Here is a 115343-nt window from a genome sequence, read left to right as displayed (position 1 = left end):
TATCTCATTGCAGCAAGCACTGTAAAAAGAGGGAACAAAAAAACACTGATATTCATAGTTTTTGTTCTCTCGCTCATTTTTATGAACTTGGTGTTCCTTCCATCAATGATAGGAGGAATGATGGTTCTATTTACTGCATATATGCAGGACTATCCTTACGGAGATATTGTCATTGAACCATCAGGTGACAACACCTACATCAACGATGCTGATAGTGTCCTGCAGAAGGTCCGGGCTGTCGAAGGAGTAAGGGCCGCAACAAAGAGACTGGATGTGGGGGCATCTATTGAGCATAAACAGAATGTCGTGGGTGTAACTTTAACAGGATTGCTTCCGAAAGAAGAGTATGAAATTTCGCGATACCCATACATTATCACTGAAGGGGATTTCTTAGGAGAACTTTCCCGGGATGAGATCATCATTGGTGCTGCAATCGCAGGCACAAGTCCAGTTTTTGGAGAAATATATGATGATCTGGGTGAAGCCAGAGCAGGATCACTTGTTGACGTAACATACAGCAATGGCATAAAAAGGACCTATAAGGTCAAAGGCATCATGGAAGGAACATTTGAACTTGTTGACCTTAATGCCCTGGTTCATTACAAAGAGATCGAAGATGTGTATGGTCTGGAAGGGAGCAAAGCTACCAGTGTGGTTGTAAGGGTTGACAAGCAGGGGACTGAAGAGCAGGTCCAGGATAAGATAAGGGAAGCCGGCGTGAATGAGCAGGTATTCACATGGGCCGATAAGTCAGAGACTCTCATAAAGCAGGCAATGCAAAGCATGGGAGCAATAGATATCATGTCAAAGTTTGTGAGCCTGATCGTGGGTGCAGCATTGATCCTCATCATAATCTATATCAACATACTTAACAGGAAAAAAGAGATCGGAATTTTAAAAGCAGTAGGCATTACCCCAAGATCAATAGTATTGTCTTATGCGTTCCTTAGTATGTTCTATGTTTCTTTAGGAATAATCGCGGGATTGGTCTTATACTTCTCACTTATGCTATACTTCCAGGCGAATCCTGTGATATTCTATGAGACCATGGAAATAAGGCCCGTGATAGATCCTATACTGCTAATCCAGAGCATAGTTACCATGCTTACACTATCAGTGATAGCCGGAACACTTCCTGCCTGGAGTGTATCGAAAGAGAGCATACTCAAAGCCATATGGGGAAGATGATATGATCGTTGTGAAAGACCTGAAAAGATATTATGGGTCAGGGAAAACTGCTGTCAAGGCCCTCAATGGTGTTTCGTTCGAAATAAAGAAGGGGGAGTTCGTAGCCATCATGGGTGCATCCGGAAGTGGCAAGACGACCCTGCTAAGGATACTGGCTTTGTTGGATGATGCGACCGCAGGAGAATACACCATAAGAGGATTAAAGGTTTCCAGCCTGCCTGAAGCCGAAAGAAGCTATTACAGGCTAACGCAGGTAGGTTATGTATTCCAGGACTATGCACTCATTAATGAGATGAGTGCTGCTGAAAATGTTTATGTGCTTTCCATGATGGAAGGAAGATCAAAGAAGGAATCCTATAAGACTGCCCTTGAAGCATTAGAAAAGGTCGGTCTAAAGGGAAAAGAGGACAGGATCCCTGATGAACTGTCTGGCGGAGAAAAGCAAAGAGTGGCGATCGCAAGGGCCATAGCCAAAAAACCTGACATAATGTTTGCCGATGAACCCTGTGCAAACCTGGACACCAACAACTCAAAACAAGTACTGGATGTTTTCAAAGACCTGAATGATAACCATGGCCAGACAATTGTAATGGTAACACATGAACACTGGCATACTGAGTATGTTGACAGAGTGATCACCCTCGAAGATGGTGTTCTGGTTAGCGATAAGATGATGGACGAAAGTGGCTGAAAGGGATGATTTTGATCTGTTGAGGAAAAGGATCATTGACATGCCTTATACCGAATGGATGAAGATGAGTTTCTCTAAAGGGTACTTTGCATTACATTAAGCAGAATTCTAAGAATGATAAACCATTTACTCTCAATGCTCATGTGAGAATGAGGGTAAAGATATGGGGTATTAAGCTGAAAAATTAATAAAATATTGGTTGAGAGATAAACACCCTCAACTAATTCTTAACAATATGGCTCACCTATACGATACATATCTATCAGATCACTGAGTTCTGCGATAGATGTTGACCCCTGTCTACGATAGTCATCGATTGCCGCACTCACATCACCAATATCGATCATATAGTTCTCATTTTCATCGTACGGATTGTACCTTACTACAGGATATCCTGCAGCATTCCAGGAGGTGATACCGCCGTTCATATTATATACTTCAGTATAGCCAGCATCAACTAAGATACCACATGCAGTAGCGCTTCTACCCCCGCTTTTACAATATACAAGTATCTTTTCACCAGATGGAACTTCATTGAGCCTTGAACTCAATTGGCTATAGGGAATCAAAGTCGCACCTTTGATATGCCCCCCGTCAAACTCAGCCTGAGTCCGTGCATCCAAAAGAAAAACTTCTTTGTTATCTACCATCTGTTTTGCGTCAGGGACGGGTACAGTCGTAAAGCTCACCGCTGCCACAGTGTTGACAGCCAGTACCAGAAGAACAAAACATGCTGCAAGACATATTTTATTTATATGTTTTATTTTCAATCCAATCACCACCTATATAACTCCCAGGATAAAAACAATCAGGACTTATGTTATAATTTTAGGTATCATACATTGATAAACTTTTGGAAAGGGACTTATTGAGAGTAAGGACTTTGTGAGGACTGAGAGCTTTTCATTGAGGCTTAAACCTACTGGAGCAAGGAAGGTTACTGCTGAGTTCAATTCGGTGATGAATGGTAAGGTTGAGTACAGGAAGAAGAATAGCTCTTGGGGATCTGTTCTTTTGGTTAAAGCAAGGGAATTAAGCCATCAACTTGTTGGGAAGAGAAAAACGATTGAATTTAGCAAACCTGTTTATGTGGTTGAGAGGGATGATTCAGATCTGCTGAGGAAGAAGATCATTGACATGCCATACACTGAATGGAAGAAGATGGGATTCTCGAAAGGTACTTTGCATTATATGAAGCAGAATGCTAAAGCTGATGAGCCTTTTAGTTTGAATAGTCATGTTAGGGAAAGATTGGAGATGTGGGAAAGTTGTTTACAAACGGAAAAGTTATGATTTCTTATCTTTTTCAATTTCATCCTGGATTTTGAAATATTCTATATTTATTGGTGCGAGCAATGGAAAATTAGGAATGTCATATCCATAATTGTTTTTTCGTAACCAATCAATAACTCGTATAACTACCCCAAGATATATTATGGCTTTATTTCTACCGATTTGAATATTATTATGTAAAATATTGTTTCGTGTATTAATTAAATTACAAAAATCCGAGTATAGTTGCTGATCAGTTTCACTCAAACTTTCCCAACCAGAAATTTTTGTCATTACAGTAACAGAATTTTTTAGAAAACCACTTCTAAAACCTTCAAAAAACTTCTTTTTCTGGCTGCTTGTAATATTCTGGTTATTTAAAATTGTGGTAGTTAATTCACGAATTAAATCTTCAAGCAATGAAAATGCAGATATAAAAGATTCTGTATAGAACCCTAAATTCAACAAATCAAAACTGCTTAGCATTCTTTTAGTAATTGGGTTCACACTATTTAATGTAAAACTATTATTAACAATCATATTTGGAAATAAACTACTCATCATATTTTGAGCAAACTTATTAATTTTAAATATAGGATTAAGCCAAGCAACTTTTTCTTCTCCATTCAAACAAAAAAGAATCATTTTTACATCTACTCGTCCTATCTGTCTATTAAAAGGAGTCGTTTTTTGAGTTAGATCAGATACTTTATAAGTTAAAATATAGTGATTAATGTAACTTAATGTATTATCAAATAATTTCTCCAAGTGATGTGTGTCATCTAAGTGCAAATCTTCTTGTGTTTTTATTTGAATTTCAAAGCAAGTGCATTCAGATGTACTAATCTCAAAAGAGTTCTCTTTTTTTATACATTCTGTGTTGAATGTGCGTAATAAAATTTCATTCGAGTCAATATTAATTGGATGAATTCCCATCATAACCGGATGATGCCCCACAACACCAACAATTACTGTAAATATATCATTTATAGAAGAATCATCATCTAAAGTCATTTATTACTCCTTTTAGTTTTTCAGTATAAATCAAATATTTGTGGACTGAATGCATCGTTACTATATAAATAATTTGAAAACACATTAACAATTAGAATTATAATAGAAAGTTCCGTTTTTTGACGTTACCTATTACCCCCCCTTCTTTTAGTGCGAGGGATAAGATTCGAACTTTAATCAAATCTTCCACCACCCCAAAGTTCTAATATAATAATTCCTTTTGAGAAGGAAAGGAGCACTTCCCAATGTCGATCAAATGCATGAAATGTAACAGGGACGCCATCATATTCCAGAAATACTCCGGGATGCACATATGCAAGAGACACTTTATCGAAGATGTTGAACGCAAGGTGAAGCTCACCATCAGAAAGCAGTATAAGATCGAAAAAGGTGACATCATTGCCGTGGCATTGAGCGGAGGAAAGGATAGCGTTGTTCTGTTATACCTTTTGCACAAGATATTCGGCAAGAGAAGGGATATTGAGATAGTGGCCATTACCATTGATGAGGGGATAGTCGGATACCGTGAGGTGACTCTGGAAAAGGCAAGAAAGCTGACAGCAGAGCTTGGTATCAGACATATTGTCCGCTCTTTTAAAGATGAGTATGATAAGACCCTTGATGAGCTGACAGCACAGGAAAGAAAGCTTGGTGCATGCAGTTATTGTGGTGTCTTAAGAAAATCGCTCCTGAACAAGATCGCAAATGAGATCGGTGCCACTAAACTTGCCACCGGTCATAACCTTGATGATGAAGCCCAGACGATAATGATGAATCACCTCGGAGGAGATGTAGATAGGATGATAAGGCTTGCACCTCCGCGGGCAATTGAGGGGCTTGTACTGCGTGCAAAACCTCTGAGAAAGGTTCCTGAAAAGGAAGTGGCCCTGTATGCTATCGTCAATGACCTGCCCTTCGATATGAGCGAGTGTCCTTATGCCCATGAGGCCCTGAGGGGCGAGGTAAGGGATATGATAAATGAGTTCGAGGTCAGACATCCCGGAACCAAATATTCCATCATGAGAGGTTTCGATAAAACAGTGGGATTGATCGCTAAAGAATACCCTCAGGCCGAGGTCTCAAACTGCCGTGTATGCGGGGAGACCTGCACAGCATCACTATGCCAGGCCTGTAAACTGCTTGGTCGCAGTTGAGTCCAGTGGATCATATCCATTGCCTATTCAACTATCTATTTTTTTAAGCTTGTTCTCAGGGATATTCGAGCAGATCACTTATGTCATAGAGTTCTTTTCCAGTCCTATTCATGTAGAGACGGGTCCACCACACGGTCACCAGAGGCTGTATCACTGCGAAAGACAGGACGAAGCTCAGGAATATCCATGCATTCGCAAGTACTTCCACATAGCTGATGAACTCACCGACCATATTGATCGCTACGGAGATCCCGATCACTACCAGGTACATCAGGAATACGACTAACTTGTTGTCCATGAAGAACCTGTAACCTCTTTCAAGGGCTTCCATGGGGTCGAGGCGGTCCAGGACAAGACCAAATCGTACAACACTGAAGATGATATCGATCACCAGAACGTAAAGACCCCATAGCAGGAATCCGAAGAGCAATAGCACACTTGTAAGAAGAGCGTTTTCGGGATTGTCAATAAATGAATTGAAGTCACCCATTGTGAGCATACCTGGAACAATGAACACAATCCCCGCGATAAAGATCAATGAGATGATGATCCTGGTAAGGAAAAGACTGAACACATTCTCCTTTCCTGCACGGAGCATGTCATCAAAGGTGGTATGCCCTGATGCTGATGCTGACTGTGCCATTCCTATTGCCCCTGCCTCGAAATATGACTGGACGAACGAGATGGCTAAAAATGTGAGCAGACCAAGCACCAGTACTATAACAATATTATCAGAGAACAGTGACATGAGAAGCTCCATGCTCTCTTCTGTTGTAAGGGAAGATGCATCACCGATCTCAGACATTGACGTTGCAGCTACAATGAACGGTATCATGAAAATAGCTATCATTAGAATGAAAAGCGATGCCATCATGTTCAAAAAGAAAGGAACAGCAATTCCATAATTATGTGACCAGGTGCTGAATCCTTTATTCAATATTCTTCCAAGATCTTCATTCATTTTTAGTAGCTCCTTGAGACAGGCTTAAACCGTAACTGGCATTATATAAATATTACATAGATATAATATCTGTGATGATCTAATCACTTTAACATCAGCACAACAATATTTGCCACATCTTTAATACTAACAGAAATTAAATAATAACAAGTGAGGAGGAGTTTTTGGTGGAAGAGAATAAGGGGAAGGAAATACTGGTTATCGGGCACTGTCTTGCAAATGTAAGTTCAAGGCTTAAAGGGATAAAGGCACCTCCATTGGTCGATACAAATGGAAGGAACATTGTACAATTGCCATGTCCGGAACTGATCTACCTCGGTGCGTCCCGAAGGGAAATTACCAGAGACCAGCTTGAAAATCCAAATTACAGGAGATTCTGCCATTCCCTCTTTGAACCCTTCGCAGACATGATCGAACAGTTCTACCAGGATGGTTACTCCATTAAGGTACTGGGAGTTCCCAATAGTCCTTCATGTGGTGCACAGACAACAACGGTTGGCGGTCCTGCAGGACGTGTTGAGGCATTCACACATGACAACGTTGTAGGTACCGGAATATTCTATGAAGAGATAGCTGAAGAGTTGACAAAGCGGGGAGTTCTCTTTGAGATGGTTGATGCTTGAAATTGAAATTAGTCGATCAAAGGACCCCACATTTCTTTTTACTGTAAAGCAGTGATCGACCATCGATACATATTGAATTACTAACAAATTGATGATGGAAATGAGTATTTTCCAAATACACTAACTACCATTACCAACTGTCAGCTATTCCCATTGTTCTGAACGAGTGAATATGAATAGCTTAAGCTCTGGTGTATGGACAATGCAATCAAGATGATGTCATTGAACTGATATCAGGAAAAAAGAAAAGAAATGGACCGGGATATTCCGGCCCGTAATTCGTATTTAAATTGTTCGAATTAGAACAATCCCTTGCCGATGAACAGAGAAGAGAACAGGATAGCGATCATGTTCACTACTTTGATCAGAGCGTTAAGTGCAGGACCGGATGTGTCCTTGAATGGGTCACCGACTGTGTCACCGACAATTGCTGCCTTGTGAGCTTCAGATCCTTTTCCACCATATTCTCCGTCTTCGATGAGCTTCTTTGCGTTATCCCATGCTCCCCCACCATTGTTCATGGTCATAGCGAGGAGAAGACCTGAAACGATGATACCGATAAGCAATCCGCCAAGAGCTACCGGACCAAGCACGACTCCAACTAAAAGTGGAACGAAGATCGCGAGGATACCTGGAATTGCCATTTCACGGATAGCTGCTGCAGTAACGATGTCCACGCACTTGCCATATTCCGGCTTTGCGGTGCCTTCCATGATACCAGGGATCTCCCTGAACTGGCGGCGAACTTCGTTAACAATAGCGAATGCTGCCTTTCCTACTGCTTTCATTGTGACAGCAGTGAACAGGAATGGGAGCAGTGCACCGATAAGAAGACCAACGAGAACAACAGGGTTGTCAAGACTGAGTGAACCTGCTTCGAGGTTTACCTTGTGTCTGTAATCTGCGAAAAGTGCCAGTGCACCCAGTGCTGCAGAAGCTATTGCGTAACCCTTTGTTACAGCCTTTGTTGTGTTTCCGACTGCATCGAGTGCGTCGGTGATCTTGCGTACTTCCGCAGGCATCTTTGCCATTTCAGCGATACCACCAGCATTGTCGGTGATAGGGCCGTATGAGTCAAGAGCTACGATCATACCGGTAGTTGACAACATTGCTGCTGCTGCGATAGCAATACCGTAAATACCCAGAGCAGGATCAGTTGCACCGCCTGATATGAAGTAGGATCCAAGGATACCGGCAACGATTATGATAAGTGGAAGTGCAGTACTTTCGAATCCGATAGCAAGACCGGAGATGACATTTGTACCAGCACCGGTTTCGGATGCCTTGGCAATTGTCTTTACCGGACGGAAGCTTGTGGAAGTGTAGTACTCTGTAAATACTACCATCAATACCATTATGATAATACCCACAATAGATGCGTAGTACAATCTCATGTCACCCATGAGGGAATCGGTCACGAAATAGAATGCGATCAGACTAAGAATTGCTGATACTGCAACACCCTTATAGAGCGCCTTCATGATCTTTCCATCTTTGCCTACTTTCACGAAGAACATAGAGATGATGGATGCGAATATAGCCACTGAACCGAGGATCAATGGGTAAAGGATAGCATTTGGAAATTGTTCAAGGATCAGGGAACCAAGAAGCATTGATGCAAGAACGGTAACTACATATGTCTCGAACAGATCTGCACCCATACCAGCACAGTCACCGACATTGTCACCTACGTTGTCAGCAATGACACCAGCATTCCTTGGATCATCCTCAGGAATACCAGCCTCGATCTTACCTACAAGATCAGCACCGACATCCGCTGCCTTTGTGAAGATACCTCCACCGACCCTTGCGAAAAGGCTGATAAGACTTGCACCGAAACCGAATCCAATTACAAGGTCAACATCACCGAAAATAATATAGAAACCACTGGTACCCAGCAGTGCAAGACCTACTACTGCAAGTCCTGTCACAGCTCCACCGCGGAATGCGACGGACATTGCTTCCTGCAAGCCCTTTGAAGCTGCGTGTGCTGTCCTGACATTAGCCCTGACAGATACGTTCATTCCAACATATCCAGCAAGTGCAGATGCAGCTGCACCAACGAGGAATCCGATTGTGATCTTGCCACTGTCGTCTCCCAGAAGGAAGAACATCAGCGCAGCAAGAACAATTGCTACTACAGCTATGGTCTTATACTGACGGTTCAGATAAGCCATAGCACCCTCCTGGATCGCAAGTGATATATCCTGCATTTCCTTTGTGCCGGTTCCTTCCTTAAGAACACCGGAAGCAAAGAATGCAGCAAATGCCAAGCTTACGATACCTGCCAGAGGGGCAAGGTAAATTAAACTATCCATATTCATACTCCTTTTTGTTTAGATCTAGTAATTATTTGATCAATATGATACATTTTATAAATGTTACTGAATTATCGCTCCATTGAAGGAACGAATAGTTCAACTATATAAGATGCTAAAAGCAGGTTGAAATAGAACACACAAGATATGAATGTATCGTTTGTAAAATGTTAAACTGTTGTATTCTATGTCTAATTCACAGGTGTTAGACATATCCAATGCAAATCATTTCAATTCTTTCAAATTTTGCGTTACTAATATTTACTTGTAATACAATTCAACTCAATATGAGATCATTTTCTTTCATAGTACTACTATTGGTCATATTTTCCACATTCCTGCCAATGTGTGCATACGCTATGCCAGAAAATAATGATATCATCCATCTTGAGAAAGTGGTAATGAGCTTTGACAAGACCGATACTTCTGTAACGGTCACATATAGCCTCAATTTCTTTGCCAGAATGTACATTCTTGCCTTTGGTACAAGACATCTTGAATCGTCATTCATGGACATATTCTCAAAATATGAAGATGTAAAGATAGAGGAAGTCGGATATGACACTGTTAAGATATCGATAAAGAATGTCACAAGGCCCAGTGATGACTACTACCTGCACGACAGCCGCGATCTCGGTACCATAGTACATTCCATAGAAGTCATCTATCCCAACGGACAGACAAAGACATTAAACGATGTCAAAGCAACCCCCAATGTATTCTATCAGCAGATATGAAAAGAATAAATTTCAATACCTGAATAATGTACTTTTTATAATACATAAAATGGGAGAAAAGGAAGAAAACATTCTTTTGAACATAAACAGAATAGATTTCGAGCAGTTCAAGAAGGCAATAATAGTTCTAAAATACCTTCTGCCATGGCTACAAGTCCTATTTGCTGCTCGAAGAAATAATAAATATATAATAGTAACTACTCGACATTGGTAAATGTATTAAATATAAATAAGAAGTCATGAACATTCGTAATTTATTTATAACATTGTTAACAAAAGAATGTATGGCGCAGGTATTTTCTTAGACGTACCACCACACTCCCCATGCCCAAGTTTTTTCTAAAACCTGCGCTTATCATATAAACGGCATATGGCATTTTATCTACTTTTTTCAGAATTCCCTTTCAAGATTTGCAATATTATCGCAGACATTTTCACCAGATTCATATATAGAATATAAGATATTGAAAATTTACTTTAATTCTGCACTCCTTCAGTAACTATCAATATTTGTGCTGAAGCTTGTCATTTCATATTTGACCTGATTCTGATCAAACATCATACATTGAATCAACTTGATCCAATCACAATAATTTATGATATAATTAGAACAAGATCGCTCAAACTTACAAAATGGAATTAATAAAAAATATATTTACCATCCATATGACTGAATTTGTAAATATATAAAATCAAAAGAACACTTATAATTTAATACATATGAGAATGAATTTTTAATAAGGATACAAAATTGAAATATGGGCTGAATTATCAAGAACATTAATTGACCAGTACATATTTACCTGATTAATCGTTAACATTCATGCAGACCATTAAAAAATAGGGACTGGGGACACATGACAGAAACAATAGAATCTTTACTTAAAGAGCAAGATGAATTCCAACCACCAGAAGATTTTGTAAAAAATGCCAATATGAACGACCCTCATATATATGAAAAGGCTGAGGCTGATATCGAAGGGTTCTGGGAGGGACTGGCAGAGAACATCGACTGGTTCAAAAAATGGGACACTGTCCTTGACTGGCAGCCTCCCCATGCAAAATGGTTCAACGGTGGAAAACTGAATGCATCCTACAATTGTCTTGACCGCCATGTCCTGAAACATGGCGATAAGACCGCACTTATATGGGAAGGAGAAATGGAGAACTCCGAAACTTACACCTATAAGGAGCTCAGGGATGCAACTGCTCGTTTTGCTGCAGGTCTGAAAGAGCTCGGAGTGAAGAAAGGAGATGTCGTTACCATCTACCTCCCAATGATACCGGAAGCTGTCATAGCCATGCTTGCATGCTCAAGGATAGGTGCACCCCACAGTGTCGTATTTGCCGGCTTCTCATCAGAAGCACTGGCACAGCGCGTGGAAGATGCACATAGCCGATTTGTCATAACATGTAATGGTTACTTCCACAAAGGAAATCTCATACAGCAAAAGGAAAGAGCTGACAAGGGGCTTGAAAATGCCCCGGCGGTCGAAAAGGTAATTGTTGTTGACCATGCCGCGAACGTAATTCCAATGAAAGAGAAAAGGGACGTGTGGTGGAACGATGTAATTCATAACATGGATTCCGAATGCGAACCTGAACCCATGGATTCAGAAGATATACTTTTCATCATGTACACCAGCGGGACTACCGGCAGACCAAAGGGAGTTGTTCATACGACCGGCGGTTACATGGTCGGGACACACGTGACATCCAACTGGATCTTCGATCTAAAGGACGATGATATTTTCTGGTGTACTGCAGATATCGGATGGATCACAGGACACTCATATCTTGTCTACGGACCCCTCTCCAACGGTGCCACCATTGTAATGCACGAAGGAGCACCTGATTACCCGGACAAGGGTAGATTCTGGGACATTGTTGAAAAATACGGAGTGACGATATTCTACACAGCACCCACCGCAATACGCACTTTCATGAAGTGGGGAGAGGAAATACCCGAAAAGTATGACCTGTCCTCATTGCGACTTTTGGGAAGTGTAGGCGAGCCCATCAACCCGAAAGCATGGCTCTGGTACTATGAGATCATAGGCAAGTCGAAATGTCCTATCGTTGATACATGGTGGCAGACAGAGACCGGAATGATAATGATAAGCCCATTGCCGGGCATCACCACCATGAGACCGGGAACTGCGACACGACCATTCCCGGGAATTAAAGCCAATATCCTTGACGATGAAGGCAATGAAGTGCCAATGGGATCAGGAGGCTACCTTGCCCTTCAGAACCCCTGGCCAAGTATGATACGTACCATAAACGGGAACGAACAGAGGTTCATTGACACATACTGGAGCAAATGGGGAACCGAGACCTACCTTGCCGGTGATGGTGCACGTAAGGATGAGGACGGCAACTTCTGGATACTTGGAAGATTGGACGATGTGATCAAGGTATCAGGTCACAGGCTCGGAACAATGGAGATAGAAAGTGCACTTGTCTCACACCCCTCGGTTGCAGAAGCCGCGGTTGACGGTAAAGTGGACGAGATAAAAGGAGAGGTCATCTATGCCTATGTTATCCTCGAATCATCCTGTGGCGATCAATGTTCAATCCTTGAAGATGAATTGAAGCAGCATGTGGTAGATGAGATCGGACCTATCGCACGCCCAAAGAAGATCATCTTCACCGAGGAGCTGCCAAAGACGAGAAGCGGCAAGATAATGAGGCGTGTACTAAAGGCCATCACGAACGGAACAGAGATAGGGGACATATCCACACTCCAGGACCCGGCAGTTGTTGAAGCTCTGAAAAGAAAGGTTAATGAGATAGGGGAACAATGAACTAAGATAAAACGGACCAGCTATTGTATGTTCGGCTGGTGAGATACCGGACCTTAAAGGAGTTGCACAATGGAAAAAAAGAACCGACTCATCCTTGCTCTGGATGTAACTGACAGGGAGAATGCCCTTCGTATCGCTAATGAAGTTTCCGATTATGTGGATTCCATAAAAGTAGGATATCCACTGGTACTTGGAGAAGGCCTTGGCATAGTCAAGGAACTTGCAAAAATTGCACCTGTTATCGCTGATTTCAAGGTTGCCGACATACCCAATACTGACAGACTCATCTGTGAACACGTATTCAATGCCGGAGCTGCCGGGATCATCACCCACGGATTCACAGGTCGCGACAGCCTTGATTCCTGTGTGAAGGTTGCTGATGATTTCGGTACTGATGTCTATGTGGTCACAGAGATGAGCCACCCAGGCGGTGTGGAGTTCTTCCGCCCGGTTGCAGAGGATATCGCCAGGATGGCAGTGGAAGCAGGAGCATCAGGGGTTGTAGCGCCTGCAACAAGACCTGAAAGAGTAAAAGACATACGTAAGATCATCGGAGAGGAACTGAGCATTATCTCACCAGGTGTGGGAGCTCAGGGAGGCAGTGCTGCCGATGTTATAGGAGCAGGTGCTGACTGGGTGATAGTCGGAAGAAGCATATATAATTCCGATTCTCCGGCAGAAGCTGCAAAGAAGATATGCGATGAAATGAATTGCTGATATTGTATTCGCCTGTGATGATGAACTGGCCTGAATCTGTGATGAGCCCTATGAGTACTGAGGCGATACAATGAGCAATGATATGATGGAAAGAAAGATCCTTTTTGAAACTTCCGGAAAGGAAGTAATCTATCTGCAGGATAGTTCCCTTGTCGTAGAACTGCCAGAGGGAAGGAAAACACTTAGCACTTCCTGGCTTAATGGCGGCTACCACGACAACATCGAAAGCGTCATAAACCACACTATAGCTCACAGAAGCCACGGTGCAGCCGATCTTGAAGGCGGAAGTGTTGAAGAGTATCTGAAAATAATTTCGAAAAGGCTTGGAATTAAGCCTGAGAATTCTACAGGGATGCTTACCACAGCAACCATGGAGAACGCTGTTGTCGTTTCGGATTCCTTCAGAGGTCTTGAGATCACCGTCATTGTTACCGGAGGAGTGGAGATCAACGGCGGACGTGCCGGAGATGAAGCATCCTATTATCAGGAAGATGAGAACTTCGAACCTGTCGGAGGAACGATAAACGCTATTTTACTCATTGGTGCAGACCTTCCGGACTATGCCCTGACAAGAGCCATGATGACCGCTACCGAAGCCAAGACCGCTGCACTGCAACAGCTAATGGCACCCAGCCGCTATTCCAGTGGCCTAGCCACAGGTACTGGAACCGATATGATGATAATTGTGGCAGACAGCACAAGCCCCATCAAACTCACGGATGCAGGCAAGCATTCCAAATTAGGGGAACTTATCGGGAAATGCATGATAGAGGCTGTCATCAAGTCCATAGGGATGCAGTCGGGGATTACGCCCATTACGCAACGGGATATGCTTGTCAGGGTTGAAAGGTTCAACGTGGATGAGGCAATGTACTGGAAAGTGGCATCTACCCTTGAAGGTGAGAACAAGAAGCCAGTATTTATAGAGAAACTCCGCAGAGTTGCAAAGGACCCGACACTGGTAGGCCTGACAGCATCCGTACTTCACATCATGGATGAAGTCTCATGGGGACTAATACCGGAAAATGCAGGCAGGAAAGCAGCTTTTGCCATCATGAGAGAAGTGCCTTCAATTTTCGACATGGATATAGAGTTAACTTTTAACGATATATTGAACGATCATGATACCATTCTTGATAATTGGATACGAGTAACAGCCTGGGCCATAAAGAATAGTTGAGCCTGTTAAACCTTGGAACATACATTTTATTTTTAAGTCCTACATTATTTTTCATCCCCATCATTTCACCCCGCTATTACTGGAATATTCGAAATGTTTAAGTCCAGGATATCAATCCTTATAGACAAGTAAATAAGAAAACGGAGTTATTTTCATGAAAATACGAGAGATCATCATCAAATATTGTGATAATACTGAGAAAAAGGGTAACGGATTATTAATTCACAGCGGCCATCCTTCAGAAGAGATCGAACTACCGGAATTGTTCATGCATATGGAAGACTGGTCCGAAGAGCCTTCAAGAAATGTATGGAGAAGCGATGTTCATCGAATGGTGGTTATTAAAGAGGATGACAAGTTCAGCGTTTATGAACACGCGAGGATAGCAGGTTACCGTGTCCAGTTGCTGCAACTTGATGAAATGTACAGCGAAAAGGAAGAGAAGGACCTTACCGAACTTGGAGAAGTGTTCACTTTTGTGAACCATGCACATCGAATGAAAAAAAGGAAGTCTGGAACACCTTACATCACACATCCTATGGACGTTGCTTCCATACTCATCAAAGAGGCTGCATCTTCTGAACTGATCTTTGCAGGTTTGTTACATGATGTTGTAGAGGATTCTGAGTTCACCCTGGTTGATATTCGAAGAAGATATGGGGCCACAGTAGGCGATTATGTCGATGCGGTAACAGAACCTGCTGAACTAAAACAAGGTGATGATAAAGCGAACTGGAAAGCACGCAAGGAATACATGATAAGGTCCATCACGAGAGCAATGTCAGAAGTGAAACTGCTCTACTGTGCAGATAAACTTGCAAATATAAGAGATCTTATGCAGGATCTCGAAAAAGATGGAGAGAGTGTATGGGACAGGTTCAATGCACCCAAGGACGAGCAGGAATGGTATTATACATCAATGCTAGAAGCATTTGCAGCAGGTCCCCAGAACATTGCAGACACTTTTGTTTTCAAAGAGTTCAAGAAATGTGTTGAACAACTTTTCAGAGCAGACCTTTAAAATATATACTGAAAAAAAGAGTTCAGGAGCTGCCTGGAATATCAGGCAATTCTGGCAACTCTATTCATTGCATCCAGGAATTCGTGCGGCTCATGTGAACCTATCATAAGGTTCTTCCCATTTTTGAACTCGAGCATTATGCCACCATTGCCACTTACATTGTATGCCTTTCCTTTTCTACCATAACGTATTCCCCAGCCACCATAGTCCCTGAGGGCATTATAGGTAACCATACGATAGCTTGCAATATCATCGAAATCAAATCTTTTGAACTTGAGATGGAAGGGGAAGAAGCGTACATAAAGGCCATCGTACCGAACTTCTGTTTTGAGGTTCATTGAAAGGATAAGGGCAGGAAAGAAGAAGCCGAATACCACTGCGAACAGAGCTACCATATTGTCAGAGGCAGGGTTATCTCCGAATGGAATACCAAGAATGAGCTGCTGGTAAGCTCCATAAAAGATGATAGCTGACGGAGTTAGCAATATCATAATGAGCCAATATTGTCTGAATTTTTGTGTTTCACTGAATAGCGTAGTATTTTCGACCATGTTGATGCCCATATTAATTCCATATATCCTAATGTTTGACTAAATGTCGTCAAATGCATAAATAATTAATCATGTTCCCAGATATAAATTAAAAATAAAATAATCATAAAATTAAAAAAAAGTGAAATGTTTATTACAATAAAGATACAATCGAATAAAAAAAATCAGAATGAAGGTTCTAAAAAAAGACAACAATGGAGTTATTCAATAACTACTGAAAGATTAATTAAAATTATTGTGAAAAAGGAACATGGATATTGAGATCTCCATACTGATGCTACTATTGTCCGTACTTGCCGGATATACGCTTGGAATATTCTCAGGACTTGTACCCGGCATACACACGAACAACTTCGCACTTATGCTGGTGGCATTCGCCCCCATCTTCATGGACTGGGGCATCCCTCCAACATACATAGCAGTGGCCATAGTTGCAAATTCCCTGTCCCACACCTTCCACGACATCATCCCGGCAATATATCTTGGCGCCCCCAACGATGACATGGCACTGGCAGTTCTCCCAGGACATCGATTGTTGCTCGATGGATATGGGTCCGAGGCCATCCGCCTGTCCGCACTTGGAAGTGCCGGATCGGTGGTATTTTCACTCTTACTCGCAGTCCCATTGGCATTTGCTTTCAGCATACTCTATCCTGTCCTGCAATCCTACCTTGGCTGGTTGCTCCTGCTTATCTCCATAGCCCTTATAATGACGGAAAAAGGAGAGACTGTGATAAACCAGGGTTCCCTTGTGAAATATAAATACAAGGCATACGCCCTTATCCTCTTCCTTCTCACAGGAATACTGGGAACCTTTGCATTCAGAATGGAAAGTAATATGAGTCCACTGATAGACATCGGCTCTGCGTCAATACTGCTTCCACTACTCAGCGGGCTTTTCGGAGCATCACAGCTTATCATCAGTTTGTTCTCAGGTTCCAGCATCCCCCCACAGAAATATTCGAAAATGGAACTCCCTGCAAAAAGAATAATCAGAGGAGTTATAACCGGAAGTGCAGCTGGTTCCATTGTGGCCTGGCTTCCCGGAATATCCTCATCCATAGCCGCAGTTCTTGCGAGACTTTTCATAAGAAGTGATTTTGAAAAAGGGACAGTAAATGAAAATGATGAATTCGATGAACAGATGGAGGGATCAAAGGAGTTCATAATAGCAGTATCAGGTGTGAACACCGCGAATGCGATCTTCGGATTGTTCGCCCTTGCTGTCATCGGAAAAACACGTAGTGGAGCAATGGTGGCCATCAACGAGATAATAGATGCAGCCAGTTTAGACCAACAGTTCATCCTCCTTTTCCTTATAGTAATATCCCTTACAGCTTTCCTCTCATATTTCTCCACCATTAAGATAGGAAACAACATACACAGGCTACTTGCAAAGCTCGATTACTCGAAGATATGTATCACGGTCCTCGCAGGACTCACACTGATGAGCCTGCTTTTCACCGGATATTTCGGCCTGATGATATTCATGATAGCAATACCACTTGGCATGTCAGCATCCTTTATGAAGATACGAAGGTCACATGCAATGGGAGTGATATTGCTGCCGGTGATATTGTACTTTTTGTGATTACTAAATGAATATTTAGGATCAGTTTCGGATTTTACAATTGGTAGTATGACAGGAAGTAGGTCACAACACTATTCTAATATATGAAAAGTGATTGGACATAATCGTTAAAGAAGCCGTTATTGAAGTTCAATTTGAGCATTTACACAGCTTCTTTCCAGCGTATCCTTCTTCTCCCTCACACAGAACACGAAAATCTTCACAGATATAGAGAGAAGAAACTTCCCACTCCTTTTCGTTCAGGCACGAACCACAGTTCCTGCACATACTAACCATTTTGATTTCTTTATCAGTCATATCAGATCCGCCGTTTTTTACCATAAAACTTGATCCAGAATAAGAATGTGAGATAAACCTATTTAGGTGTTGCCACACTATGTAAAAAGAGAAGGAGTGGTTGAACATGGTAACTAAAGAAGACGTGATGGAAGTCCTTAAGAAATGCTATGACCCCGAAATCCCGATCAATATAGTGGACCTTGGACTGGTTTACGATGTCAATGTTGAAGGCGACCGAGTCCATATCAAGATGACACTGACAACACCTGGCTGCCCCATGTACGCAATGATACTGGACAATGTCAGGCAGAAGGTTGAATCGATCGACGGCATAAAGACGGCAGAAGTCGAATTGGTCTGGGAGCCACCATGGACACCTGATCGGATATCAAAAGGCGAATGAGAATGAAATTATTGCAGGGCTAATACTGATGGGGCTTTTATTTATAGGTTTTTTCGACCTGATGAAATTCAGGACAGCACTTAATTGCTTGAGTGACAAAGCCTTCCTGTTTGAAGATGCTATGGTACTTCTAAATAACTTATCGGTTACGTTTGCGGTCTTCAAAATAGGATAAAAAGGATTGTATAGGCAAGTGCTCTGGATTTAAGTTGCACTTTTTTGGGGAATAGTACCGGTAATTGCATTATGTGGAACTACAATGTGACTCGAGATATTCATATAATATAAAAATAATTGAGTATGTGATTCATATGAGTGGCAGTAGAATTTTGAAAATAAGGGATATCAGAAGCAAGAACATTTCAAATACAATATCTGTCGAAGGCGAAGTTTCAGGCATAAAAGAAATTCATCCTAAATGGAAAACTACTGCTTATATGTGTAATAATTGCGAATTTGTTATGTACTTACCAGTTAAAGGACCTAAAATTGGGAAACCAGTACTTTGTGAAAATGAAAGTTGTGGGAATAAATCGGGCTTTACTCTTTTAAAAAAAAAATCATCACTTACCGATTCTCAACAGATCTGGATTGAAGAATTGACTCCTATTGATCCAATTAATCCAAGATCATTACTTGTTTATTTAGAAGAAGATTTGGTGGATACTGTAAATGTTAAAGATAAGATCATTGTAACTGGAGTACTAAATCCAGAATTCAAATCAACATCTACAACTGGCGATTTTGTTTTAGAAGCTAAATCAATTGAAAAAATTAAAGAGAAGAATGTGGTTGGCGATAATAAAGCAGGAACGGATTTAACAGAAGACAAAAAGGAAATCGTTAAAATAATTGAACAACTTAGCTCATCTTACCCTCATAAAGCTTCACTTGAAGATGTTTATCAGGAGGCTTTTAAGTTACATATTAGGCGCGAACGTGCTGAGAAGTGTATTACAGAACTTAAACGCCGTGGGGATTTAATGGCTCCGGATAGTAAGTATGTCAAGTATATGGGAAACTGAGTTGCAGTCTGATCGGGTTTAGTACCTGATCAACATTTTTTCTTAAATCCAGCTTCACTCAACCCTAAGCGCATCCACAGGACACTTTTGAACGCACTTCATACAACTGATGCAGGCAGCATCCCTGACAACATCCTTCTTTGAAACGTCGATCCACATCGGACACACTCTGTCACACACACCGCATGAACTGCAAAGCGAATCATCACGCTTTATCTTCCTTATCTTGACCAGGTTCGTCAATGAGGCCGCTGCTCCTTCTTTACAGAAATACCTGCATGCAGCCCTGTCCACGAAAAAGGAAATCAGTATGGAAACCACCATGATCAGTAGTAGACCATCTATTACCACGGATCCCATGATGGTATCATCAATGAGCTGGAATTCATACAGCAACAGGGCGGTCAGTAAGAAGAGCAATACTACATAGCGTAAATATAGTAATGGCTTATGGATGCTTTTTGGGATAAGTTTGTTATATCTTTTGCCGAGTACCCTTTTTCCCATTGAACCAATGATGTTCTGGAACATGCCCCTTGGGCACATCCAGCCGCAATAGACAGGACCAAATAGCAGAGCGACAGGAACGGACAGGAGCACGACATAGAATGTTGACTGTGAGCCAAAATATATGAAGATGGCAAGGCCAATAAGCTGGAGGCTCAGCCTGAACCACTCGACCTTTTCTATCTTTTGCGACATTGATCTGATATTCTTTGCTGCTTCCAACAGCATGCCTCCAATGATTGTTAGGGTATTATCGAACAATGTAGATGAAAAACTCCTATTCAATATATAGCTTATTAAAGGTACAGCCAAATGTAGAATGAGGGTAATTGAAATACGTACACTGATGAAGATCGTTACATTAGCCACAATAATACTGATCATAGCAGAAGGATAGCTAATGGGAACATATTCCAGAAAGTAAAGGAAAAGAGAGGTAGAAGAAAGAGAAAGAAGGAGCTTTCATTCCAGAAGTTCAGTATCCTCATGGGAATAGGCAGGGGAGCAGCAACACAATATCTTCAGGGATTCGCCCCCGGTATTTTCGATCTTGTGGGCAACACCTGAATTGATCAGTACGGTGTCACCGACACTCACCTCGAAAACTTCTGAACCGAGGGTCATTAGACCACTACCGGTCGTTATGTGATAGATCTCCCCTGCGACCGTATGTCGATGTGCAAGGGTTGAACTGCCCATTAGAACTATGGCTTCTGCAACGCTCTGCCTCTCACTGCCACCTCCATTGGGGTGCATAAGTTCCCTTATTATAGAATCGTCCTTTGTTATGAACGGCTCGATCTTATCATATTCAGTTCTCATCCTTTGTCCCTTCGTCTTTGAAGCCTTCGATCATCTCAAGCATCCTGTCCTTGATCTCAATGAATGGAGCGATATTCTCAAGTCCCGAATCCAGAGGGGCCTTACCTTCAAAGTCCGCATTCATAAGCTCGGCAGAGAACGGGATCTCCCCAAGTACAGTGATGCCAAGTTCTGCAAGTTTAGGCTTGATATCCGAAGAAGTTCCTTTATTAACAACAGCAGCAAGATGTTCGATGCCAATGCCGGATGCAAGGTCCTTTATCCTGCTTGCAGTTTCTATGGAACGCATCCCGGGTTCCACGACTATTATCATTAGATCGATACCGCGTGTGGTCCCACGGCCCAGATGTTCTATACCTGCCTCCATATCCATGATCAGTGCACTGGAATCCTTCAGGACAACATGCCTTAGCAATGCTCTTAAAAAAGAAGATGCAGGGCACATGCAGCCGCTTCCGCCACGTTCGACCGTGCCCATGACGAGCATTTTCACGCCATCGGGTCCAGTGACACCGTATTTGTCCGTGATATCATCTACCTTTGGATTGTACTTGAACATCCCTCCAGCCTCACCTGCACGTTCATCGATCATTTCCTTATAATTCGTAAGTGGCAATGGCGGTTTATCAATTCCCAATGAAGATGCAAGGTTCATATCCGAATCTGCATCAATAGCAAGCACATCATACCCATCCCTTGCAAGCAATCTTGCGATCGTACCGGACAATGTGGTCTTACCCACGCCCCCTTTACCTGTAACTGCGATCTTTACCATTGGTCAACCCTCTTAAATATTTAAACTATGAAATTTTGTTTTTTTAACAAGCCTTATACACAATATGTACGCGATATAATTATTTAAACCGCTCCGAACCCCCAACATACCTTTATAAGTATCCCAAATATATAATTGCAACATACCATGAATGAACGCTCAACAAAGATCCAGCAGATACTGGCAGTTATACTGGTACTGAATTTACTGGTCGCTTTTGTAAAGATAGTCTATGGTACACTTACAAATACCCTCAGTATGAAGTCAGACGGGTATCACTCCCTCTTTGACGGAATATCCAACATCGTCGGTATTGTCGCTATCTTCGTAGCAGCAAAGCCTCCGGACAAGAGCCACCCTTACGGACATCAGAAGTTCGAGACCCTGGCGTCGATCATCATTGCGATCCTTATCATCTTCGTGGGTTTCGAAATAATTCACAATTCAATTGATAGGTTCACTTCGAACATAAGTCCGAATGTGACGAACCTGAGCTTCCTGGTAATGATAGGGACGATGGCAATCAACGTCATGGTCACCGAATATGAGCGCCGCAAAGGTGAACAGTTAAGCAGCGAGATCCTGCTTGCAGACTCCATACACACCAGAAGCGACATATTCGTTTCACTTTCGGTCCTGGTAGCATTGGTAGCTATAGAAGCAGGCTATCCCATAATCGACCCCCTGATATCACTGATCATAGCAGCGGTCATTGTAAAGGCCGGAGTTAGTATAATCCTTAGCAGCAGCAAGACACTCTGTGATGCAGCCCAGCTTGAAGAGGAAATGATATGTTCACTTGCCTACGAGGTAGAAGGCGTGGAGAACTGCCATAAGATAAGGACCCGAGGGTGCATTGGGGATATCCATATCGACCTTCATATAATGGTAAGACCGGATATGCCGCTCTACGAGGCACATGCAATATCGCATAAAGTGATGGACCACCTTAAGAGCAAAATTAAAGGCGTCTCTGAAGTTATGGTGCATATTGACCCTCTGAAAGAACAATAATAAAATAACATCAAATGGAATAGATAAACATGCCCGGAAATACCTTTGGCCATTCTTTCAGGATAACAACCTGGGGAGAATCACACGGACGTGCATTGGGAGTCGTTATAGACGGCGTACCCGCAGGACTTCCCCTTGACACAGAGATAGTACAGAAAGAGCTTGACAGGCGACGTCCCGGCCAAAGCGCTGTATCCACACCGCGTTCTGAGGCAGACAAGGTGGAGATCCTTTCAGGTATCTTTGAAGGAAAAGCTACAGGCACACCCATTTCCATGATGGTATGGAACAAGGATGCTGATTCGAGTTCTTACGACAATATCAAAGACCTACCCAGACCGGGACATGCAGATTATCCATACATGGAAAAATACGGTATCCGTGACCATCGGGGAGGAGGACGTTCTTCCGCACGTGAGACCATCGGAAGAGTTGCAGCAGGAGCTGTTGCAAAAGAAGTACTTTCAAATTTTGGCATTGATATCATTGCACATGTGACAGAACTTGGCGGCATCCGTGCAAAAGAGATGGCATTTGATACGATCAAGGCAAACCTTGAAAAGACACCTGTAAGGTGTGCCGATCTGGAAGCAGCGCAATCGATGCTCGAAGAGGTTGGCAAATCACGAGAAGAACATGAAAGCATAGGCGGTGTTGTCGAAATAATAGCCATCGGGCTGCCACCGGGGATAGGAGAGCCTGTTTTCGATAAACTTGATGCCGATATAGCAAAAGCGATCATGAGCATCGGTGCCGTCAAAGGTGTTGAGATAGGGATTGGAAGTGAAGCAGCACAGATGAAGGGTAGCCAGATGAACGACCCGTTCGTACTGGAAGACGGGAAGATAATCGCACAGACCAATAATGCCGGCGGTATACTCGGAGGACTTTCCACAGGAATGCCCATAATCTGCCGTGCAAGTGTCAAGCCCACACCATCCATCTCAAAAGTACAGCATACGGTCAATACAAAAGAGATGAAGAATAGCGAAATTGTTATCAAAGGCCGTCATGACCCGACCATCCCACCACGAATGGTTCCCGTTGCAGAAGCCATGATGGCATTGGTGCTGGTCGACCACATGATAAGAAGCGGCCATATTCATCCGAACTCGCTTTTGAAACAATGATATTCCTTCGGCTGAAATAAATATTATTATTTGAAAAATGGTCTTAAAAATAAGAAGAGATCATTTTAAAAAAGAACATGAAGCCACCGAGATGGTGGCATTGTTCTATTATTTATCTGTTGCACATTTATTGTGCGTTGGGGCACGGTCATTGCATGACCTTAGATGGTCAGCTTGTCCATTCTTGCCACAGCTTCTTCGATACGCTCTACAGACTGGGTAAGAGCGAACCTTATGTAGCCTTCTCCGTATTCACCAAAGCCAACACCAGGAGTCGCAACAATACCGGACTCTTCGAGCAAGAGCTTTGAGAATCCCATGGAATCATATCCGTCAGGGGTAGGAACCCACATGTAGAATGTTGCTTTTGGTGCCTTTGCATCAAGACCAATGCCCCTGAGACCTTTAAGAAGTGCATCACGCCTCTTCTGATAGATGCTGTTCATATCAGCAACACACTGCTGTGAGCTTGAGACTGCGGTGATGCCTGCCCTCTGAACTGCATCGAAAGCACCGGAATCGATGTTGGATTTTACCTTTCCAAAGCCTTTTATGAGGTCCTTGTTACCAACAGCGAATGCAAGTCTCCATCCGGTCATGTTGTAGGTCTTGGACATGGAATAAAGTTCCATGCCGACATCCATTGCCCCATCAACACTGAGGAAGCTTGGTGCGGTGTAATCATCATAGACCATTTCTGAATATGCGTTGTCGTGAACAACGATGATGTCGTTGTTCTTTGCGAACTCAACGACCTCTTTGAAGAACTTCACATCAGCAGTAGCGGATGTGGGGTTATTCGGATAGTTCAGGAACATGAGCTTTGCCTTTGCAAGCTTGTCTGCAGGAATTGCGTCAAAGTCAGGAAGGAAGCCATTCTCCTCAACAAGAGGCATGATGTGCGGTTCTCCGCCTGCGAACTGGGTTCCGATCTTGTAAACAGGGTATCCGGGATCAGGGATCAATGCCACGTCACCAGGGTTGACAAAAGCAAGAGGAATGTGTGCGACACCTTCCTTTGAACCTATAAGTGTCAGTGTCTCCGTTGCAGCATCAAGCTCAAGACCTCGTGTGTCCTTGCACCAGTTTGCCACAGCTTCCCTGAACTCGATCATACCGGTGTATGAAGGATATCTGTGGGTTGCAGGGTCTCTGACCGCTTCACACATTGACTCAACGATGTGTTCAGGAGTAGGCATGTCAGGGTCACCGACACCAAGGTCGATCACATCGACGCCTTTTGCCTTTACAGCAGCTTTGGCTTCATCTATAGTTGCGAATAAATAAGGGGGTAGGGCATTGATTCTATCTGCGTACATATATTCACCTTTTTAAATAGGATAATAATCTCCGTTTTTAGCGCATTATTGCTACAAACCTATTTAAGAATCATGGGTGAGATGGAAATTATCAGTGTTTATAGATTGATAGGAGGTCGGCAGATATATCGGCATCTCAGTCATCCTTTTCCACAACGCCCAGTTCTCCCCCTTTGTCCCTTAGAAGATCAGCAGAAAGAAAATCAGCATCATTTGGAAGCATAAGTTCAAAGCCTGATGTGGAGTCTATGCTCACAGTACCATTGATAAGCGTATAATCAAGAACGTGTCCACCTTCGGTACGTTCTGAATCGATAAAATGGAAATGATATCCGGGGACGTTCATGCCCTCTACATAATAAGGAAGCCAGAAGCCTACGATGCTGCCTTCCACATCCTCATGTTCGAACACTGCCTGTTCACTTGCAACCACATCCACAAGTAAAGGATAGGGTTTATCCTGTGCGGGAACACTGCGAACCTTCATCGAACTGAAATTGCCATCTATTCTAATGGCATACATGATATTCTTAGAAGGAAATGCCTGTTCCAGCACAAAAGCGACCTCTGAAGAATTCACCGTATCTTGCATAACAATGACCTCATCGGCTGCAAACCCGGTGACCGCTGCAAAGGGTGTGAGCAGGGTATCATCTGCCATATACGCCAGACCATCGGTCCTTATCTGATAGACCTCACCATCTATCACTATCATCTCACCATCGAGTGTATTAAAGGTCCCAAGGCCGGTATCGCCTTTTTCTTTTAGCTCTTTGATCGTTACCTCACCATCATAAAGACCCTCAAGTAGGGCATCGATGGTAGATACCTGATAGAGCACATCATTTTGCATGCCGGTATGAATGGTATTGAGCTCATTGCCATTCTGTCCCACACATCCGGAGAACAGAAGAGAACATGTCAATAGAATTATAGATAGCATCAATAAGGTCCTTTTAATCATTTGTATATCTCCCGAACAACCATAATAAATACTGAATAAGAATATAAATGATAGTATTAAATATTTCTATTCTTTATTTCCAGATATAAAAGTTGGCATCGAGCAAAATTATTAAATAAAATATATCACCAATTTATGTTAGACCTATTAATTATATAAACGATTTAAAAATAAACATCATTGAAATTCGGACAGAACATTAAATTTGGCATCGTACCAAAAATAGTGTTCCGAAAATATGCTATAAAAATATTCGGATCAAAATATAGCAGGATCTTTTAAAAAGGGTGGCAGAGCACTTATGAGAACGATAAAAATCCTCACACTAATAATGTTGATAGCTACATTATCAGCAGCTGGATGTATAGATAACGGAGAGGGAGCATCAGAGGATGACAGAATTATCGTTGCCGTTAGCATCCTTCCGCAGCAGGAATTTGTAGAGAAGATAGCGGGAGATAATGTTGATACCATACTCATGATACCGCCAGGTGCCAGCCCTGCAACCCATGAGCCAAGCCCGGGGCAGCTAAGAGAACTTACAAAAGCAAGGGCTTATTTCATAGTTGGATCGGAATTGCCTTTCGAACAAGTGTGGCTTGGGAAGATAGAAGGAATTAACGAAGATATGCTTATTGTTGATTGTTCAAAGGGGATCGACATCATTGAAATTGAAACGGAAGAACATGATGAGGAAGAGAACACCCATTTGGAAGATATTGATGAGAACTTCCAGGAAGATGAAGGTCATGCCCATGAAGGATCAGATCCCCACATCTGGACATCCCCCCTCAATGCTAAGATCATGGTAGAGAACACCTATCTTGGTCTGATAGAGATAGACCCTGAGAACAAGGACACCTATCTGAAGAACAAAGAGAACTACCTTACAGAGCTCGATGAAGCTGATGCAATGATAAGGGAGAAACTGATGGAAGGGGAAGAGAGAAGCTTCATGACATACCATCCATCGTGGGGTTATTTTGCAGCAGAATACGGACTCGACATGATAACTATCGAGAACGAGGGAAAGGAACCAAGCCCCCAGGATATGCAAAGGGTCATCGATAAGGCAAAGGAAAAGAACATCAGGACAATCTTTGTACAAGCACAGTTCAGCAAACAGAGTGCCGAGACCATCGCTTCTGCAATAGATGGAAAAGTAGTGGTTGTTGACCCTCTTGCAAAGGACTATGTGGGGAACCTAGAGATAATAACCGAAGCATTTTCAGAAGGTCTGACCATATGATGAGGTGTTCTCATGAGTAAAGTGATCGATGTTAAAGATGTATGGTTAAAATATAAGGACCTTACAGTGCTGGAAGAAGTGAACCTTTCCATCGAAGAGGGGGATTTCCTTGGAATAATAGGACCTAACGGTGGCGGGAAAAGCACACTATTGAAGGTCATTCTGGGATTGATAAAACCACAGAGAGGAACTGTGGAAGTACTCGGCACAACCCCCGAGAAAGCACGCCACCTGATCGGTTATGTACCCCAGTACAACCCTTCGAACCTCGATTTCCCAATAAATGTCAGAGAAGTTGTTCTTATGGGACGAATGGGAAATAAAGGATTGTTCCGAAAATACACAAAAGAAGACCATGCTGCAACCGAGAAGGCCCTTGAGACCGTGGAAATGCTCGAATATGCTGATCGCCAGATAGGAGAACTCTCCGGAGGTCAGAGACAACGGGTCTTCATAGCACGCGCCCTTGTGAGCGAACCAAAAGTGCTTATTCTGGATGAACCGGCCACAGGCATCGATACCATGATGCAAATGGAATTCTATGAACTGCTTAAGAAGCTCAGGTCCAGGGTCACGATCGTAATGGTCTCACATGACATCAGTGCCATTTCCGTACTAGTGAACAAGATAGCATGCCTTAATGGGACACTGCATTATCACGGCTCAAAGGAACTCATCCCTGAAGACATCGAGCAGGCTTACGGCTGTCCTGTGGAATTGATAGCCCATGGCGTACCGCACAGGGTATTGCATAAACACTGATGAGGGATCGAAGTGCTGGAAATATTACAATATGAATTTATGATCAATGCCATCACAGCAGGCATTCTTGCAAGTATCGCATGCGGAATAATCGGAGTATATGTCGTTGTAAAAAGGATAGCACTCATCAGCGGAGGAATTGCACACGCATCTTTTGGCGGAATAGGCATCAGCTATTTTCTCGGGATAAACCCCATAATGGGAGTGTTGCCCTTTAGCCTGCTTTCTGCACTTACAATAGGCACTTTCAGCAAACGTACAGATGTTGCAGAAGATACGATCATAGGAATACTCTGGTCAATGGGTATGGCCATAGGTATTATCTTCATAGGCCTGACCCCGGGATATGCACCTGATCTAATGACATACCTTTTCGGGAATATACTTACAGTACCACAGTCAGACATCACGATGATGCTGGCACTGGATGCCATTATCATTCTGGTGGTATATGTACTGTACAAAGAGTTCATGGCATTGTGCTATGATGAGGACTTTTCCACCGTTGCAGGAATACCTGTTGAAAAGCTATACCTGCTTTTGCTTTGCCTCATTGCACTTACAGTCGTAGTGATGATACGCGTGGTGGGACTTATACTTGTAATTGCTCTTTTGACAATTCCTGCTGCATTGAGCAGGGAATTTACAGATGACATGAGGAAAATGATGGTACTGTCGATCTCATTCGGCACCGCTTTTACTATAATCGGTCTCATGCTGTCCTATTACTTTGACATAGCCTCAGGTGCGACAATTATCCTTGTGATGTCCTCTTTTTACTTGCTCCACATCATTATCAAAAAATGGAGAACTATTTCGGAAAAGCCATTTGATGCATAAAGCTTTCAAGTTAATTGCATCACACATAAATGATGAGTGATCATCATTTGCATTTTTTAACACTAGTTTCATAGAAATATGATAAAAATCGTTATTTTTAGAGCTAATATAATTAAGTGCAATCGATATTAATCTAATTAAATATAACATCTGTTTAGAAACGTTAATATTCGATAACCTGCCATTTAAAGCCGGAGTCACATGAACTGGACGCAGGTATCACTTAGATCAAAACTTGTACTTTCTGCTGTAACAGGGGTGCTTTTAGTAATGATCTTAGCAACTACCATTACTATAACTACCCAAATATCAGTGCAGGAAGAGCTTGCAAACCAGCAATCCATTGAGATCACAAAAGGCTATGCAAACAAGTTCGATGGAGATATGCGCTCCGATATGGCGATTGCACGTGCCATTAGTTCCAGTATGAGCGAATATAATTCATCAGACAGGGACGAAGTGAACCGGATGCTGCACAGGATACTTGAAGACAATCCTCACCTGCTTGGAACTTATGTGGCATATGAACCTAATGCTTTTGATGGCAGGGACAGCGAATTCATCAATACCGAAGGACATGATGCATCTGGACGTTTCATACCATTCTGGAACAAGATCGAAGGGGAAATAGCATTAGAACCGCTTGAGGGCTATCAAACATTGGATTATTATATCAAACCAAAAGTATTCAATGAAAAGTTCATTACTGACCCTTATCACTATGAGGATCTATTCATAGTAAGTTATGTAGCACCCATCATAAAGGATGATGAATTTCTGGGCGTGGCTGGTGTAGATGTCTCACTGAAATATGTCGATGAGGTAGTGAGCCAGATCAAAGCATTCGACACCGGATATGCCATCATGACCGGTAGTTCAGGTGCAATACTTTCACAACCGTATAACAAAGACTGGATCGGGCATAAAACGATCTATGATTATAACAATGAAGAACTTACAAAGGCTGCAGATGATATCAAATATAAAAAAAGCGGCCACATAAATACCATCGACCCGGTGACAGGAAAAGAAGTGGTTGTTTTCTATGAACCTGTAGAATCTAAAAACTACGGATTGTTCCTTGTAGTCCCAAGAGACGAAATGCTGGCCGGAACTTTTGCTTTAAGGGACAAGCTCATAGGAATTGGAATATTATCTGTTTTCTTCATGGGACTGGCAGCATATGTGGCATCACGTTCGGTAACAGCATCAATAGATGATATTGTGAATGATTTCAAGGACATGGCAGATTCTGCTGCAGAAGGAAAACTTAACATCCGTGCAAACACTGATATCGATGAGGACTTCAGGAAAATACCGGAAGGCCTTAACCATATTCTCGATGGAGTAATGGCACCTGTTGAAGAGACTATAAGGGTTACTGAACAGCTCTCCAAAGGGGATCTTAAAACACGTTTTGAAGGGGAATATACAGGAGAATTTAGAAAACTGGCAGATTCCATGAATGTGTTCGCAAAAGTGCTCGACCTTATCATCAACGATTCGAATCAAGTCCTATCCGCAATGAAAGAAAAGGATTTTTCCCGTGATCTGCGTGTACACGGTCATGGTGACCTCAAACTTCTGACAGACGGTATTGAACAAACCCGACATTCTCTCCAGCAAGCAAGCGTTGACCAACAGATAACAGAACAAGAGCTTAAGGAATATACAAAGAAGCTTGAGCATTCCAATGAGCTAAAAGATATGTTCACAGACATTCTGCGACATGACCTGCTTAACCCGGCAGGAGTCGTTAAAGGTTACACAGAATTGCTCTTAATGATAGAGAATGACGAGAAAACGGAACTATACCTCAATAAGATCTGGAAGAGCAATTACCAACTTATCGAAATGATCCAATCGGCTTCGCAATTTGCAAAACTTGAGAGTTCGGAGAATCTCGAACTTGAGTCACTGGAAATAGTAGAAGTGATCAATAATTCCATAGATATATTGGCAAACCAAGCAGCTGATAAAGAGATAGAAATAGAGTTTATCGAAGATAGAGAGTATTTCGTTCTTGCCAACAATATCATTGAAACCGTGTTCACGAACATTATCTCGAACGCTATCAAATACAGCCCTGAAAGAACAAGGGTCATTATCGGGATAAAAGAGAACAATGACCACACCGAGATCACGATCACTGACTTTGGTGAAGGCATTGATAACGCATATAAAAAGACGGTATTCGAACGTTTCGAACGTGTTAATAAGTCCGGTGTGAAAGGGTCCGGACTTGGACTTGCCATTGTCAAAAGAGCCATCGAATTGCACAAAGGAGAGGTGGGGATAAGGGACAATCCTGAAGGCCATGGCACTGTTTTTTGGATCAGGTTGAACAAATTATCCGAAGGGTCCTCCGAATAACTGCCAAAACTTATTAATTTGAGCAGCCCAATGTTAAATATGGGACTTATTGTAGATACGTGATTTTACAAACATATTTAGAACCTCCAATGTGGCTAGTATCGAGCCCTTGGAGATTGGTTGTTGTAAAAAAGAACGGTGTGGGGGTACCATAAATGAAAAATGTACTTGACAAAATGCTTAGTAATCTGTACAAAGGGATATGGGCCGTTGATGCAAATAACAAATTCATTTACTTTAGTAAAGGAATGGAAGACATTACCGGAATTTCAGAAGAAAGGATGATCGGTAAAGATATTAAGGATTTCATAGAAGTTGCACAACTATGCGTTGGTGACGAAACACATTTTACTGAGCTTTCCCTACAGGTAAAAGACAAACTAAAACCCACCCGATACCACTCCCTTTCATTCCTTACACCTGAAGGAAATCTCAACCTCCTTAGTGGGCATATAATTCCAATGCTCAACGGTTCTGATAAATATACAGGGCTCATCTGCACCGTGGAAAGTGTATCAGAACAAAATATCCGGGAAAAGACCTTCAAGGACATGATAACTTCAAAGAAGAAACTTGAAGAGATATACAAGAACAGTCCGGTAGTTGCTTTTCTCTGGACAGCTGAAAAGGACTGGCCAGTGGAATTTGTCTCCGATAACATTACGCAGTTCGGATACACGCCGGAGGATTTTACTTCAGGGAATCTGATATTTGGTGATATAGTACACCCTGAAGACCTTGATTTTGTGCGTAATGATGTTACAAGACTTGAAATTGAAGGTCGTCAATTCTTCTCAAAGGAATATAGGATACTGACCCGAGCAGGAGAAACAAGATGGGTCGCCGAAAGGTCTTTACTGGTATCTGATGAAGATGGGAGACCATCTTACTACCAGGGAATATTGATCGATGTCACTGATAGAAAACTGGCGGAACAGACATTATTGGAGACTGAGAAAAAGTTCAGATTAATATTCGAGAACTCCCCGCTTGGCATCTTCACTTTCGATAAAGATGGAACAATAACTCATTGTAACGACAATATTGTAAAGATAATGGGCGCTTCAAAGGATAAGATCATTGGATTGAATATGTTGAGAGGCATCAAAGACCAAAAAATGAAGGACGCTGTTAAACAGGTATTTGCAAGAAAGACAGGACATTATGAAGGTAAATACGTATCAGCGCTAAGCCAAAAGGTCACACCCATCAAAGCAGATTATAGCCCGAACATCGCAGAAGATGGCAGCATCCTTGGTGGGATCGGAGTCATTGAAGATATCACGATCCGTATAGAATCAGAAGAGGCATTGAAAAAATATGCGGAAGAACTTGCCACTGCCAATGAGGAGCTAAAGAGCCTCGACCAGATGAAAGACAGGTTCCTTTCAAATGTCAGCCATGAACTGAAAACACCACTTACATCCATCAAAGGTTATACCGAACTCATTTATGACGAATCACTTGGAGCTTTGAACGAGCAGCAAAAGGAAATGGAAAGAACGGTCCTTAGGAATGCAAATCGATTAAAAAGACTTGTTGATTCCCTTCTCTACATCAGCAGAGTACAGTCAGGCAATGTTCAATATGCGTTCGAACCGGTTTCTATAGTAGAAATTATTGAAATGACACTACAGGACCTTAAGATCCAGATCGAAGATAAGAAACTAACTGTCGAGAAGGACATAGCTGATAACATCCCAACCATAAACGGAGACAGGGATAAGCTCACCGACATGCTGACCAATATAGTGGACAATTCCATTAAGTTCACACCTGAAGGCGGTTTGCTTAAGTTTACCATAGAGGAAGAAGAGGAATTCATACACATTGTATTAAAGGACAATGGTATTGGAATTCCACCCGACATGATCCCTATGCTATTCCAGAGATTCTATCAGATAGATGCTTCAAGGACCCGCAAATATGGCGGAACAGGACTTGGACTTTATATATGCAAAGAGATAGTCACCGCTCACAAAGGGAAGATCTGGGTGGAGAGCGAAGGAGAGAACAAAGGTACAGAAATGCACATCCAGTTACCTAAATAAGCATCATTCTTTTTTTAGTTAAGTTTACGGAATATTTTAAGAAACCGATTCGTTTTTAAGGTTTTGTGGCATACCACGCTACATAATCAGTGCATTCCATATATTTTAAAGATAATTTAGAGGTATTCAAGTGAGCGATATTTTAAGAAGAGGGCGACTTGCATCTGTTCCTGATGAAGAGATAATTAATTTCACTTCATCGATGAACGCTGACAAATGGATTTTCAAAGCAGATATCCTGGTTGATCTTGCACACACGATCATGCTCAAAGAGAGAGAGATCATCAAAGCAGAAGACTGCAAGAAGATACTGGAAGGTTTGCTCACGATAAAAGAAGAAGGTATCGAAAAACTTGACCACACTTATGAAGATATCCATATTTCACTTGAATCAAGGCTCATTGATATGGTCGGGGAAGATACAGGTGGCAGAATGCATTCCGGTCGCTCACGAAATGATGAGGTTGCAACATGTATCCGACTCACGTTGAGAAATGAGCTTCTACTGCTCATGGAAGATCTTATCGCACTAAGAAATACTCTTAACGATATCTCGTCAGAGAATCTCGATACACTTATGCCGGGATTCACCCACCTCCAGCATGCACAACCAACTACGCTCGCCCATCACCTGACAGCCCATGCGAATGCCATAGGCCGTGATCTCGAACGAACGAAGGACTGCTATAAACGTGTGAACCTGAGCCCCCTTGGCGCAGCTGCCTTTGCGTCCACAGGTTTTGATCTCGACCGGGAGAGGACATGCAAGCTCCTTGGCTTCGATGGTCTGATCGAGAACTCAATGGATGCAGTAAGCTCACGTGATTTCCTCATAGAATCAGCATCGGTCTTCGCTAATCTTATGATAAACCTGAGCAAGATGGCAGAAGAGATAGTGATATGGTCCACCTCGGAGTTCGCATTCATCGAGCTGGATGATAGATATGCATCCACTTCATCCATAATGCCACAGAAGAAGAACCCCGATACCGCTGAACTCCTGCGTGGGAAGAGCGGGGCTGCAATAGGTTCATTGATGTCCCTTTTGGCCATCTGTAAAGCACTGCCTTTAAGCTATAATCGCGACCTCCAGGAAGCAACTCCGAACATCATGCGTTCCCTTGAGACCACTAGAGCATCGGTCAGGATAATGAACGGCATGATGGCCACCATGAGCATAAACAAGGAAAATATGGCAGGCCTTGCAACCGCAGGGTTCACAACAGCCACCGAACTTGCAGATACAATGGTACGTGTATGTGACATACCATTCAGGACCGCACACCAGATAGTAGGCGTGCTTGCCCGCGGGAACGGAGAACCCACTCTCGGAGAGATAGATGCGGTCGCACACAATGTCATAGGTGAAAGCCTAAGCTCCAGAGGGCTTACGGAAGAGATGGTAAAGGAAGCACTTGACCCGATACTCAATGTAAGCAAGAGAAGTGTCATCGGCGGTCCATCTCCGGACACTATGGAACGTCTCATAGAAAGCTCAAGAGAAAGAATAGCTAAGGACACAGAGATGCTAGAGTCCCTTATAGCTGACAGGGACAGCGCAATAGAGAATCTCTTTAGTGAAGTTGAAAAATGCATAGATGTGTGATATATTACAATTATTTTGATGAGTGATCATAATGGATTTTGAACTTGGCGACAGAATAAGGATAGAAAAGGACGGGAATACCTATGAAGGCATTGTGATGCCTTCGAATACTGACCATATTGTCGTAAAGATGGTAAGCGGCTATAATGCAGGAGTTGATCCCGAAGGAGCGAACATCACGCTTCTCGAGAAAGCAGGACCTAAAAATGCTCCAAAGGCTAAGCCCAACAAGGCAAAAGGACAAAAGAAGTTACCCAAGGTTACCATACTTTCCACCGGCGGGACCATTGCCAGCAAGGTCGACTACCGTACAGGCGCTGTTACTGCACAGTTCTCCGCTGACGATATAGTTGATGCGATACCGGAATTGACCGAGATAGCGGATATCAATGGAAGGGTGCTCTACAACATATTGTCCGAAAATATGAAGGCAGAGTACTGGACAGAACTTGCAGGAGCTGTAGCCGAAGAGATAAAGAATGGTGTAGATGGCATAATCATCGCACATGGTACTGACACCATGATGTATTCAGCAGCAGCACTCTCCTTTATGCTGAAGACCCCTGTACCGATAGTCTTTGTGGGCTCTCAGAGAAGTGCAGACAGACCAAGCAGCGATAATGCCATGAACGCTATCTGTGCAACAAAGGTTGCTGTCAGCGATATTGCAGAGGTCTGTGTCGTCATGCACGACACCACCTGCGATGACAGATGTGCCATTCATTTCGGAACAAAGGTCAGGAAAATGCACACCTCGAGAAGGGATGCATTCCAGTCCATTAACTCGGACCCGATAGGCTACATCGACCATTCGACCCACAAGATAGAGACAATACTCCCATTTTCAAAGCGCGGCAATCAAAAGCTTGAACTAAAGAACAAACTTGAAGCAAAATGTGCCCTTGTAAAGTTCGTTCCAGGTGCTGATCCCGAAATTCTTTCCTACTATATTGATTCAGGGTACAAAGGCCTAGTAATAGAAGGAACAGGGCTGGGACATGTTTCAACCGACTGGATCCCGAACATCAAACATGCCACAGAGAGTGGAATTCCGGTAATAATGACATCACAGTGCCTGAACGGTCGTGTCTGTGACAGAGTTTATGATACCGGAAGAGATATTCTAAAAGCAGGTGCAATCGAAGGTGAAGATATGCTTCCTGAGGTCGCATTGGTAAAACTGATGTGGGCTTTAGGACAGAGCGATGATGTCGAAGAAGTTAAAGAGATAATTAGATCGAACATTGGTCACGAAATGACCGATAGTACATTGAAGTGAAAGATATCGCTTCAACTTTTTATAGAATAATAATTTAAAAAAAGAAAGATATTGGCGCATTTATGCGCCATGTTCTTTAAAGGTTTTAGAACCTTACATCCATATCAGCAATCATCTGCTGGCTTGCAACATCGACCATCTTGATGTTTGCAGTTGTTCCAGCAGATACAAGGTTACCAGTATAACCAGATGCGTTAAAGCCATCAAGATAGTAATTTGCACTACTACCATTGTAAATATAAAGTGTTTCTCCAGCTTCAAATGTTGAATTTGCATCATCGAGAACACTTAGATCCACAGCAATACCGTTCACAGTAACACGTGTATTTGCGTCAGTGAAAGTTACCATGTCTCCACCCTGGTGCTCAATCTTGAGAACATTGTCGTCACCCACTGAAGCCGGGGCTCCTCTAACGCTTGCCTGCGGTGCGGTCTCAGGTGCTCCCATTCCAAACACGAATGCTGCAATTACAGCAGCAAGGATCACAGTGATCGCGACCATTAGAATTACACCAATGACCGGAGATACTGCATCTTCATTTCTATTCATCTTTAACATATTATTAACCCTCCAGAGATATTTACTAATTAATTTGAATCAATTTGTTGCTTTTTCTGTACTACTTTTTCGAGCTTGCGAGTCCACATTTCATCATTCATTTCAGTGTACTCACACTCAAGATAATGCTGAACCGCTATGCTCAAAGCTTCCTTTGTAGACGGCTCATTTGACTTTGTCTTGAGTTCTTCAAGCTGGTCCTCAGTAAGTACAGTTTGAGCATGTACTATTTTCATGAGAACTTCTCCTGATCAGTTTAGTAATGTGAACATACACACCCCCACACTCATCATAATAATTAGTATCGTATATATAATATATAATGGTTTCGGTATTATAGAAGGTTGAATATAAAAGTCAATAAAAAATCCTCACGATAATGAAAATCAATAAAAAATAATATTAAATAAAAAAGAGAAGAAAGAGAAACTCCCAAGGAGCTTCAAAATATCCCTATCATGTTATGATCTTATCTAGCTGACCGGATTCGATCGCACGGCGTACCTCAAAGGCAACACGCCTTCCGGTACTCATAGGCTTACGCCATAGTGTATTGGCGTATGGGTGACCAACGGACATGTGAACGTTCGTTCCGCCGCCGACCCTTGGAGCAACATCATAGATATGGAAGTTCAGATCTTTATCAATGCAGGTCTGGAGACAGAAAGGACCAATGACACCTGGGTCATAGAATTCCTTGGATGCCTTGATATACATTTCTGAAAGTTTGAAGACCTCCTCAAGGAGAGATTCACGGAGTGTCGCAGAATTGTGACCACATACCGTGTACTCAGGAGTTAGCTGGTGCTCAGCGAGATTCATCTGCTGTGGTGCAGGAAGCCTGACATGACCATCCAGACTTGTCTCGAACCTCCAGTCAACACCAAGGATCTCGGTCTTGTTCATTTCTTCCTCGATAGGAGAATAGAACATATCAAAATTGAAGACCGGACCAATGATATAGCGCTCGATCCTTGCTTCTGCAAGGGCTTCCCTTGTAATTACACCCTGTTTGATAAGGGAGTCGGACTTCTCCACATATTCACTGTAAGTTCCGGCAGTGAAGAACCCACGCTCAAGTTTCTTTACTGCATGAGGGAGCTTTACCATTACAAGTTCATCGATATCTTCAGGATCGTTTATCCTTTCAGGGAATGGAAGACCTGCCTTCTCAAGAAGCCAGTAATAATCCTGATCCATACCGCGCTCCTCACTTCTGAGCATGTTCCTGCTTCCGACCATTGGCACACGGAAATCGTTCTCGACCTCATCGATGTCACAGTAGGAAGTAAAGGACCTGTTGGGTATGAAAAGAACGTTGTCATCCACAAGCTTCTGCTGGTTCTCTGGCAGCATGAGCTCATTGAACTTATCATATACAACATGATCATCAACGATACCGCGCACAACCTTGCCATTGGCATCTCTTTGTGACTTGAAGTACTCGGTATATGTCTTTTCACGACCAGCCTGGCATATTGCAAAGGTCTCGAAATTTTCCTCGATAGCACCGTCAAATACATCCAATCCTGAATGAGAAGCAACTGTACCGATCTTTATGTTATCAGTATAATAGCTCTCCGCAATCTCAATAATCTCTTTCCTGTCGATCATCCTTTTTGTTCTCCGGGTTTTTGTGATACAATGGAACATGCGTTATAAAAGACTTATTCTTACCACAACAAGAGAAAGGCCATAATTCTAAAAGATTAAGAAATAATCAGATCAAGCCGGTGAACAATGCGATCAATAAAGGAGTTATGAAAGCCTCAATGGCTGCTGCCACCAAAAGCAAAGGGGCGATGAAACGGAAAAAAACATTCAGCCCCTGCAAGAACTCCTGTTTGAGAGCCACATCCTTACCAGCCAGTGCATTGAACACAAGCAAACCCATCCTTAGTCCCATTGCAGCCGAGATAAGTATCATGGGCAGTTCTATCACACCGTGCGGAAGAATTGCTATGGCAACATAAGCAAGACCATTGTCCATTGATTCGAGATAGGTGACCACGCCAAGGATATAACCGTTCGAGACCACGAACAACAGGGGAACAATGCCAAAGCCCAATCCGAATACGAATGCAAGGAGGCTTTTTATGGCATTGTTGAAAAAGATGAAGAGCATTATCTCAAAAGCGTTCAGGCTCATGATAAGTTCCACAAGTTCTTCCAGCCCTTCAAGTGACAGGGTGGAAGAAGAAGGATCAACTGCCGTATGAACATAGCCGACAATGACAGAGATAATGAACAAGAGCACAATTATACCTATTTCCGGCATGAGACCACGAAGATACTCACGCACATTGAAACCACCATTGCAAGTATTTCCCCTGCATCCTGCATCAGCAGAAATATCGTTGCTCACATCCATTATTATCATATCCCGAATGCCATTCTGATAGTGTTCCTGCACGCAGGTGAAAGCCCAAGGATGATTATCACCATCTTAACGAACGTCCTCAATCTCTTTGATTCATCATCGGCATCGAATTGCGTGTCTATAATATATATCACCGGAAGGAAGATGGCCAGTTTCAAAGGGAACATGACAAGTGCAGTGCCGGTCAGATCGATCAGATAAGCAGGGACAACGTGCTTTTCATAATACCCAAGGACATCAACACCGATAAACGTAGACGAGGCATCCAGAAGATGAGACCAGATGATCATCATGTTCAAACGATCCTTTACAAAGGACACACCTGCCTTATCAAAAGCAAAATATATAGCCCCTGCAAGGACCGTTCCCAGTGAGACGATGGCAACAAGAATGAACGGGCGAGTGATATCTTCCACTATGAGAAGAGTTATTATGTTAACTGCGAACCAGCAGAGACCAAGTAATGCGAAAGGCAGCTTCCAGTCAGAGACCTTTTCCGAAGAAGCGATCAACCTGGACAGCAGCAGACAGAACACTGTGACAATGAACACAAAGAAATAGATATTGGGAGTGATGAACAGATAGCTCAAAGGTGCTTCAAAAACGCCTGCATCCTCGATCACCCTTAATGATGAGCCTGCGAGTATGAAAGGGATGATGGAAAAGACAAACTTGTCATCAACCTCGACATTCCATTTCTCAAGCAACCAGGCAACCGCAAAAACACAAATTCCCAGGATCAGTGCCCAGGTAAGGGTATTCACTACATTGTATCCACTATCCTGAAAGATAGGGTCAAGATAATAACGGTTCACAAATTCCAAGATCTTATCTACATACGGGCACATTATTTCTCACTGTTGCAAAAGCTGTAGGAATAACCTAATAACACTAATGCTTAATAATATATGGTGTCAGAGATACAGAGAACCATATAAACATGGATGTGACGCATGATATGAACGGACAGAAGAAATGGATGCAGCTACCAAGAGATGTTGTGGTGGGGCATGGTGTCATCAACGAGGTCAGGAATGTCTGCACAGACCTGAAACTTATCGACAACGCATTAGTTGTCACAGGAAAGAGTACCAAAGGAATAGCAGGTGAGATCGTTCAGGATTCATTGCAGGATGTAGGCCAGAACGTCGAGCTGTTGATCTCGGAATCAGCATCCATGACAGAAGTTGAAAGGATAAGGAAGCATGCAATAGAATCAGGCACAAAATACTTTTTGGGTGTGGGTAGCGGTAAGACCATCGATGTCGCGAAACTTGCTGCCACTGAGCTGGAAGTGCCTTTCATAAGTGTTCCAACTGCTGCTTCACATGATGGTATCGTCTCTTCGAGAGCTTCCATTAAGGACGGGAGAACTACGACATCGATCCAGGCTAACGCACCAATGGCAGTTATTGCGGATACGGAGATCATAGCCAATGCGCCTTACAGATTATTAGCAGCAGGCTGCGGAGACATCATATCGAATTGTACTGCAGTGCTTGACTGGCAACTTGCGAGCAGGCTCCAGAACGTGCAGTTCAGTGAATATGCCGCCGCTCTTGCAAGCATGACCGCACAGATACTTATTGATTCAGCGGATTCGATAAAACCTGAACTTGAGAGTTCCGTCAGAATGGTCGTTAAGGCACTTGTCTCAAGCGGGGTAGCAATGAGCATTGCAGGCTCATCAAGACCTGCATCCGGCTCTGAACATATGTTCAGCCATGCACTTGACCGGATAGCAGATGAACCGGCACTTCACGGAGAACAATGTGGTGTTGGTACAATATTGATGATGTACCTTCATGGCGGTGACTGGAAGAAGATAAGTGATGCTTTAAAGATGATAGGAGCACCCACTACTGCGAAAGAGCTGGGCATTGAAGATAAGTATATATTAGAAGCACTTGTACTCTCACATACCATCAGACCTGAAAGATATACCATACTTGGCACAGGCCTGACACCTGATGCTGCTGAAATAGTCGCAAGGAAGACAAAGGTCATATCCTAAAAATGGTCTGAATTGAGGGATTATCAATATATCTATATCTCTATAAGAAGAGCGGGTTTGATAAACCCAAAAATTATCATATATTACTAAGGTCATTACGATCTCATAACACAAGGTGATTAAATGGAGGACATGGATACCACTATAACGCTCATTGGAACCAGACTCGCAAAAGAAGGTGCAGAGTTCTTCTTCGATGGAGAGACGCCGGAATGCGAGCAGTGCAAACTGAAAAACACCTGTATGAGCCTTGAAAAAGGAAAGAAGTACAGGGTAGTAAAAGTAAGGAACGATACCCTTCATGAGTGTTTTGTCCATGATAAAGGAGCAATGGTCGTCGATGTTGTAAAAGCACCGATCTTTGCATTACTGGACTCGAAAAAAGCTATCGAAGGTTCAAAAATAAGATATCAGGCACCAAAATGTGATGAGAAACTGGATGCTGAGACATATGAGCTTTGCTATCCAAAAGGACTTCGCAACGGAGACAGGTGTACCATTCTGAAAGTGATGGGCACTGTAGAGATGGAAGCTGACCCTTCAGTCACATTGAAGAAAGTCGAGCTATTACCCTGACTCGAATGTCTTTTATATTAATACCGGAACATGTCCTAGATATACCCAATAAGTGAAAATTGAAAGAGGTACTAAAATGTCGGACACACATGAAAAAATCGACCATGAATTTTATACAAAAGAGCGCTGGAGCAACTGGCTCGGTCAAGTGAAAGAAAGCGGATTCGAGTTCAAGGAAGAAGAAGAGAACTCCGGGAAAGAAGGTGCTATTTTTGTCACAATGGAAGATGACATCATTCTCGCATGCCTGAAGGTCATTGCAAAATACGAGAATAAGACACTTCCTTTAGATGATGCGATCGCGATAATCAAGGATATCAGAGAAATTACACTCGAAGAGGTCGAACCTGTGTCCGAGGACATTGATATGATGCTCGAGTCTGTACAGACAGCCCTTGCAGGAAGCTTCGCAGCATGCGAGTGCTACATAGCAGGCGACTTTGATAAAGAATCAAACATCGAAGATCTCATTGCAGTAGCGATCGAATATGAAGAAGCAGAAGATATTGACTCAGCCATAACCTGCATTGCACAGGTAGGAGCACTTATACTGGACGGTAAAAGCCTGCCTGAAGCTGCTATGGAAGATCTCCCATACGGCCTTGTTGCAGAATGGCTCGATGGTATTGATTCCGTTGAAGCTGCCATGATCGGAGCTGATGGTTACAAAGAGGATGACGGAGAAGACGACGGCTCCTGATTCTTTTTTTATTGATATTCGTTTTCTTATTTTTTAACGTATATCCAATTGATTTCCTGACATTTATTTCACTATTTTTAAAAGCTATTTTTTTATTTGTTTTTGTCCATATATTCTTAACAGTATTTGCGTTCACACCACGTTTATTTTTACAATGTGTGCATAGTACTACCAAAAACAAACCCGAATTGTTTTTATGTAATCACAATATCATAGGAGTAACACAAACGGTGTACAAACGTATGAACATCGTTCCAAATTCAAGCTTCTCGAAAAATGGGATGATCAGATGGACATTGGTTGTCTTGCATTCCTTTTAATAGAAAAGCGAAACAATTTGAAATTAAAATCCAACAAATTAGAGGTATAATAAATGAGCGAAAAGATAGGGATCTTAGCCATTGGCCACGGAAGCAGACTGCCTTACAACAAAGAAGTCGTATCAGAGATAGCAGCTACAATTGCAAAAAAACATCCTGAGTATGTTATAAAAGCAGGTTTCATGGAGAACACCCTTCCAACAGTCCAGGAAGCTCTTGCTGATTTCGAAGGCACTGGCGTCACAAAGATCTTAGCTGTACCTGTATTCCTTGCATCAGGAATCCATATCACAGAAGATATTCCGGAAATACTCAAACTCGACCCTGAGACAAATGAAGGAAAGATCACAGTGGATGGAAACGAGATCCCGGTCACTTTTGGAAAACCACTCGGACACCACGAGCTTCTTGCTGATCTCGTATTCGAGAGAGCAATGGAAGTAATGTAAACAGACCAATAACTATGAACGCAGGTCAGAAGGATGCGGTCGTGCTCGACCTGACGCACGCCGGAATTCCTGTTGCAAAAGAGATGGTACGGCTTGGATATAATGTCCGTGCCATCGATGTCTATGATACACTGGACGATGCGACAATATCTGATCTGCAAACATTTTTTCCTGTTCTTTCTTCAAAGGAAGAATTTGAGCTAAACCTTAAGGAAACCGTTGTAGCTCCAGTTCACCTTGACCCGGATCTTCAAGTACTGAAAAGTGCAAGAAAAAAAGGTAACCCTGTTTTGACACATCATAAAATGGTCGGACAGCTTATCAATGAAAGTAAGCGGCTTGCCGGACAAAAGGTCATTGAGATCACCGGTACAAAGGCCAAGACCAGTACTGCATCCCTTCTGGCAGATATAATCTCAAGGAAACAGACAGTGCTCCTTCATACCTCCAGAGGACTTGAGTACTGGGAAGAAGGTATTGCCACAGTCATCCATAAAGGGCTGAGCATCGCACCCGGAAGCATTCTCATGGCCATTGAGATCATGGAAAAGGAGAGGCTCAGGCCTGAAGTAGTCATCTTTGAAACATCCATTGGTGGCACAGGGTGTGCTGACATTGGAGTTATCACGTCACTGGGACAGGATTACAGGATAGCCTCTGGCACTGCGTGGGCAAGTGATGCGAAATTGCAGATGGTGGAAAATGCAAAGGCCGGCAGTATTGCCATAATAAGTTCAAATGCAGAAAAAGCCATAACTTCTGCCCGGGAAAAGAATATCGACACGATAACCTTCAGCGATGAAGCTGACAATGTTGCCGATGTGAACGTAAAGGTCACAGGAAATGAGGTTGCCATTCGTACATCCAATTCCACCATCAGAACGAACACAACAGAAGGGTTTGATGTTTCTGCTTATACCATAGCCATCGCCGCAGCTTCTGCAATAGCAATTGCGATCGGGATTGATGAGAAAGACATATCTGAAACAGTTCATGATTTCAAGGGTCTTACCGGAAGGATGACAAAGGGTGAACTTGAAGGCAGGACACTTATAGACAATTCCAATTCAGGAATGGACATATTGTCTGTGGAAAAAGCACTCGATTATGCCCTGAGATCAGAAGAGGGAAAGGTTATCATAATACTTGGTGAAGAAGCAGAACAGGTATGTGAAGGCCTCCCGCCTGAGAACGTATCAGACCTCCTTCAGAGAAAGGGAATACTGATGGACAAGGTCATTTTGGTGGGAAGGCGAATGCGTGATATAAAATATAAGAACGCATATTATGTGCGATCATTTGAGGAAGGGATAGACACTGCCCTGATAAATTCCACCACTGGAGACATTATACTGTCGTGTGTCAAATGTTTCAGATAAAAACGTATCATCATATATTTAATAAAATTTACCATCATACATTTACAAAAAATATATTATTATACATTTAATAAAATATATTATCAAAAATGAGGAACGATCATGGACAAGAATATTACGATCATACACCCACGACCAAGTTCCATCGTGGCTTCATTGTACACTTTAAGGGACCTGAATGTCGATGTTGCAATACTGCACGGACCACCTGGATGCTCTTTCAAGCATGCAAGGTTGCTTGAAGAGGACGGAATACATGTAGTTACGACTGCCCTCGATGAAAGCGGTTTCGTATTTGGAGGGCATGATGCCCTCGTGAACGTGCTCCATAAGGTCAACGAGATGTTCAAACCGAAACTCATCGGTGTTGTGGGCACCTGTGCCAGTATGATAATCGGAGAGGAAATGCATGAACCGGTCATGGAGGCAGACCTTGATGTGCCGGTTATCGAAGTGGAAGTGCATGCAGGATATAGGAACAATACAAAAGGTGTGATCGTTGCCCTTGAATCCGCACTCGATGTAGGTGTTATTGACAAGACAGAATTTGAGAGGCAGCGTGCCCTGCTCGAGGAAGCGACCAATGTCGAACTAAGACATGGTGCTGCAAGCAAGGAATATCTTGCACCCTCACGCGGCGATGTGAAATATAAGGTCGCACAGAGGATCATCGAGCTGCTCAAGGAAGGCAAACGCGGACTTGTGATCATGAACGCCAAGAAAGAGACAGGCTATATGTTCGCAGACATCACGGTTGCTATCAATGAAGTAGCTGAGCAGCTTGGCAAAGCAGACAATATTGTCAATATGGCAAATATAGATGAGAAGCTGGGACTTCCAAGGGTTCGCCACCATGCAGAATGCATCACGAATGACCTGAAGGAAAAGGGCATTGTCATCCACGAGAACATTGGCGGACTTGACGAGTATCCCATTGCAGGGAATACTGTTGACCAGTTGATAAAGGACAAGTACAAAGACTTCGATTTCGCTGTGATAAGCGGTGTCCCGCATGCAATACCAATGGACCACATCTCCGACATGGAACTTATATCCGTTACCAATGGACCAAGACAGGTATTGCCCCTTAAGGAAATGGGACACGAACATGTGATAGTCGAGATAGACCTGCATCCAAAGACACTCGGTGTCAACCACATCGTAGAATCCGAGTTCGGTGCCACATTGAGAGAAGTCGCAAAAGAATCATTATAAAACGGAGCATTCACAGATGAGCATACAGAAAAGAATAGCTATCTATGGAAAGGGCGGTATCGGAAAATCCAGTACTGCATCCAACGTTGCAGCTGCATGTGCCGATGAGGGTTACACGGTAATGATAATTGGCTGTGACCCGAAAAGCGATTCATCCATCACCCTTCTTGGAGGAAAACGCATCCCTACCATCCTTGACCTTCTGCGTGAGGAAAAGGATGTGAAAGAGGATGATGTCGTATTTACCGGTTACAATGGCGTGAAGTGTGTGGAAGTGGGCGGTCCTGAACCAGGTATCGGCTGTGCCGGACGTGGGATCATCGTGGCCATCCAGACACTTAAGAAGATATCAAAGACCCTGAACGAGATGGACCTTATCATCTACGATGTTCCCGGAGATATCGTATGCGGTGGCTTTGTGGCACCCATACGCAAGGGGCTTGTAAAACAAGCATATGTTCTGACCTCAGGGGAATACATGCCCCTTTATGCAGCTAACAATATCTGCAGAGGACTGGCAAAGATAAACACCCCTCTTAGCGGGATCATATGCAATTCCCGCAGTGTGAGCCGTGAAAAAGAGATAGTGACCAAGTTCGCAAGTGAGATTGGAACCGATCTCATGGCCTTCATACCAAAGGAACAGATCGTGCAGGATTGCGAGAGGGACGGTTTCTCGGTCATGGAAAAAGCACCGGACTCCAGCATTGCACAGGTCTATCGTGACCTTGCGAAGGCTATCATGCAACGAGATACTTCCGTTATGCCTGTTGCTCTTGACGATGAGCGTCTCAGAGAGCTTACCCGATAAAAAGAGATACCATCATGCCATCCGCAGATAAAAAAGAATTCAATATTCCAAGAGTGCTCCTTGCTGCTGACAGGTCGTCTTCCGGAAAGACCACCATCACCGCCGGATTGCTGGCAGCCCTTAAGACCAGAGGATACAATGTACAGCCATTCAAGGTGGCCCTTGATTATATAGACCCGAGCTACCATTCCGAGATAACGGGAAGGAGAGCACGTAACCTTGATGGATACCTAATGGGAGAGGAAGGTGTCCTTGATGTGTTCGCACATGCATGTGAAGTGGATGGCAAGGCCGAGATCGCTGTGATCGAAGGCGTCAGAGGGCTTTTCGAGGGACTGGAAAGCATTGGCGATATGGGAAGTACCGCACAGATAGCAAAGATGCTGAAATGTCCGGTGATCCTCATCATCAACGCCCGAAGCATCACACGCTCCGCCGCTGCCCTTGTCAATGGATATAAGGACTTTGACCCTGACGTCAATATCGTAGGTGTCATACTCAACAATATCGGCGGTATGAGGCATGCAAAGAAAGCCAAGGAAGCTGTGGAGCATTTTACCAAACTTCCTGTACTCGGCATCATCCCCAGGGACAATGCCATGCAGATATCCATGCGTCATCTTGGACTTGTTCCCGCGATCGAGGAAAGGCGCAGGGTCAATGATCTTGATGAGCGCCTTGCAGCCATAGAGAAAAGAGTGTCCGAAGGCATAGATATTGACAAGCTCATTGAGATAGCCCAACAGGCACAGCCCTTGAAGGAAGCAGAGAAAACGATATTCATACCCAGAAAGATAGAAAGTGAAAGACCTGTGATAGGGATCGCACTTGATGAGGCTTTTAATTTCTATTATCATAACAATCTTGAGCTTCTGGAACTTGCAGGAGCAAAACTTGAATATTTCAGTCCGATCCACGATGAAAGACTGCCGAACATGGACGGCCTTTATCTGGGCGGCGGTTATCCCGAACTCTATGCGGCTGAGCTGGAAGCGAATGAAAGCATGAGGGAAGACATAAGGAAAGCATCGGAGAACGGACTCCCCATATACGGTGAATGTGGAGGACTCATGTACCTGACCGAGAGGATCACCACCGGTGTGAAAGGTAAAGGGACATACCACATGGCAGAAATGAAAGAAGCCACCCATGAAATGGTGGGGGCCCTTCCCGGACATTCCCTCATGGGACACAAACGTGTGGTCAGTTACAATATAGGTCAGCTCGATGAGGATACGGTTATCGGCAATAAAGGAAATTCGTTCATAGGACATGAGTTCCATCATTCAGAGGTGACCGAAATACCAGATGATGCTGAATTTGCCATAAAACTATCCCGCGGGACAGGGATACGGGATGGATGGGATGGACTGGTCAGGAACAATACCCTTGGTGCATACGCTCATCTGGAAGCAGCATCATATAAAGAATTTGCAGCATCCTTCGTGGATTCCGCCATCAGATATAGAGGTAATAAAAAATGAAAGCAGAGATAGTCAAAGACCGTGTACTTGTAGAAAAAAAAGCCATTAATGAGTTTTACAATAACGGGTACTACGGCAGGCCTAAATCGAACGGGCTTGAGCTTACACTTATCGAAGCTGTATATCTGGCATACCGTGGGAAGATAGAAGTGGAACATGAAGGAAAGGTACTGGATTTTGCAGGTCTTTTCAAGGCAGCTTCCATCTTGCAGCCATCCTTCGAGCTTAAATATATCGTTTATAAGGACCTGAGAGAACGAGGATTCTATGTCCAGCCAGGAGTGACCGATTTCCGTGTATACCCACGTGGCAGTCATCCTGGAAAGGGAGCAGCAAAGCAGTTCGTCTATGTAAGGTCGGAAAGGGCACCAATGCCACTGAGGGATCTTTTGAAATCCCTTGCAGCAGCAGAGAACGTCAGGAAACAGATGATACTCGCCATTGTGGACGAAGAGAGTGACATCACGTTCTATGATGTGAAAAGACCACGATTAAAAGGTGAGATGAAGGAACCCCTTTATCCGGACATCAATACAGATGCAACTTTCCTTGAGGACAGGGTCGTTATATGGGATGAAGACGCTTCAAATACCCTTTTTGAGAACGGCTTTTACGGGAAACCCCTTGACAGTCAGAGATTACAACTTTCACTCGTTGAATCCCGATATCTCCTTGAGAAAGGTGTCATCAATATCAACAACAGACAGAATGAATCTCTGGATGCAGATACATTTTCAAAGACGGCCTCGGAGATCGAGCCAGAGTTCAATATAAAGAGCAGTGTTTACACAGATCTTCGAGATGAAGGAGTTGTGCCAAAGACAGGCTTCAAGTTCGGCAGTCATTTCCGTGTTTATGCACAGGTGGAATCACCAACAAAGATACCGCATTCCGAATATCTCATACATTCGATACCATTGGACCATGAGTTTACACTACCGGTCATGTCAAGGGCCATAAGACTTGCCAACAGTGTAAGAAAGAGGATGCTCTATGCTATCCCCACAGACGAAGGTGTGGATTACATCGATATTGGAAGAGTAAAGATGTGATGTCTGTCGGAATGAAAAACATTTATTAAGGATATTCCTGATTTTCCATTATGGAAGAACTCTACTTTAAAGACTGTCAGATGAAAGAGTTCGAGGCTAATGTCCTCGATGTGACCGATGATAGATTCGTTGTCCTTGACAGGACGGCTTTCTATCCCAGTTCAGGAGGACAGCCTCATGATACCGGTAAACTTGTCTGTGATGGAAAAGAGTATCCCGTCATATTTGTGGGTAAATTTGATGGGAAGATAAGTCACGAGGTCTCTGAGGCCGGATTGAAGGCCGGAGATCAGGTCAAAGGTATAATCGACTGGGACAGACGAAGCCTTTTCATGAAATACCATACTGCTGCCCATATTCTCAGTGCTATAATCCATAGTGAGACCGGTGCGAAGATATCCGGAAATCAGATAGCAGAAAATAAGACAAGAGTTGATTTTAATCTTGAGGACTTCGACAGAGAACTGATAGGCACTTATGAAGCGAAGGTCAATGAGATCATAGACCGCAACATCGATGTGGAGATAGATATCCTTCCAAGAGATGAAGCACTGAAGATACCATCTGTGGTGAAGCTCAAGGATGCATTCCCGCCGGAAATAGAAGAGATAAGAGTTATACGGATACCTGATGTCGATGACCAGGCATGTGGTGGTACCCATGTTGCAAATACTGGTGACATACCACATATTGAGATAATCAAGGCAGAGAATAAAGGGAAGAATAACAGGAGGATCTATTTCAGATTCTCCTGATCTTTTTTGACCAATTATTATTACTGATCTTTATGCTGAGCGCTTTTATCGCTGCCATCGTTCTCTTCAAAGTACCTTCTTGTCAGCAACACAAGACTTGAACCGACAAGTATCGCCAGGAAGAAAGCGATCAATGTTCCTTCGAATGTGAGGTCCTGCCAGGAGTGTACGGATACCCACATACCACTGCGTGTCACAAAGGTAGCGAATATTACCAGTATGAAGGAAACTATTGCCAGCATCGGAGCAAGGAAACGGTATTCTCCATAACGGACCCTTGTTGCCGAATGCAGGAATGCGGTAGCTGTTATCCAGGGTATCAATGAAGACGTCTCAACAGGGTCCCAGGACCAGTACCATGCTCCCCATCCGAGAACCTCATATGCCCAAAAGCCACCAAGACCTATACCTGCTGTAAGGAAAAGCCATGCCAGACGCATCCAGTTCCTTGTCAGTTGCATCCATCGATTGTCATCGATGATCAATGATGCAAATGCTGCTGCAAAGGGTATGGTGAATGCAGCATAGCCCAGGAACAATACTGGTGGATGGACTGCCATCCAGGGGTTCCTTAGGAGCGGGTTCATACCCTGTCCATCGATGAGATGATAGGCCGTAACAAAGGGATTCCAATTGGAGGTCTCGATAGCTCCTCCGAAAACAGCGTAATAGGTCTCGAAGGGATTCTTCAATACCAGAAGAAGGAGGAAGAAAGCTACTATCGTTAGACAGACCGCCCTTGTGATGTTCATTAACTTCGTATCTGCAAGCTTTTTTGTCTGTCCTGTATACTGAATTACCAGAAGGATCATGAGAGTGAACCATGTCCAGAGCAGGAACGAACCTTCCTGACCTGCCCAGAGGGCAGAAAAGCGATAGAACCATTCAAGGTCTATGCTGGAATGCAGATAGACATAGACATATGACGCCGATACTGTGAACAGATAATAGGTCAGCAACATGATGGCAGATGTTGTTAGAACACCGCAGCCTAGCTCGAACTGTTTCGACCGGGAGATCAAGCGTTCATCGTTTCGCAAAAGACCGATAATAGCCAGACATGCTGAACCTGTACCCAGGATGAACGCCAACCAGATAAATATCATTCCGAAGTTCATTTTTTAGCCCCCTTACGAGCCTTAGAGCTGTTATTTCGTTTTCCATTAAGAGGTATTTCGGTCTTCGAATTGTTGCTTTCAAGTGAACGGTCCACAAGCACAAGAGAGATTATACCGGCAACCATAAGGAAAAGACCAGCCCAGATGAATGTTATGAACGGAACTGTCCTGACATAAAGGCTGACCTCACCACTGCTTTCGTTCAATGCCTTTGGAGCTATGAACAGCTCTTCAAAGAGCCCTCGTTCAACATATGTGGTGGTGAATGTCTGACCCCATTTGAAGTCAGTTATGTATTTGACCTGACCACTATCAAAATAAGCCCCTTTCTTATAGACATCGAAGGTGACGTGGGTTGCATAGGAAGATCCCGGATATTGCTTGTATGGAGAGCCTTCGAAAACTGAATGCATGTCAGTTACGGAAACTATGTAGTTCTGCCCTTCGAACTATCCGGGAGAGTCCACGGTCACAATATCCGAGCCTTCCACCTGCATGTTCGAGCTGGCAACAATGCCTATGAGAATGAAAAGAATACCAAGATGTATCACATGAGCACTTATGCCCTTGAGCTTCATTGTCCATGATCCCCGCTCCATTGCCATGTACATCTTATAGAATGTGGCTACGACCGCCATTCCTGTTAATGGCACTGTGACATCGAGCGGAAGGTTCCCAAAAGGTGAGATGAAAGCGAACACCAGAGATAGGAGAACAGTAAGACCCGCAACTAAGAGTGCCTTCTTTGCACCGAAGTAACCATAAAGCAGAAATGTGGTGAGCAGTACGACCAATGCTGCTGTCGGTATTGCACTCCTGTCATTGAAATATTCAGCACCCATGCTTATCTCATTGCCTGTGGTGAGCTTCACGACAAGTGGTGTCAGCATCCCCAGAGTGATGAGAGCAGCAAGCAGAAGCATTGTCAGCACACTTGCCAACATGATGTTACTGCTGTTTATGATGTCTTTGCTTTCTTTCATTGGATTCACAATCGTTATTTGTATTAAAATATGTATCGGTATTAATTTGAAGGTCCTGATACAGCCCTGATATGAGTAATGTCGACATTGCCTATTAATCTCTTTACTTTTGAATCGTTAACAACGAGCATGAAGTTGAAAAGTTTGATATGCTTGCCAAATTGACCCCATCTCCATTCATCTCCCCATGATAGAACCATCCGATCAGCTTAATCGTTAGAAGCTCAGGTAAGAACTTCAGTTTCATAAGATTTTTGTAATCACATAGCCTATATTTAAAGGGTATTCAGGCTTCCGGAATAATTGGAACAAATGTGGGAAGCGATACTCTGATAGATGGAAATAGGGGGTGAAAGCAGATGGTAAAATGCGGAATTTGTGGAGGAGAAGCACCAAAACGGCCAAGTGTTACAGATGAAGGAAAATGTGACCAGTGCGGTAAGAAGTTAGAAGTGGCCAAGGAAGAAAAAGAGAAAAAGTAATTACTGTACTTCTGCGGTAATTTAACAAATTATTAATATGTGGGATTGCCTGTTCAGAAGGTAACTTCCACATTTTTACTACCAATAACCATTGATGTATGAGTTTTGTTTGTCATTAAAAATGTGGAGCCTTTGTGGTCAAAAAGTTCATTTTGCGATCAAATGGACTTTATTATCAAAACCTGTAATTTCTACAAACTTATAAAATGCAACAACGACTACGAAACCGTAACAAGTTATTGCATGTATATGGAAAAGAAAAGTTAAAAGACGGTGAAGTTCCCGCCTTTAAAGAGATCTTGTATCAGTCTACTTTCTTGAACTTTGAATGTACAGCTCCGCAGATAGGACACCTTTCAGGCGCTTCACCCTCCACGGTATTTCCACAGACATCACAGACGTAATAGTCGACTTCTTCATTGCTGCCAATATTGTCCAGGGCTTTCTTGTAGAGTCCGGCGTGGATCTGCTCGACCTGATTTGCCATATCGAAGCTACGAGCAGCTTGCTTGTTGCCTTCTTTTTCTGCTTCTGCTATGAAGGCAGGATACATTTCGTTGAATTCCAGGGTCTCGCCACTTATCGCTTCCTGAAGGTTCTCTTCAGTGCTCTTTACACCACCCAGAACTTTTAGATGAGCATGAGCATGTACTGTTTCTGCAGCAGCTGCAGCCCTGAACAATTTAGCGATCTGTCCAAGACCTTCTTTGTCAGCCATTTTTGCAAAAGCAAGATATTTCCTGTTTGCCATTGATTCCCCGGCAAACGCTTCGTTTAGATTTTCAATCGTACTCATGATATTCCTCCACATTATTTTGATATATTACAAGATAACTGGGGACATATCAAATATATGGTTAATGGAAAATCGGAGAAATATTTGAAGAATTACAGTGTATGAAAAATTAGTAGTATATCTTATACTTTTTTGATAAAGGGATGTATTTTTATACAGTTCGATGGTTTAATTCCATAACTTATGGAGTGGAACTATGAATACACAAAAATTAACACTTATTTTACTGATAACATCACTACTGCTCTTTTCCGCAGGCTGTATTGGTGAAGAACTCACAGCCGCACAGATTGCTGAGGAATATCAGCAAAAGCAGGCAAACATTGATGACTATTCTGCCACCGTTCATATGACGATGTATTTGAGCGAGCAGGAAATCACATCAATTACTTCAATGTCCCAAAAGATGCCCGATAAGACGAAAACCACCATAATACAAGCTGAACAGGGTGAAGGCATGGTTATGGTTTCCAACGGAAAGACCATGTGGACATATAATCCCGATCAGAATTCTGTGATGGTGATGAATCTGGGTTCCATGGGAGATTTTGATGCCAGCCAGATGGATTATACAGGTATGATGCAGGATCTCCTGGATGAGAACGATCTAACGTTAGATGCTATAGACACCGTTGACGGCAGAGACACTTATGTAATATCCATAAAACCAAATGAGAATTCAACGTCTGGTTTAGTTGTTGATATGAAAGCATGGATTGACAGGGAAACCTGGATGCCTCTTAAGTTCGAAATGTATGATAATGAAGGCAATCTAATGATCGTTACCGAATACAGGGATTTTGAAGTCAACACAGGTATTCCTGATTCGGAATTTGAGTTTGAGATTCCCGAAGGGGCGGAAGTGGTCACTCTTGATGGCTTTGATGAACTAATTCCCGAGGAAGTAACTCTTGAAGAAGCACAGGAGTTGTCTGAATATGATGTGCTGATCCCTTCCTACATTCCTGAAGGTTATGAGTTTGAAAGTGCAACAGTCAATAATAACATCCAATATTTTGGTGAAGTGCAGGAAGTTGTTTCCATGACCTATACGCAAAATTTCGAATCAATCCGCATCAGCGAAAGTTTCTATGATGAAGAACCTCCTGCAATAATGGAAACCAGAGGTGAAATAGTGGAGATCAATGGGTATGAAGGCCAGCTTGTTTCTTCACCACTTGATGAAGATTATGCATCCCTTTCATGGACCACAGGAAATATAAATATGATTATATTCGGTCCAGTGGACTCAGATGAACTCATAAGAATCGCTGAATCAATGGAATGAAGGACCTCATCCTTTGATTCCTACTTTTTTATTTTCATGACTAATCAGCTTTGTAGGATGGGGATGAGGCGAGATCTATGCTAGGAAATTGAGCAAACATCTTCAATTTAATCCATAAACATCAGGATGAATTGGTAGTTTCTGTTTTAACCAAGTAACATACCAATTATTTTTAATAATATTGCACATATTTTTAACTATGTATGTAAAAATTATATGTATTTTTTTATCAGCCATTCTTCTGATATTCGGCACAGTTTCTACATGTGCTAGTTCTGATGAAACTGTTATAGATGAAATAATGATGGAATCATTGATACAGAATATGGGTCACCAGGATGTGTTTATTAGACTGGATGCTGTAAAAACCCTTGTTGAGATTGGAGATCCCGCAGTAGATCCTCTGATCCAGGCACTAGAGGATGAAAACCCTAAAATTCGAGGAAATTCGGCATCTGCTCTTGGGAAAATAGGAAATGAAAGAGCAATACAACCTCTAATTGAATTGTTGGGTGACGAAAACAGTGAAGTCCAACGTGCTGCAGAAATTGCCCTTGGGAATATAAATGAGCCAGCGGTAGAATCTCTGGTTGGGACCATGAATGATCAAAATGAAATATTCCCCATCCGCTTGGCCACAATAAGTATTCTTGGGACAATCGGAGATGAAAGAGCAGTAGAACCATTGATCCAGATGCTTGGAGGTACAGATGCGGTAGATGCTGCTGAAGCTTTAAGCAATATCGGAGAACCATCCGTGGAACCCCTTATCGATGTCTTAGAAGATAATAATCCACTTGTACGGGCATATGCTGCCAGAGCTCTGGGTGGAACAGGTGATCCGCGAGCAGTTGAACCTGTAATTGAACTACTCAATGATGAAGATGAGAATGTAAGATCAAATGCTGCAATGGCACTTGGTGAACTTGATGACAGGAGAGCAATTGAACCACTTACAAAAGCTCGGAATGATGACTCAAATAGGGTACGTATTCTTGCAAGATCCGCAATTGATAATATTAAAAGACAAAACAGTAGCTATAAAGTTATAACATTCTACGGAAAAGAAATGGATTTTTATACAGAAGATGAAAGACGAAGTTGGCTTGATGAACTTGAGAGTATGAGGAATATAAGAAATGATATGGAGAAATACATGTATCCAGATGGTCCTGTTATTTCTTACGGGCAAGGTTATGATGGTTATATCTCAGTAACATTCCTGGAAGGATCTGAGATCAATGATTCTTTGATGGATGAAATTTATGAGACAATTGACCAGAAAGCTGTTCAGAATGGTATCGATAACATACCAGTAAAATTCGAATTTGATGAGATGCCCGTAGAAGACGAAGGAGTTAAAGAGGACATTGAAACTCCTAACGCACCAGGCTTCACTATCCTTTCACTTGTGATGGCATTTTTATTTGCACTTAGAAAGCAAAAACGATTGAATTTATGAATTGCAAATGGACGATTTCAGAAATTAATATGTGATACACAAACTGGGGAGATGAGGTGTCATGCCTAAAAATAAACTGCCAAATCAGATTACTCTATTTGCAATTGCAGCAGCGTTTATATTCATCGTATTGTATGCAATCCCATTGTTACTTGCGGGACCAAGTGAACCAATTTACACAATCATTAACGAAGATGAACATCCACACAATGCAAGTATTGAGATCACGAGATCTGATGGTAGCATATATGTAAACAAAACATTCAGTCTCGAAGCAGGTGAAAGCATCAAAGTGGGCAGACAATCTTTGGAATGGAATACACCCCCACAACTGACTTCTGAGACGATCAAACCTAAATGGGGCTATCATTTCAAATCCGAAAATCATTCAGTTTCATTTCACACTGAAACCAGTTGGGGAAATACGGTTACTTACACACTCACCAATGATAGTGGTGAATTTAATGTCGATATTTCAAGATTTGACTAATGGATTTTGATATGGAAAAATGGATTTGGCAACAATGGAAATAAAACAATCTGCAGATGATAAAACTGAATATTTGGATCGGATCAAAGAAGCTATCAAGGATCCCAAATACTCCATATTCGTTATATTGGGATTTCCATTCATACTTGCGCTAATAATGGCATTGGTCGGTCAATTTGGTCTGTTCGTTATACTTGTTGGACCACTTGTCGCATTGACTTATTATGCCTACTATACTGGGAACAAACTATCTTCTGCAATATTGGGACTATTGATCTTCCCTCTCATGTTCTTTTATGCAGGACCTCTCAGTGCAATTATTGATTTCCGATTCGAACAACTTGGCAGATACGTTGAATGGTCATACATATTTATTATTATTGATGAATTTTGGAAATATTCCCTTGCCCATTCACTAATCGGATTCTTAATCGCATTCCGAAAATATCCATATTTGGTGATTGCATTGCTTATATTTGTGCTGCAGCTCATGGAAATTGTCAGCCACATTGACTAAAGCAAGGAATTAAAGGATGTTAATAATGATTACAGAAAGGAAATTGAAGATGCTTGATTATCATGTGGTTGCTTTGATGGCTACTACTGGAATCTTTTGTGGATATTTCGTATTGATTTTCAATTCATATATTCATGAAATATATACATGGGAAATGATGATTAACCGTATACTTTTATTAATGGCGATTGGTGGAGCTACATTCATTGTTCTGCTGGGATATGCACATAAGATGAATGAATTAAAAGCTTTGGTGAAATGATAGAAAAAGCTACAATTATTTTTAGTTTGTATTTAGATACGGCTGCTATTTTTTGTTGAAGAATACTTAACTTTTGCACCATTTTAAAGCAATTGAAGGCTTTGTATGTCACTGATTTTTTGAGTTAATGGTTAAACAAGGTACTTCATAGTCAGATGCTCGACTTTGTAGTCAATCGGACTTTTTGGGCAAAGTCGATATTATAGTTGATTTTATATATCAATGAAGCAGATTAGAGCAAAATTACTGAGTTGATAACACGATCGAGATAATTGTTCTTGCACTATGGTTAATGCTTCCGGCTTACCTTCCAAATCCTTTTGCAGCACTGTTCGGGGGAGGAAGACCCATCGACAATGGCAAAACTATGTCAGACGGAAGACGGATACTTGGAGATGGAAAAACGTACCGTGGTTTCTTTGTAGGACTCATATTCGGAGCCCTTGCAGGACTCATGCAGATGCAGCTTCTTGAGAAGTACCCAATACTCTTCGGAGTGGAGCTCCCAATATTCGGCACAGGCGATTCCAATACCACAGTAGTGATATTCGCACTTGCATTCGGTTCCCTTTTCGGGGATATGTTCATGAGCTTCTTCAAACGCCGTATGGGGCTTAAACGCGGGGCACCACTGCCTATCATCGACCAGCTCGATTTTGTCCTCGGAGCATGGCTGTTCGCATATCTTGCATCCCCGGTCTGGTTCGCTGAGCATTTCACAGCCAGTGTCATCATAGTTATATTGGTGATCACTCCACTGCTCCACCTTTCAACCAATATTGTCGGTTATTTCATGGGAGTGAAAAAAGAACCGTGGTAAATCAAGGAGAAATTACAATGATATCAGCAAATGACAAGAATGAACTTATAGAAGGCCTTGAGAGTTGTGGTGCAGTAAAATTCGGTGACTTCACCCTTGCATCAGGAAAGAAAAGCAAGTACTACATCGATATTAAAAAAGCAAGTTCCAACCCTTCCACATTGAAGCTCATTGCAAAGCAGGCAGCTTCAATGATAAAGAAAATAGACATAGACCTCATCGGCGGCGTTGCCCTTGGTGGCGTTCCTATAGCCACGGCCGTGTCCCTTGAGACCGGCCTTCCGCTTTTGCTTATTCGAAAGGCTACCAAAGACTATGGCACAGGAGGACGATTTGTAGGGGATGCAAACAAAGGTGACAGGATAATCCTGCTCGAAGATGTGACCACAAGCGGAGGTTCCGTCATCGAGGCCATTGGAGCGATCCGTGAAGCCGGGTGTGTCGTTGAAAAAGTGATAACTGTAGTGGACCGCGAAGATGGTGCCACTGAAAATCTTGCAGAGATAGACGTGGAACTCATCCCCCTTGTACGTGCAAGCGAGCTTTTAGAAAAGTGTGGTTTGTGATCAGAGCAGATATCACTGCACTGACCCTTTTTTTACTTTTTACTTTTTACTTATTCTGTGCCCTCACTTCTTAAATAGCTGAAAGCTCATAGAATATAGAGGAGTGGGAATTCAGTATTTTTATAATACCAGTATCAAAAATGAAACTGGCCCTATAAATAGCAATATACAAAATATACTGGCTTGTAGTTAGTAATTAATGGATAGTGCTGAAGACCCTGCATTAAAAGGTGATAATATGTTCTGCTACCAGTGTGAAGAAACAATGAACGGCGAAGGCTGTACAAAGAACGGCGTGTGTGGGAAGAAAGGCGAGGTCTCAGACCTTCAGGACGATCTTATCTATGTGCTTAAGAGCATTGCATTCTACAACCAGAAAGCAAGAAAGGCAAAAATTTCTGAGGAGAGCACTGATGACTTCATGCTCGATGCACTGTTCTCAACTATAACGAATACTGATTTCAGAGCGACCGGAATACAGGACCGCATTGACAGAGGATTCAAGCTCCAGGCTGAGATCAAGCAGAAACTTCTGGATAACAATGCCCTTGATGTGAACGATCTGCCCGAGATCGCAACTGTGAGCCCGGAAAACCTCAAGGACAGGGATACCGGCATACTTGCAACAGAGAACGAGGACATACGCTCATTAAGAGAACTGTTGATCTTCGGGATCAAGGGGATTGCAGCATACGGACATCATGCAATGGTGCTTGGGCATACCAATAAAAAGGTCAATTCATTTATAGAAGAAGGACTGGTGGCAACCACGGATGACAGCCTCACCGATAAGAACCTCATCTCCCTTGTACTGAGATGTGGGGAAAAGGGTTTTGATGTGATGGCACTGCTTGACATGGCAAATACCGGTACATTCGGAAATCCGGAACCCACAGAGGTCAATATAGGAACAAGGAACAATCCGGGAATTCTCATAAGCGGACACGATCTTAAAGACCTGAAACAACTGCTGGACCAGACACAAGGCAGCGGTGTCGATGTCTATACTCACGGTGAGATGCTGCCTGCAAACTCATATCCTGAGTTTAAGAAATATGAGCATCTCGTAGGCAACTACGGTGGCTCATGGTGGCATCAGAAGAAAGAGTTCGAAAGCTTCAACGGACCTATACTGATGACAAGCAATTGTATCGTTCCTCCGGGTAAGGCATACCTTGACAGGATATACACCACCAGCTCTGTTGGTTTTGATGGGGTCACACATCTCGTTGGGAAGGATGGACAAAAGGATTTCTCAGCGATAATCGAACAGGCTAAGAAATGCGAACCACCCGTCCAACTTGAAGAGGGAACTATAATGGGTGGTTTTGCCTACAATTCCGTACTCTCTGTTGCAGACAAGGTCGTTGATGCCGTCAAAGCAGGCAAGATAAAGAAGTTCATTGTCATGGCAGGATGCGATGGTCGCCAAAAGGACAGGCAGTATTATACGGATTTTGCAGAAGCACTGCCAAAGGATACTGTCATACTGACTGCCGGATGTGCAAAATATCGCTACAACAAGCTTAACCTTGGAGACATCGATGGAATTCCAAGGGTACTGGATGCAGGCCAATGTAATGATTCATTTTCACTGGTCATCATTGCACAAGGACTTATGGCCAGACTTGGATTTACGGATGTTAATGAAGCACCGATCTCGTACAATATCGCATGGTACGAACAAAAGGCAGTCCTTGTGTTGCTTGCCCTGTTAAGGATGGGAATACAGGATATTACCCTCGGACCAAAGCTTCCGGCCTTTGTGTCACCTAATGTCCTCAACGTGCTGGTCAAGGAGTTCAATATCACACCGAACACCACGGTGGAAGAAGATATGGAGAGGCTGCTGAAATAACTCCCTGGAAATGGCTTTGAGATCATAGAGCTGAGATAATTACCTTAAAAAAATGGAGATAACAAATGAAGATCGTAGAATTAAGCAAGGCACCTGAAAAAGAGAATCCTCATAACGTAATTGCTAAAGGGCTCTATGACTCTGAACAGACACAGGTCGTTCACCTCGAGCTTAAGCCAGGGGAAGCTCTCAAGCTGCACAAGACACCTATGAACGTATTTTTCTATGTTCTCGAAGGCGAGGGCATCGTAGTCATCGGTGATGAGGAAGAAAGTGTCTCAAAGGACATGCTCATTGAAAGCCCGAAGGGTATCCCTCATTTGCTCAGGAATGAGAGTGACAGCCTTTTCAGGTTCCTTGTTGTGAAGTTGAAAGAATAAGTGAACGTTCGCAGGGTATTCTTAATATCCTGCATTCTTTTTTTATCATTTTACAATATGAACTGTTCGTTAAACAGTCATTGTACAATAATTTTTTACAGACGATGTTTTATTTTCACTGTGCGGCCACGTATGAAATATTCATACTTATACTATAACTCACAATATTGGAAAAGTATTTATTCAATAGTAGGAGATTTAGTTCTCTAATATATGACAACGTTATTTCTAAAAATAAACTGATCTATTATCAATATATTTCTTTTCAATTGAACGAGGCTAATAATATGAATGTTCTAATCATTGGTGGAGGCGGAAGAGAGAACGCTATTGCAGATGCCATTGCAAGAAGCGAACGCAACCCCACCCTTTTCGCAGTTATGGCAAAGAAGAACCCCGGCATTGCAGCTTTGTGCGAGGATTTTCTTCTGGAAAAGGAGACAGATGTGGAGAAGGTCGTGGGATACGCCAGGGAAAAGGGTATCGAAATGGTCTTTATAGGACCGGAAGCGCCTTTGTCGGTCGGCCTTGCTGATGCTCTTGAAGAAGCAGGTATCGGAGCTGTAGGACCCAGAAAGGATGTTGCACGTATCGAGTTCGACAAGGCATGGGCTCGCAATTTCATGAAGGACAACGACATTGAGGGATGTCCTGCTTTCAAGGTGTTCTCCGACAAGGAAGGTCTTCAGGAATACATCGAGGAATTAGGCAGTGTGGCTATCAAACCTGCAGGACTTACAGGCGGTAAGGGCGTAAAGGTAATGGGAGACCAGCTTCCTGACACCGGCGCAGCTTATGATTATGCTGTGTCCCTTCTTGACGGTGACAATGTTGTCGTTGAGGAGAACCTTGTGGGGGAGGAGTTCACTGTACAGGCATTCGTGGATGGAAAGAACCTTGCGTTCACACCCTGTGTGCAGGACCACAAGCGTGCTTTTGAGAACGACCTCGGACCAAACACCGGTGGCATGGGCTCATATTCCGATTCAGACGGACTTTTGCCATTTGTGACCATTGATGATCTCTATCATGCAAGAGAGATAATGAAAGCCACCATCACAGCTCTCGGTGCGACCGAAACACCATTTAAGGGCATGCTCTACGGCCAGTTCATACTTACAAAGAACGGACCTAAGGTCATCGAGTTCAATGCCAGGTTCGGAGACCCTGAAGCAATGAACGTGCTTCCACTGCTTAAGACGGATATGATCGATGTAATGTCAGCTGTTGTCAGCGGCACCCTTGATGAGCTTGATGTGGAGTTCCTGAAACGTGCAACTGTCTGTAAGTACGCTGTACCGGCAGGATATCCTGATGAGCCATCAAAGGACAAAGAGGTCGTTGTCGGCGATATCGGTGATGCACTCCTGTTCTATTCAAGTGTCTATGAGAAGGATGGAAAAGTTTACACCACCGGCTCCAGAGCAGTGGCTGTTGTGGGTGTTGCGAGCAGCATTACAGATGCTGAGAAGATCGCACAGAACGCACTTGAGAACATTACCGGTGACCTTCATTTCAGAAGGGATATCGGTACACCTGAACTGGTCCAGAAAAGGGTCACTCACATGGAACAGATCCGTGGATAAATATCTGATATGAGCTGGTAAAATGAAACATCTAATATCAATGACAGATCTTACACAGGAAGAGATCATTGAGATCCTTGACATTGCTGAGGACCTCAAAGAGAAAAGAGTTCGCGGTAAGATGACCGATCTGCTGAAGAACAAGAGCCTTGCGATGATCTTTGAGAAATCATCGACCAGAACAAGGGTATCTTTCGAGGTCGCCATGAGCGATCTTGGAGGCCATTCAATCTATCTTAATTCAAGGGACATACAGATCGGACGCGGTGAGACCGTTTCCGATACTGCACAGGTCCTTTCCCGCTATGTCGCAGGTATTACCGCAAGGGTGAACAGCCATAAGACCGTCGCAGATCTTGCTGAGCACTCAAAGGTACCTGTGATCAATGCATTATCAGACCTTGAACACCCCTGCCAGATCCTTGCAGATTTCCTGACCATACGCGAATACAAGAACCGCCTTAAAGGTTTGAAGTTCGCATGGATCGGTGACGGTAACAATGTCTGTAATTCCCTTATCCTGGGCTGTGCCCTGGTCGGTATGCAGATAGCTGTTGCATGTCCGGAAGGCTATATGCCAAACCCTGAGATCGTGGCAAAGGGAAGAGAACTTGGCGGTGATATACTGATAACCACCGATCCAGAAGAAGCAGCAAAGGATGCTGATGTCCTTTACGCCGATGTATGGGTATCCATGGGTGATGAGGAAGAGAGGGAGAAGAGGCTTAGCGACCTCGCAGACTACCAGATCAATTCCAACCTGGTGGAACTTGCAAAGCCTGATGTCATCTTCATGCACTGCCTGCCTGCCCACAGAGGTGAAGAGGTCTCCGCAGAGGTCATGGACGGCCCTCATTCAGTCGTCTTCGATCAGGCAGAGAACCGCCTGCATGCCCAGAAAGCACTTATCATGAAACTGATGGCATAACCCCATCAGCTTTCCATTCTTTTTTAGCATTTCGGACCTTTTTTATATCGCCATTTTAATGGCGTTGTACAATTTCAAAGCCATTGTACTTTTTAGACCCTCTCCACAATTTCCACATCGGTCGCCAATTCGAAAGAGATTATGCTATATATCAACATCAACAATCTATAAATTAGATCAAGAGTTCCTGTTTCTTCTTCTCTTGATCGACTCCTTTACAACCATTTTTAAAACAACTCCAAAGAAAACTTTTTTGTCAAGGCCTTCGGGCCAACCAAATACGCTAGAGGAGCTGGTCCTCTAGCAACTTTACCATTAACGGGGTGTAGGGGTAGAGAAAGCCCACGAACTTTAGTCGTGGGAATAGTCACCACAACCCTTAATAATGAAAAACACTACTATTGGCTATTATCGTGGAGCGAGAGTTGCCCAGCCTGGCCAAAGGCGCTAGGTTCAGAGCCTAGTCTCGTAGGAGTTCGAGGGTTCGAATCCCTTCTCTCGCACCAAAACTCTTTTTGATTGATATTGTTAAAGATCGAATGAGGACGCTCTTTATAAATTTCGAGTTTTTTGTGAGTTCGAATCTTGTCCCTCACACAATAACAGGGGATAGAGTTAACATCAAAAAACACTCGTTTTTTCACGATATGTTTTGTCCATCTTATTCTGTGTACTGAAAAAAATTGATTTTAAAAAAAGCATGTCAGACAGATACTGATCAATCGGGAAGATTGCAGTTTATCTGTCTTTCATTAAAATATGTCAGAATTAAATTATATCAAGATATGATTAGTTTCTGGCTGGTCTGTGATTCTGAAAACATTCCCTGCAGTATACAGGTCTGTCACCAGACGGCTTGAAAGGTACTTCAGTCTCCTGTTTGCAGTCAGAGCATGTTGTCTTATGCATTTCTTTTGGGCCGTTGTTTGAACCAAAACCACTGCCGCCTCTGTTATTGTATCCCATTTGTTTATCTCCTAAATACTTTAGTAGTCCGCACAGTAGAACCGAGGCTGAGAATTATCGAATGACCAGTTTTACCTAGTCTTAGTCAAATGGCTCATTCAGATACTACTACTTCTTGCTATCAGCAATTGTTAAAAAAAACACAAAAATTGAGTAATCTTTTATAAAACCGTTGAGCAATCGAACAAGTACTTACAGCATTTTGTAGCATAAATAACCTCTTCTATCAAACAGCACATTAGCAAAGTAAAAAGCATAAATTAAGTGAAACTAAATTTTTTATTGTTCAAATGTTGCTGCACATATTCACAGTGCTAATTATATCAAAATGTATTTAATCAGGTATGTTAAAATTAATGTATCAAATTGTGAAAGGTAGTGGAATTTTTCAGTAACCATTATCATATATGGAAGCCACTTCTGAACCGATTAGAAAAGTCTGATTCATATTAATCATTCTAACAGCATTGACACTATCCGGTTGTGTCGAATCAACTGAAAATACACTTGAAACTGCATGAAGTAGCTCAATAACAAACTTCCCATCCTTCCGACCTTTCCCTAACATGAGCATTCAGGCTAAACGGCTTCTCACTCTCAGCATTTTTCTTCCTATAATGCAAAGTTCCCTTAGATAATCCCAACCTCCCCTTTAAAATCCCCATATTACTTTTGTAAAGAGGAGCATTTATACTTCAGGAATGCTTCCTAGGTCTTATTCACTTGATTGGCATACATATATCAAGAATATGATGCTTTTCGGGATGTTCTTCAGGGGAGTTTAAATATATCTCATAACTTGCTCGGGACATATCAATTTCAAGGTTATTTTGTATCAGCCACTCAACGATCTTTTCCCATGCAGGACCATATTCTTCTGATCCTGTCAGTTCTGCACGCATTACTACGTACTTTCCCCCGGGAAGCTTTTGCTTTTTAATATACCCATCCACTTCAACATCATCATCAATGGTCATACACGCATCCAGCTTAAGTTCTTCCGGAGGGGTAACACCTGGATCATCATAATAGCCAGACATGAAAAGAGTATCCGGTCCAAACAACTGCTTTTGGCCTGCCCAGTTACCCAGTTTACCGAACAGCTCTGCAAAGACCTCGACATTACCCACATAGTTGCCGACAAAGGAAACGTATGCTACGGTTCTTTCTTCAAGCTCTGTTATCTCTGGTTCGTTTATAATTTCCAAGATTATCACCTAACTTTAATTTCAAACAGTTTTTTGTAATGCGTACTATAAAAACTCATAGTAAGTTAAGTAAAAATAATAACTGTTCTTTCCAGAAAAAAGAACAAAATTGGTATCTATAGCAATGCGAACGGATCAATATCCTTTCCACATATCCAACCACTACCTCACATGAGAAAATCGAGAAAAATTAGAAGTGTGGCTAAAATAACTATGCTCAATAGAGAGAGGTACTACATGAAAAACGAAATCGTGGCCGATCAGAGTAGGGCAAATTTTTGAAACTTTGCCCTGTCCAAAATATAGAAAGCTCACTCGAAAGAGAGTGCAAAGCAGCTTAAACTTGCTTCTTTTTCAGATGATCGATCTGATCGTATATATTTCGAATTAATTCTTCAAACTTATTGATCTCTGAGAGATAATTTTCATAAGTATGTAGTTTGATCTTTTGTTCTTGGGTAGTAGCATTGTCTCTGTATTCTTCGATAAGAGGATCTATTTTCGTTTTTGCAATTTCTAATTCAGTTTCGAAGCCATTCCTGATCTGGATAGCAAAAGCATCTAACAGATTTTTTTCCATATGCAGATATGTCTTGCGGGATCCGGGCTTATGCACCCTTTTTATACCCCAAAAATTCTCAATATTCTTGATCTTAAGGCTTATGGAAGCAAGGCTATAACCTGTCCTCTCTGCCAGTTCCTCCATACTTATTGCATCGGATTCAAAATTAAGTATCGATAGGATTTGTGCAGTGGAATTATCAACTCCATAGCCTTTAAAGATCTCATGACCAATATCAATTATCTCTTTTTCAATGTCATTCATTTTTCTCATCCACGAATCTGAATGTTTTCTATTAAAATATTGGTATAATGCATGATCAAGCTGATACCAATTTTAAACCACCAATTCCAACAGCAATTAATCCAATGAAAAATATCCTGGACAGATTCATTGATTCGTTGAAAAGGAGTACTCCCAATACTGTTGTCCCAATGATACCAATGCCTGTCCAGACTGCATAGGCCGTTCCAACAGGTAACGTTCTCAAAGCTCTTTCCAATAAATACATGCTTAAAATTAAAGTAATTATTGTAAAAACCGTTGGATAAAACTTGGTTAAACCATCACTATATTTCAATCCAACTGCCCATCCAGTTTCAAGTATTCCTGCAATTAATAAAAATATCCATTCCATGCGCATTACCTTTTAGTACTTTTAATAAGTATTAAAAGATAATTAGGCCAAAGTTTTATTTATAGTTTTTGGAAAAATACCACTGTTTATTATCATGCATGAACTATTCCCAGATTTGTGGCAGATCAATTTTAGAAATCGAGTTTCGCTCTTAAAACGAAAAGCCAATTTGATGAATTCAATAATAGTATCGGATATAAATATGTTTACTGGTATTGAAATTATCAGGAAATATCTGAAAGATATATTACGAATTTAAAGTCAAAAAATAGACCAAGATTCAATTAACAGGATTTGCCCATAAAGCCTCTTTGGCTACAAAATCGGATATCTGACCACAAAGTAATAGACTTTATGGGCTATCCCCTCTTCCACATAAACAAACATTTTCAATTTTTCATTTTACCAATGACTATTACAGAAATGCCAATAATACATCATCTTTAAGTATAATATTACCCAAATATAAGTTGTAGTAATCTAAATATTCAGTTCCTTGGGGTATGGGGAAGATGCGTGAAAAATTAGAAATAATAGTAGACATACTGAAAGTTTTAAAAGGATCAGAAGTAACGAAAACAGGCATAGTTTATAGTGCAAATTTAAATTTTAAAAGGGCAGATCATTACATAGATATGATGATGCGAATGGGATTAATAGAAAGATCATCCAACAAATACAATATTACAGAAGCTGGTAATGACTACCTAAAAATGCTGAATGAAATTAATTCGATCATTATCGATCAAAAACCTTGATCATAGTTAATATTGCTTGAAAACAATCATGATAGATCGAATTGCTCATACTACTTTTTGATTTCAATTTTTTATTATGCTCCCACTAACATACAGAACCTTCTACAATACCAAGCAAGTGTTACGCATAGGAGGAATCATTTATTCTAAATAGTTTCAACCCCCCAGAGCTTTGCCCTGATCAATAGGATAAATAGTATTTTATGTGAATACCTTTCATTTTTAATATGGGGGAATCGATGATGAAAATATACCATATTGTATTTTTGATGTTGGTAGTATTGATTGTTACTGCTTTTTCCGGGTGTACAGGATATGGCCCCGAATACGGGCCCGAAGAGATCGAATATTTCAGTAACGAGTATGAAGCAGATAATGATACTGTTTTGAAGGTTACCAATGTAAATGGTCATATCGAAATTAATAGCTGGGAAGGCGACACGGTCATATTGGACACTACAAAAAGGACCCGATATGGAAAAGACGAGCTTGATAAAGTTGATATCAACGTTATTGAAAGCGATAATGAGATAAAGATCGAAACAACATCTAACGCTTTTGAGAATGCCAGGGTTTCTGTTGATATGGATATAAAGGTTCCAAATAATGTTGCCGTTGATCTTGTAGAAACAACCAATGGAAATATACAAATTTTAGGCACAAAAGGGGATACTACAGCAATAGGTACCAATGGAGCTATAGTAATAAGGAATGCTGATGGATATGTAAAAGCGAATACCACCAACGGTGCAATAGACATCCGAGAAACAACAGGAATCGATGACTTGGAGACCACCAACGGAAAGATCGATGCGCAGATATTTGACTTTAAAGATGATGTAGATATAAAATGTACCAATGGGGGTATTACTCTTTCTATAAATCCGTCACTCAATGCTGATATAGAGGCGAAAACAACGAATGGTGATATTTCAGTTGATGATATAGCATTGGTTCTAACGGGAATAGAAAAAACTCACATGGAAGCGATATTAGGAAATGGTGGGAATAAGATATACATAACGACCACCAATGGAAATGTGAACCTTAACGAACTTGTCGTTTAATTAAGGTTCCTTCTTTTTCCATATTTGCCTTGACCGCTGGATCCAACTCTGAGAGTGAAAGTGGTAGAAAGTATGATGGAACATAAAAAAAGAAGAAAAGTTACTATTGAGAACTTCGATAAACCTATGGTTTCAAACGATCAATTATATGTGACCCATATGCAACCGCTTAAATTCCGAGTTTCTTCGAAATCCCCTATAGTCTATGAAACGATTTAGCTTTTTAGCAATGCAGATCCTTTGACCGTCTCTTCTATTGTCATTATAGGAGTGATCTTTGCAGTGTGATGAGTTAACATCGGCGGTTTTAAGAATTCCGAAATTGTCATCAAACTGTCTGATTCGAGGATGAAATAGAAAATATGCTCGTTAGGGCAAACATATGCTCCATTTATCTTTAAACCCAGATCTTCTGCTGAGCTTTTCATTTCCCCGGCCCATTGCTTCATTTCTGCTTTGTATTCTTCTCTTGCAAAACACTGTTCAGGTGTATGCTCAAGACTGATCATAAATAACATTCTTTATAACCCCCATAAATATTAAACTAGGTTAGTATTTAGTATCTTGGTCATGTATCTGTAAAAATATACTTCTGAATTTGGCTTTGCATAAGGACTATTTCTAATTTCCGTAAGAAAAAGAAAGACATTTATCTGCTGAAACAAACGAACGTTTTATATGAAATTCATTGCATTTGGTTCATATAGACCACAATTAGGATCATATTAATACATTATATTTTTAAAAAAATCGTTTTGGGAATATGAATGACAGTCGATGAAAATATAAAAAGGATCTTTGAGGAAATTGGAAGAACAAAACTTGTCTGCGTCACCAAGACCATCGACCCTGAGAGGATAAACGAATCCATCAAAGCCGGAGCCACCATCATAGGGGAGAATAGAGTTCAGGAATTCGAAGATAAATGTGAGGAGATCCTGCCCTGTGAAAGGCACCTTATAGGAAATCTACAGACAAACAAGGTTAAAAAAGCCGTTCAGCTCTTTGATGTGATCCAGTCAGTTGATTCCCTGAAATTGATACAGGATATTGATAGAAAAGCCGAAGCCATTGACAAGGTGCAGAAGGTCTTCCTTCAGGTCAACATAGGCAACGAGCCACAGAAATTCGGCTTTGGATCGGATGAGATCGCACAGGTGATAGCACAGATCCATTCCCTCAGGAATGTTCAAGTAAAAGGACTCATGTGCATACCTCCCTTTGTATCCCCTGAACAAACACGTTCATATTTCAAAAAGATGAAAGCACTTTTTGATGAGCTGAAGCAGGTAGATCAGGACAACATCGATATGCAGGAGCTATCAATGGGAATGTCCAATGATTACAGGGTTGCCATCGAGGAAGGAGCTACAATGGTTCGCGTTGGTTCTGCAATATTCGGGAATCGGAAGTAATGAATATACCATTAATTATTCAATTGTAGAATCGTAGCTTTCCCTGGCAGATGCAGAGTATTTGATGAAAAATTCATCGATACTCACGGCTTGCCGGTAAACTCCCGATATTTTCTCGCACTTTGTGATATTCCCTTATACTTTTTCTTCTCAATTCCTTTCAGGCCAATCTCAGCTTTCTCTGACTGGAAAGTAAGTTCAGCGGTCAATTTGTAGAAACTGTCAAGCCGCTCCTGAGGGATAAGCCCTTGATGCACAGCTCTTTGGACAGCGCAATGGGGTTCATCACGATGTGTGCAGTTCTTGAACCTGCACCCTTGGGCCAGATCAGTGATATCTGAGAATGTCCTGTCAATTCCGTCGGAACTGTCCCCCAGTTGGATCTCACGAATACCGGGGTTGTCAATGAAGATCCCGCCGTTTGGAAGAAGGAACAGCTGTCTTACTGTGGTAGTATGTTTGCCTTTGTCGTCATCTTCCCGAACACTTAGGGTCTTCTGTATGGTCTCTCCAAAAAAAGCGTTGATAAGTGTGGACTTGCCGACCCCGGATGAACCGATGAGCGCCACCGTTTCAGCAGGGTCTATATAAGGAACAAGTTTGTCCAGCCCGTCCTTTGAAAGAGCACTTATAGCAATGACAGGGACATCACCTGCAATATCCTGCGTTTCTCGTATCAGTTGTGCCGGATCATCAACAAGATCGATCTTATTAATAAGAATAACAGGGTTTGCACCGGATGAGTAAACGATAGTCAGATACCTTTCAAGTCTTCTCAAATTAAGGTCCTTTCCAACTGCTGTAACAATGAAAATAGTATCGATGTTTGCAGCTATCACCTGTTCTTCACTGCTATCCCCAGTAGAGCCTCTTGCAAGACAGGTCTTCCGGGGCAGGATATCCACTATAGTGTATGAGTTGATCTCAGCCTGGTACAGCAGAACAACAAAATCTCCGACAACCGGCTGCTTGCCAACCCTGCGCATAGCACCCGAGATCGCTGCCTGGACCATATCACCCGGAATGAGAATCTCGCAGACCGTCTTATGTTGAGCTGCAACCCTTCCAGCTATGTATGGGCCCTTGTAAGCAGAGAATGCCGCTTCAAGTCCATCATCCCACCCCGGGATAAGTTCAAGATTAGTTTCATCAGGGATTCCCAATTCCGATCCATCATCCATAAATAGTAATTCTTTTTTTTACAGGTATATGTCTTTTGGGTTGGCCCATCGTTCCTCAACATATAAATAATGTAAAAGATGAATGTTATTGGGGAGTTTTGATCATATTATCTACATAGACCATATCTTACAGATCCCCACAAACGAAAATAAATGGAGATGTAAGCCAATGCTATCGAAAATACCTATAGACATATCAAAGGTCAAACCTGAAGACATCAACAAAGAGATCCTTCGCGCAGCCATAATCGCTGAACTGGATGCGGTAAATCTTTATGAGCAGATGGCAGCGCTGACAGATAACAAAGAAGTGAAAGAAGTACTTCTGGACATCGCAAAGGAAGAGAAGACGCATGTCGGAGAGTTCCAGACACTCCTGTTAAGAGAAGATGAACAGCAGGTACAGGAAATGGAAAAAGGCAAGCTTGAAGTTGATGAGCTGACAAAATAAAGGGGGAAAAGCAAATGATGTCTGAAATGCCGATCATACCTGAAAATATTAGTAAGGAAGACCTCGACAAGGAACTTATCAGAATTGGCATGATAGCCGAGCTGGATGCTGTTAATTTCTATGAACAAATGGCCTCCCTTACAAAGGATGAATACCTAAAAAAAGTGCTTCTGGAAGTGGCCAGAGAGGAAATGGTACATATCGCCATGTTCGAAACAGTATTAATGGAAGTTGATGACGTGTATCTCAAAGTTCTCGCAGATTACTCACTCGCAAGGAATTAAGTTATCAGGAGATCTATTATGAAAGTTGTTGCATTTAATGGAAGTCCAAGAAAAGAAGGAAATACATCACTTTTACTCAAACATATCCTTACTGAACTTGAAGACGAAGGTATTGAAACCGAGATAATACAGATAGGTAACAATACATTGAGTGGATGTACCGCCTGTATGAAATGTTTTGAGAACAAAGATGAGCAATGCATCATAAAAAGTGATATTGTAAATGATTGCATCAAAAAAATGAAAGAGGCAGATGGCATAATCATTGCAAGCCCTACATATTTTGCAGACATTAATGCAGAAACGAAGGCCCTTATAGAGAGAGCAGGATTTGTGGCTAAAGCGAACGATGATCTCTTCAAACGCAAGGTAGGTGCTGCTGTTGTCGCTGCCAGACGGGGAGGTGCAATTCATGCCTTTGACTCGATCAATCATTTATTCACAATATCCCAGATGATAATTCCAGGTTCAAGCTACTGGAATATTGGACTCGGATTTTTACCCGTAGATGTTGAAGCCGATATGGAAGGGATACAGACCATGCAGACCCTCGGAAAGAATATGGCATGGCTTCTGAAAAAGCTGAACGACTAAGCTGAACAAGATCATTGCGGAGATATAATGATATTAAAATTCAAGAACAAAGAACCTTCGATATCAGAAACTTCATTTGTTGCAGGGTCCGCAGATATCATCGGTGATGTGAAAATTGGAGAAGACTCAAGTGTCTGGTTCAATGCGACCATCAGAGGAGACAAGGATGAGATCATTGTCGGTAAGAAAAGCAGCATTCAGGACAATTGTGTTATACACACCGACCCTCCCTTTAAAGTGAAGATCGGAGACAATGTCAGCATCGGTCATGGAGCCATTCTCCATGGTTGCACGATAGGTAACAATGTCTTAGTGGGAATGAACTCAACTGTGCTTGATGGTGCAGAGATCGGAGAGAACTGTATCATCGGTGCCAACGCCCTTGTCCCGCCTGGAAAGATAATCCCACCGAACAGTGTTGTCACCGGAGTTCCCGGAAAGATCAGAAGAGAAGCAAATGCTGAAGACATACAGATGATAGCTGAAAATGCAGCCGAGTATGTTAGACTGGCAAACGAATACAGAACAGCACTGATTGAATGAGTTCAGGCAGATGGTGTTAAAATGTCTGCTTTTCTTAAGGAAGGAAGAGCAGGCATGTATAGACTGGGTCTTTGATGAACTGGGTGTGCAACTAGAAGGAATTCCAGGAAACACTTGATTCTAAAGATACTTTTTTGATAATTGATGCCAGATGAAATTATTTTACCATTCGATTTCTCTTCTTGACAGCACTAGAAAACAAAAATGAATTAAAATGGAAATATCCAATATGTTCATTGTACATATTTTGAAGATGAACGTTAAGTTTATCTGCATTATGCATTATAATGCATAATATGGGACGGCCAAGAAAAAGAAGAATGGTTAATTTTGACCACGATGTAAGGCATTTCAAACCCTCGGGCGTTTGCCTGAAAGATCTGGAAGAGGTCAACATAACCATTGATGAACTGGAAACCCTCAGGCTGAGCACTCTTGAAAAAATGAAACAGGAAAATGCAGCTCAGACGATGCAAATACACCAGTCCACCTTTCAAAGGACGCTCCAAAGAACATTGCAGAAAATAGCAGATGCACTAGTAAATGGAAAATCAATACGAGTAGAAGGAGGAGATTATACAATGCCAGGAAAGGATGGAACAGGACCTATGAGTAAGGGACCGGTTGGAGGACAGGATCAAGGCAGGGGACAAAGGGGATTCCGCGGTGGAAAAGGAAGTGGGATTACCGGACCCGGAGGAGAATGCAAATGTCCAGACTGTGGTTATGAACAAACTCATCAGCCAGGAATACCCTGTGCTCAGGCAAACTGCCCGGAATGCGGGAAACCTATGATCAGAAAATGATCAAGAGGAAGATTTAACTGTAGCTTCCAAACAGAAAAGATCAGAATATACATCAGCAAATGTGATCAAAATGATATCAAGGATCATCTACGGACCAATCCTTTCAAGAAGACTTGGAAGGTCGCTTGGAATTGACATCATCAAAAAGAGTGACTTCAGGAAGAACTGTAATTTTGATTGTGTCTACTGCCAGCTTGGACATGTGGACTGGAAAATATCGACACCATCAGAAGTTACAGATCTTGTAACAACTGAAGAAGTGATCGATAGCCTAGTCAACTATCACAAGAAAGTGGATGATCTTGATTACATAACCTTTTCAGGCACATGTGAACCTACACTGAACCTGGAACTGGGTAACATGATCGAACAGATAAGGAAGATAAGCGATGTTCCCATTTGTGTAATTACAAATTCATCACTCGTGAACAGAGAGGACGTTAGAACTAACCTTTCAAAAGCCGATCTTGTAGTTGCTACATTGGTCTCTGGAAATGAAGAGACATTCCAGTCCATCAACAGACCTGCGGAAGGGATCGAACTTCAGGATATCATCAAAGGACTAAGAAAACTGCAGAAAATGGAAGGCTCAAGGGTTGCCATAGAGGTCATGCTACTTGACTCAAACAATGGATACCTTACAAATTCAAGCGATCAGGAGATTGAGAAACTGATCGAAGTGCTCAAGTTCATCGATCCGGATGAGATAGAGATACTGACCATAAGCCGACCACCTGCTGAAGATCTTATCAGCCCGGTAACTGAAACAAGGCTCAAAGAGATCGCGCAGAAGTTCGATGAGAAACTGGGAAGAGAAAGGATAAGGCTGGTGCTTAAAGGTCTGAAACGAAAAAGGTCGAAAATTGAACATGAGAACCTTCTGCACGAGGTATATGACCTCATACTTCGAAGACCCTGTACATTTGATCAGGTCGTTCGATCCCTGGATATTGATAGAGAAGAACTCTCCCCTATAATTGAAGGATTGGTCGAGGAGCACAAGATCATTGGCATAAGCTCAGAAAATGGAATGTACTACCGGGCAACATAAATAAAAAATAGTAAAATAGAAATGAATATTAAATCCCAAGCTGTTCTTTTTCAGAACCTCGTGTACAGTAGTATCCGTTCGTAAGACCCAGTTTTTCGGTCACAGGACAAACACCACAGATGAAATAAAACAGTATAAGAACCAAACAGAACAATAATTGTGTATTCATTGACCCATACAAAAGGTCTATTTTAAGATCGTAAACTTAAAATGAAACCAAGTGTAGGCACAATTTGTGAAGTAATAAATTTCACCAGGATCTTTATGTTAAAAGGCCACACAGGGGTGTGACGGTTCTGTTGGTATATTTGTTCCATTAATTCCAGTTTCTTTACCATTTTATCGACTTCCTGAGGTTCCAGCGCATCTGATCGATCTAGGATGTCATGATCCAGATGATGGATATAATGGCTAAGATGGTCCAACTGTCGCTTTACCCCTGCTCGCCAGGTCAGCATTATCTGATGCACGCTCCACAAAGGCAAAAAGAAACCTATAACTGCAAATGGCACAAGTATCAATAGCAGTTTAGAGAATATTGGTGCATAGGTCTTTGCTTGGTAGTAGTATTGATCATATAGATGATATGAATCAAGGATAGTCCCAAGGATGATCCAACCACCTAAGTATATTGCCGGTATTGTGACAATAAGTGCATTCCACAGGCAAACATTGCCCAATGGGGCAAGCCCTCCACATTTATCGGCATGTCCTAACTGAGGCTCTAAACAGAACTTAGTTCCTAGCTGCCAGATATTTATAGACACAATGACCATCCTCCAGGCCATAAGTCCGATGATCATAGCTATAAATAACTCCAGAATTAACTGCCCGATATGTATATCCCGTATGATCCACCAAGTAAATACAAGAAGGCTGAAAAACAGCCCCGTTACCCATTGACCGGGATGATTCATTGATCTTTCAAGATCATTAATATACTTTACATATTTATTTTCTAGTTGGCTGGAGATTGGTGAATCGTTTGTAACATTGATGCCTTCTCCGGTCATGTTCGCATCAACAAAGAACATCGTAGGCTTTTCAACGATGATATTTCGGGACCATAGAGCACATAATGCCTCACGGATTCGATCCATGAGTACATTCAAGGCAAAAAGGCTCAGAGCTGCAGCCACCATCCCCGTCGTCCACATTACCACCCCAACTGGGATATCTGTAAATCCATAGGTTTGTAGATTGACCACTACAATAACTAAAATGAACCAAGGCATTAAAAATAGAAACCTGCGTAGAATTCGGTTTTCGACCCCTTGAAAAGTCTCTAATGCACGAGTCACACCATCAGACATTTTTGGAGCGCCTTTTGCCTGGTTCTTTTTTTTTGGATTCCCTGACAGCATTTGCATCAACCCCCTATAAGTTTATTGTCTGTGAGATGTAAATAATATTCCCGATCTAATGCGATGCTAAAGACATCAGGAGTTTACACTTTATCCATAAATAAAAGTGAAAGAAGTATTTGATTTGGATCTTTCGATCACTGATAGTCAAGATCACTTCCAAGATATAATAAATATTTTTATGAAATACTCAATCAAATTCCTTTAGATCGACCTTACCATCAACTATTTCCATGTACCAGAATTTCTTTTCATCACCAAAACCCCAGCTACCTGTGTTTGCAACTTTTTTGTCTTTATTTATGTATGGATAGTGGGTATGACCATAGACCAAGAAATGTTCAGGTCGTATATCCAGCAGAAAATGTTTTGTATCTGCTTCTGCAAGTTCTTCAATTGGTTCAACAATATTATGTTTATGACTGTTTCTGATCCTTGTCTCAGGCGGTTCCATCATTGATTTAAGTGCTGCATAAGGATTCTCCGGGATTCTTTTTAGTGTATCCCATAGTGATTTATTTGATTGATGAAGTTTCCACAAAGCTTCAGCTGCATTACCAGTGTCATCACCTGCAAGGCACATGTGTTCGCTGAAGGTTTCGTAGGTTTTCATTGATTTGTAGTATGGGTTACACAATACTTCTAACTGATAACCATGCATAAAATAAAATTCTTGAGATCCACTTTTAATTATGGTTGATTTTTTGACTTCAAAAGGAAAATTCTTCCCAAAAAGTTCACTAAGACGTAGTAAATAATAGTCATGATTCCCAACTACATAATGGACTTTGGTTTCACTTGCCAGATCATTTAATAGTGTAAGTGATCTGGAACATTCAATAACTGCCTTTGTGAAATCACGCCTCCAGATATCAATGATATCTCCAAGAAGAACAAAATGGTCTATCTTTCCAAAATCTAATCTTTTTAGAAAATCAATGAACTTTTCCTCATTAGCTTCATTCATACCAAGATGCACATCAGATACAACAACAATTGACATCATACTACCCCCCTTATAAGATAATATTGGCGATTAATGCCACTCCCATATAAAGAGGAGATAACAACATATTTAAATTTATTTAATGAGAAATAAGTAATAAAAATGAGTTGGGGTTGAAGAAAAATGGAAAGCAAGGTCCAGCCAGAAATTGATAGGAATGTACATAAATTTGTTCATCATAAAAAAGACATGAGAAAGTTTCCCTTACCTAACAGAAAGGACAAAACCCTCCAGAAAAATGGAGATTGCGGATCATTCTGGGAAGACAGGAAAGACCGCCGACATTGCGGTATCGACCTATATGCACCTGAAGGTGACCCAGTTATTGCCATTGAGAACGGGGAAGTCACCGACGTTGGGACCATGACATCGCCTGAAATGATCCCTTACTGGAATAAGACATATTATATTATTATCAGGAACCATTCAGGACCTTTCTGCAAATACGGTGAGCTTGGTTCCTCAAATGTAAAAGTCGGAGATACTGTTGAAGCCGGTCAATTGATAGGTCATGTCAGGACTGTGCTTAACAGCAAGAAGATAGACAAAAATTCTCCTGAATACATCCAAAAACTAAAAAAGAAGAATCCCAGCATGCTCCACTTTGAGATGTGGGAAGAGGATCCTGTTGTTGAAGATAACAATTATCTTGGTGGCAACTGGTTTGGATACAAAGGGCCTCGGAAGCTCCTTGACCCCACTGAATACCTTAGCTCCATTGAAGGTTAACTCAAAGGATCAAAGGACCCTGACCGTAAGGTCAAAGGTCTGTTCATATCCTGTAAGGTTCCCCTCCAGCTGCATGTTTATGGCAGAGATGTTCTGTTCTCCGGCTGCAACTGCCTCGATCTCCCACTCATGCATTCCATAAAGGGACCCCTCTGATTGCGGGATGAACTTATCCGTTTTAACCTGTAGCCCATCCGTTAACGTCATGTTCCAGGCATATGTATCAGCTGTGGATTCGTGCAGTCTGATAAGCATCCACTCGCCTTGTGCAAGTTCGATGGCATCACCATAATAGTAGCCATCCACTATAAATGACGGATACAGTTCCTTATCCCCTTCCACTACCAGGGTCATCTCGAAGTCGCTTGGAACAGATTCCTGATCGATCCAGGAATTGTATTCCACCATAATGGACTTCTCGCCAATGGACGGAGTTTCAAAGGTCCATCCATAGACTGAATCATCAGCCACAGGACTGTAAGATGATGAATATCCATAGCCTTCTTCTTTAATTGACAGGTCATCTTTTCCTAAAAGATGCCAGTAGCCTTCCGAAGGTGCATCAAGGTCGATGCGCACAATACTTCCGGCTTGAACAGATACTGCACTGCCATTATCCTCTTCTGTGAACACATGGTCAGCTGGCATCTTCTCGATCTCCGGGAAAATGAATTGGCCATCTTCTGCCGGAGCCATCCCCACAGAAAGTGCAGCTATCACCACACCAATAAGCATCAACGGTAGTAGGTAGCGTTTTACAGACCTCTTTGTGGAACTGCTGGCATTGTCATAATAGCGTCCTTTTAACATCATCAACATGACTGCAAAAAGACATCCCAGGAAGAACCAGAGACCTATGTTATCCGAAAGGTTCGAAAAGAACGTACGTATACTGTCCATAATCTGAGGAGCAGCTGCTTCAGGAACTGCCTTTGCAACTTCTCCCACTGCCTCATCAGCAGCAATTGAAGGAGCCATATCCATGGGTGCATCGCGGAGAACTTCAGACTCCATGGCAACATCCATCATTACAGGTTCGAAGGCACCTCTATTCTCTATTGAAACCGGTCTTGACAGGTACTGAAGGCCTGCAGCACCAAGGAATGCAGCACCTATAACTCCGATATACTGTTGCAGCATACTGATTATGGAAGCCCTGCTGACATTCATGTTCCCCGGAGCCACAATGATCAATTTCTGTACAGGCTCATAGAGCTTGACCTCACGGCCCTTGGCACTCCATTTGATCCTGTGTACCTTAATAAGATCGGCTTCAAGCAAACTGTCGATGTTGTACTTGATAGTGGTAATGGAAAGACCGAGCTTTTTCGAGATATCCGTTGCAGACATAGGCTCTTCGGATAGAAGGTCCAGTATCTTCAGGGACTTCTCATTGGAGAGCGTCTGGGTGATCTTCTTTGAATCTTCGTTGAGCGGAAGTACAACTACATTCTCTGAACTATCCTGATCTGTATCTTCAGTTTCATTCTTGTTCTTATTTTCAACGTCTTTAGTGACCATATTTGCACCAGGGGCTGATCTCATACAACATTAGTATTGTCTTCAGAAGAGAATACAACGAACCTATTGGCAGGCCCGTAGATATCTTCGTCCCCATTTAGACCAGAGGATCGGCTCTTTCTCTCCACAAGATCGGACTCTACCAGGGCCATGATCTTATCTTCAACATCCACAGACGGAAGACCGGTCTTTCGGGATATTTCCCTTACAGAAAGTGGATCTTCCGAAAGCACTTCCAGTATCTTGAAAGAACCCTCTTTTGAAAGTACTTCAGTTACAGTCCTTGAGCCTTCAGCAATTGGAAGGATCAGGAATTTATCAATGTTCACGGGATTTGCTGCACATTCCATAAATATAGTCCCCTTTTTTCTTTAGACGCAATAATCAGATCATTTCCACATGAACATCAAGGTCGTGAATACCTGGTTCTGTAGGTACAGGATTGTGCCAGGTACTGTAATAATCACCCTTTGAGAGTCTTCCATCACCATCTACATCCACATGAACTGAAAGGGAATACGTCATTCTTTCCTCTAGTTCAGGATGGTTTATCTGATATGGCACTGGCTGAATATCACCTGCATCCATGGATACACCAGTAATGGAATCCTCGGACATGGTAACAGAAGCTACGTCCTGGAGGCTTACATCCTCTACTTTCAGATAGATGGTTGCATTAGAGAAGGACTCCACAGGTTCGTCAAAGATGATATTTCCCTGAACACCATCCTCTGCTAATACTGATTCACCAGCACCCACTCCATCATCCACCTCAGCGTCAATGCCGGATTCAGAAGTATTGTCCGTGCAACCCATTGCAAAAGCGGATGTAATGAGGATCAATAATGTCAATCCTAATGTAAGATATTTGTTTTTCATTATTATCAGTTCCTTAAAGTGTCGATTTTACGAATGTATAATATAACAAATAGCTCGTGGATATAAAGTCTTTATTTAAGCTACAAAATAATTCGTAGTCTTGGAAACAAGAAATTCAACAAAAAAAGAAAATGCAAATAATAGTATGTCAATCATTTGTTGACTTGAAAATATCCTCTTTAAGGATGCCGTAATCGTCAAAGCTTGAACGAGTCGTCATAAATATACCGATGGTGACCGTCATCACCGTGGAAACATATATCACGACCATTATGGCCATCTGGTATTTTATAGCAAGGATCGGGCTGGAACCTGCAATGATCTGACCTGTCATCATTCCCGGCAATGAGACTATGCCTATGGTGGACATGCTTGCGATCGAAGGTTTCAGTGCAAGATTGAGACTTTTTCTGGCATAGGGAAGAATAGCCTCATACTTCTTCGCACCCAGTGACAAACTGTATAGATAACGATTCTCATTCCTCCTGATAGTATCATAAAAGTTGCTGATACTTACAATATTGCCACGAAGAGAATTTCCAAGGAACATTCCGAATATGGGTATCAAATATCGAGCATCGAAAAGGTTCTCAAGGTTCACCACGAATCTATTGAAGTAGAGAAGTAACAGGAAATTCCCTACTATAAATGAAGCCATTGTCGGCAATAGCAACTTCTTCATATCAAGTCCGATATCGTTTATCGTAGCATGTGTCGCCATGAGGATCATTATCAGTATCCACAAAAGGTTCACAATGGAATTGTTCAGATCAAATAGCACTGTCAGGAAAAATCCCACGAAAACAAGCTGCAGTATCATCCTTGAAGCCGAAACAACAGTTTCGCGTATGATCCCAAGTTTAAGGTAGTGACTCACAAAAAGCGGAATTGCAAGCAAAAGAAAACATGCTACAATAGACAGATAGCTAATATCATAGGCTTCCATTCAAACACCCACAGGTACGACCCTGACATTTTCCTTTTCCCACACATCATCATGGGAAATTATCACCAGGGTCCAATCCTTGCGTTCCAGGAAATAATTGGCGACCTTTTCCTTCAGTGCAGCATCAAGGGATGAAGTGATCTCGTCGAGCAAATAGATGTCCTTTCCTATGAGCACTGACATGATTATCCCTATCCTCTGCTTCTCGCCACCGGACAGGTCTTCGAAATCCATATCAAGGACGTCTTTCTCAAAACCCAGATATACAAGAAGCCTTCTAAGCTTGATCAGGTCCAGTTTTCCTTCATTGGATGAATAGGAAAATACCTCCTCGATGAATTCGTTCACTGATCCTTCATAGATATCAAGGTCCTGAGCTACATAAGCGATCCTTTTCCTGGCATCCCATACAGTATTGCCATCAAGCAATCTGTTGTTAAAATATAGGTTTCCACTTGTTTGGTGGGCAAAACCCATTGGCATCTTCAAGAGTGTGGATTTGCCTGAGCCTGACCTGCCTTTCAGCAGGATACGATCTCCTTTCTTAACGTCAAGGTTGAAGTGAGACAATACTTGCTTCTCGCCATAACTGATGGAGATATCCTTATACTTCAAAAGTTCCGAATTCATGAGCTATTGACTTCCTTCCGAGGGGGAATAGGTTTATGAGAATATATTTATAGGAAAAACATTATTATCCCGAAGGATAATATGAAACTCCCTTTTAGTAAAGGATTTTGAATACTATTCCACACAAATATTATATGAAAGTATTTATTTAAAAATTATATTTTTTACATATTAATTAATACATATTTCTTATTTTGTGTTATTTAAGATAAGTCAAAATAACACGAATTGTTCCAAATTACACAACATATATCCGACAGAAATGAAAGATAATAAGATAAAATTCAAATCATTCCTGACGTTATCTATATATCACATCTTCCAGATAGTTTTTAGTATGACAAAATGGAAAAAAGCTTCTGAAGAACTTGGGGAACTGGTCGGAGAATATGTGGCCGAATACGATGCTGAGTTCAGGAAAATGTTCGGCAGCCCAGTTCATTTTGTGAAGGGGAACATGTTCGTAGGTGTTCATGGCGATGGCATAATGCTACGCCTTAAAGAAGAGGACCAGCAGAAATTGTATGCTGAACACGATGAAGCAGCACCTTTTACACCAAATGGCAGGCGAATGAGAGAATATGCGATCCTTCCGCCATCTGTTTACGATGATGAGATGGAGCTCAGGAAATGGTTGGATATATCCTATGCTTATGTGAGCTCTCTTCCAAAGAAGGAGAAAAAGGAAAAAGATTCAAAGAAAACAAAAAAGACAGAAGATTGATGCGATTTGCATCATCCCCATTCTTTTTTATTCATCGATTCTTACTTTACTTACATATCTTCCTTGATATACTAATTTCTGAAGCAGGGTTGAAAAAGTAAGAAGTGTAGCTTGAGTAGCACTCCAACATTGTAGGAATAAGTGAAAGGGAGGCGAATAATTTAAGCAACCCCTTTCATCCTCTTATGTAAACTTGTGAGGAATTCAACATAATAAGGATATTCCAATCTAAGTTCTTTTGTTGTCTTGTTTTGAATATCATCCAAAACTTTATGAGTAATTAATCTTTTTAGCTCTTCGAGTTTTCCATCGTCATGGACATTATTCTCTTTTTTTGTTGACTTAATGACATCTAAAATAGGTCTACCATCAGATGGGGCAAAGTTAATTCCATGTAACTTATTTGCACATGAAAGAGCTATTTGTTCCGGGAGCAGGTCTTCTAAGGTAACAATTTTTAGTGGGATATCTACAAGTTGTTTTAATTCAAAGATATTATTTTCAAATTCTTCATCTTGTTTTAATATCTCTTTAAGAGCAGCCTTTCCATCTTGGTCTGAGTCTACTACTACAAACCCTTTCACAAACGAACTGTGGAAAAATTTTACATATTTGGGAATTTGTTTTGTTCCTGTAGCAGATATTGTCTGGATATCAATTGGTTCAAGTTCCTGTCCATATTTTTTGGTAAAATTATCAAATATATCTTTGTCTGTCCTACCCTCAAAAATAAGCATATTTGGCCTTATAATTTCATAAATTGAAGTTCCAAGAGCATTGTAAATTACCTCATCTTGAATAGGATTATTAGGATTTACTTGCTCAACAAGAGTCTGAGAGTCTTCTTTCGTAACAGTGTAGTGCCTGTTCAAGTTTTGCTTATCTACCATAAAAATAGAATGAGATGAAGCTAACACAATATTGTTCTTTGAAATTCTTAGGAGTTCATCTCGTAAACATCTTATGCTACCAGGATGCAAACTGGCTTCAGGTTCGTCGAGTAGAATTATTTTATTCTTTAATTGATTAGTATCGTTTTTGACAGATAATGACAGAAGTATAGATATAAATTGTTTAAATCCGTCACTTCTTTGTTTCATGTTAAATCTCTGATCTGTGTTACCTTTATCTTCAACATAAATTTCACATAAGTTGTTGTTTTCTAATCTCACACCAATATTAATTTCATGTTCCGACCAAATTCGATTTATGTGATTTGTTATTGTTCTAGACAATTTTTGTTCAAACTTCATTCTAACATTCGATTTTTGTTGTATCCGTTCCACATTTATAGTAATTTGATTATCATCGTAGCCACATAACTCAAAAATATGTTTTAGTGGAATTGAGATATTATGATTTTGTTTGAAATTTTCTAAATTAATAGGCTTTGTAATTAAATATTCCTCAGAAGCTTTCCAAAATATTACCTCTGGAATTAAGCCATCAAAAAGAGGTTTTGCTTCAGAATTGATACTTTTTCCAATATTAGTCTTAGCTAATAGCTCACCCGTAGCAACTGCTACCTTACCTATTATCACTAATGGCCCATCGTCACTGGTTCCTAAAAATGCAGGTGAAACTTCTGTATCTAGAATTTTATAGAATTCTTCTCTTTGTGATTTATCATTAATTTGTATGGTTTTTTCAACATGTAGTGGACCATATGCTGACATCGCTTCAATTGGCAAAACAAATGGCACATTGAGCTTTTTTAGTTTAGCAGTAAGATTATCTTCTTTTGTTACTTCAAAAATATATCGCAAAATAATTGAATGTCCATAATCTTGTGCATTAAGATTACAGTCTTCGTCATATTGGACTGTATTATTTTCTGATAACAAAGATATTGCTTTAAGTATGCTGCTTTTTCCAGCTTCGTTAATCCCAAAAAAAGTATGTAGTTTACATCCAGAAATTTCATTGATATCAAGTTCAAGATGCTCAATACTCTTATAGTTTTGAATGATAATCTTTTTTAATAACACGCAAATACTCCCATATTGATTTACCCTATAATTAACATATAATAACAAAATTACACTTTGAATTCGGTGTATTCATCCAAGGATCCATATTTGTAATTATATCTTCAAACTATACTGGTACGTAATTTTTCAAGTTGGCTACATTATGTGAGGTTGGTTCAGAAACCAACAAATAAAACATTTGACATAATTTCAATTGAATATTTAAAGTAATACAATGTTATTTAAAATGCTTTATCTTACTATGAAATAATTATAGTATATTCAAGTCTACATCAATCTCACAAAATGTAATGGTATGGTACTAATATGGGTGACACTCGAATTTTCAAAATGGATGGAGAACAGGCTCAGGAATTAAAAGGTTCATCAGTAGCACTAGAGAAATCTCTGCAAGCCTATATGGAAAGAAATCTTGAACCATTGCTGAGTATCAAATTCCTGGAAAGTGAATATTCTACTGGTAAAACTCACAGAGGTCGTATTGATACACTTGGAATTGATGAAAATGGTTGCCCTGTTATCATCGAATATAAGAGAACCTTGAATGAGAATGTAATCAATCAAGGGTTGTTCTATCTGGATTGGTTACTTGACCATAAAGCGGAGTTTGAGCTAAATGTGATGAAGAGACTGGGGTCGGAAGTTGCTGAAAATATTGAATGGAGCAGCCCACGTTTACTTTGTATAGCAGGAGATTTCACAAAGTATGATGTCCATGCAGTTCAGCAGATAAACCGAAATATCGAACTCATTCGCTATCAGAAATATGAAGACAGCCTTCTTCTTTTGGAACTTGTGAATGCAACCGAAGCCCAATACGTCGAAACGGTAAGAACAACTAATGGCACAAGTACATCAAAGGTAAAATCCACATCCAAATCATTTACTGAATACTTAAATCAATGTGATGCAGATATGAAAAATCTGTATGACAATTTGAAGGTGTTCATTGAATCTCTGGGTGACGATGTACAAATTAAAATTCTCAAACATTATATCGCTTTCAAAAGACTGAAAAACTTCGCATGTGTGGAAGTGCATCCACAAACAAAAAGTATCCTTGCATATGTAAAATTTAATCCTGATGACATTACCATTGAATCAGAATTTACAAGAGATGTAAGGAATATAGGACATTATGGAACTGGGGATTTGGAGATACGGATTAAATCTGATGAAGATTTGAAAAAAGCGGAAGGTTTGATACGCCAGAGTTATGAGGATAATTAACATCTGAAGAAAACACTAAATTTCGTAGGTGTAGTGTATGATTCCATATGAAGATATTTTCTGTAAAATTGAAGAAAATAATCTGCTTTCCATCAATTCCTATTAACTATATTACTATATAGGCAAAATCATGAGTGAAAAAAGAAAAAGAGATGAGATGATATGCCAATCATCTCAAAAAATAAGTAAATTAGTAAAAATACTCAGTATTCCTCTTTAATATACTTGATCATCTTCGGGGTCAACAGTGGAACGATCTGTGGAAGCATGTTCGGCATAAGGTTCCCCATAGCCTCTGGCATGAGATCAGGCATCTGTTCTCTCAGATCATCGGACATCTGAACACGCCTTCCCACAGCTTCGAGCATCTCCGGCATGACCTTTGGCATTATGCCTGGCAGAAGCATTGGCATCATGATAGGCATCATTGGCTTCATCATGAGGTCCATGCCTGGTACATACTTTACCATCTTCATCATACCACGCAGCGGAGCAGGCATTGCAGCCATCATCTCTGGAAGCAGCTCCACCATGAGATCGGTCATGTTCTCAGGCTTTAGCAGATGGATCATCTGGTCGAAAGTTACCCAGGCTGTGAGTGCAGCGTTCGTGGTGTCAGGTATATCATACCCAAGACTACGGGCAACCGTTGCCGAAAGGTCCTGAACGTTCACAGGACTGCCACTGTTCTCGGCAGCTATCCTCAGCTGTACCTGACAGCATGGACAGGCTGCGACCATGATCTCGGCACCGATGTCCTCGGCTTCCTTCAGTCGCATGTTACCAATAACATTCGCAACTTCCGGATCAGCGACCAGTGTGAGTACTGAGCCACAGCAATGACCGTTCTCCCTGTTATGTTCCATTTCACGGAAATCAACGCCGGGCACTGACTTGATAAGGTTCCTTGGAGGCTCGTATATGCCGCCTGCACGACCCATGTGACAGGCATCGTGTATGGTTACGACCTTGTCGAGAGGTTTGACGAACTTCTCAGAAAGCACATCGAGCTTGTCCTCCAACACCTGTGAATAGTGTTTGGCCTCGAAGTCGTATTCGATACCGAGCTTCTCCGCCCACTGGCGATAGAAAGTATCCCATACCAACCAGCATGCAGGACATGAAGTGATAACGGTCTTAACACCCTTCTTCTTCATGTTCTCGATGTTCATCCTCATGATCTTCTCGAAAACATCCCACTTACCGGCTGCAAGCATCGGGATACCACAACAGGACTCTTCCTTGCCGAGATATGTTATCTCCAGACCTGCATCTGTAAGCAGACGGACCGAAGCCTCTGCAATGTCCTTCTCCACAAAGGATGCAGTACATCCTGCGAAGTAAGCGTATTCTGCCTTGTCCTTGATCTTTGGTTTAAGGTCCTCAGGGATCCATTCTTCCCTGTTCTTGAGATATTCTCCCCAGATGTTACGCTCTTTGAGCAGGCTGGAAGCCATTATCTCGAACGGTGGGATGGTCATCATGCCACGGTTCACCACCAGTTCATTCCTCAATGTCATCCAGGAATCATTTATTGGAAGATCGAGCTGGCACCTGTGGTCACAAAGCTCACAGGTGGTACAGGCAAGGAACGTGTCCACCTGTTCCTGTGTCATCTTATCCCTGCCGGCAAGATATTCCTTTATGAAGAACCACTTGCCTCTGGGGGACTGGGATTCCCAGCCACGACCGTAGTACTGGTCACATTCCTCGACACAGTAACCACATTGAGCACAGGTATATGCATGAGAAACAACGTCTGCCTCGATATCCTTCTGTTTAGTGAACTTCTCTACCCCTATGCCGCTACGATTACCCACGAACCTCATCATCGGCTCGAATGCTTTTGAGAGGGAAATTCCGGTCTTGAGAATGCCTTTACCTGAAATTGTCTCAGGGTTCATTATGTCTTCAGGATCGACCTGTTGTTTAAGGTCAAGCATCTTCTTAAGACGATCACCATAGACCTTCTCTGCCTCTTTTGCAAAGTAAAGCCCTGAAGCATATATCCTTCCGCCGTTCTCTTCAGCGATCTTGACGATGCTTATACCCAAGGTGAAGGCGAGGTTGAACTTGAACGACCTTTCAGAATGAGGTATGAAACAAAGCAGTATGACATTGCCGTCCTTTGCCACCATTCCTTCCATGAGCACAGGCAGATCGATCTTCTGCTTGATCTCGCTGACAACTTTGCCTACCTTGTCCAGAGGCACGATTATCTCTGCAGGAATGAAGGAAGGACCGAGCCTCTTTACCTTCATGGAACGGAACCACTCGCCAGCCTCGTGTTTGGCGATGGCATCAGAGAGGATATTTCCGCCACTGCTGGTGATTATATTTTCAAGGGCACTTACATCCCTTGACTGCGGATAAATGAAGTTACAAATATATGACTTGGGCAATTCCGGCCTGTCCTCGACAACCGGTTCCCCATGATGGGTAGAAAAAGGCATTTCATTCTTCATGCCTGCCCAATCGGGATTTATAAATGAGATAGACCACAGTGGCACTTTTGCTTCTTTTACCGCCTGGAGAGCTTTCTGCATGGAAGCCGGGTCAGCAAATTCCGCAGAGATTATAGCAGTGTCTTCTTTATTTCTTATATTAAGGGTGATCTGTGTGATGATGCCAATAGTACCCATACTTCCGATGAGGGCATCCATTTCATCGCCTGAGAAATCCCTTATCTCGCCGTTTGGCAACACTGCCCTTGCAGAGACCATTGTGTCCTGGGACCAGCCATATTCATAGCTGCCATAACCGATACCATTCTGTGCGAGCCAGCCACCGACCGTTGCTGCCGGAGCACTTGAAGGCATGGCACATACGGAGAGATCCTCTTTGTTGAGCTTTCTTTCAAGACGTTCCCAAACGATACCTGCTCCAACGGTCACCGTCATTTTATCAGTATCGATGGATATAATATCGTTCAGCAGATTGACGTCTGCAACGATACCGCCTTTTGTAGGAATGACACCACCATAACCGGATGATGCTCCTGCACGGGGGACAATGGGAATAGAATATTTTCGTGCGAATTCCATCAGTTTGACAATATCATCCTCGGTACGCAATTTTACAATCGCTGCAGGGTCGGTATTGCCTAACATCATCTTTGCCATTGACGGCAATGCACCGACATCGTGACAATAGAAGTGTCTTTCTCTTTTGCTTAAGTTCACACGGTCGCCAAATATGGCGGCAATTTCTTCCTGCAGAGAGGAATTCAGATCTGATGTGTTTCTTGCCATACGTTCTCCCCCTTATAGGTTGGGTAGTCATTCAATATAAAGTTTTTAAACATGATATGGAGATCTGGTCCAATTTTAAAAAAAGAAATTGGAAACCGATCATCTCCAATTAAAATGTCAGTGAATCCTTGGGACAAATGTCAACACACCGTCCACATTTGATGCAATCCGGATTGTTTCCGATATCACGGACCTTAAGTTCCATCGGGCAGACCTTTTCACATTTCTTGCAGTCAACACATGACCCATGGTCCATCTTAAGCTGGTATTTCTTACCGCCGATAAACCTCTGCATCGTTCCCATTGGACAGAAGTTACACCAGGACCTTGTGTTGAAGTAGCCCCCAAGCATTGTACCAATGATGGTCGTCACAAGACATATTGACACAAAGATCATACCAATAAGTTCAACGGTATTCTGTGCTGCAATCGTTACTGAGATACGGTACAACATGAAAGCCATCATGAGAGTGAATACCGGGATCCTGATCCACATACTTGACAGGACCTTGGGGATCTTCCTTTTCTTTGAGATCTTGATTATCCCGTAATCGAAGTAACTTCCACGTGGACAGAGATTCCCACAGAACCAGCGCCCTCTAAAGACACTGCTTATGAACAATGTGCCCATGACAAGGAGCATGAAGTAACCAAGCATCGGATACCAGAGACCGGCAATGGAAACGATCACTACCAATGGACCAAGATATGGGGTTATCTTAAGCATTTACCAATCCTCCAGTTCCTGTTCCACTTTTGCTGCCCATTTGCTGACAATTCCCATTATCAGTTCTTTGATCTCCTTTTTGTTGTTTATTTTGTAGATGAATGAATAACCGCCTCCGTCGAGATTGTTCTGTGATCGTGTGAGTATTCCTTTTTCATGCAACTTCTTGACAGACCTCTGTACCGTTGAAAGGTCGAGTTCCACAAGAGTTGCAATATGTTCCGTTTTGCTCCAATTATCGGGTTCTTCAAAGAAGTACTCCAATACTTTCATGTCAGCCCGTGTAAGGTTCAGAGCACATTTTATCACATCTTTTATCTTGAATTCTTTACATGCGAAGTCTATCATTGAATCACCGCCAATAATTGTCAGTACTGCTACATTCTCACAGCCGTATATAAACGTGGTTAAGTACTGAGAAAAGAAGGATGGTTTTGGCAGTACCGTGGATAACTGTGATGTTTTGGCAGTTTTTCAGATCATGGAATTGTGAAACGAGAAGGTTAATGTTAAGACTTGAATGGATCTGTGGGTTCAAATCGCATCTCTTGAATAGCAAGTAAGAGATATAGGTAAGTCGAAAAATACTACGGTGTGGTGTGAAATTTGTGCACAAACGAATCTTATAATAGTTGATTCAAAAAAACTTCCCCATGCTATAATATGATATATTTGCACATGCATATATATTGCTACAGATACATTTCAATTTTTATTATTGTAGCCGCAAAAGTTATTAACTAATAATAACGGTGTACAACAAATTGTTGATACACGTTATTTAAAATGTTCAACAGTCCCGTGTGAAATATGAAGTGAGTGAAATATGGCTATAAGTGAAATAATTCAGAATGATATCAAGGTCGACGAATCTTGTAAAATTCCAGCTGAATCTTTTATGGATCCTAACATCTTAAATTCTATTTTTGATCATATCCCATTAACTATGATCCTTGTCAATACGGACGGGAAAGTTGAAAACATCAATCGTGCTGCTTCTATTAAATTAGGAACAGAAAAAAAAGATAGTGTTGATCTCCTTGGTGGCGAATTGTTTGGATGTATTAATTCGTTAAAAGAAGAAGGGTGTGGAAAAAACAGAGAATGCTCAGAATGTACTGTGCGAAACTCTGTAATGCACACTTTTGAGACCGGTGAGAACATTTACAAAAAGGAAGGCGAATTGGAAATAATGACCAATGGCCGGTCTGCAACACTATATCTTATAATTTCAACGATCTTGATAGAACAAAACAATGAATCAATGGTCTTGCTCATTGCAGATGATATTACAGAACAGAAGATTGCTGAAAAAAAAGTGCTAGAAGCTTCTGTAAAAGCGGAAAAGGCCATTCAACAGTATGCAGACATCTTCGAGAATGTACGAATAGGGCTTTATGTATATCATTTAGAGAACTCAGATGATGATAGAACTCTCAGGCTGATATCTGCAAATCCAGCAGCTTCTGATTTTACAGGTGTTCCCAATGAAGTCATCCTTGGAAAGACTTTAGATGAGATCTTTCCCGGTCTCAGAGAGAAGGATATTCCACAGACCTATGCCGAAGTTGTTCGGACTGGTCAGTCCAGGGTCTTGGAAGATATTTACTATGGTGATGAACGAGTTATTGAGAATACATTTTCAGTCAAGGTCTTTCCCTTACCAAATAATTGTGTAGGGGTAGCATTCGATAATATTACCGAGCGCAAGAAAGCACAGGAAGCAATACTACAAGCAAAACTTACTGCCGAAGATGCAAATCGTACCAAGAGCGAATTCATCTCAAATATGAGCCATGAACTTCGAACTCCCCTTACTTCGATCATTGGTTTCTCGGATCTACTTATCAGTGAGAACTTTGGTACCTTAAATGAATCTCAGAAGAAATACATATCCAATGTTCTTAAAAGTGGAAAGCATCTTTTGGAGCTGATCAATGATCTTTTGGATTTCTCAAAGATCGAAGCTGGTAAGATGGAGCTTATCCTTGAAGAGTTTGAGATTCAAGATGCCATCAATGAAATAAAAGAGACAATGATGCCTCTTGCAATGAAGAAAGAGATTGAACTAAATTATAGCATTAATATTGAAAATCCTATTATTGTGGCAGATCCAGTAAAATTCAAACAGATACTTTACAACCTCTTGAGCAATGCCATTAAGTTCACTGATAAAGGAGGATATGTGACAATGGGAATTGATACAGCTGATGAGATAATTTCTGTTTTTGTGAAGGACAGTGGTATCGGCATATCACCAAATGATCAGAATAAACTATTCAACCCGTTCTATCAGGTGGATTCTTCAAATTCTAGAGAGTATGAGGGCACCGGTCTTGGCCTTGCACTTGTCGAGAAGTTTGTTGAAATGCACGGTGGGAAAGTATGGGTTGATAGCGAAGTTGGAAAAGGAAGCACGTTCACATTTAAAATTCCAATAGCTTTTGAAAACAAATCCTTTTGATCTATTTTATCTCGAATGTAAATGCTTTAGTAGACAGCATTTGTATTTTGTTAGTCCCTGATCAAAGGGACTCCCCCTTTTCGTCCTCTCAAACAATGCAGCATCAACTGCCTTGGCAAAACCATCATCAATGAGAGTCTCCAGCATACTATTATTGAAAGTAAATAGCTTATCACTCTTTGCGTTCTGTTTCATGTAATGGAGAGTACCTTTGAAGGATCCCATCATCTTCCATTCAACATAAGGCATGTCAATGATCATCATCCTCAGAAAATCGGAATCATTATATGCCAGTAATGTAACATTTTAATAAGTTAATGGGGGGAACACATGAAACTAATCATTCTATCAGATACTCATATTAAAGCCGGGCAGTCACTGCTGAAGTTATTACCGGATGATCTGGTCACAATTATCAAGAACAGTGATATATTGATCCATGCAGGGGATTTTGAGACACTGGAATGTTACAATGAATTGGCAGGTTTAGGAGAACTTGTGGCAGTCCACGGAGATACTGATGTACCTGAATTGATGGAACTTTTGCCTGAAAGGCGGGTCATTGAGGTTGAGGGTGTCAAGGTAGGGGTCATTCACAAAGGTCAACTTACGTCAGATAACCCGGATGGTCTGCGCTATCTGGCAAAAGAGATGGGTGTGGATGTTCTGATCTTCGGGCATTTCCACCATCCGATCATCGAGGATTATGAGGTCCTTCTGCTCTCCCCGGGCAGTGCGATCGTACCTGGAATTGCTGAACCCAGCGCCATAGAGCTTGACATAGTTGAGGGTAAGGTAAAGGGGAGGGTGATAAGATGTGTTGGGGATTTGTGTAAATATTTTGAGTATGAGAGGAAGTGAGTTCAAAGTTCCTTATCTTTTATCCTTTCCAATACTATCACTTCAGTTTTTCTGGATCAGGATGTTTGTTTCGGCAAAACAGCTCATCAGCAAAGAAAAATATGGCAACGCTGATTTGTAATCAATTACCTCAAAAAAAAGATCAAAGCAGCAGTCAAGGAAGAATAACATCAAATGTCGTAAAACGGGATGACTTGCTCATATCGGGGAAGTCACTTCCGAATACAAATACTTTTTTAATTCAACTTTCCTTTTTATAGTCCTTCACATGAGCATTAAAAGTAAAATGTTTATAGCTCTCAGCAATACCAGCTGTCTTGCTTCGTTCACGCTTCTGGGAAAGAGGGCAACACCGAATCTCATTCCTATTTCATAATAATGAGTATAATAACATTCGAAGTATATTCGATAAGTTAATATGCCATTAATTTATTATTATATATTAAGAACCATGTGTCATTCACGACTCCGGTGGTACGGTCTGAAACACTAACGCTGTGGGAGTGGTGGTTCTACTTCGTAACTAATCGAGGAGGGGATTTACATTCCCCATTCATCCTCTCTGGAAACTTTAGGTGGTGTGGGTACGAAACGTGATAAATTCGAAATAATGGTGGACATACTGAAAGTCTTAAAAGAATCAGAAGTGACAAAAACAAGGTAGTCTATAGTGCAAATTTAAATTTTAAAAGAGCGGATCAATACCTCGACTCGATGATGCAAATGGGATTAGTGGATAAACCATCCAACAAATACAACATTACAAAAACTGGTAATAAGTACCTCAAAATGATAAGTGAAGTTAATTCGATCATTGTCAACCAAAACTTTTGAGCACATTTATTATTGATTGAAACACTTGACCAGTTGATTCAATAGATATTTTTAATTTCAGCACATTGCAAGGGGTATAGTTAATGGTCGAAGAAAATTTGAATCGGTTGGTAAAACAAGAGACAAAGATACCTACACTTGAAAAAACAGGTATTTTAAACGATGAATGCTATCATGCACTGTTCGAATCATCTTCTGACGTCTTTATATTAATGGACGAGAAAGGATTCATCGACTGTAATAAAGCGGCTCTGAAGATGTTCGGTTTCTCAGAAAAAGAAGAATTTGTTGCATTACATCCATCCGAAATATCACCTACAAAACAGCCAAACGGGGAAGATTCGTGGAGTGCTGCGTAGGATAGAATCTCAGAGGCTTTCAAAAATGAATCTACCAAGTTTGAATGGGTTCACCGCAGACAAAATGGAGAGGAATTCACTGCTGAAGTGTGCCTAACGCGCTTTTTGTTAAAAGATAAACAGATTCTGCAGGTTACTATACGAGACATCACCGAGCGCAAGCAGATGGAAGAAACTCTACGTAAGAGTGAGGCTAGTTTGTCCAATGCACAGCGTATTGCCCATCTTGGTAATTGGGATTGGGACATCGTCAACAATGAGCTACACTGGTCAGATGAAGTCTATCACATCTTTGGGCTGGAACCCCAGGAATCCAGGGCTACTTATGAGGCGTTTCTAAATTCCGTTCATCCTGATGACAGAATGCTTGTTCTGGAACATGTAAATAAGGCAATATATGAAAACAAATCGTATGGTATTGACCACCGAATTCTTTTGCCCGATGGTTCAGAACGTATTGTTCATGAGCAGGCCGAAGTTACGTTTAACGAATCCGAGCAGGCCATTCGAATGGCTGGCACAGTGCAGGATATTACTGAACGCAAGAAAATGGAAGAATCCATTCAACAGTATGCATACATCTTTGAGAATGTGCGAATAGGGTTTTATGTCTATTATTTAGAGAACTTAGATGATGATAGAACTCTAAGATTGATAGCTGCAAATCCAGCAGCTTCTGATTTTACAGGTGTTCCCAATGAAGTTCTCCTTGGAAAGACTTTAGATGAGATTTTTCCTGGTCTCAGAGAGAAGGATATTCCACAGACTTTTGCCGAAGTTGTTCGGACTGGTCAGTCCAGGGTCTTGGAAGATGTTTACTATGTCGATGAACGAGTTCTTGAGAATGCATTTTCAGTCAAGGTTTTCCCCTTACCAAATAATTGTGTAGGGGTAGCATTCGATAATATTACCGAGCGCAAGAAAGCAGAAGAAGCAATGTTTAATGCAAAACTTGTGGCAGAAGCTGCCAACCGTACCAAGACCGAATTCCTCGCAAACATGAGTCATGAGCTACGCACACCTCTTAATTCCATCATCGGCTTCTCACAGTTGCTAAATAGTAATCCTTTCGGTAACCTGAATGAAAAAGAGATAAAGTATTCTGGAAATATTTCGGATAGTGGGAAACACTTATTGAACCTTATCAATGACATTCTGGATCTTTCAAAAATAGAATCCGGAAAGATGGACCTTTTTTTCGAAGAATTCAATCCCCTGGATGCCATTGATGAAGTTTGCGATTCTTTGATGCCTCTTATTCTTAAAAAGAGCCTTAAACTGAATTTATCTGTTGATGAGGGTATGAAATGGATATTTGCTGATCTTACAAAGTTCAAACAGATACTTTATAACCTACTCAGCAATGCTGTTAAATTCACTTCAGAAGGTGGTTCTATAACAATTAATGGTTCAATTGTTGGAAGTGAGAATCATTTCAGTGTTGAAGATACTGGCAAAGGTATTGGGTATGATGCCCTTTCTTCTATCTTCGAACCTTTCTTACAAGTCGATAAATTCGAAACAAAAGTGGAAAAAGGGACAGGACTCGGCCTCGCACTTGTTAAAAAGTTTGTTGAAATGCATGGCGGGGAAATCTTGGTTGAAAGTGAAGTTGGAAAAGGAAGTACGTTCACATTTACAATTCCTATAGTGAGCAAAATACAATAAAGTACTTTTCAGGAGTATTAGTGATATTATTATCGGTTATATAGCAGCTGACTACTAATATAAGTAATATTTATAAACTCCTCTGTTGCTACCGATATTGCATTTCATTATGCAAAACCTGTTACTGCTATTGAGTTTACATGTAAGTTATCCATTTACATTAATCCCGTTGTCCCAATTCTCTAACCTCTCCCTAACATGAACATTGAGAGTAAACTGTTTATAGCTCTCAGCAGTACCAGCTGTCTTGCTTCGTTCAGGCTTCTGGGAAAGTAGACAACACCGAATCTCATTCCTATTTCATAATAATGAGTATAATAACATTCGAATTATATTCGATAAGTTAATATGCCATTAATTTATTATTATATATTAAGAACCATGTGTCATTCACGACTCCGGTGGTACGGTCTGAAAGCACGAACACTGTGGTGGTGGTGGTTCTACTTAATAAAAATTTGGGAGTGGGGATGTCATTCCTCCTTCATCCCCTCTGTTTTTGAGAACTTCAATTTCCAGCTATTGTGAGATCTGTAAAGATCCCTTGCAGTGCTTGCATCCTACTGTTGTGTTCGCATTCAACGCATCAAGATAGAAATTGAAATTCCCTGATCTTATGGTCTGTAACTACCAAGTTTACATGTAAAGCTCTTGATCTTTTTATCCATGACAATAATACATATACATCAACGTACAACAACAAACATTCCAAAAAACAAGCTCCTGCACGATACCACCCACATATTTATTAATAATGCCTATTTATGAGAATGGCAGGAGATAAATTATGAGCACACGCGAGTATATGCTTGGTAACGTAGCGATCGCACGAGGGATCGTGGAAGGAGGAGGACGTGTAATTTCCGGATATCCGGGTACGCCTTCATCTGAGATCGTAGATACGTTGTCCAAAATGAAGGAACGCGACTTTTATGTCGAATGGTCCGTTAATGAAAAAGTTGCAATGGAAGTTGCTGCAGGAGCTGCCATGACCGGTGTGCGTTCTGTGGTCACCATGAAACATGTAGGTCTGAACGTTGCAGCAGACCCCCTTATGACACTGTCCTACATGGGAGTCAAGGGCGGAATGATCGTCATTGTGGCTGACGATCCGGGATGTCACTCGTCCCAAAATGAACAGGACACACGCATATATTCAGAGTTCTCACTCATGCCATGTCTTGACCCTTCCACCCCACAGGAAGCAAAGGACATGATACCTTATGCCTTTGAGCTTTCCGAGAAGTTCGAGCTTCCTGTCATATTCAGACCCACCACCAGGATCTCACACGGCAAGTCAGATATCGAACTTGGAACGATCACTGACCACAGAGTGGAAGCCAAGTTCGAAAAAGACACATCCCGCTGGGTAATGGTCCCAAGCAATGCAGTTGTCAGGCATCCACACCTTCTTTCAATACAGGATGGCATCAGGGAAGAGCTTGAGACATCCCCGTGGAACGAACTTACCATCAATGAGGACTCCAAGATCGGAGTCATCGCAGCAGGTATTGCTTCGGTCTATGCAAAGGAAGCCATTGAGAACCTGGGAGTATCCGCATCATACTTGAAGATCGGTGCATACCCTGTCCCTGAAGGTCTTATCAAACAGATGTACGAGCAGGTCGATACAGTTCTTGTAATTGAAGAACTTGAGCCTATTGTGGAGGACCGCTGCAAGATCATTGCAAAGGACATGGAAAGCAGCGTCAAGATCATCGGAAAGACAGATGGCACTGTTCCAAGGGTCAGCGAACTCAATGTTGACCATTGTGTAAGAGCGCTTGCGAATGTTTTCGACATCGAATCAGGTCTGCCGGAGATCAAGGATATCGAGATGGAACTGCCACCAAGGCCACCTGCAATGTGTGCAGGCTGTTCCCACAGGTCCACCTACTATGCCATGAAAAAGGTATTTGGCAAGAACGCGGTCTTCCCAAGTGATATTGGATGTTACACACTGGGCATACAGAACGGGACCGTGGACACCACCCTGTGCATGGGAGGCAGTATCACCGTTGCATCAGGTATCTATGACGCCGGTGAAAAGCAGCCTATCTGCTGTTCCATTGGAGATTCAACGTTCTTCCATACCGGAATGAACGGATTGCTCAATGCAGTATATAATAAGTCGAACATCACAGTTGCGATCCTGGACAACCGTATCACCGCAATGACCGGTCACCAGCCAAACCCTGGCATGGGAATGACATCCACAGGTGAGGCCACAAAGGAGATAGACCTTGAGCAGCTCTGTCGGGGACTAGGTGCCGAATTCGTTGAAGTTGTAGATTCCTTCGATGTAAGCGCAACGATCGAAGCGTTCAAACGTGCAAAGGATTACGAAGGCACATCGGTCATCATATCAAAACAGCCCTGCATCATCTACTCACGCAGAACAGGTGTCAGGCTGATACCATTCAAGGTTGACCATGACAAGTGTGTAGGCTGCAGGATGTGTGTGAACCTTGGTTGCCCTGCAATTGAATTTGACAAGGAGACAAAGAAGTCCACCATCAATGCAACATGCACCGGATGTGGACTGTGTGTACAGGTATGTAAATTCGATGCAATAAAGGAGGTGCAGAAATGAGCAGTAAGGCATCTAAGTTCGATCTTGTGATATCAGGTGTCGGTGGGCAGGGAGCGATCCTCGCTTCAGACATCATCGGAAGGTCCGCAGTTATTGAGAACTACGGAGTTCGTGCAGCAGAAACTCATGGAATGGCACAGCGTGGCGGTTCAGTGGTTAACCATGTACGCATAGGCTGTGACCTTGGGTCCATGATCCCCCTCAAAGGTGCAGACTGTCTTCTTGCACTGGAGCCGGTAGAAGCACTACGCTATATCAATTCCCTTGCAGACGATGGTGTTGTCATCATGAACACCGAAGCAGTTTATCCGGTGACAGTTACCACTGGAAAAGCACAGTATCCTGATGTTGAAAGCATCGTAGCGGAAATCAAAAAGACCCACAGGGTAGTTGCATTCAACGCGACCGAAAAAGCGGCTGAGGCCGGAAGCAGACAGGCCATGAACGTGGTACTTGTAGGAGCAGTCTCCAACTTCCTGCCGATCAAGACCGAAACACTGCTGGAACGTGTAAAGGAGATGGTACCACCAAAGACCATCGATACCAACGTGAAGGCTTTTGAGATGGGAAGAAGTATGGTCGAATAAGACCATAACTTCACATTTTATTTTTACATATATTTACTATAACAAGTGGCAGTTGTTCACAGATGTACACCATCAAAACAGAAGACTTCAACCTTGAATATACCCTGGACTGCGGTCAGGTATTCCGCTGGGACAGGGACGGAGACTGGTGGACAGGTGTTGTCAACGGTGCTGTGGCACGCATAAGCCAGGACCCTGAAACAGGTAACCTCCGGGTAGATTCCTCCCTTGATGAGGACTTCTTTTATAAGTATTTCAGACTGGATGACGACCTGCCGGCAATATTCAGCCAGATAAACAAGGATGAGTATATGGATATCGCCATCAACAAATACAGAGGTCTACGGCTCATACGCCAGGACCCCTGGGAATGTCTGATCTCCTACATGCTCGCAACCGCTTCGAACATCCCCAGGATAAAGAAGAACATATCCATGCTCTCAGCAATCTTCGGGGAAGAACTTGAAAACGGGCATTACAGTTTCCCGAAAGTTGAAGCTCTCGCAGCAGCCACTTGCGAGGACCTTATTGAATGCAAGATGGGATTTCGCACGGCTAGGATCATCAAGGCTGCGAATGCTGTCACCAATGGCGATATTGTGCTCGATGAACTGTTCAGTCTCGACTATAGTGAAGCTCAGAAAGAACTGATGAAGCTGGAGGGTATCGGGGAAAAGGTGGCTGATTGCATACTGCTGTTCGCTTTTGAGAAGATGGAAGGATTCCCTGTGGATACCCATGTGGAAAAGATAGTCAAGGCCTATTACGGAAACGACCCATATTTTGAAGGCAATGCCACAAAAACAAAAATAGGTAATTGGGGCAGGCATTATTTCGGAGAGTACTGCGGTTATGCCCAGCAGTACCTGTTCTACCAGAAACGGCTTGAAGGGCTTATCTAATACGGGTCGCCCCATCATTCCACGCTTTCAAAAACTTTGGTTAAAATATATCCCACTTCTTAAGACATAATTGCCACCCTTTACAAAAGGAGATGGTTCGGATCTTACCCCTCGCATGTAATGTTGGGGATATAGGTAAACACGAAAAACACTACGTTTTGTGATTTTTATGTACAAACATTCCATCTAAATAATAAATTCAAAAATAATAGTACCAACTTTCCAATAAATAAAAAAATATGAATAATGTATTCTATAAAAATGAATTTATTTATTTTCAAACTCTTTTCTTTTTTCTTCAAATTTTTTATCTATTCGTGTATTTACAATATCGCAGATTTTATGATCTCGTACAAAAACAGCATTGAAAACCTCTTTCTTTTTTTTTACGGCATCATGCTTGAAAATCCTATACACCCCATGATCCAATTTTAGAAATGAAAGCTTTAAGTGATAATTTATGGGATCTGTAGACAATTCAATTATCTCTCTAGTATTTTGATCGCCTTTATTCCGAACCCTCATGAGACTACATGATCTTTTTTGTTGTGTCAGTTTGTCCTTTATTGATGTATGTAAATTAGTTAAGTATTCCATATCCAGATTATCTGAATAAATCACAGTATGTAGACAATTAAAAAATTGAAGTTTGTTAATTGCATCTATGTCTGAAGTATCTTCAAGGTGTATTGTTGATTCTGTATCCAGATTCAAATTATAGAATTCAGTGTCAATGAGAAGAAGAAGTAAGTTTTTATTAAGTGGGCAATAAATTTGAAGTCCAGAAGATTGGAAACCCAATAATGCTTTGTTCTTTAATTTAACATGATTATATAGTACAACTGGAGCGTCACTTGTTATAAACTCCTTATCGGTGTTATTGAACACTAGTACAAGTGATAAATCGCTAATTAAATCCACACCCATCAGTGCAACCCCTATAGGCATAAAGTGTGAATCCTTCATACTAACTTTAACAGAATCGGGGTCAATAAGGGGATCAATACGTGGTATGAGATGGTCTTTAAATAACTCATCTATGGATGCATCAGTAATCGATTTCATTTGTTTTGTACGAGTGTTTTGTAACAAAAGAAATTGTAATAAATGGAAATAGTCTTCATCAACTAGATTCGATAAACTTTGGTCAGTTATTATTTTTTTGATGACAGAAGCCTGCAACTGTTCTAATGAACTTAAAGAGGATTCAAATTCAAGATCCGATCCATAAAAGTAATTACATTGGCAGGTATTTTTGACAGCCATCCTTATAGATTTTTCAGACTGAAGATGATAACTACTAATATTCTGCCCATCATTCGAAAAAAGTTTTAAATAATGTTGTGGTACATAATGCTGTTTCTTATTTTCTGCCATATCGCAAGATTAATTATATCATAAATAACTTTTTCGACAAAGTTTGCATCAATTTTGTTTTAAAATTCAACTTCCCTTCCTTTGCATTCTTTTTCAATCTTATCAAATCGCTTCTGTGTTTGATACCATACTCTTTTGCTTTTTTAGGAGTGAGAGTCAAAATAAATTGCTTGATCTTTTCCACATCTACAAATTCCTGAGCCTTCTTAACATCCAATTCCTGTTCATCAATATTGTTAGCTTCCTTTCCAATATAAATAACAGAATCAGCATGAACATTCTTCCTTTCCAATACTCCAACTTCTCCATCAAACTTAGATTCAAGATGATTGGCATACTCTATTATTGTCCTACTCAGTTGCTTGAAATAATGAGATCCTTGCTTAGTCTCTCCTGTTTCATAATCAATGAATGGCTCATAAACAGCCTTCTGAGGATAGGTTGAAAAAGGCATTAGCTTCCGAATGGCAATTTTATGTATCAAATCACTTCTAACATAGGTACTATATAAGATTAAAAAAAAGTATATAGTATAAAAACAAGAATCACACAAGAAACAAGTATAGTATGTGACATAAATACATCTTATTGTTGTTTATTCATCAAGTGTGCTGCCTGAATACTGTTATGCTATCTAATCAAAATACAAGAGGAGAACATGATGCAAACAAAATCGAAACAAGATATGACAGTAAAAACGCTTGTTCCTTTCTTCTTACTTACCTTCGCCCTGACTTGGGGTCTCGCCGCAGTGCTGATCTTCGTATCATTTAGCACTCCCGTATTTCTCCTCGCGGTTTATTCACCCGGCATTGTTGGCATATTCCTGGTCTGGCGACATTACGGACTGAAAGGGCTGGGTAGCTTCTTTCGACGATTGACCTTGTGGCGGATGCCACGGGTGTGGTGGTTGTATTTAATCGTGGGCTTTCCTGCCATCATTTACCTTGGCGCTGCACTGAAAGGGACCATCAGCGATCCGTTTTCCTTTTCCCCCTGGTATCAAGTACTGCCAGCGATAGCTTTTTCTTTGTTCCTTCTGGGTACGAACGAAGAATTCGGATGGCGAGGGGTCGCCCTGCCTCTGCTGCAGCGCAAATACTCTCCCTTCTGGGCGGGTTTGATTTTGGGTATCATCTGGGCGGCCTGGCACATCCCTGCTTTCTATATCAGCGGACTTCAATATGAAGCCTGGTCATTCGTCCCATATTTTGGCGGCGTTATCGCCCTCTCCGTCATCCTCACTCCCATATTCAATAGTGCTCGTGGTAGTCTGCTGATCGCTTACCTGTATCATTTTCAAATAATGAATCCCATCTTTCCCGATGCTCAACCCTGGGACAGCATTCTTATCGCTCTCACGGCAGTGGTCATCGTTATTCTAAATCGGCGTACGATGTTCAAAAAAGGAACAGGAGTTACCGATATCCTCATGTCAGAACAAGAAAGCAGAACGTGACTCAAGTGGCTCGCTTCGCATAGTAGCAGTATAGCACTGCATGTACCGTACTTGAGACACGCACGCTAATCTCGTGGACAATGCCTATTTTCCGCCACTACCACGGACTATTTGTAGGGGTTCTCACAACCAGCCGTTGAGGAAGCTTCTAAACCCATCTTCTTTCATTTCAAGGACCTGCTTTCCTTCGAGAATTTCAAAGCCAGCCCTTACACTTTTGGAGATGTGCTTTCCAAGGGAACAGTTCGCAAGTTCTTTTTCAAGAAGCTCTACTGCTGAGATATGTTTTCGTGGAATTTCAGCCACATAGAAACCATCCTTGATGGTAAATGAGTAAGCATCCTCATTGTCAACGTATTTGTCCCTGAACTTCTCTGCATGATCACGTACCCATACCGGAGGACCCCTGTGCATTTTGACATTAGGCAAACTGCCTGACATAAGCTCCAGCATCACAACAGAATCCTCGCCACTCCATTTTCCAGCCTTGAGTACGGTAAATTCGTTCTTATCAAGCATCGGGACCACCGAATTCTCCATCTTAGCGAACTGAGGATAGAATATATCATCAACCACATCCGGTGTTCTGAAGACGATGGCCAGCAGGAAGGAACCTTTCTTTTCCAGCCGTTCAACTATCTCATCATCAGATATTGGTGGCACTACAGATGAGAAGAACATGCCTTCATCTGGATCGCCAAGGAAACTGCGAGACACATCGACAAATGTGCAGAATTTGTCCAGAGAGAGGGCAGCCGCCACGTTCCTTTTCGGGTCCGTGGGGTCTATGACCACCAGAGGGTCCTCGAACTTCAATTGCCCGTGTTCCAGAATGTCGAGAAGCAGACCCGGCCTCCAATTCGATGCTGCTTCCAGTACCTTTTCGAATGAACCGTAATTGATGACCAGAAGCTCGGTCAGATAGCCTGAAAATCCTTCGGTCTTAAGCTCTGAACCGTAAACTCCAGTCCCTCTCATGAACTGCTTGAGAAGCAGAACATCGTCCTCAAGTCCGTTCAGATTGGCCTTGATGAACTCGTTGTGGAAAGGTGTCCTGTCAACTGCAGAGATGATGGAACTGGCACTGGAAACCCTATAGCACGGAACCAGGTCCACATCGAACCCCTTGTATCGCATCTTCACATATGGATGTTCAGCATAATGCTCATCCCAGTGTTCCGCCTCTTTTGCCACCTGTCTGCCAACTGACAGACCATAGCTTTCAAGGTCTTCACGGCTGGTATCATCCGGAAATGTGATGAATATGTCAAGGTCATGTGTACCGGAGATCCACGTCCCTCGGGCAGCCGAGCCCACCAGCTGCGTTTTTACACCTACCAGACCGACCTTGAATGTAAGGCAATCTATCTTGTACATCAGCTCATCGGCCACTTCGGTCAGGTGTTCCCTTTCCTTTTCAGTTGGCTTTATCTTTTCCAGAATGCTTTTTTTAAGGGATTCCATGTTAATTCTCTCGATGATCGTGTTCTTAGGGGTAATATCGTTCAAAGTTATAAACCATTTGAGATTCGTATTGATTTTAACAAAAAACCACCCCACTCTTCCTCACAGATAACCATTTATACAGATGATAACTAATATTCTACTGTTAGCCACAAAGCTAAAAACAACTATCCACAGGCTTTTATGGGGAATTTACCACATTGGATGTGGAGCCTGTTCATCAGATAGTAATTTTATTTCATAAAGAAAGGAGTTAATCGCATGATCAGTGAAAGAATGGTTAAAGCATTAAATGGTCAGATCAACAAGGAGATGTATTCCGCTCATCTTTACATGGCAATGTCAGCCTACAGTTCGAATATCGGGCTTAGCGGATTTGCCAACTGGTTCATGGTACAGTATCAGGAAGAGATGCTGCATGCCATGAAATTTTACAACTACATTATCGATCAGGGAGCAAAGGTAGAGCTTCAGGCAATCGAAAAGCCGGCACAGGAATTCGGCACCTGCCTTGACATGTTAAATGCGACCCTTGAACACGAGAAGTTCATCACCCGTTCCATCAACGACCTGATAGACCTTGCCATTGAAGAAAAGGACCATGCGACCAACATCTTCCTCCAGTGGTATATTACCGAACAGATAGAAGAGGAAGGCAATGATAATGCGATCATTGACAAACTCAAACTTGCAGGCGAGGAAGGCAACGGGCTTTTCATGATCGACAAGGACCTTGCTGCAAGAGTGTTCAACCCTCCTGTGAACGTACCAAACTGGACACAGATCAGGTGATAATAAGTGACAGAAAATATAGAAAGCGTTAAGCAAGTAAAGGGAACCATGCCAAAGGCCATCAGAATGGCCAAAGAGATGGATGATGACTTCGGACAGGGAATTGCAGGATTCTACAAGGCCATCTGGAAGGACAGGGAAGACGGGCTTTCAATGAAGAACAAACACCTCATGGTCTTCGCCATAGCATGCTCGAAGAACAACACCAACAGTGCAAAGAAGATCCTTGTGAAGCTCAAAAATCACGGTGCAACAAGAACAGAGGTCCTGGACACAATGATGATGGCAGCATGGGCCGGTGGCATACAGAACTTTACCGATATCAGCAGTGATGTACTGCCGGAAATGGAACAACTTGGATTCTAAGGCTTGAATTAAGCCTTTGAGATTTTCTTTTTTTAAAAAATAAGATTAGAAGAGCGAAAGCTCACTCTTCATCATAACCTATCTCTTCTTTTGTCAGATAACATGCAGGGTCATCTGCCCAGACATTGTCATACACTGCTTCAGCCCGTACACGGAAATTAGCGTTGCAGACATCGAACCACTTGCACTTTGCACATCTGTCAGCATTCGCTTTGATAAGGGGTTTCCTGTCCTTGAGTCCTGCCATGAGCTCATCGCTCAGGTCGGTCCATATCTCACTGAACTTCCTGTCCTTCACATTGCCGAAGGTGTAATGCCTCCAGAACTGGTCAGGGTGAACTGAGCCGTCCCATGAAACACAACCAAATCCGATTCCAGTGGAATTACCGCGGTTCATCTTGAGAAGTTCATAGACCTCTTCCGCACGTTCGGGGTTCTCTTCTGCAAGCCTCATGTAGATGTACGGACCATCACAGTGATTGTCCACGGTCAGGACCTCCACAGGCATTCCTTTCTCATGAAGCTGCTTTGTGCGGTCCATGATAAGATCAACGGTCTTGCGGCTTTCCTCATGGGAGAGGTCCTCTTCCACAAGCTTGGTCCCGCGTCCGGCATAGACCAGATGGTAGAAGCAGATACGTGGAATATCCTCTTCCTCGATCATATCGAAGATAGCAGGAATATCAGCCACGTTCTGTTTATTGATAGTAAAGCGAAGTCCGACCTTGATTCCTTCTTCCCTGCAATTGCGAAGCCCTTCCATTGCAGCATCGAAAGCTCCCTCGACAGCCCGGAACTTATCATTGGTCTCTCGCACACCATCGATGGAAATACCCACATAGGACAGCCCGATCTCCTTGAGCTTCTTTGCCATGGGTTTATCGATAAGCGTACCGTTAGTGGAGATCACCGCACGCATACCCCTGGAGATCGCATACTCAGCAAGTTCCGGCAGGTCCTTGCGCATCAGCGGTTCACCGCCGGAGAACAGCATCACAGGAGAACCGAACTCTGCAAGATCATCTATCAGTTCCTTGCCCTGCTCCGTGGTCAGTTCGTCCTCGAACTCCATGTCCTTTGCATGTGCATAGCAATGTACACACTTAAGATTGCAGCGACGTGTCACGTTCCAGACGACTACAGGTTTCTTATCCTTTGAGAATTGAAGCAGGTGTGACGGAAGTCTTTTTGAATCACGCCCGTAACGAAGGGCATCCGATGGCTCAACAGTTCCGCAATAGAGTTTTGAGATTCCTATCATAGTTATCCTCCTGCATGTATAATTTCGTTTTTTATATGTGATCAGTTTTCAAGAGCCGCCTTTGCGACCCTAAGTATCTCTTTGAAGGTGTACTCATCTGGAGTGACATTCACTTCCACACCATATTCCTTCAGGGTATTGGCAGTCGGAAGACCGATGGCTGCCACAAGGGAATTTGCCAGTACTTCCTTTATCAACTCGCCTTCACAAAGAGCTCCTGCACGGTCGAAGAAGCTTCTGACCATCATGGAACTGGTGAATGCAAATACATCGATCTCACCGTTGATACTTTTGGTGATAAGCTCGTTCTGCAATGCTCCGTTTGGCATTGTCAGTGTATAGACCTTTGTCTCAAGCACTTTCGCACCACAGTCCCTTAAGCCTGATATCAAAAGCGGGGAACCGTAAGCGTTCCTTGCAGTATCTATCTGTTTACCCTTAACATCAGGACAGAGATATTCCACAAGACCTTCTGAACTGTAAACGCCCGGCATTCCCATTACTTCGACCCCGATACCTTCGAGCTGTTTACGGGTTGTCGGACCAATAGCTATCACATTTGTATTGTTGAGAGCATCGATGAACTCGCTGTGCCTGTCCGCAGGTATCTTGGAAAAGGTATGATCGATCCCATTGGCACTGGTGAATATAACATAATCGGATCTTCCGGAAAACACGTTCTCTGCGAATGCATCGAAATATTCGTCCTTCATATCCTCGAGTTCTATCATTGGGATAGCCACAACTTCAAAACCAAATGATTCCGCAAGTTCACGTGACTTTACCACATAACCCTCGGGCCTCATTATAGCTATTACAGGCTTCTTTCCGCTTTGGTCCATCTTATCACCATCAATAAAAGATAAAGTTCATCAGATCTGGGAACCCAGTATCTCATGAAGCTTGACAACATCGCCTATAACAGTAAGTGCCGGAGCCTTTACCCCTGCATCCTTTGAGATCTGTGCGATGGTCTCGACAGTACCGATGGTCACACGCTGGTCCGGACGTGTTCCCCTCTCCACCATTGCAACTGGGGTCTTGGGGTCCTTTCCGTTCTTCATCAGCTCGCCCATGTTACGTTCGAGCATCTTGACACCCATGAAGATAACGATGGTACCTCCAAAAGCAGCAAGTGTCTTCCAGTCAAGAGCAGTTTCCTCTTTAGTAGGGTCCTCATGGCCTGTTATGAAAGTGACCATTGAAGCATGGTCCCTGTGGGTGACAGGAATACCGGCATAGGCCGTAGCTGCAAGAGCAGATGTGATGCCCGGAACTATCTCGAACTCGATACCCGCTTTCACCAGTTCTTCAGCCTCTTCGCCGCCACGTCCGAACATGTAAGGGTCTCCGCCTTTCAGACGCACCACCATCTTACCTTCCTTTGCTTTTTCCACGATGGCATCGTTGATCTCACTCTGGGTCAGAGTGTGGTCACCTGCGTGCTTGCCTGCATCGATCTTCTCTGCAGCCTCGGGCATGGAAGCCAGTATCTTTTCCCCGGGAAGCTGGTCGAAGACGATGACATCTGCAGTGTCAAGAAGTCTGCGTGCTTTCAAGGTCATCAGTTCAGGGTCTCCGGGACCGGAGCCTACAAGATATACTTTTCCGTATTGTTGAGCCATATTACCAGATATCCTCAATTAGTGTTTTGGAGATGTAATTACCTGATATAATAAATAGATTGATATGTGTGATTTCTGGCATCTTAAAAATGCCCATAAAGAAGCAGCCAAAGAAAATGCATCACTGTTAGATAAGACATCGAAATAGGATATAAATTAATAAAATGAGAAATGTTGCCCCATCATAGGCAACACCTATGACAGGATCAGCTCTGGCTCAGGATATAAAAGAGCATTTCCGTGTTCAACTTTCCTTCGCGTGAAAGTTTCTCAGCTATGATATCATCTGATATTCCTTCGGACCTCATAGCATTGATCCTTTCAGTAATAGCTGGAGATACAGTATAATATTCGTTGATATCCTTTCTGTGACCCCAGACATCCCCTTCAATAAGCTTGATGTTCTGCATATCCATGAACATTTCAATTGATTTGGATACAGTACGCCTATATGAAGTAGGTATCTGAATTACCTCAACATCTTTACATCTCTTTACAAGGTTAAAGATGTCTTCATTGGAGGGTCTGAATGCAAGATGTATGATCTTTTCGTTAGTATCAAGTTTTTCAATTTCTTCCCTTTTGCTTACGACTCTAATATTCATAGGAGCACCCCATTATATTCAAACAGTCCTACTAAACTTAGTAAATTAATTGATACTAAGTAACCTTTTAAATATTTGACGGTTGGAAAGTTCTTTAGGAGTGAGGGTATTAAATTAGCCCTGTAAATCTTCTAATTTGCTGCCCTCAGAACAGATCAATCATTGAGGCGAACTTTTACAGAATCAGCATGTGCCTGCAGTCCTTCTTTTTCAGCAAGGGCTATTATCGTATCACCAATGGAACCTAAGCCTTCCTTCGTGATCTTCTGTATGGTAGAATATTTCAGGAAATGGTGAATATTCAGACCTGAATAGATCTTGGGATAACCGGCTGTGGGGAGGACATGGTTCGTACCTGATGCATAGTCACCTGCTGCAACCGGAGCATAATTACCCACAAAGATAGAACCTGCATTCTCGATCCTATCAAGAACTGCATCATCATCCCTTACCATTATCTCAAGGTGTTCCGGTGCAAAATCATTGGAGATCCTTATACATTCATCCAGGGAATCTGCCACAAGGATAGCTGCATTCTCAAGAGATTGCTCAACGATCTCCCTGCGTACAGCAATAGCAGCCTGCTTTTTGACCTCGGCATTGGTCTGTTCTGCCAGTTCAGAGGATGTTGTCACAAGCACGGACACCGCTTTTGGATCATGCTCTGCCTGTGCGAGAATATCAGATGCTATCATAGCAGCATCCGCAGAATCATCTGCAATGATAAGTACCTCACTCGGACCTGCAGGGAAATCGATCTCCGCTTTATCCCGGACCATCATCTTGGCAACTGTCACGAACACATTTCCAGGTCCCACGATCTTATCAACGCTCAATACAGTCTCGGTACCGTAGGCCATTGCAGCGATCGCCTGAACTCCACCGACCTTATAGATATGGTCCGCACCGGCCACCTTGCCTGCCACGATAGTGAGCGGATTTACCTTTCCATCGGAACCAGGGGGTGTACACATCACGACATTCTTCACTCCTGCGACCTTTGCAGGTATGATGGTCATGAGTGCAGTCGAAGGATAGGAAGCACGACCGCCTGGAACATAGGCACCTACCGATGCTATAGGAGTGGCCATCTGACCAAGTTTGATCCCAGGGGACGGTTCGATGTACCAGACCTTCTGTGGAAGCTGTGCTGTATGGAAGTTCCTGATGTTCTCCGCTGCGATCTTAAGATGGCTGAGCAGTTCTGCATCGACCTCTTCCATTGCCTGCTCGATCTCCTCGGAACTTACCTCGATATCATGAATGTCAGCCCTGTCGAACTTCATGGTATATTCACGCAGGCCCTCATCGCCTTTCTCCTGCACATCCTTTAGAATTGATGAAACAATATCAGCAACGTCCATCATATCCCCAGTGCGGCAGAGGAGTTTCTCCATCTCTTCGTCAGTGACTTCCGATAGGTGTTTATACAGCATATGATCATCTCGTTTTAGCCAGTGATAAAACACAATAATAATTTGTCTTTGTAAACAGAACCAAAAATATATAGTTCAACATCACTGGAAATCATTGAATGTCTTTTGGTTTTTGTCAAGTATTGTATCTAGAGTATTTGAACTTATAGGTATGCTTTCAGAGTGCTTAGCCTTGACCTTAACACCGATACCGGACAGTATATTGTAAGCGACCTTAGGCCCGACAAGTTTTGATAATGTTGACATGTCAGCTTCCCTGAGCTTTACCACAGAAACAAAGCCCGCATTATACAACTTACGTGCCCGCACACGACCCACACCCTTTATCCCCACAAGTTCCATGAGATCAAGCCCTGCACCATATCGTATCCTTTTCTCAAGACTGTACGCATGTGAAGAATATTCCACACCCAGCAGATCTGCCAGTTTTGCAGCAGCGTGCATCAGCCACTCCGAGGTATCTGCAAGGGCATGGATATCCCCTTCCCCCACATTGAAATGCCGGGTGATATCCTCAGCAGATACCTCGGTGACCCATTCTTCAAGAAGCATGGCGGTCTTCACCTCACCCATGAACCATTCATAATCGGTCTGCTTGAACTGACTTGGAATATCATGGAATTCCTCACCATGGGCCAGTATATAGTCGTTAACTATCGTATAATCGGCATTACGAAGGTAGAGCTGCCTCATATCAGGAGTACTACAAACAAGATGTAAAAGGGTCATATCTGTCACTTTGACAGCATCCTTGCCCGCATTCTTTAGGCCATCAACGATATTTGAACCAGAAAGCGGGTCTATATAGAGCATGGATACCAGACCGCCAAGACGAGTGCCTCTTAAGAGCAGCTTACTTGCATCTTCGATATCCTCGGTCTCACTCACCATATCATTATCTATGAGGAATTCCAGACAATCATTGATGACCTCTTCCAGCATCCATGCATCCTGCTGATAAGCGAAAAAAGTAGCTCCAAAGAAATCGAACAGCTCCTGCCTTGTGGAAGCAAAACCGTTCACGATCGTGGACAGCACATGTGTTCGCAGTGCGTTCTCTGTCCCGAGCTTCGACCATATATCTTCCGCATCAGCCTCAACATAGTTTTCCATGAGCTGTGCAAACTCATCATAGGTCTTCGCGATAAGGACCGACTCCCCATAAGGATCGAGATGAGGGCGACCTGCCCGGCCTGCCATCTGCTTATACTCGAGTACCGGGATCGGCTGCATACCAAAATTGGAATCGAACCTGCGATAGCTCCTGATGATGACACGTCTTGCAGGCAGATTCAAACCCGCTGCCAGTGTTGGTGTGCTGGAAATAAGCTTGATGAGGTTTTGCCTAAAACCATTTTCCACAAGTTTCCTGTGGTTCGAGTTCAAGCCCGCATGGTGAAAGGCAACCCCCTTGCGAATGCAATTGGCAAGTACGATGGCAGTATCGGTCTCACCTGTGGACTCCACCTCATCGGCTATCCCTGCCAGCTTGATCTTTGCATCGTTATCGAGGATCTTTGCAACCTTTGAAGATGCGGTCTTTGCAAACCCCGCACAATTACGCCTGCTGCTTTCAAAAACAAGACATTGCCCTTCTGCTCTGATGGTATCCAGAACGAGGTTCACAGCATCATCCTTATCGAACCGGTCTATTTTCTTCTGGCTTCCGGGGAAGTTAATGGCCTCTCCGAAGAGCACACCTTCATGAAGGTCAGTGGGCCGCCATTCACTAAGCACAAGACCCGCACCGAGCCAGTCTGCCATCTCCCGGGCATTGCCCACTGTGGCAGAAAGTGCCACTACCTGTACATCAGGATTCAGGCGCATCAGCTTGGTGATCGTTACCTCCAGTGTGGGTCCGCGGTTCTTAGAATCCAGCAAATGTATCTCATCAACAACAACAGTGGTGATCTCATCCATCCAGGAAGTGCCGTTGCGAAGAAGGGAATCGGTCTTCTCGGATGTGGCAACGATGATATCATTGACTCCAAGCCAGTCAGCCCTTGAGTCCAGATCTCCTGTGGAGATCCCCACCTTGATACCAAAGGGTGTAAGTTCCCTGAAACGCTCGAACTTTTCAGAGGCCAGTGCACGAAGGGGAACGATATAGAGAGCTTTACCGCCTTCCCGAATGGCCTTTATCATTGCAAGTTCCGCAAGGAGCGTCTTACCTGAAGCTGTGGGTATGGCTGCAAGGAGATTCTTCTTTTCAAGAAGACCCATCTCTATTGCTTCAGCCTGAGGAGGATACAGTTCCTTAATGCCGGAATCCTCATAAAATCCAATAATATCCTCTGGAATGTCAAGCTCTCGTATCATCATGGAAAATTCACATCACTGTTAGAACGTTTGATTCAGTTGTATAAGTAATTACACCAGTAGATAGAAGGACTGATCATTTAAGTAGAAACTCTAAAAATACGAAAAAATCCTGCAAAATAAAAAAGAAAGTATGAGGAACACGGCTTTAAAAGCCGCTTTCCCGGATCAATCGTTGCTGAGATCACCACTGAAGTACTTGTCGTAAGAGTACATGTCGAAGTGACCGTGTCCGCTAAGGCAGAACAGAATTGTCTTCTCTTCTCCGGTCTGCTTGCACTTAAGAGCCTCATCGATAGCACATTTGATAGCGTGGGTGGACTCTGGTGCAGGTGGAATACCTTCACTACGGGCGAACATAACGCCTGCTTCGAATACTTCGACCTGATGATAGCTGGTAGCTTCCATAAGGTTATCTGCGGTCAACTGGCTGATTATCGGTGAGCAGCCGTGGTATCTTAAGCCCCCTGCATGGATGGCAGGTGGCATGAAGTCGTATCCGAGAGAGTACATCTTAAGGAGAGGGGTCAGTTTTGCCATGTCCCCATAGTCGTACTGGAACTTGCCGTCACAAAGGGTTGGACAGGCAGAAGGTTCCACAGCGATGATGCGTGGATCATGGGTTCCTTCGATCTTATCCCTCATGTATGGAAGGCTGATACCTGCCAGATTACTTCCGCCACCACAGCAACCGATGACTATATCAGGATATTCCTCGACCTTATCGAGCTGTTTCTGGGCTTCAAGACCTATAACTGTCTGATGTAACATAACGTGGTTGAGCACACTGCCAAGAGCATATTTGGTATTGTCGTGCTTCACAGCATCTTCCACAGCTTCCCCGATAGCAATACCAAGACTGCCTGTTGTATCCGGATATTTCTCAAGCATGTGACGTCCGAACTCAGTGTCAGGACTTGGTGAAGGTACTACCTTTGCGCCCCAGAGATTTATCAGGGATTTACGGTATGGTTTCTGCTCGAAGCTTGAGCGTACCATGTAGACCTTACATTCGATATCATAAAAATTACAGCTAAGTGAAAGTGCACTGCCCCACTGACCGGCTCCGGTCTCGGTGGTTATCCTCTCTGTGCCTTCCTTCATATTATAGTATACCTGTGGCACAGCAGTGTTTGGTTTGTGACTGCCTGCAGGACTGACACCCTCATATTTGTAGTAGATCTTTGCAGGGGTGCCAAGCATTTTTTCAAGTCTGTGTGCACGGAATAGAGGAGCAGGTCTCCAGAGCTTGTATATTTCAAGGACCTCTTCGGGAATATCAATGTATTTCTCACTGCTCATTTCCTGTTTGATGAGCTCCATAGGGAAAAGAGGAGCAAGGTCCTCTGGTGCCAGTGGCTCATTATTTGCAGGATTAAGTGGAGGAGCCAATGGAGTGGGCATATCCGGAAGGATATTATACCATTTTTTTGGCATCTCGTTTTCATCAAGTAGGATCTTAGTCGGTTCCATAGATATTCCTCATATAATGCACAAATAAGTACTATGATGTAGATTAAATTATGATATATAGATGTTGTGTCCTGAGTTGGATCAGTAGCTGCAACTTACAAAATAAAACAAGATCACTCTTGATGCTCTGCCCCTTGCCCTCAGGAATTGAAAAGCATCAGAGTGCTCAACCCATTAAGCATCAGGGTTTGCATCCAAGTGATACACGCTCTTCCGGCATCAGCTCGAGATAAAAATCGATTATTTGCAGGTCATTGAAATTCTTATTATGCAAAGCATCAAAGAACCTGTCAAGGACATAGATGGTCTTCCTTTCGATCGGCTTTGAGGACAAAAGCCCTTCAGCTTCCTTCACAAGACCTATCTTCTTTAAACTTGTAGCCATACCTTCGATCGTGTTCCTGTCGTGCTTGAGGAATTCTTTCCTTATATGATCAAGGTCGACATATCCAGATGAAACTGACAGGCTCAAATTTTCCGGTTTATCCATCTCCAGTTCCCTGCAATCCCTTGCAGTTATATCGGAATAGAGATTGTTGTACCTGCAGGTCAGATCTTTGTGTTTTTCAAGATACCAGGACCAGAAACCATTAGTGATCTGATGGTCAGCAGCATACCTATGATCATCTAACTGTCTTGTCTTCGCATTCTCAACAAGCCACTCCTTACGCCACATGTGAAATTCTTCTTTAGAAGACGCAGAGCTCAAACTGAAAACATGATGCCCCACAGAACCATTCGCATCCATCATACAATAACACCCATTTAAACACGTTTTCAAATTGTTGAATATGATACAAAAATAACAGGTAATACCATTCCTGAACGACATACAGGATCATTTAAAGATATTAATTCCCCGATATTTCACCAATATCATATATATGATAATCATAAAAATAAGTGGTATTTTTGTATTTAAAC

115 protein-coding genes, 1 tRNA gene and 1 pseudogene (1 of these 117 running past the window's edge) are annotated in these 115343 nt (G+C 42.2%); 68 read left to right on the top strand and 49 right to left on the bottom strand.

Annotation, left to right across the window (positions count from 1 at the left end; all coding sequences use genetic code 11):
• Both AC20MK_RS03825 and AC20MK_RS03820 read left to right on the top strand, forming a co-directional pair.
• On the top strand, positions 1–1188 hold the 3' portion of the coding sequence (locus tag AC20MK_RS03825) for an ABC transporter permease (protein WP_487356673.1). The gene continues 24 nt to the left of window position 1, outside the view; the window shows 1188 of its 1212 coding nt (coding positions 25–1212); its start codon lies off the left edge, out of view; the stop codon is at positions 1186–1188.
• A 1-nt stretch (position 1189) separates the two neighbouring features.
• Positions 1190–1879, top strand: a complete 690-nt coding sequence (locus AC20MK_RS03820) for an ABC transporter ATP-binding protein (protein ID WP_487356672.1) — start codon at positions 1190–1192, stop codon at positions 1877–1879.
• A 227-nt stretch (positions 1880–2106) separates the two neighbouring features.
• Here AC20MK_RS03820 and AC20MK_RS03815 read toward each other — a convergent pair whose 3' ends face one another.
• The gene (locus AC20MK_RS03815; protein WP_487356671.1) at positions 2107–2649 is read right to left on the bottom strand and encodes a rhodanese-like domain-containing protein; all 543 of its coding nucleotides are present in this window, start codon (positions 2647–2649) and stop codon (positions 2107–2109) included.
• A gap of 115 nt (positions 2650–2764) precedes the next feature.
• Here AC20MK_RS03815 and AC20MK_RS03810 point away from each other — a divergent pair, with 115 nt between their 5' ends.
• On the top strand, positions 2765–3172 hold the full coding sequence (locus AC20MK_RS03810) for a CRISPR-associated protein Cas1 (protein ID WP_487356670.1): 408 nt from the start codon (positions 2765–2767) through the stop codon (positions 3170–3172).
• Here the strand turns inward: AC20MK_RS03810 and AC20MK_RS03805 are convergent.
• Complete coding sequence (locus AC20MK_RS03805) at positions 3167–4165, bottom strand: hypothetical protein (protein ID WP_487356669.1); 999 nt, start codon at positions 4163–4165, stop codon at positions 3167–3169. The two genes, AC20MK_RS03810 and AC20MK_RS03805, sit on opposite strands and share 6 nt — an antisense overlap.
• 245 nt (positions 4166–4410) lie before the next feature.
• Here AC20MK_RS03805 and AC20MK_RS03800 point away from each other — a divergent pair, with 245 nt between their 5' ends.
• On the top strand, positions 4411–5319 hold the full coding sequence (locus AC20MK_RS03800; RefSeq protein WP_487356668.1) for a TIGR00269 family protein: 909 nt from the start codon (positions 4411–4413) through the stop codon (positions 5317–5319).
• A gap of 55 nt (positions 5320–5374) precedes the next feature.
• Here AC20MK_RS03800 and AC20MK_RS03795 read toward each other — a convergent pair whose 3' ends face one another.
• Positions 5375–6280: a DUF7847 domain-containing protein gene (locus AC20MK_RS03795; RefSeq protein ID WP_487356667.1), complete on the bottom strand. Its 906-nt coding sequence runs from the start codon at positions 6278–6280 to the stop codon at positions 5375–5377.
• A gap of 167 nt (positions 6281–6447) precedes the next feature.
• Between AC20MK_RS03795 and AC20MK_RS03790 the strand changes: the two genes are divergently transcribed.
• Positions 6448–6903 (top strand): hypothetical protein, encoded by a 456-nt coding sequence (locus tag AC20MK_RS03790; RefSeq protein WP_487356666.1) that lies wholly within the window; start codon positions 6448–6450, stop codon positions 6901–6903.
• A gap of 299 nt (positions 6904–7202) precedes the next feature.
• Here the strand turns inward: AC20MK_RS03790 and AC20MK_RS03785 are convergent, their stop codons facing one another.
• A complete protein-coding gene (locus AC20MK_RS03785) occupies positions 7203–9221 on the bottom strand; it encodes a sodium-translocating pyrophosphatase (protein ID WP_487356665.1) in 2019 nt (672 codons plus the stop codon).
• Between the two features lie 359 nt (positions 9222–9580).
• Between AC20MK_RS03785 and AC20MK_RS03780 the strand changes: the two genes are divergently transcribed.
• From AC20MK_RS03780 to AC20MK_RS03760, 5 genes are all read left to right on the top strand, one after another.
• Entirely contained in the window at positions 9581–9958 is a 378-nt protein-coding gene (locus AC20MK_RS03780; protein ID WP_487356664.1) for a hypothetical protein, read from the top strand.
• An 857-nt stretch (positions 9959–10815) separates the two neighbouring features.
• Entirely contained in the window at positions 10816–12765 is a 1950-nt protein-coding gene (acs, locus tag AC20MK_RS03775) for an acetate--CoA ligase (RefSeq protein ID WP_487356663.1), read from the top strand.
• A gap of 69 nt (positions 12766–12834) precedes the next feature.
• A complete protein-coding gene (gene pyrF, locus AC20MK_RS03770) occupies positions 12835–13482 on the top strand; it encodes an orotidine-5'-phosphate decarboxylase (protein WP_487356662.1) in 648 nt (215 codons plus the stop codon).
• Between the two features lie 70 nt (positions 13483–13552).
• Positions 13553–14662, top strand: coding sequence for an adenosylcobinamide amidohydrolase (locus AC20MK_RS03765; protein ID WP_487356661.1), 1110 nt, complete (start codon positions 13553–13555; stop codon positions 14660–14662).
• Positions 14663–14816: 154 nt separating this feature from the next.
• Positions 14817–15683, top strand: coding sequence for an HD domain-containing protein (locus AC20MK_RS03760; protein WP_487356660.1), 867 nt, complete (start codon positions 14817–14819; stop codon positions 15681–15683).
• Positions 15684–15724: 41 nt separating this feature from the next.
• On the opposite strand, the gene AC20MK_RS03755 is transcribed toward AC20MK_RS03760, so the two are convergent.
• The gene (locus tag AC20MK_RS03755; RefSeq protein ID WP_487356659.1) at positions 15725–16234 is read right to left on the bottom strand and encodes a DUF6141 family protein; all 510 of its coding nucleotides are present in this window, start codon (positions 16232–16234) and stop codon (positions 15725–15727) included.
• A 250-nt stretch (positions 16235–16484) separates the two neighbouring features.
• Here AC20MK_RS03755 and AC20MK_RS03750 point away from each other — a divergent pair, with 250 nt between their 5' ends.
• Entirely contained in the window at positions 16485–17825 is a 1341-nt protein-coding gene (locus AC20MK_RS03750) for a tripartite tricarboxylate transporter permease (protein ID WP_487356658.1), read from the top strand.
• A 129-nt stretch (positions 17826–17954) separates the two neighbouring features.
• On the opposite strand, the gene AC20MK_RS03745 is transcribed toward AC20MK_RS03750, so the two are convergent.
• A complete protein-coding gene (locus tag AC20MK_RS03745) occupies positions 17955–18146 on the bottom strand; it encodes a hypothetical protein (RefSeq protein WP_487356657.1) in 192 nt (63 codons plus the stop codon).
• 82 nt (positions 18147–18228) lie between these two features.
• On the opposite strand from AC20MK_RS03745, the gene AC20MK_RS03740 reads away from it, so the two are divergent.
• Together AC20MK_RS03740 and AC20MK_RS03735 are read left to right on the top strand one after the other, a co-directional pair.
• Positions 18229–18507 carry a metal-sulfur cluster assembly factor gene (locus AC20MK_RS03740; protein ID WP_487356656.1) on the top strand — a complete coding sequence of 93 codons (279 nt, stop codon included), beginning with the start codon at positions 18229–18231 and terminating at the stop codon, positions 18505–18507.
• Positions 18508–18818: 311 nt separating this feature from the next.
• A complete protein-coding gene (locus AC20MK_RS03735) occupies positions 18819–19532 on the top strand; it encodes a hypothetical protein (protein ID WP_487356655.1) in 714 nt (237 codons plus the stop codon).
• Between the two features lie 54 nt (positions 19533–19586).
• Here AC20MK_RS03735 and AC20MK_RS03730 read toward each other — a convergent pair whose 3' ends face one another.
• The 3 genes from AC20MK_RS03730 to AC20MK_RS03720 form a co-directional block, all read right to left on the bottom strand.
• Positions 19587–20267, bottom strand: a complete 681-nt coding sequence (locus AC20MK_RS03730; RefSeq protein WP_487356654.1) for a 4Fe-4S binding protein — start codon at positions 20265–20267, stop codon at positions 19587–19589.
• Positions 20268–20501: 234 nt separating this feature from the next.
• Positions 20502–20861: a cupin domain-containing protein gene (locus AC20MK_RS03725; protein WP_487356653.1), complete on the bottom strand. Its 360-nt coding sequence runs from the start codon at positions 20859–20861 to the stop codon at positions 20502–20504.
• Complete coding sequence (locus AC20MK_RS03720) at positions 20851–21636, bottom strand: ATP-binding protein (RefSeq protein ID WP_487356652.1); 786 nt, start codon at positions 21634–21636, stop codon at positions 20851–20853. The genes AC20MK_RS03725 and AC20MK_RS03720 overlap by 11 nt, the downstream gene beginning before the upstream one ends.
• Before the next feature lie 147 nt (positions 21637–21783).
• On the opposite strand from AC20MK_RS03720, the gene AC20MK_RS03715 reads away from it, so the two are divergent.
• Together AC20MK_RS03715 and aroC are read left to right on the top strand one after the other, a co-directional pair.
• Positions 21784–22650, top strand: coding sequence for a cation diffusion facilitator family transporter (locus AC20MK_RS03715; RefSeq protein ID WP_487356651.1), 867 nt, complete (start codon positions 21784–21786; stop codon positions 22648–22650).
• 29 nt (positions 22651–22679) lie between these two features.
• Positions 22680–23780: a chorismate synthase gene (gene aroC, locus AC20MK_RS03710; RefSeq protein ID WP_487356650.1), complete on the top strand. Its 1101-nt coding sequence runs from the start codon at positions 22680–22682 to the stop codon at positions 23778–23780.
• A 161-nt stretch (positions 23781–23941) separates the two neighbouring features.
• Here the strand turns inward: aroC and AC20MK_RS03705 are convergent, their stop codons facing one another.
• The gene (locus tag AC20MK_RS03705) at positions 23942–25099 is read right to left on the bottom strand and encodes an LL-diaminopimelate aminotransferase (RefSeq protein ID WP_487356649.1); all 1158 of its coding nucleotides are present in this window, start codon (positions 25097–25099) and stop codon (positions 23942–23944) included.
• A gap of 136 nt (positions 25100–25235) precedes the next feature.
• Positions 25236–26063 (bottom strand): acetolactate decarboxylase, encoded by an 828-nt coding sequence (gene budA / locus AC20MK_RS03700; RefSeq protein ID WP_487356648.1) that lies wholly within the window; start codon positions 26061–26063, stop codon positions 25236–25238.
• Positions 26064–26364: 301 nt separating this feature from the next.
• On the opposite strand from budA, the gene AC20MK_RS03695 reads away from it, so the two are divergent.
• The 7 genes from AC20MK_RS03695 to gatD all read left to right on the top strand — a co-directional run bounded on the left by AC20MK_RS03695 (position 26365) and on the right by gatD (position 36223).
• On the top strand, positions 26365–27312 hold the full coding sequence (locus AC20MK_RS03695; protein ID WP_487356647.1) for a metal ABC transporter solute-binding protein, Zn/Mn family: 948 nt from the start codon (positions 26365–26367) through the stop codon (positions 27310–27312).
• 12 nt (positions 27313–27324) lie between these two features.
• Positions 27325–28074, top strand: a complete 750-nt coding sequence (locus AC20MK_RS03690) for a metal ABC transporter ATP-binding protein (protein WP_487356646.1) — start codon at positions 27325–27327, stop codon at positions 28072–28074.
• A gap of 12 nt (positions 28075–28086) precedes the next feature.
• On the top strand, positions 28087–28914 hold the full coding sequence (locus tag AC20MK_RS03685; protein ID WP_487356645.1) for a metal ABC transporter permease: 828 nt from the start codon (positions 28087–28089) through the stop codon (positions 28912–28914).
• 201 nt (positions 28915–29115) lie between these two features.
• The gene (locus tag AC20MK_RS03680; protein WP_487356644.1) at positions 29116–31287 is read left to right on the top strand and encodes an ATP-binding protein; all 2172 of its coding nucleotides are present in this window, start codon (positions 29116–29118) and stop codon (positions 31285–31287) included.
• 155 nt (positions 31288–31442) lie between these two features.
• Positions 31443–33338 (top strand): PAS domain-containing sensor histidine kinase, encoded by a 1896-nt coding sequence (locus tag AC20MK_RS03675; RefSeq protein WP_487356643.1) that lies wholly within the window; start codon positions 31443–31445, stop codon positions 33336–33338.
• 130 nt (positions 33339–33468) lie between these two features.
• A complete protein-coding gene (gene argH / locus AC20MK_RS03670) occupies positions 33469–34944 on the top strand; it encodes an argininosuccinate lyase (RefSeq protein ID WP_487356642.1) in 1476 nt (491 codons plus the stop codon).
• Between the two features lie 31 nt (positions 34945–34975).
• Positions 34976–36223 carry a Glu-tRNA(Gln) amidotransferase subunit GatD gene (gene gatD / locus AC20MK_RS03665; protein ID WP_487356641.1) on the top strand — a complete coding sequence of 416 codons (1248 nt, stop codon included), beginning with the start codon at positions 34976–34978 and terminating at the stop codon, positions 36221–36223.
• A gap of 85 nt (positions 36224–36308) precedes the next feature.
• Here the strand turns inward: gatD and AC20MK_RS03660 are convergent, their stop codons facing one another.
• The 5 genes from AC20MK_RS03660 to AC20MK_RS03640 form a co-directional block, all read right to left on the bottom strand.
• Complete coding sequence (locus AC20MK_RS03660) at positions 36309–36782, bottom strand: type IV pilin domain-containing protein (protein WP_487356640.1); 474 nt, start codon at positions 36780–36782, stop codon at positions 36309–36311.
• Between the two features lie 29 nt (positions 36783–36811).
• Positions 36812–37018: a DUF5371 family protein gene (locus tag AC20MK_RS03655; RefSeq protein WP_487356639.1), complete on the bottom strand. Its 207-nt coding sequence runs from the start codon at positions 37016–37018 to the stop codon at positions 36812–36814.
• A gap of 220 nt (positions 37019–37238) precedes the next feature.
• Entirely contained in the window at positions 37239–38396 is a 1158-nt protein-coding gene (locus AC20MK_RS03650; RefSeq protein ID WP_487356638.1) for a formate--phosphoribosylaminoimidazolecarboxamide ligase family protein, read from the bottom strand.
• A 106-nt stretch (positions 38397–38502) separates the two neighbouring features.
• Entirely contained in the window at positions 38503–39195 is a 693-nt protein-coding gene (locus AC20MK_RS03645; protein WP_487356637.1) for a stage II sporulation protein M, read from the bottom strand.
• A complete protein-coding gene (locus tag AC20MK_RS03640; RefSeq protein ID WP_487356636.1) occupies positions 39159–40010 on the bottom strand; it encodes a DUF63 family protein in 852 nt (283 codons plus the stop codon). The genes AC20MK_RS03645 and AC20MK_RS03640 overlap by 37 nt, the downstream gene beginning before the upstream one ends.
• Before the next feature lie 92 nt (positions 40011–40102).
• On the opposite strand from AC20MK_RS03640, the gene AC20MK_RS03635 reads away from it, so the two are divergent.
• From AC20MK_RS03635 to alaXM, 10 genes are all read left to right on the top strand, one after another.
• Complete coding sequence (locus AC20MK_RS03635) at positions 40103–41176, top strand: NAD(P)-dependent glycerol-1-phosphate dehydrogenase (RefSeq protein WP_487356635.1); 1074 nt, start codon at positions 40103–40105, stop codon at positions 41174–41176.
• Positions 41177–41299: 123 nt separating this feature from the next.
• Positions 41300–41752, top strand: coding sequence for a UPF0179 family protein (locus AC20MK_RS03630; protein WP_487356634.1), 453 nt, complete (start codon positions 41300–41302; stop codon positions 41750–41752).
• A gap of 76 nt (positions 41753–41828) precedes the next feature.
• Complete coding sequence (locus AC20MK_RS03625) at positions 41829–42452, top strand: DUF2150 family protein (protein ID WP_487356633.1); 624 nt, start codon at positions 41829–41831, stop codon at positions 42450–42452.
• 373 nt (positions 42453–42825) lie between these two features.
• A complete protein-coding gene (gene cfbA, locus AC20MK_RS03620; RefSeq protein ID WP_487356632.1) occupies positions 42826–43221 on the top strand; it encodes a sirohydrochlorin nickelochelatase in 396 nt (131 codons plus the stop codon).
• Between the two features lie 14 nt (positions 43222–43235).
• Positions 43236–44600 (top strand): coenzyme F430 synthase, encoded by a 1365-nt coding sequence (gene cfbE, locus AC20MK_RS03615; RefSeq protein ID WP_487356631.1) that lies wholly within the window; start codon positions 43236–43238, stop codon positions 44598–44600.
• Positions 44601–44702: 102 nt separating this feature from the next.
• Positions 44703–45815, top strand: coding sequence for a Ni-sirohydrochlorin a,c-diamide reductive cyclase catalytic subunit (gene cfbD, locus AC20MK_RS03610; protein ID WP_487356630.1), 1113 nt, complete (start codon positions 44703–44705; stop codon positions 45813–45815).
• A gap of 16 nt (positions 45816–45831) precedes the next feature.
• Entirely contained in the window at positions 45832–46626 is a 795-nt protein-coding gene (gene cfbC / locus AC20MK_RS03605; RefSeq protein WP_487356629.1) for a Ni-sirohydrochlorin a,c-diamide reductive cyclase ATP-dependent reductase subunit, read from the top strand.
• 14 nt (positions 46627–46640) lie between these two features.
• Positions 46641–48110: a Ni-sirohydrochlorin a,c-diamide synthase gene (gene cfbB, locus AC20MK_RS03600; RefSeq protein WP_487356628.1), complete on the top strand. Its 1470-nt coding sequence runs from the start codon at positions 46641–46643 to the stop codon at positions 48108–48110.
• Positions 48107–49162, top strand: coding sequence for a tRNA-intron lyase (gene endA / locus AC20MK_RS03595; protein ID WP_487356627.1), 1056 nt, complete (start codon positions 48107–48109; stop codon positions 49160–49162). Before cfbB ends, endA begins: the two co-directional genes overlap by 4 nt.
• Positions 49163–49212: 50 nt before the next feature.
• Positions 49213–49917, top strand: coding sequence for an alanyl-tRNA editing protein AlaXM (alaXM, locus tag AC20MK_RS03590; RefSeq protein ID WP_487356626.1), 705 nt, complete (start codon positions 49213–49215; stop codon positions 49915–49917).
• 20 nt (positions 49918–49937) lie between these two features.
• Here alaXM and ccsA read toward each other — a convergent pair whose 3' ends face one another.
• The 3 genes from ccsA to AC20MK_RS03575 are packed head-to-tail and all read right to left on the bottom strand — an operon-like array spanning position 49938 to position 52018.
• Positions 49938–51035, bottom strand: coding sequence for a cytochrome c biogenesis protein CcsA (gene ccsA / locus AC20MK_RS03585; protein WP_487356625.1), 1098 nt, complete (start codon positions 51033–51035; stop codon positions 49938–49940).
• Complete coding sequence (locus AC20MK_RS03580) at positions 51032–51448, bottom strand: hypothetical protein (protein ID WP_487356624.1); 417 nt, start codon at positions 51446–51448, stop codon at positions 51032–51034. The genes ccsA and AC20MK_RS03580 overlap by 4 nt, the downstream gene beginning before the upstream one ends.
• A gap of 36 nt (positions 51449–51484) precedes the next feature.
• Positions 51485–52018, bottom strand: coding sequence for a hypothetical protein (locus AC20MK_RS03575; protein WP_487356623.1), 534 nt, complete (start codon positions 52016–52018; stop codon positions 51485–51487).
• Between the two features lie 359 nt (positions 52019–52377).
• On the opposite strand from AC20MK_RS03575, the gene AC20MK_RS03570 reads away from it, so the two are divergent.
• Positions 52378–52500 (top strand): hypothetical protein, encoded by a 123-nt coding sequence (locus AC20MK_RS03570; RefSeq protein WP_487356622.1) that lies wholly within the window; start codon positions 52378–52380, stop codon positions 52498–52500.
• Positions 52501–52804: 304 nt separating this feature from the next.
• Here the strand turns inward: AC20MK_RS03570 and AC20MK_RS03565 are convergent, their stop codons facing one another.
• Positions 52805–53296: a rubrerythrin family protein gene (locus AC20MK_RS03565; RefSeq protein ID WP_487356621.1), complete on the bottom strand. Its 492-nt coding sequence runs from the start codon at positions 53294–53296 to the stop codon at positions 52805–52807.
• Between the two features lie 196 nt (positions 53297–53492).
• On the opposite strand from AC20MK_RS03565, the gene AC20MK_RS03560 reads away from it, so the two are divergent.
• The 12 genes from AC20MK_RS03560 to AC20MK_RS03505 all read left to right on the top strand — a co-directional run bounded on the left by AC20MK_RS03560 (position 53493) and on the right by AC20MK_RS03505 (position 63959).
• Positions 53493–54584, top strand: a complete 1092-nt coding sequence (locus AC20MK_RS03560; protein WP_487356620.1) for an outer membrane lipoprotein-sorting protein — start codon at positions 53493–53495, stop codon at positions 54582–54584.
• 199 nt (positions 54585–54783) lie between these two features.
• Positions 54784–56046 (top strand): HEAT repeat domain-containing protein, encoded by a 1263-nt coding sequence (locus tag AC20MK_RS03555; RefSeq protein ID WP_487356619.1) that lies wholly within the window; start codon positions 54784–54786, stop codon positions 56044–56046.
• 61 nt (positions 56047–56107) lie between these two features.
• A complete protein-coding gene (locus AC20MK_RS03550; protein ID WP_487356618.1) occupies positions 56108–56536 on the top strand; it encodes a hypothetical protein in 429 nt (142 codons plus the stop codon).
• Positions 56537–56555: 19 nt separating this feature from the next.
• Positions 56556–57053 (top strand): hypothetical protein, encoded by a 498-nt coding sequence (locus AC20MK_RS03545; protein ID WP_487356617.1) that lies wholly within the window; start codon positions 56556–56558, stop codon positions 57051–57053.
• Positions 57054–57078: 25 nt separating this feature from the next.
• Complete coding sequence (locus tag AC20MK_RS03540; protein ID WP_487356616.1) at positions 57079–57315, top strand: hypothetical protein; 237 nt, start codon at positions 57079–57081, stop codon at positions 57313–57315.
• A gap of 271 nt (positions 57316–57586) precedes the next feature.
• Complete coding sequence (locus AC20MK_RS03535; RefSeq protein ID WP_487357055.1) at positions 57587–58135, top strand: CDP-2,3-bis-(O-geranylgeranyl)-sn-glycerol synthase; 549 nt, start codon at positions 57587–57589, stop codon at positions 58133–58135.
• 17 nt (positions 58136–58152) lie between these two features.
• The gene (pyrE, locus tag AC20MK_RS03530) at positions 58153–58701 is read left to right on the top strand and encodes an orotate phosphoribosyltransferase (protein WP_487356615.1); all 549 of its coding nucleotides are present in this window, start codon (positions 58153–58155) and stop codon (positions 58699–58701) included.
• A gap of 238 nt (positions 58702–58939) precedes the next feature.
• Positions 58940–60559: a hydroxylamine reductase gene (gene hcp / locus AC20MK_RS03525; protein ID WP_487357054.1), complete on the top strand. Its 1620-nt coding sequence runs from the start codon at positions 58940–58942 to the stop codon at positions 60557–60559.
• A gap of 65 nt (positions 60560–60624) precedes the next feature.
• On the top strand, positions 60625–60939 hold the full coding sequence (locus tag AC20MK_RS03520; RefSeq protein WP_487356614.1) for a cupin domain-containing protein: 315 nt from the start codon (positions 60625–60627) through the stop codon (positions 60937–60939).
• A gap of 287 nt (positions 60940–61226) precedes the next feature.
• Positions 61227–62525, top strand: a complete 1299-nt coding sequence (gene purD / locus AC20MK_RS03515) for a phosphoribosylamine--glycine ligase (protein WP_487356613.1) — start codon at positions 61227–61229, stop codon at positions 62523–62525.
• Positions 62526–62547: 22 nt separating this feature from the next.
• The gene (argF, locus tag AC20MK_RS03510; RefSeq protein WP_487356612.1) at positions 62548–63453 is read left to right on the top strand and encodes an ornithine carbamoyltransferase; all 906 of its coding nucleotides are present in this window, start codon (positions 62548–62550) and stop codon (positions 63451–63453) included.
• A gap of 418 nt (positions 63454–63871) precedes the next feature.
• Positions 63872–63959 (top strand) — tRNA-Leu (locus tag AC20MK_RS03505).
• Positions 63960–64242: 283 nt separating this feature from the next.
• Here AC20MK_RS03505 and AC20MK_RS03500 read toward each other — a convergent pair.
• The 4 genes from AC20MK_RS03500 to AC20MK_RS03485 all read right to left on the bottom strand — a co-directional run bounded on the left by AC20MK_RS03500 (position 64243) and on the right by AC20MK_RS03485 (position 66826).
• A complete protein-coding gene (locus AC20MK_RS03500; RefSeq protein WP_487356611.1) occupies positions 64243–64419 on the bottom strand; it encodes a CxxC-x17-CxxC domain-containing protein in 177 nt (58 codons plus the stop codon).
• Between the two features lie 719 nt (positions 64420–65138).
• Positions 65139–65627, bottom strand: coding sequence for an AraC family transcriptional regulator (locus AC20MK_RS03495; RefSeq protein WP_487356610.1), 489 nt, complete (start codon positions 65625–65627; stop codon positions 65139–65141).
• Positions 65628–65964: 337 nt separating this feature from the next.
• The gene (locus AC20MK_RS03490) at positions 65965–66453 is read right to left on the bottom strand and encodes a GbsR/MarR family transcriptional regulator (RefSeq protein ID WP_487356609.1); all 489 of its coding nucleotides are present in this window, start codon (positions 66451–66453) and stop codon (positions 65965–65967) included.
• A gap of 55 nt (positions 66454–66508) precedes the next feature.
• On the bottom strand, positions 66509–66826 hold the full coding sequence (locus AC20MK_RS03485) for a DMT family transporter (RefSeq protein ID WP_487356608.1): 318 nt from the start codon (positions 66824–66826) through the stop codon (positions 66509–66511).
• 512 nt (positions 66827–67338) lie between these two features.
• Between AC20MK_RS03485 and sso10a the strand changes: the two genes are divergently transcribed.
• A complete protein-coding gene (gene sso10a, locus AC20MK_RS03480; protein WP_487356607.1) occupies positions 67339–67584 on the top strand; it encodes an Sso10a family chromatin protein in 246 nt (81 codons plus the stop codon).
• A 239-nt stretch (positions 67585–67823) separates the two neighbouring features.
• Positions 67824–68651, top strand: coding sequence for a DUF4097 family beta strand repeat-containing protein (locus AC20MK_RS03475; protein WP_487356606.1), 828 nt, complete (start codon positions 67824–67826; stop codon positions 68649–68651).
• Between the two features lie 215 nt (positions 68652–68866).
• On the opposite strand, the gene AC20MK_RS03470 is transcribed toward AC20MK_RS03475, so the two are convergent.
• Complete coding sequence (locus AC20MK_RS03470) at positions 68867–69169, bottom strand: DUF3303 domain-containing protein (RefSeq protein ID WP_487356605.1); 303 nt, start codon at positions 69167–69169, stop codon at positions 68867–68869.
• 249 nt (positions 69170–69418) lie between these two features.
• Between AC20MK_RS03470 and AC20MK_RS03465 the strand changes: the two genes are divergently transcribed.
• Positions 69419–70066: a YggS family pyridoxal phosphate-dependent enzyme gene (locus tag AC20MK_RS03465; protein ID WP_487356604.1), complete on the top strand. Its 648-nt coding sequence runs from the start codon at positions 69419–69421 to the stop codon at positions 70064–70066.
• Positions 70067–70149: 83 nt separating this feature from the next.
• Here AC20MK_RS03465 and rsgA read toward each other — a convergent pair whose 3' ends face one another.
• Positions 70150–71247: a ribosome small subunit-dependent GTPase A gene (rsgA, locus tag AC20MK_RS03460; RefSeq protein ID WP_487356603.1), complete on the bottom strand. Its 1098-nt coding sequence runs from the start codon at positions 71245–71247 to the stop codon at positions 70150–70152.
• Between the two features lie 169 nt (positions 71248–71416).
• Here rsgA and AC20MK_RS03455 point away from each other — a divergent pair, with 169 nt between their 5' ends.
• From AC20MK_RS03455 to AC20MK_RS03430, 6 genes are all read left to right on the top strand, one after another.
• The gene (locus tag AC20MK_RS03455) at positions 71417–71698 is read left to right on the top strand and encodes a ferritin family protein (RefSeq protein WP_487356602.1); all 282 of its coding nucleotides are present in this window, start codon (positions 71417–71419) and stop codon (positions 71696–71698) included.
• A 14-nt stretch (positions 71699–71712) separates the two neighbouring features.
• Complete coding sequence (locus AC20MK_RS03450) at positions 71713–71982, top strand: ferritin family protein (RefSeq protein ID WP_487356601.1); 270 nt, start codon at positions 71713–71715, stop codon at positions 71980–71982.
• A gap of 18 nt (positions 71983–72000) precedes the next feature.
• On the top strand, positions 72001–72576 hold the full coding sequence (locus tag AC20MK_RS03445) for a flavodoxin family protein (protein WP_487356600.1): 576 nt from the start codon (positions 72001–72003) through the stop codon (positions 72574–72576).
• A gap of 27 nt (positions 72577–72603) precedes the next feature.
• Positions 72604–73119, top strand: coding sequence for a gamma carbonic anhydrase family protein (locus AC20MK_RS03440; RefSeq protein ID WP_487356599.1), 516 nt, complete (start codon positions 72604–72606; stop codon positions 73117–73119).
• A 287-nt stretch (positions 73120–73406) separates the two neighbouring features.
• Positions 73407–73925 (top strand): DUF134 domain-containing protein, encoded by a 519-nt coding sequence (locus tag AC20MK_RS03435; protein WP_487356598.1) that lies wholly within the window; start codon positions 73407–73409, stop codon positions 73923–73925.
• 70 nt (positions 73926–73995) lie between these two features.
• Positions 73996–74976, top strand: a complete 981-nt coding sequence (locus AC20MK_RS03430) for a radical SAM protein (protein WP_487356597.1) — start codon at positions 73996–73998, stop codon at positions 74974–74976.
• Positions 74977–75167: 191 nt separating this feature from the next.
• On the opposite strand, the gene AC20MK_RS03425 is transcribed toward AC20MK_RS03430, so the two are convergent.
• Together AC20MK_RS03425 and AC20MK_RS03420 are read right to left on the bottom strand one after the other, a co-directional pair.
• Positions 75168–76340, bottom strand: a complete 1173-nt coding sequence (locus tag AC20MK_RS03425) for a hypothetical protein (protein WP_487356596.1) — start codon at positions 76338–76340, stop codon at positions 75168–75170.
• A gap of 190 nt (positions 76341–76530) precedes the next feature.
• Positions 76531–77346: a UDP-2,3-diacylglucosamine diphosphatase gene (locus AC20MK_RS03420; protein WP_487356595.1), complete on the bottom strand. Its 816-nt coding sequence runs from the start codon at positions 77344–77346 to the stop codon at positions 76531–76533.
• Between the two features lie 189 nt (positions 77347–77535).
• Here AC20MK_RS03420 and AC20MK_RS03415 point away from each other — a divergent pair, with 189 nt between their 5' ends.
• On the top strand, positions 77536–78075 hold the full coding sequence (locus AC20MK_RS03415) for a M23 family metallopeptidase (protein ID WP_487356594.1): 540 nt from the start codon (positions 77536–77538) through the stop codon (positions 78073–78075).
• Positions 78076–78084: 9 nt separating this feature from the next.
• On the opposite strand, the gene AC20MK_RS03410 is transcribed toward AC20MK_RS03415, so the two are convergent.
• From AC20MK_RS03410 to AC20MK_RS03390, 5 genes are all read right to left on the bottom strand, one after another.
• Entirely contained in the window at positions 78085–79596 is a 1512-nt protein-coding gene (locus tag AC20MK_RS03410; protein WP_487356593.1) for a protease inhibitor I42 family protein, read from the bottom strand.
• A gap of 20 nt (positions 79597–79616) precedes the next feature.
• Positions 79617–79946 (bottom strand): hypothetical protein, encoded by a 330-nt coding sequence (locus AC20MK_RS03405; protein ID WP_487356592.1) that lies wholly within the window; start codon positions 79944–79946, stop codon positions 79617–79619.
• A 34-nt stretch (positions 79947–79980) separates the two neighbouring features.
• Complete coding sequence (locus AC20MK_RS03400; protein WP_487356591.1) at positions 79981–80475, bottom strand: YbaY family lipoprotein; 495 nt, start codon at positions 80473–80475, stop codon at positions 79981–79983.
• A 148-nt stretch (positions 80476–80623) separates the two neighbouring features.
• Entirely contained in the window at positions 80624–81421 is a 798-nt protein-coding gene (locus tag AC20MK_RS03395; protein WP_487356590.1) for an ABC transporter permease, read from the bottom strand.
• On the bottom strand, positions 81422–82051 hold the full coding sequence (locus AC20MK_RS03390; protein ID WP_487356589.1) for an ABC transporter ATP-binding protein: 630 nt from the start codon (positions 82049–82051) through the stop codon (positions 81422–81424). It abuts the gene before it with no gap.
• A 337-nt stretch (positions 82052–82388) separates the two neighbouring features.
• On the opposite strand from AC20MK_RS03390, the gene AC20MK_RS03385 reads away from it, so the two are divergent.
• Positions 82389–82775 (top strand): TfoX/Sxy family protein, encoded by a 387-nt coding sequence (locus AC20MK_RS03385; RefSeq protein ID WP_487356588.1) that lies wholly within the window; start codon positions 82389–82391, stop codon positions 82773–82775.
• 161 nt (positions 82776–82936) lie between these two features.
• Here AC20MK_RS03385 and AC20MK_RS03380 read toward each other — a convergent pair whose 3' ends face one another.
• Positions 82937–84763, bottom strand: a complete 1827-nt coding sequence (locus tag AC20MK_RS03380) for an ATP-dependent nuclease (protein WP_487356587.1) — start codon at positions 84761–84763, stop codon at positions 82937–82939.
• 333 nt (positions 84764–85096) lie between these two features.
• Between AC20MK_RS03380 and AC20MK_RS03375 the strand changes: the two genes are divergently transcribed.
• Positions 85097–85996: a DUF5655 domain-containing protein gene (locus AC20MK_RS03375; protein WP_487356586.1), complete on the top strand. Its 900-nt coding sequence runs from the start codon at positions 85097–85099 to the stop codon at positions 85994–85996.
• Between the two features lie 203 nt (positions 85997–86199).
• On the opposite strand, the gene AC20MK_RS03370 is transcribed toward AC20MK_RS03375, so the two are convergent.
• The 3 genes from AC20MK_RS03370 to AC20MK_RS03360 all read right to left on the bottom strand — a co-directional run bounded on the left by AC20MK_RS03370 (position 86200) and on the right by AC20MK_RS03360 (position 90322).
• Complete coding sequence (locus tag AC20MK_RS03370) at positions 86200–89247, bottom strand: FAD-binding and (Fe-S)-binding domain-containing protein (protein ID WP_487356585.1); 3048 nt, start codon at positions 89245–89247, stop codon at positions 86200–86202.
• Positions 89248–89356: 109 nt separating this feature from the next.
• Positions 89357–89974, bottom strand: coding sequence for a 4Fe-4S binding protein (locus AC20MK_RS03365; protein ID WP_487356584.1), 618 nt, complete (start codon positions 89972–89974; stop codon positions 89357–89359).
• Positions 89975–90322, bottom strand: a complete 348-nt coding sequence (locus AC20MK_RS03360; RefSeq protein ID WP_487356583.1) for a MarR family transcriptional regulator — start codon at positions 90320–90322, stop codon at positions 89975–89977.
• A 478-nt stretch (positions 90323–90800) separates the two neighbouring features.
• Between AC20MK_RS03360 and AC20MK_RS03355 the strand changes: the two genes are divergently transcribed.
• Positions 90801–92438, top strand: a complete 1638-nt coding sequence (locus AC20MK_RS03355) for a PAS domain-containing sensor histidine kinase (RefSeq protein WP_487356582.1) — start codon at positions 90801–90803, stop codon at positions 92436–92438.
• Between the two features lie 6 nt (positions 92439–92444).
• Here the strand turns inward: AC20MK_RS03355 and AC20MK_RS03350 are convergent, their stop codons facing one another.
• Positions 92445–92702, bottom strand: coding sequence for a hypothetical protein (locus AC20MK_RS03350; RefSeq protein ID WP_487356581.1), 258 nt, complete (start codon positions 92700–92702; stop codon positions 92445–92447).
• Positions 92703–92768: 66 nt separating this feature from the next.
• On the opposite strand from AC20MK_RS03350, the gene AC20MK_RS03345 reads away from it, so the two are divergent.
• The 7 genes and pseudogenes from AC20MK_RS03345 to AC20MK_RS03315 all read left to right on the top strand — a co-directional run bounded on the left by AC20MK_RS03345 (position 92769) and on the right by AC20MK_RS03315 (position 100242).
• Positions 92769–93299 (top strand): YfcE family phosphodiesterase, encoded by a 531-nt coding sequence (locus AC20MK_RS03345; protein WP_487356580.1) that lies wholly within the window; start codon positions 92769–92771, stop codon positions 93297–93299.
• A gap of 600 nt (positions 93300–93899) precedes the next feature.
• Positions 93900–94133, top strand: a complete 234-nt coding sequence (locus tag AC20MK_RS03340; protein WP_487357053.1) for a winged helix-turn-helix domain-containing protein — start codon at positions 93900–93902, stop codon at positions 94131–94133.
• A gap of 83 nt (positions 94134–94216) precedes the next feature.
• Positions 94217–94660, top strand: a pseudogene (locus AC20MK_RS03335) (PAS domain S-box protein); the annotation flags it as partial.
• A complete protein-coding gene (locus AC20MK_RS03330) occupies positions 94658–96160 on the top strand; it encodes a PAS domain-containing sensor histidine kinase (protein ID WP_487357052.1) in 1503 nt (500 codons plus the stop codon). The pseudogene AC20MK_RS03335 and the gene AC20MK_RS03330, both read left to right, overlap by 3 nt.
• A 787-nt stretch (positions 96161–96947) precedes the next feature.
• Positions 96948–98753: an indolepyruvate ferredoxin oxidoreductase subunit alpha gene (gene iorA, locus AC20MK_RS03325; protein ID WP_487356579.1), complete on the top strand. Its 1806-nt coding sequence runs from the start codon at positions 96948–96950 to the stop codon at positions 98751–98753.
• Positions 98750–99340, top strand: a complete 591-nt coding sequence (locus AC20MK_RS03320; RefSeq protein ID WP_487356578.1) for an indolepyruvate oxidoreductase subunit beta — start codon at positions 98750–98752, stop codon at positions 99338–99340. Before iorA ends, AC20MK_RS03320 begins: the two co-directional genes overlap by 4 nt.
• Before the next feature lie 62 nt (positions 99341–99402).
• A complete protein-coding gene (locus tag AC20MK_RS03315; protein ID WP_487356577.1) occupies positions 99403–100242 on the top strand; it encodes a DNA-3-methyladenine glycosylase family protein in 840 nt (279 codons plus the stop codon).
• Between the two features lie 267 nt (positions 100243–100509).
• Here the strand turns inward: AC20MK_RS03315 and AC20MK_RS03310 are convergent, their stop codons facing one another.
• Together AC20MK_RS03310 and AC20MK_RS03305 are read right to left on the bottom strand one after the other, a co-directional pair.
• On the bottom strand, positions 100510–101619 hold the full coding sequence (locus tag AC20MK_RS03310) for a DUF4238 domain-containing protein (RefSeq protein ID WP_487356576.1): 1110 nt from the start codon (positions 101617–101619) through the stop codon (positions 100510–100512).
• A 13-nt stretch (positions 101620–101632) separates the two neighbouring features.
• Positions 101633–102073 (bottom strand): hypothetical protein, encoded by a 441-nt coding sequence (locus AC20MK_RS03305; protein ID WP_487356575.1) that lies wholly within the window; start codon positions 102071–102073, stop codon positions 101633–101635.
• Between the two features lie 204 nt (positions 102074–102277).
• Between AC20MK_RS03305 and AC20MK_RS03300 the strand changes: the two genes are divergently transcribed.
• On the top strand, positions 102278–103078 hold the full coding sequence (locus tag AC20MK_RS03300; RefSeq protein WP_487356574.1) for a CPBP family intramembrane glutamic endopeptidase: 801 nt from the start codon (positions 102278–102280) through the stop codon (positions 103076–103078).
• Positions 103079–103201: 123 nt separating this feature from the next.
• Here AC20MK_RS03300 and cca read toward each other — a convergent pair whose 3' ends face one another.
• Positions 103202–104542: a CCA tRNA nucleotidyltransferase gene (gene cca / locus AC20MK_RS03295; protein ID WP_487357051.1), complete on the bottom strand. Its 1341-nt coding sequence runs from the start codon at positions 104540–104542 to the stop codon at positions 103202–103204.
• Between the two features lie 261 nt (positions 104543–104803).
• Between cca and AC20MK_RS03290 the strand changes: the two genes are divergently transcribed.
• Both AC20MK_RS03290 and AC20MK_RS03285 read left to right on the top strand, forming a co-directional pair.
• On the top strand, positions 104804–105334 hold the full coding sequence (locus AC20MK_RS03290) for a ferritin (RefSeq protein WP_487356573.1): 531 nt from the start codon (positions 104804–104806) through the stop codon (positions 105332–105334).
• Between the two features lie 6 nt (positions 105335–105340).
• On the top strand, positions 105341–105700 hold the full coding sequence (locus tag AC20MK_RS03285; protein ID WP_487356572.1) for a carboxymuconolactone decarboxylase family protein: 360 nt from the start codon (positions 105341–105343) through the stop codon (positions 105698–105700).
• Between the two features lie 61 nt (positions 105701–105761).
• Here the strand turns inward: AC20MK_RS03285 and ahbC are convergent, their stop codons facing one another.
• From ahbC to AC20MK_RS03245, 8 genes are all read right to left on the bottom strand, one after another.
• Entirely contained in the window at positions 105762–106961 is a 1200-nt protein-coding gene (gene ahbC, locus AC20MK_RS03280; protein WP_487356571.1) for a 12,18-didecarboxysiroheme deacetylase, read from the bottom strand.
• Between the two features lie 41 nt (positions 106962–107002).
• A complete protein-coding gene (locus AC20MK_RS03275; protein WP_487356570.1) occupies positions 107003–107803 on the bottom strand; it encodes a uroporphyrinogen-III synthase in 801 nt (266 codons plus the stop codon).
• A gap of 30 nt (positions 107804–107833) precedes the next feature.
• On the bottom strand, positions 107834–108586 hold the full coding sequence (gene cobA, locus AC20MK_RS03270) for a uroporphyrinogen-III C-methyltransferase (RefSeq protein WP_487356569.1): 753 nt from the start codon (positions 108584–108586) through the stop codon (positions 107834–107836).
• A gap of 206 nt (positions 108587–108792) precedes the next feature.
• Positions 108793–109191 (bottom strand): DUF1699 family protein, encoded by a 399-nt coding sequence (locus AC20MK_RS03265; protein ID WP_487356568.1) that lies wholly within the window; start codon positions 109189–109191, stop codon positions 108793–108795.
• Positions 109192–109346: 155 nt separating this feature from the next.
• On the bottom strand, positions 109347–110627 hold the full coding sequence (gene hisD / locus AC20MK_RS03260) for a histidinol dehydrogenase (protein ID WP_487356567.1): 1281 nt from the start codon (positions 110625–110627) through the stop codon (positions 109347–109349).
• 81 nt (positions 110628–110708) lie between these two features.
• Positions 110709–112949 (bottom strand): ATP-dependent DNA helicase, encoded by a 2241-nt coding sequence (locus AC20MK_RS03255; protein ID WP_487356566.1) that lies wholly within the window; start codon positions 112947–112949, stop codon positions 110709–110711.
• A gap of 165 nt (positions 112950–113114) precedes the next feature.
• Positions 113115–114419, bottom strand: a complete 1305-nt coding sequence (locus AC20MK_RS03250) for a TrpB-like pyridoxal phosphate-dependent enzyme (RefSeq protein WP_487356565.1) — start codon at positions 114417–114419, stop codon at positions 113115–113117.
• 181 nt (positions 114420–114600) lie between these two features.
• Entirely contained in the window at positions 114601–115170 is a 570-nt protein-coding gene (locus AC20MK_RS03245; RefSeq protein ID WP_487356564.1) for a hypothetical protein, read from the bottom strand.
• Between the last annotated feature and the right edge of the window lie 173 nt (positions 115171–115343).

This window comes from Methanococcoides sp. DA23 (assembly GCF_057593895.1).
The sequence above is the reverse complement of the archived record's forward strand: the minus strand, read 5'-3'. Positions and strand labels throughout refer to the sequence as shown.

Coding starts and splice junctions, on each gene's coding strand:
- AC20MK_RS03820 (WP_487356672.1), top strand. CDS start 1,190: ATGATCGTTGTGAAAGACCTGAAAAGATATTATGGGTCAGGGAAAACT.
- AC20MK_RS03805 (WP_487356669.1), bottom strand. CDS start 4,165: ATGACTTTAGATGATGATTCTTCTATAAATGATATATTTACAGTAATT.
- AC20MK_RS03800 (WP_487356668.1), top strand. CDS start 4,411: ATGTCGATCAAATGCATGAAATGTAACAGGGACGCCATCATATTCCAG.
- AC20MK_RS03795 (WP_487356667.1), bottom strand. CDS start 6,280: ATGAATGAAGATCTTGGAAGAATATTGAATAAAGGATTCAGCACCTGG.
- AC20MK_RS03785 (WP_487356665.1), bottom strand. CDS start 9,221: ATGGATAGTTTAATTTACCTTGCCCCTCTGGCAGGTATCGTAAGCTTG.
- AC20MK_RS03780 (WP_487356664.1), top strand. CDS start 9,581: ATGCCAGAAAATAATGATATCATCCATCTTGAGAAAGTGGTAATGAGC.
- acs (WP_487356663.1), top strand. CDS start 10,816: ATGACAGAAACAATAGAATCTTTACTTAAAGAGCAAGATGAATTCCAA.
- pyrF (WP_487356662.1), top strand. CDS start 12,835: ATGGAAAAAAAGAACCGACTCATCCTTGCTCTGGATGTAACTGACAGG.
- AC20MK_RS03765 (WP_487356661.1), top strand. CDS start 13,553: ATGAGCAATGATATGATGGAAAGAAAGATCCTTTTTGAAACTTCCGGA.
- AC20MK_RS03760 (WP_487356660.1), top strand. CDS start 14,817: ATGAAAATACGAGAGATCATCATCAAATATTGTGATAATACTGAGAAA.
- AC20MK_RS03755 (WP_487356659.1), bottom strand. CDS start 16,234: ATGGTCGAAAATACTACGCTATTCAGTGAAACACAAAAATTCAGACAA.
- AC20MK_RS03750 (WP_487356658.1), top strand. CDS start 16,485: ATGGATATTGAGATCTCCATACTGATGCTACTATTGTCCGTACTTGCC.
- AC20MK_RS03745 (WP_487356657.1), bottom strand. CDS start 18,146: ATGGTAAAAAACGGCGGATCTGATATGACTGATAAAGAAATCAAAATG.
- AC20MK_RS03740 (WP_487356656.1), top strand. CDS start 18,229: ATGGTAACTAAAGAAGACGTGATGGAAGTCCTTAAGAAATGCTATGAC.
- AC20MK_RS03735 (WP_487356655.1), top strand. CDS start 18,819: ATGAGTGGCAGTAGAATTTTGAAAATAAGGGATATCAGAAGCAAGAAC.
- AC20MK_RS03730 (WP_487356654.1), bottom strand. CDS start 20,267: ATGCTGTTGGAAGCAGCAAAGAATATCAGATCAATGTCGCAAAAGATA.
- AC20MK_RS03725 (WP_487356653.1), bottom strand. CDS start 20,861: ATGAGAACTGAATATGATAAGATCGAGCCGTTCATAACAAAGGACGAT.
- AC20MK_RS03720 (WP_487356652.1), bottom strand. CDS start 21,636: ATGGTAAAGATCGCAGTTACAGGTAAAGGGGGCGTGGGTAAGACCACA.
- AC20MK_RS03715 (WP_487356651.1), top strand. CDS start 21,784: ATGAATGAACGCTCAACAAAGATCCAGCAGATACTGGCAGTTATACTG.
- aroC (WP_487356650.1), top strand. CDS start 22,680: ATGCCCGGAAATACCTTTGGCCATTCTTTCAGGATAACAACCTGGGGA.
- AC20MK_RS03705 (WP_487356649.1), bottom strand. CDS start 25,099: ATGTACGCAGATAGAATCAATGCCCTACCCCCTTATTTATTCGCAACT.
- budA (WP_487356648.1), bottom strand. CDS start 26,063: ATGATTAAAAGGACCTTATTGATGCTATCTATAATTCTATTGACATGT.
- AC20MK_RS03695 (WP_487356647.1), top strand. CDS start 26,365: ATGAGAACGATAAAAATCCTCACACTAATAATGTTGATAGCTACATTA.
- AC20MK_RS03690 (WP_487356646.1), top strand. CDS start 27,325: ATGAGTAAAGTGATCGATGTTAAAGATGTATGGTTAAAATATAAGGAC.
- AC20MK_RS03680 (WP_487356644.1), top strand. CDS start 29,116: ATGAACTGGACGCAGGTATCACTTAGATCAAAACTTGTACTTTCTGCT.
- AC20MK_RS03675 (WP_487356643.1), top strand. CDS start 31,443: ATGAAAAATGTACTTGACAAAATGCTTAGTAATCTGTACAAAGGGATA.
- gatD (WP_487356641.1), top strand. CDS start 34,976: ATGGATTTTGAACTTGGCGACAGAATAAGGATAGAAAAGGACGGGAAT.
- AC20MK_RS03660 (WP_487356640.1), bottom strand. CDS start 36,782: ATGTTAAAGATGAATAGAAATGAAGATGCAGTATCTCCGGTCATTGGT.
- AC20MK_RS03655 (WP_487356639.1), bottom strand. CDS start 37,018: ATGAAAATAGTACATGCTCAAACTGTACTTACTGAGGACCAGCTTGAA.
- AC20MK_RS03650 (WP_487356638.1), bottom strand. CDS start 38,396: ATGATCGACAGGAAAGAGATTATTGAGATTGCGGAGAGCTATTATACT.
- AC20MK_RS03640 (WP_487356636.1), bottom strand. CDS start 40,010: ATGTGCCCGTATGTAGATAAGATCTTGGAATTTGTGAACCGTTATTAT.
- AC20MK_RS03635 (WP_487356635.1), top strand. CDS start 40,103: ATGGATGTGACGCATGATATGAACGGACAGAAGAAATGGATGCAGCTA.
- AC20MK_RS03630 (WP_487356634.1), top strand. CDS start 41,300: ATGGAGGACATGGATACCACTATAACGCTCATTGGAACCAGACTCGCA.
- AC20MK_RS03625 (WP_487356633.1), top strand. CDS start 41,829: ATGTCGGACACACATGAAAAAATCGACCATGAATTTTATACAAAAGAG.
- cfbA (WP_487356632.1), top strand. CDS start 42,826: ATGAGCGAAAAGATAGGGATCTTAGCCATTGGCCACGGAAGCAGACTG.
- cfbE (WP_487356631.1), top strand. CDS start 43,236: ATGAACGCAGGTCAGAAGGATGCGGTCGTGCTCGACCTGACGCACGCC.
- cfbD (WP_487356630.1), top strand. CDS start 44,703: ATGGACAAGAATATTACGATCATACACCCACGACCAAGTTCCATCGTG.
- cfbC (WP_487356629.1), top strand. CDS start 45,832: ATGAGCATACAGAAAAGAATAGCTATCTATGGAAAGGGCGGTATCGGA.
- cfbB (WP_487356628.1), top strand. CDS start 46,641: ATGCCATCCGCAGATAAAAAAGAATTCAATATTCCAAGAGTGCTCCTT.
- endA (WP_487356627.1), top strand. CDS start 48,107: ATGAAAGCAGAGATAGTCAAAGACCGTGTACTTGTAGAAAAAAAAGCC.
- alaXM (WP_487356626.1), top strand. CDS start 49,213: ATGGAAGAACTCTACTTTAAAGACTGTCAGATGAAAGAGTTCGAGGCT.
- ccsA (WP_487356625.1), bottom strand. CDS start 51,035: ATGAACTTCGGAATGATATTTATCTGGTTGGCGTTCATCCTGGGTACA.
- AC20MK_RS03580 (WP_487356624.1), bottom strand. CDS start 51,448: ATGCATTCAGTTTTCGAAGGCTCTCCATACAAGCAATATCCGGGATCT.
- AC20MK_RS03575 (WP_487356623.1), bottom strand. CDS start 52,018: ATGAAAGAAAGCAAAGACATCATAAACAGCAGTAACATCATGTTGGCA.
- AC20MK_RS03570 (WP_487356622.1), top strand. CDS start 52,378: ATGGTAAAATGCGGAATTTGTGGAGGAGAAGCACCAAAACGGCCAAGT.
- AC20MK_RS03565 (WP_487356621.1), bottom strand. CDS start 53,296: ATGAGTACGATTGAAAATCTAAACGAAGCGTTTGCCGGGGAATCAATG.
- AC20MK_RS03560 (WP_487356620.1), top strand. CDS start 53,493: ATGAATACACAAAAATTAACACTTATTTTACTGATAACATCACTACTG.
- AC20MK_RS03555 (WP_487356619.1), top strand. CDS start 54,784: ATGTATGTAAAAATTATATGTATTTTTTTATCAGCCATTCTTCTGATA.
- AC20MK_RS03550 (WP_487356618.1), top strand. CDS start 56,108: ATGCCTAAAAATAAACTGCCAAATCAGATTACTCTATTTGCAATTGCA.
- AC20MK_RS03545 (WP_487356617.1), top strand. CDS start 56,556: ATGGATTTGGCAACAATGGAAATAAAACAATCTGCAGATGATAAAACT.
- AC20MK_RS03540 (WP_487356616.1), top strand. CDS start 57,079: ATGATTACAGAAAGGAAATTGAAGATGCTTGATTATCATGTGGTTGCT.
- pyrE (WP_487356615.1), top strand. CDS start 58,153: ATGATATCAGCAAATGACAAGAATGAACTTATAGAAGGCCTTGAGAGT.
- hcp (WP_487357054.1), top strand. CDS start 58,940: ATGTTCTGCTACCAGTGTGAAGAAACAATGAACGGCGAAGGCTGTACA.
- AC20MK_RS03520 (WP_487356614.1), top strand. CDS start 60,625: ATGAAGATCGTAGAATTAAGCAAGGCACCTGAAAAAGAGAATCCTCAT.
- purD (WP_487356613.1), top strand. CDS start 61,227: ATGAATGTTCTAATCATTGGTGGAGGCGGAAGAGAGAACGCTATTGCA.
- argF (WP_487356612.1), top strand. CDS start 62,548: ATGAAACATCTAATATCAATGACAGATCTTACACAGGAAGAGATCATT.
- AC20MK_RS03500 (WP_487356611.1), bottom strand. CDS start 64,419: ATGGGATACAATAACAGAGGCGGCAGTGGTTTTGGTTCAAACAACGGC.
- AC20MK_RS03490 (WP_487356609.1), bottom strand. CDS start 66,453: ATGAATGACATTGAAAAAGAGATAATTGATATTGGTCATGAGATCTTT.
- AC20MK_RS03485 (WP_487356608.1), bottom strand. CDS start 66,826: ATGGAATGGATATTTTTATTAATTGCAGGAATACTTGAAACTGGATGG.
- sso10a (WP_487356607.1), top strand. CDS start 67,339: ATGCGTGAAAAATTAGAAATAATAGTAGACATACTGAAAGTTTTAAAA.
- AC20MK_RS03475 (WP_487356606.1), top strand. CDS start 67,824: ATGATGAAAATATACCATATTGTATTTTTGATGTTGGTAGTATTGATT.
- AC20MK_RS03470 (WP_487356605.1), bottom strand. CDS start 69,169: ATGTTATTTATGATCAGTCTTGAGCATACACCTGAACAGTGTTTTGCA.
- AC20MK_RS03465 (WP_487356604.1), top strand. CDS start 69,419: ATGACAGTCGATGAAAATATAAAAAGGATCTTTGAGGAAATTGGAAGA.
- rsgA (WP_487356603.1), bottom strand. CDS start 71,247: ATGGATGATGGATCGGAATTGGGAATCCCTGATGAAACTAATCTTGAA.
- AC20MK_RS03455 (WP_487356602.1), top strand. CDS start 71,417: ATGCTATCGAAAATACCTATAGACATATCAAAGGTCAAACCTGAAGAC.
- AC20MK_RS03450 (WP_487356601.1), top strand. CDS start 71,713: ATGATGTCTGAAATGCCGATCATACCTGAAAATATTAGTAAGGAAGAC.
- AC20MK_RS03445 (WP_487356600.1), top strand. CDS start 72,001: ATGAAAGTTGTTGCATTTAATGGAAGTCCAAGAAAAGAAGGAAATACA.
- AC20MK_RS03440 (WP_487356599.1), top strand. CDS start 72,604: ATGATATTAAAATTCAAGAACAAAGAACCTTCGATATCAGAAACTTCA.
- AC20MK_RS03435 (WP_487356598.1), top strand. CDS start 73,407: ATGCATAATATGGGACGGCCAAGAAAAAGAAGAATGGTTAATTTTGAC.
- AC20MK_RS03430 (WP_487356597.1), top strand. CDS start 73,996: ATGATATCAAGGATCATCTACGGACCAATCCTTTCAAGAAGACTTGGA.
- AC20MK_RS03425 (WP_487356596.1), bottom strand. CDS start 76,340: ATGCTGTCAGGGAATCCAAAAAAAAAGAACCAGGCAAAAGGCGCTCCA.
- AC20MK_RS03420 (WP_487356595.1), bottom strand. CDS start 77,346: ATGATGTCAATTGTTGTTGTATCTGATGTGCATCTTGGTATGAATGAA.
- AC20MK_RS03415 (WP_487356594.1), top strand. CDS start 77,536: ATGAGAAAGTTTCCCTTACCTAACAGAAAGGACAAAACCCTCCAGAAA.
- AC20MK_RS03410 (WP_487356593.1), bottom strand. CDS start 79,596: ATGGTCACTAAAGACGTTGAAAATAAGAACAAGAATGAAACTGAAGAT.
- AC20MK_RS03405 (WP_487356592.1), bottom strand. CDS start 79,946: ATGGAATGTGCAGCAAATCCCGTGAACATTGATAAATTCCTGATCCTT.
- AC20MK_RS03400 (WP_487356591.1), bottom strand. CDS start 80,475: ATGAAAAACAAATATCTTACATTAGGATTGACATTATTGATCCTCATT.
- AC20MK_RS03395 (WP_487356590.1), bottom strand. CDS start 81,421: ATGGAAGCCTATGATATTAGCTATCTGTCTATTGTAGCATGTTTTCTT.
- AC20MK_RS03390 (WP_487356589.1), bottom strand. CDS start 82,051: ATGAATTCGGAACTTTTGAAGTATAAGGATATCTCCATCAGTTATGGC.
- AC20MK_RS03385 (WP_487356588.1), top strand. CDS start 82,389: ATGACAAAATGGAAAAAAGCTTCTGAAGAACTTGGGGAACTGGTCGGA.
- AC20MK_RS03375 (WP_487356586.1), top strand. CDS start 85,097: ATGGATGGAGAACAGGCTCAGGAATTAAAAGGTTCATCAGTAGCACTA.
- AC20MK_RS03370 (WP_487356585.1), bottom strand. CDS start 89,247: ATGGCAAGAAACACATCAGATCTGAATTCCTCTCTGCAGGAAGAAATT.
- AC20MK_RS03365 (WP_487356584.1), bottom strand. CDS start 89,974: ATGCTTAAGATAACCCCATATCTTGGTCCATTGGTAGTGATCGTTTCC.
- AC20MK_RS03360 (WP_487356583.1), bottom strand. CDS start 90,322: ATGATAGACTTCGCATGTAAAGAATTCAAGATAAAAGATGTGATAAAA.
- AC20MK_RS03355 (WP_487356582.1), top strand. CDS start 90,801: ATGGCTATAAGTGAAATAATTCAGAATGATATCAAGGTCGACGAATCT.
- AC20MK_RS03350 (WP_487356581.1), bottom strand. CDS start 92,702: ATGATGATCATTGACATGCCTTATGTTGAATGGAAGATGATGGGATCC.
- AC20MK_RS03345 (WP_487356580.1), top strand. CDS start 92,769: ATGAAACTAATCATTCTATCAGATACTCATATTAAAGCCGGGCAGTCA.
- AC20MK_RS03330 (WP_487357052.1), top strand. CDS start 94,658: ATGGAAGAAACTCTACGTAAGAGTGAGGCTAGTTTGTCCAATGCACAG.
- iorA (WP_487356579.1), top strand. CDS start 96,948: ATGAGCACACGCGAGTATATGCTTGGTAACGTAGCGATCGCACGAGGG.
- AC20MK_RS03320 (WP_487356578.1), top strand. CDS start 98,750: ATGAGCAGTAAGGCATCTAAGTTCGATCTTGTGATATCAGGTGTCGGT.
- AC20MK_RS03315 (WP_487356577.1), top strand. CDS start 99,403: ATGTACACCATCAAAACAGAAGACTTCAACCTTGAATATACCCTGGAC.
- AC20MK_RS03310 (WP_487356576.1), bottom strand. CDS start 101,619: ATGGCAGAAAATAAGAAACAGCATTATGTACCACAACATTATTTAAAA.
- AC20MK_RS03305 (WP_487356575.1), bottom strand. CDS start 102,073: ATGCCTTTTTCAACCTATCCTCAGAAGGCTGTTTATGAGCCATTCATT.
- AC20MK_RS03300 (WP_487356574.1), top strand. CDS start 102,278: ATGATGCAAACAAAATCGAAACAAGATATGACAGTAAAAACGCTTGTT.
- cca (WP_487357051.1), bottom strand. CDS start 104,542: ATGGAATCCCTTAAAAAAAGCATTCTGGAAAAGATAAAGCCAACTGAA.
- AC20MK_RS03290 (WP_487356573.1), top strand. CDS start 104,804: ATGATCAGTGAAAGAATGGTTAAAGCATTAAATGGTCAGATCAACAAG.
- ahbC (WP_487356571.1), bottom strand. CDS start 106,961: ATGATAGGAATCTCAAAACTCTATTGCGGAACTGTTGAGCCATCGGAT.
- AC20MK_RS03275 (WP_487356570.1), bottom strand. CDS start 107,803: ATGGACCAAAGCGGAAAGAAGCCTGTAATAGCTATAATGAGGCCCGAG.
- cobA (WP_487356569.1), bottom strand. CDS start 108,586: ATGGCTCAACAATACGGAAAAGTATATCTTGTAGGCTCCGGTCCCGGA.
- AC20MK_RS03265 (WP_487356568.1), bottom strand. CDS start 109,191: ATGAATATTAGAGTCGTAAGCAAAAGGGAAGAAATTGAAAAACTTGAT.
- hisD (WP_487356567.1), bottom strand. CDS start 110,627: ATGCTGTATAAACACCTATCGGAAGTCACTGACGAAGAGATGGAGAAA.
- AC20MK_RS03255 (WP_487356566.1), bottom strand. CDS start 112,949: ATGATGATACGAGAGCTTGACATTCCAGAGGATATTATTGGATTTTAT.
- AC20MK_RS03250 (WP_487356565.1), bottom strand. CDS start 114,419: ATGGAACCGACTAAGATCCTACTTGATGAAAACGAGATGCCAAAAAAA.
- AC20MK_RS03245 (WP_487356564.1), bottom strand. CDS start 115,170: ATGATGGATGCGAATGGTTCTGTGGGGCATCATGTTTTCAGTTTGAGC.